Source organism: Psychromonas sp. CNPT3, assembly GCF_000153405.2.
Classification (GTDB): Bacteria; Pseudomonadota; Gammaproteobacteria; order Enterobacterales; family Psychromonadaceae; genus Psychromonas.
This window is the reverse complement of the sequence record NC_020802.1, coordinates 288,358-403,700: the sequence shown is the minus strand read 5'-3', so window position 1 is coordinate 403,700 and position 115,343 is coordinate 288,358. Positions and strand designations below refer to the sequence as shown.

The following is a 115,343-nucleotide window of genomic DNA, read 5'->3' as shown; positions in this document are numbered from 1 at the left end:
GCAGCCCTACGTTTAGCCAAAAATAAAACGATGTTTATCAACAAAGCAGAAAACATCTTACAAACACCTATCAATTTAATTTCTGGTATAGAAGAAGCTAAAACAATTTATCAAGGCGTCGTTTTCACTGAACACGTAAAAGTACAACTTTTAGTGATTGATATAGGTGGAGCCAGTACAGAATTAATTATAGGTAAAGATAGAACCGTCATTAGTGCAACTAGCTTAGATATGGGCTGTGTTACATGGCAAAGTAGATACTTTAATGATGGCAAGTTAAATAGTGTGAACTTTGAAAACGCAATTATTGCGGCTAAAAAAGTACTTTCCCCACAAGCAGAAGATTACAAACAGCAAGGTTGGTCCCTCTGTATGGGTGCATCTGGCACCATACAAGCGGTTAATGAAATTAATGCCATTCAAAATATATGCCCCCATATTACCGCATCTCTACTAAAACAGATCCAAGCACAATTGATAGAATGTAAAACATTAAATAACATTAATATTGTCGGCTTAAAACAATCCAGAATTGCGGTTTTTAGCGCAGGATTAACTATCTTAATCGCATTATTCGAATGCTTGAATATTAAGCAACTAGATCCTTCACAAGGCGCTTTACGAGAAGGATTAATAAGCCGACTTTTCAATGAAGAAAATTTAGATACCAACACTACACATAACATTTAAAGCTTCAACATAAGCTTTCTCTGCACTTCTCTCATTTATTCATACCGACACAAGCTTATAAAGTGCCACTCACAATAAGCACGGCACAATACATTTTTTATTTTGTGCTAAACTCTAAAAAAAAATTAAAGGGAAAAATATGGAAACGGTAGTAAACGATCAAAAAAGTCCTACAGGTGAAGTTCTATTACGCACCCTTGCTATGCCAGCAGATACGAATGCCAATGGTGATATTTTTGGTGGCTGGATCATGTCACAACTCGATCTTGCAGGCGCTATTTTAGCAAAAGAAATATCAATTGGGCGTGTTGTTACTGTATCTGTTTCGAGTATTACTTTCAAAAAACCGGTCAATGTTGGAGATGTTGTGTGTTGCTATGGAATATGTGACCGCATAGGCAGAACATCAATGTCAATACACCTAGAAGTATGGGTGAAGAAAATTAACCATGATAGCGTTAGCGAACCTATGAAAGTATGTGAAGCTATCTTTAACTATGTTGCAATCGATAGCACTGGTACTCCTCGAGTCATTGTTAAAAAAGAAAACAACAAATAAAAAATAGAGCACCTCTACTTTTCATGAAAGTAGAGTGTGACTATTGTCCAATACCTCTCTGTATGAACTCTCAAAGCTTATTTCCACCCTATATCAACGTTATAAATTCATAAACTTAATTAAACAATGTATCTCTATAGTCATTTTAGATCTCTATTAAAAAATATTCGGGTACTGTACCTCGCATATAGATAAGCAGTACGCGAACATTGATAAAAAGAAACGCTTGGCGACTAACAGTTCTCAACGATTTTAGGCCCTGTGGGCTTACCTGATGTAAAAGATAAACAACTATCACATATTATGCTTATGCCTTCGCGGCGCTGTTTATTTCCTATGTGAGAGAGGTCATTACCAAGCCTTTAACGAAAAAAAACCAATCGACAAAACCGACTGGGTTATTCTTGTCTTTTATAAAGAGAGGCACTTGCCGACGGTCAGGGTTCGCAGTGCTCCTCCGATCAAATACTTACCTGTCGGCAATACCCTCCTGGACTCGCAGAGCTTAGTCCGATCAAGAAAATTGCCTGCCGGCAAACTCGCCCCTAAAATCACATAATATGCTTATGCCTTCGTCGCGCTGTTTATTTCCCATGTGAGAGTGGTCATCTAGCCAAGCTAATAACGAAAAAATCTGCTTTATATAGTGAAGTGTTTATAAAAAGAGGTGCTTGGGCGATGGACAGGATCCGCAGAGCTCCTCCGATCAAACACATCGCTGTCGCGATACCTTCCAGGACACGCAGAGCTTAGTCCGATCAAGAAAATTGCCTGCCGGCAAACTCGCCCCTAAAATCACATAATATGCTTATGCCTTCGCCGCGCTGTTTATTTCCCATGTGAGAGTGGTCATCTAGCCAAGCTAATAACGAAAAAATCCCTTTGAAATAGTGAAGGGTTAAAAAAAAGAGGCGCTTGGGCGATGGACAGGAGTCGCGGAGCTCCTCCGCTCGTACACTTGCCTGTCGGCAAACTCGCCCTACTATCACACAATATGCTTCTGCCTACGGCAGGCTGTTTATTTCCCATGTGAGAGTGGTCATCTAGCCAAGCTAATAACGAAAAAATCCCTGTTGACATCAGTCAACAGGGATTTATCGTTAATTAGGCGCTTGGCGATGACCTACTCTCACATGGGGAGACCCCACACTACCATCGGCGCAACTGCGTTTCACTTCTGAGTTCGGCATGGGATCAGGTGGTGCCACAGCGCTATTATCGCCAAGCTAAAAATCTTAATTAGAAAAGCTGGATTGTGTCTAATCTTGCAATTTGTTTCGTAAAATATGTCTTCGCAAACGTATTTGATTGATTACAATCATCTCTTGGTTACTCAATACAATACTTTTAGGAATTGTATGGTTAAGCCTCACGGGTAATTAGTACAAGTTAGCTCAATACATTACTGTACTTACACACCTTGCCTATCAACGTTGTAGTCTCCAACGGCCCTTTAGGGAGCTTAAAGCTCCAGTGAGAACTCATCTCGAGGCTCGCTTCCCGCTTAGATGCTTTCAGCGGTTATCGATTCCGAACGTAGCTACCGGGCAATGCCATTGGCATGACAACCCGAACACCAGCGGTTCGTCCACTCCGGTCCTCTCGTACTAGGAGCAGCTCCTCTCAATTCTCAAACGCCCACGGCAGATAGGGACCGAACTGTCTCACGACGTTCTAAACCCAGCTCGCGTACCACTTTAAATGGCGAACAGCCATACCCTTGGGACCGACTTCAGCCCCAGGATGTGATGAGCCGACATCGAGGTGCCAAACACCGCCGTCGATATGAACTCTTGGGCGGTATCAGCCTGTTATCCCCGGAGTACCTTTTATCCGTTGAGCGATGGCCCTTCCATTCAGAACCACCGGATCACTATGACCTACTTTCGTACCTGCTCGACGTGTCTGTCTCGCAGTTAAGCTGGCTTATACCATTGTACTAACCTCACGATGTCCGACCGTGATTAGCCAACCTTCGTACTCCTCCGTTACTCTTTAGGAGGAGACCGCCCCAGTCAAACTACCCACCAAACAGTGTCCCAAACCCCGATTCAGGGGCCATGGTTAGAACTCAAAACATACAAGGGTGGTATTTCAAGGTTGACTCCACCAAATCTAGCGACCTGGTTTCATTGCCTCCCACCTATCCTACACATGTAGGCTCTAAGTTCACTGCTAAGCTGTAGTAAAGGTTCACGGGGTCTTTCCGTCTAGCCGCGGGTACACAGCATCTTCACTGCGATTTCAACTTCACTGAGTCTCGGGTGGAGACAGCATGGCCATCATTACGCCATTCGTGCAGGTCGGAACTTACCCGACAAGGAATTTCGCTACCTTAGGACCGTTATAGTTACGGCCGCCGTTTACTGGGGCTTCGATCAAGAGCTTCGCGCAAGCGCTAACCCCATCAATTAACCTTCCAGCACCGGGCAGGCGTCACACCCTATACGTCATCTTACGATTTAGCAGAGTGCTGTGTTTTTAATAAACAGTTGCAGCCATCTGGTATCTTCGGCCTACAACAGCTCCATCCGCAAGGGACTTCACCGTCGTAGGCGTACCTTCTCCCGAAGTTACGGTACCATTTTGCCTAGTTCCTTCACCCGAGTTCTCTCAAGCGCCTTGGTATTCTCTACCTGACCACCTGTGTCGGTTTGGGGTACGATCCTTTATTATCTGAAGCTTAGAGACTTTTCCTGGAAGCATGGCATCAATGACTTCATCACCGTAGTGACTCGACATCGTATCTCAGCGTTAGTAGAAACCCGGATTTACCTAAGTCTCCCGCCTACATACTTGAACCTGGACAACCATCGCCAGGCCCACCTAGCCTTCTCCGTCCTCCCATCGCAATAATAAAGGGTACGGGAATATTAACCCGTTTCCCATCGACTACGCCTTTCGGCCTCGCCTTAGGGGTCGACTCACCCTGCCCCGATTAACGTTGGACAGGAACCCTTGGTCTTCCGGCGGGGGGGTTTTTCACCCCCCTTATCGTTACTCATGTCAACATTCGCACTTCTGATACCTCCAGGATGGTTTACACCTTTCCCTTCGACGGCTTACAGAACGCTCCTCTACCATGCATAATAAATTATGCATCCGCAGCTTCGGTGATATGTTTAGCCCCGTTAAATCTTCCGCGCAGACCGACTCGACTAGTGAGCTATTACGCTTTCTTTAAAAGATGGCTGCTTCTAAGCCAACTTCCTAGCTGTCTAAGCCTTTCCACATCGTTTCCCACTTAACATATACTTTGGGACCTTAGCTGGCGGTCTGGGTTGTTTCCCTTTCCACGACGGACGTTAGCACCCGCCGTGTGTCTCCCATGATTGCACTTGTTGGTATTCGGAGTTTGCATAGGGTTGGTAAGTCGGGATGACCCCCTAGCCTAAACAGTGCTCTACCCCCAACAGTGATACATGAGGCGCTACCTAAATAGCTTTCGAGGAGAACCAGCTATCTCTTGGTTTGATTGGCCTTTCACCCCCAGCCACAAGTCATCCCCTAATTTTTCAACATTAGTGGGTTCGGTCCTCCAGTTGATGTTACTCAACCTTCAACCTGCTCATGGCTAGATCACCAAGTTTCGGGTCTAATCCCAGCAACTATTCGCCCAGTTAAGACTCGGTTTCCCTACGGCTCCCCTAAACGGTTAACCTTGCTACTGAAATTAAGTCGTTGACCCATTATACAAAAGGTACGCAGTCACCGAACTAAGTCGGCTCCTACTGCTTGTACGTACACGGTTTCAGGTTCTATTTCACTCCCCTCACAGGGGTTCTTTTCGCCTTTCCCTCACGGTACTGGTTCACTATCGGTCAATTAGGAGTATTTAGCCTTGGAGGATGGTCCCCCCATATTCAGTCAGGATTTCTCGTGTCCCGACCTACTCGTTTTCACTATAAAGAAGTTGTCATATACGGGACTATCACCCTGTATCGTTGCACTTTCCAGAGCATTCTACTAACTTCTAAACAGCTTAAGGGCTGTTCCAATTTCGCTCGCCGCTACTATCGGAATCTCGGTTGATTTCTTTTCCTAAGGGTACTTAGATGTTTCAGTTCCCCTCGTTCGCTTCGTTAAGCTATGTATTCACTTAACGATGACACTAAGTGCCGGGTTGCCCCATTCGGAAATTCCAGGATATAACGCTTGTTATCAACTCCCCTGGACTTATCGCAGATTACCACGTCCTTCATCGCCTCTAATTGCCTAGGCATCCACCGTGCACGCTTATTCACTTAACCATACAATACCTAAAGATACTGTCTTTAAGCGTTTTTATGAATATTAATAATATTCAAAAAACACATAAGATTATAAAATTTAGATATAATATGTCGTTTCCAAGACGCTTGCGATCCTCATATTTTACTATGAAAAACACATTCGTTTTTCGTGCACCTATCAGTTATAAATAACTGAGTAGATACGTACAAACTGCACTTCACTTACGTGAATTGCAGCTGTTTTTATTTTTGCTTGATTACAGTAATTAATATAAATACTAATTACTGAGAACAATTTCGTTTATATCTATCACACCAATCAAATAACCTAAGTTATTCATTGTTATTGTGCGATAAATAAGAACTTTATCAGCTTTCCTAATTGTTAAAGAGCAAACTTTCGTAAAAAAGTTTTTGATAAATTTAATAACTTATCGAAAACTTCTATTATCTCGGTTTTCATGTCGGTACACTTCATAAGAAGTGGTGGAGCTATGCGGGATCGAACCGCAGACCTCCTGCGTGCAAGGCAGGCGCTCTCCCAGCTGAGCTATAGCCCCAACATGGTTTTTGTATAGATATTAGTTGGTCATTATTTTGGATTTAATCAAGGCAAATGATGGCGTAGTTTAGTCTTTTCTAAACGAGCTTTCATTTAACACAGAGTAAATCAAAAATTGGTGGGTCTGGGCAGATTTGAACTGCCGACCTCACCCTTATCAGGGGTGCGCTCTAACCAACTGAGCTACAGACCCAACTAAAGTAATTGTGGGTCTGGACAGATTTGAAAAATCAAAGCCGACCTCACCGCTCTTTATAAGCGATACAATTATCTATACATCTCTTTATCATTCTAATCAAACAATCTGTGTGGACACTAAACGTGTTTCTTTCGTATAAGGAGGTGATCCAGCCCCAGGTTCCCCTAGGGCTACCTTGTTACGACTTCACCCCAGTCATGAACCACACCGTGGTCATCGCCATCCCCGAAAGGTTAAGCTAATGACTTCTGGTGCAGCCCACTCCCATGGTGTGACGGGCGGTGTGTACAAGGCCCGGGAACGTATTCACCGTGGCATTCTGATCCACGATTACTAGCGATTCCAACTTCACGGAGTCGAGTTGCAGACTCCGATCCGGACTACGACAGACTTTATGAGATTCGCATACCCTCGCAGGTTAGCAACCCTTTGTATCTGCCATTGTAGCACGTGTGTAGCCCATCCCGTAAGGGCCATGATGACTTGACGTCGTCCCCACCTTCCTCCGGTTTATCACCGGCAGTCTCCCTAAAGTTCCCGGCATGACCCGCTGGCAAGTAAGGATAAGGGTTGCGCTCGTTGCGGGACTTAACCCAACATTTCACAACACGAGCTGACGACAGCCATGCAGCACCTGTCTCAGAGTTCCCGAAGGCACTCATCTATCTCTAGGTGATTCTCTGGATGTCAAGGGATGGTAAGGTTCTTCGCGTTGCATCGAATTAAACCACATGCTCCACCGCTTGTGCGGGCCCCCGTCAATTCATTTGAGTTTTAACCTTGCGGCCGTACTCCCCAGGCGGTCTATTTAATGCGTTAGCTTTGAAACCCACGGCATATAGCCACAAACTTCTAATAGACATCGTTTACTGCGTGGACTACCGGGGTATCTAATCCCGTTTGCTCCCCACGCCTTCGCGCCTCAGTGTCAGTCTTTGTCCAGGTGGCCGCCTTCGCCACTGGTATTCCTTCAGATCTCTACGCATTTCACCGCTACACCTGAAATTCTACCACCCTCTACAAAACTCTAGTCAACCAGTTTCAAATGCAGTTCCAAGGTTGAGCCCTGGGCTTTCACATCTGACTTAATTAACCACCTACGCGCGCTTTACGCCCAGTAATTCCGATTAACGCTCGCACCCTCCGTATTACCGCGGCTGCTGGCACGGAGTTAGCCGGTGCTTCTTCTGCGAGTAACGTCACAGATAGCAGTTATTAACTACTACCCTTTCCTCCTCGCTGAAAGTGCTTTACAACCCGAAAGCCTTCTTCACACACGCGGCATGGCTGCATCAGAGTTTCCTCCATTGTGCAATATTCCCCACTGCTGCCTCCCGTAGGAGTCTGGACCGTGTCTCAGTTCCAGTGTGGCTGGTCATCCTCTAAGACCAGCTAGGGATCGTCGCCTTGGTAAGCCATTACCTTACCAACTAGCTAATCCCACTTGGGCTACTCTAAACGCGCAAGGCCCGAAGGTCCCCTGCTTTGGTCCGTAGACATTATGCGGTATTAGCAGTCGTTTCCAACTGTTGTCCCCCACGTTAAGGCATATTCCCAAGCATTACTCACCCGTCCGCCACTCGTCAGCAAAGTAGCAAGCTACTCTCTGTTACCGTTCGACTTGCATGTGTTAAGCCTGCCGCCAGCGTTCAATCTGAGCCATGATCAAACTCTTCAATTTAAAGTTTAATTTGCAATGTTGTTACCAACAATGCGACTCAATATTACTGACTAAAACTAAGTAACTAATCAACTAGTGAAAAGTACTTGTTGTTATTCTGAATTAATGAATTAATTCGTGTGTCACTGATATTGATTCTTTTTGTCCTCTTAATGAAGTTGCAATGCAAAATCACCATAAGGACTTTTTTGAAATCATCATCTAGTGCCCACACAGATTGTTTGATTAAATTGTTAAAGAGCGTGCCTTTCGGCAGGTGCGTATAATACGTCACCAGTGAGATTTGTCAACGCTTTAATTTAAGTTAATAATCAAATCGTTGTCTCACCAAACACCGCGGTAACTCGCGTTACTTGCTGTGTCTGTGGGGTCGCATTATAGGGAGTTCAGCAACATTGGCAAGCGTTTTTTGCATAAAAAACGCTTATTTTAAGATTTACTTTTTATACCGAAGTTAATCACAAGTTATGCACAGAATTAGCTTTGTTATGCACATAATTGTCACGTATAGTTCTTTATCATCCCTTTTACATAAGGTTTATCATGTACCCTATTATCCGCCCTTACCAAGGGATCTTCCCTAAAATTGCTGATAGCGTCTATTTAGATCCCTTTTGCTCTATTATTGGGGATGTCCAATTAGCAGAAGATGTCAGTATTTGGCCTATGTGTGTTTTACGAGGTGATGTTAATACGATAAAAGTAGGAAAACGCACCAATATTCAAGATGGCGCTGTTTTACACGTGGCCCGTAAAGGTGAAGCAAGCAAAGAAGGTTACTCCTTATATATAGGTGACGATGTTACCGTGGGTCATAAAGCGATGTTACATGCGTGCCATATACAAGATCGTGTATTAATTGGGATGGGCGCCATCGTCTTGGATAATGCCAATATTGAGAGTGATGTCATTTTAGGAGCCGGTTCGTTAGTCCCTTCGAATAAAACCCTCAAATCAGGCTTCTTATATATAGGCAGTCCAGCAAAAGCGATTCGTGAACTAACGATTGATGAACTGGCTTTTTTAAAACGCTCGGCCATGCACTACGTTAAATTGAAAAATGATTATATCCATGATACTTCAAGATGAAAAATCAGCAAACCAGATTGGGCTTAGCTTCTAGGCATAAAATTGAAACATAGTTATTCTACATTGATGTTTTATAACAACGAAGATAAGTTCAAGTTGGCTTGCCCTTTGGGGCGCTAGCTCGAATATCACTTGTGCGTTGCAACCAATGAAAAGGGAATAACCATTAATAAGGGCTACGCCTTGAATTGCTATCTTCACTAGCGCCTGATAAAGCATCTTGAGCTAACATGGGTATATATAAGTGAAGCAATAAAAGAAAACAATTAAACATCTTCTTTTATTGCTTCAAATTGAGATCCTTCTTATATAAGGCGACGCTCTGCCTCATCTAAAGCAAATGCAATTTGTTCAGGTGCAACGCCACCTAATGCTTTACGAGCATTCAATGTTGATTGCAGTGTTAGTACACTATAAACATCGTCTTCTATTAATGAAGAGAAGCGATTAAACGTAGTGACGCTTAAATCTTCTAAGGCCATATTTTGTTGTATTGCAAAGACGACAATTTCTCCAACCATCTGATGCGACGATCTAAAGGGTACGCCTTTACTCACCAAATAATCAGCGAGATCTGTGGCGTTTGCATAGCCACCTTTGGCCGCTTTTTCGGTCTTCTCTACATTGACTTTGATATCCGAAAGAACTAAAGATGCCATTTCCAAGCAATCATGCCATGTATCTAATGCGTCAAAAAGGCCTTCTTTATCTTCTTGCATATCCTTATTATAAGCCAGAGGCAAACCTTTTAAGGTCATGAGCATGCTTGCAAGCGCCCCAAAAACGCGACCTGACTTTCCTCGAATGAGCTCCATCGCATCTGGATTTTTCTTTTGTGGCATTAAAGACGATCCCGATGTCACTTGATCAGACATTTCTATAAAATCAGCTTCTCCACTATTATAAAAAATAAGATCTTCCGCCATACGTGACAAATGTGACATAGAGAGAGTGGCGCAACTCATTAATTCAATCACATGATCTCTATCTGCAACCGAATCAAGACTGTTACGTGTCGCGCTTTTAAAACCAAGTGATAGCGCTAGTGCTTGCCTATCAATTGCGTAACCAGTACCGGCGAGGGCGCCACTGCCTAAAGGACAAGTATCTAAGCGTAACAAGCAATCTTTTAAGCGACTGCTATCTCGCTCAAGCATCTCAACATACGCTAAACACCAATGTGAAAAGGTAACCGGTTGCGCACGTTGCATATGCGTATAACCCGGTAAAACAACCTGTTGGTTTATGCGCGCCAATTTCACTAAAGTAACCTGTAAATCGACGAGGCATTGTGCTAACTCAATACCTTTTTTCTTACACCAAAGTTTTAAATCCGTTGCCACCTGATCATTTCGGCTGCGCCCAGTATGTAATTTTTTACCTAAATCACCCAGTTTATTAATTAATTGAATTTCCACCCACGAGTGAATGTCTTCAGCTTGCGAGTCTAAAACGATATGATCATCACTTAAAACCAAAAACAAAAGTTCCTGTAATGCAGCCTCTAATTTTAATTGTTCCTCCACATTTAAAACCTGCACCGTTAACAAGGCTTTTGACCAAGCAATAGATGCAATAATATCTTGCTCTGCCAACCGATAATCAAAATGCAGTGAATCATTAAATGCTTTAAAGCGTTCACTTGCCCCTTGGCTAAAACGCCCTCCCCATAATGCCATAAACTCCTCCTTATTATTCTTTACTAAAAACAGATCGAAACAATACTTATACCAAAGGAATTAATTAAGTTTTCATGTATTGCTCAGGAAAAATTAACACTAGCAAGGCGTGAGTTGTAGGAGATAGTTGTTCTCACTTCAAAACTCACAACGCAGGTAGGGATAATTTCAACAAGCAAGATGGGTAACCTTTTTAGTTCCTTTGGTATTATGTACGTATTTTATTTAATGTGCGAATGCGACTCGATAGAGAATACAAACGGATAAAGCCTTCTGCATGGCTTTGATCATAAACATCGTCATCACCAAAGGTAGCAAACGCTTCAGAATATAAACTATTAGGAGATGATTTTTTAATAGCGACAGCTTGGCCTTTATAAAGACGGATCAAAACATCACCTTCAACCTGACTTGCCAAGGACTCCGATGCTGCCAATAAAGAACGACATAAAGGTGTAAACCAACGCCCATCATAAATTAAATGCGCAAACTCTTGTCCTAAACTATCACGCCAGCGACGTGACAATTTATCATGAACTAATTCATCAATAGCGCGTAAAGCGGCCACCATGACAGTTCCCCCAGGCGTTTCATAACATCCGCGAGATTTCATGCCGATGGTGCGGTTTTCAACAATATCGATCCTGCCTACACCGTGCTTTGCAGCTTTTTTATTTAATAACATTAATGCATTATAAGGTGACAATGCAACACCATCAATTGCCGTTACACGAGAGTGCTCTATATGGACCTGTATATATTCTTCTTTATCAGGCGCATCGAGAGGATCAACCGTTAATGTCCAAACATCTTTATCTGGTGCATTGTTAGGGTTTTCTAATTCGCCACCTTCATGGGAAATATGCCACGCATTGGCATCTCTGCTATATATTTTTGCACTGCTTGCGCTACTTGTTATATTTCTATCACTCAAATATTTTAATAAATCTTCACGCGAAACAAGATCCCACTCTCGCCAAGGAGCAATCACACGTAATTGTGGCGCAAGGGCGGCAAAACAGCTTTCAAAGCGAATTTGATCATTTCCCTTACCTGTACAACCATGACAAAGTGCATCGGCTCCTACTTGCAAAGCCAGTTCAACTTGTGCTTTTGCAATAATAGGACGCGCCATTGCAGTGCCAAGTAAATAAGCCCCTTCATATATTGCATTGGTCGCAATACTAGGATAAATATAATCCGCTACAAATTCATCTTTAAGATCAACGATGTGACATTCACTCGCGCCAGATGCCAGTGCTTTTTCTTCTAATCCTAGCAACTCCTGTGAACCTTGACCCACATCGGCGCAAAAGGCGATAACTTCACACCCTTTATACGTTTCTTTTAACCATGGAATGATTGCCGATGTATCTAACCCCCCCGAATATGCAAGCACCACTTTTTTTACTTGTTTCATTAGTATTCTTTCCCTTAAATTATTAAATTTCTCACCACAACTACAGAGACTGAAGCATAATGACCAATACGCCAAACTGCATAAACATGCAAAGTGAAGTTTGGGGTCTTTTTTATTTTATGGTAACGACTCACTTAAATCATTATTAAATATAACCCAACATTAGACATTCGCTGAAAACAGACAAAGGCAACGCTATAAACAATGAACCAACGACTGATCAGAGAAAACCAAGCATTGAGGTATTTACTTAATGTGATTATCAGCTTGTTTAACAAGCTGACAATCACATTATCTCATGAGATTTATTTATGCAACAAAAATGAATAACTATTTACATCAAGTTCTTAAGTGGCTGTTTTTTATATATTGTTATGCATTAATAAAATGGAAGTGTGATTGATTGAAATTTTATACGCAGGGAATGGCGAGATTAGAAATATCGATTATCCTTATCGATAGCTCTCACTTTTTTGCATTTAAAAAGGTACATACACTATGCTTATAAAACATAAATTAATTCTTAATATTGGTACATTTATTACCAGTATGATTGTGATGTTAGTTTTAATCGCTTTCTCATCTAACATTTTTAAAAAGGACATTGAAATTGCAGAATTTATTGGGGAAATAAAAACAGGCATAATGCAACAAAGAATGCATAATAAAGAATTTCTTATGCAGAAAAAAGAAAGCTCGATTAAGCTTTTTTTAGAAGAGAATAAAACTGTTTTAAAAACGATCGATAAGCTCATTGTAGATCTCAACTACCTTGATCTCCCAACGAAAGATGCGAGCCAAGTAAAAGTAACCTTAAAAACATTCCAAAACTCATTTTTAAAAATTGCCAATGTTCAAAAAAACATTGGCTTAACACCTGAATTGGGTCTTTATGGGGAACTCAGAAGAGCAGCTAAAAATTCAGAAGAGCGCCTTAATGGCTACACTCAAAACCATGTGTTATTAACATTAATGTTAAACCTAAGACGTAATGAAAAAGATTTCATGTTGCGTTTAGATGACAAGTACATCAATAAATTTAACGCTAACTTTGAAAGCATCATGCAAAACATCCAACAAGAGCAATTTACGCTTACCCAGAAAAAATCTTTGAACAAGAGCTTAAATGATTATAAAAGTGCTTTTCTAATGTTGGCTAAAGCGCAGAAAACACTCGGCTACAGTTCACAATTAGGATTACAAAAAGAAACACTTAATAGCATTGCTGAAATTGATGTATTAATGAAAACAATGCTAAAAAGCATTAATAATAGTGTGGCTGAGTACACGTCAAAAATGACACTATTAACCTATGTCATCTTTATTATTGCCGTTACAGCATCTCTCCTACTTTCTTTCTTTATTATGCGCAGTATCATTGCGGGTATTAATGAAATTAAAGGATCTATTATTGAAGTCGCGACAACGAATAATTTAACCATCCAAATAAAGTCGAGTAATAAAGATGAATTAGCAGAAATGGCGGATGCTTTTAACCATATGTTATTAAACTTTAGAACATTGATATCGTCAGTTGACCACTCAGTTAGTAGCGTTAACGATGCCACCGACATTCTTGCAAAGAACATCATCCAAGCAAACCAAGGCATTGATTCACAGATGCAAGAAACGGATATGGTTGCCACTGCCATTACTGAGATGGTCGCCACCATTGAAGAAATTGCCTGTCACACCACAGACACCGCAACGAAGGCTGAACAAACCAATCAAAATGCCCAAAAAGGCAAACAAGGTGTTGATGCGACGATAGCCCAAATTAATGTTTTATCTGATAAATTAAGTGAATCTGAAACAGTGATCAACTTATTAGCAGCCGATAGCATCACCATCGGATCTGTACTTGAAGTGATCAGAGGAATTGCAGAGCAGACTAACTTATTGGCACTAAATGCGGCAATTGAAGCTGCGAGAGCAGGAGAACAAGGCCGAGGTTTTGCTGTGGTCGCTGATGAGGTGCGCACCTTAGCGAGTCGAACACAAGAATCAACCAAAGAAATTGAAAGTATTATTACCTCTTTACAAAGTCGAACACAAAATATTGTAGAGTTAATGAAGCTTTGTCGTAAAGAAGGTAAAGAGAGCGCAGATCAAGCAAGAGATGCAGGCTTTTTACTTGAAGAGATCAATGCAGACGTTATCAACATTTTAGATATGACCACAACAATTGCCACTGCAATTCAAGAGCAGAGCGCAGTCGCAAGTGAAGTCAATACGCATATCGTATCTATCCGAGATGTAGCCGAAGCAAGTAGCCAAGTCGCCATAGAGAATAAAAAACTCAGTAATGATTTGTCTGACGAAGCCTTAGCATTGAAAAAAGGAATAAGTACATTTAGCATCTAAAAAATAAAGAAATCGACTTTTCGCCCAGCTGTTATTGATAATATTTGGGCGAAAACAAAGACAAATAACATGTTCTTTTATTACACCACTTTGAAAATATTGGATCTTTTTTTCCTCACTCACCTTAATCTTTACGTTCAAAAATATATCAAGAAGTAAAGAGTTACTACTCTGCAGAGACATTGAAATAGCGAGAACCTTAACCCGTTGAAAATAACATAAAGATAAAAAACAAATAGCTATGCATAGCAACAGCCTTAATTATTATACTAAAGTTCCTCTTGTTGAAGCTCTCTCTTGTGCTATTATTGTGCAACACTCAGAACATCTTGCACAAGCAAATCACCAATGAATATTTATATTTTTCTGTTATATATAAGCTAACAGCACCTTAATTGCGTCATTTTATTACAGATAATATTCTAGATTGACGACGATGAAAGTTTCTAAGCAAACATTGACTGACGTCGCATTTGTGCTAGGTTTCTGCATTACGAAATAATTAAAATGTAATTTTATTACATCATTCAGGAGCTTTATATGACAGAGCAATATGCAAATTTACGTGGTAATGTAAATTTATTAGGTCAATTACTCGGAAAAAGTATTGGCGAGCATTTGGGTGAAGAGTTCCTTGATAAAATAGAAGAAATTCGCCAGCTATCTAAATCTTCACGTGCAGGTAATGAAAGTGATGGAGAAACGCTTATTCGCGTTTTATCTAACCTCTCTGATGATGAATTAGTCCCCGTTTCTCGCGCATTTACGCACTTTTTAAACTTGGCAAATATTGCAGAGCAATTTCATTGTATCTCTCGACATACTGAAAATAGCCAAGATGCCCCTGACCCAATCAATGAAGTGATTAATAAGCTTAAAAATTCTAATGTATCTAAAGAAGAGATGCAAAAAGCGATTAATAACTTATCTATGAATATGGTGTTAACCGCACATCCCACAGAAATAACGCGACGCACATTGATCCACAAACATACCGCAATCAACGAATGCCTTAGCCTATTAGAAGTTTCTGATGTCTCTAATAAAGAACGAGATCAACTACTCGATCGCCTAGAACAACTGATCACTCAAGCTTGGCATACCAATGATATTCGCAAAAAACGCCCTACTCCTGTCGATGAAGCTAAATGGGGTTTTGCCGTGATCGAGAACAGTCTCTGGGAAGCGGTTCCTCTTTATGTTCGCGAGTTAGATGAAAAATTAAAAACTGAACTTGATCTTTGCTTACCAGAAGACAGTTCACCTATTAATATTACCTCATGGATGGGTGGAGATAGAGATGGTAACCCTTTTGTTACAGCCAAAGTGACCGAAGAAGTATTAATAACGAGTCGATGGGTTGCTATTAACTTATATTTAAAAGATATTAAACAGTTAACCGAAGAATTATCCATGGATAATTGCGACGCCACGCTACGCAATATTGTCGGCGATGCAGATGAGCCGTATCGCGCTATTTTACGAAAATTGCGCATTGAATTAAAAGAAACGCTGACCGCATTAAGCGCTAAATTACAAGGCCAGACAAGTGATGCGAAAGATTTGATCACTCGTACTGAGCAATTAAAAACGCCAATCAAACTTTGTTATGAATCACTTAAAAAGTGTGGCATGCACTCCATTGCTAATGGTTTGATTTTAGATATTCTTCGCCGTGTTGCTTGCTTTGGCGTTAACCTCGTTAAATTAGATATTCGCCAAGATGGTGAACGCCATGGTGATACGCTATCTGAATTAACAACCTATTTAGGTTTAGGTGATTACAACACTTGGACAGAGCCACAAAAACAAGAATTTTTATTAGAAGAGCTCAAAAGTAAACGCCCTCTTATTCCGAGCAAATGGAAACCCTCTGCTGAAGCACAAGAAGTACTTGATACTTGTCACGTCATTGCCAAAACAGATCCTCAAGCATTAGGTATTTACATTATATCGATGGCGCGCCAAGCCTCAGATGTTTTATCTGTACAACTGCTTTTAAAAGAGACGGGTTGTCCATTTAAAATTGCAGTGGCCCCTCTTTTTGAAACGCTAGATGACTTAAACAACGCCAAAGAAGTGATGCAACGTTTGTTTGCGGTTGATTGGTATAGAAATTATATTAACGGTGAGCAACATGTCATGATTGGTTATTCTGATTCGGCAAAAGATGCTGGCGTTATCGCGGCTAACTGGGCGCAATATCAAGCGCAAGAAGCGTTAGTTAAAATTTGTGATGATAACAATATTCAACTTGTTCTTTTCCACGGACGTGGAGGCACAATTGGACGTGGTGGTGCTCCAGCACACCAAGCATTGCTTTCACAACCTCCAGGCTCATTAAAAGGAGGCCTGCGAGTAACAGAGCAAGGCGAGATGATCCGCTTTAAATTTGGCCTGCCTAAAATCGCAATACAAAGCTTAAACCTTTACACCGCGGCTATTTTAGAAGCCAATTTATTACCACCGCCAGCGCCGAAACAAGAGTGGCGAGATATTATGGATCAATTTGCAGAACAATCTTGTCGAGAATACCGTCACTTTGTTTGTGATGAGCCTGACTTTGTTCCTTATTTCCGTAGCGTTACACCTGAATTAGAACTCGGTAAATTAGCATTAGGAAGTCGTCCTGCAAAACGTAAAGCAAATGGTGGCATCGAAAGCTTACGTGCTATCCCATGGATTTTTGCATGGAGCCAAAACCGTTTAATGTTACCGGCATGGTTAGGTACAGGTGGATCATTAAAAACATTACTGGATGAAGGTAAAAAAGAGCTATTACAAGAAATGTATTGTAACTGGCCGTTCTTCCATACCCGCCTAGAAATGCTAGAAATGCTGTTCTTAAAAACAGATGCTGGCTTGACTAAGTTTTATGAAGAGCGCCTTGTGCCTAAATCATTATGGCCTTTGGGTCAGCGTTTACGTGATAATTTATCATTAACTCGCGAAGTGCTTTTAGAAACTATCCCTGAGCATAAATTAATGCAAGAGCAACCTTGGATAAAAGAGTCTATTTCTTTACGTAATCCTTATGTTGATCCGTTGAATATGCTGCAAGCAGAGTTACTGTCTCGTTCGCGCGCTAATGGTGATGAAATTTGCCCGGTGATTGATCAAGCTCTTATGGTAACCATCGCAGGTATTGCTGCCGGTTTACGTAATACTGGTTAATCAATATGCTTTGAAAAAAATAGGCTCTTTTGAGCCTATTTTTTTATCTAAAATTCAATGAGTCAAAGCATAAGCAAAATAATAGAAGTCGTCATAAGTGCACAGTAGAGAGCAGTTTGATGACATTGATTTCGCGCATTTACACACGGCGCGAGCGATGTGCAGCTTGACCTCTGCTAAGATCGAGAATCAGACGCCCACTTAGGCCACGGGTTTTGCATATTGATACCTCATGGGTATAATATAAAAAGAAAAGATCTCTATAGAGAATTTATAATGACAGAAAATATCAAGACAATACAACTCGATACATTGGGACTACGTTGCCCAGAGCCGGTCATGCTTATCCGAAAAATGATAAGAAAAATGCAAGACGGTGAATTACTGCAGGTACTCGCGGATGATCCCGCCACAACGCGTGATATCCCTAGTTTTTGTCGTTTTATGGATCACACTCTCATTGAAAAAAATATTGAAAGCATTCCTTATCGATATTTGATCCGCAAAGGCAGTTAGTCGAATAAGTATTCAGATAAACTGCCAATACGGCCTAAACTAATAGCCTTCTGGATTGTTTAATTGCCAGCGCCATGTATCTTCCATCATTGCCGTTAAATCACGTGTTGCAGACCAATGAAGCTCAACACGCGCCTTTTCAGGATCAGCATAACAACTCGCAATATCACCTTCTCGACGCGCAGAGAGTTGATAAGCAAGACTGTGTCCACAAGCCCCCTCAAACGCATGAAGCATCTGTAAAACAGACGTGCCATTACCTGTACCTAAATTATAAATATTGACGCCCGTTGTACTTGCTACCTTATTAAGCGCTTGTAAATGCCCTAGAGCTAAATCCACAACATGAATATAATCACGCACGCCCGTACCATCTACAGTGTCGTAATCATCTCCAAAAATATTTAATTTTTTTAATTTACCAACAGCAACTTGCGCAATATAAGGTAATAAATTATTAGGGATCCCATTAGGATCTTCGCCTATAAGACCAGAAACATGGGCACCTACTGGGTTGAAATAACGCAAGATAACAAATGACCAACGAGGATCTGAGAGAGCTACATCTTCTAATATCATTTCGACCATTCGTTTAGATGTACCATAAGGATTGGTTGTTGCACCTACGGGGAAATCTTCTTTGATCGGTAAAAGAGTTGGATCGCCATAAACAGTGGCAGAAGAGCTAAACACTAAATTAAAAACATTGGCATCCGCCATCGCTTCAATTAACGTTAACGTACCTTGTACATTATTTTTATAATATAAAACCGGTTTAGAAACCGACTCACCCACGGCTTTTAATCCCGCAAAATGGATCACAGATTCAATTTTATGTTGCTTAAAAATATGCGCTAAAAAAGCAGAGTCTAAAATATCTCCTTTATAAAACACGGGCTGTTTTCCAGTGATCTTTTCAACGCGCTTTAGCGACTCTTTTGAAGAGTTACACAAGTTATCAATAACAATAACCTCATGCCCAGCATCTAATAACTCTAACACGGTATGAGAGCCGATATATCCTGCACCACCTGTCACTAAAATTGCCATAAAGCGCCCTATTAAATAAAGGTAAAGAATTTAACTTCAATTATATTATCCATGATACTTCAAGATTTTATATCAGCAAGAAAATTACGCTTAGATCTGCAACATAAAGCTTAAAACAATTATTAAGCTAATGATTTAAAATTAAAAAGGAGAGTTTATCGACATTGAAGATATATATACGGATCATTTCATCTTGCGATCATAAAAATAATAATACAAAGATAATATACAAAAGTGTATCTGTAGTGAAATATCATACTGAGAGTATAAAAATCAACTAAATAAGAATGAGGGTATTTATAAAAAATTTAATATTAAAATATATAAGGATTTTAAAACAAGGGGAGTATAAAAAAATGGAGCGGCACAAGAGGCTCGAACTCTTGACCCCAACCTTGGCAAGGTTGTGCTCTACCACTGAGCTAGTGCCGCATATTTTTTTATATAAGATGGAGCGGCACAAGAGGCTCGAACTCTTGACCCCAACCTTGGCAAGGTTGTGCTCTACCACTGAGCTAGTGCCGCATTATCTTATCTACTTAGCGTCTAACATCTGTCGATGTCTGCTTCGTATGGGGTGCGATTATAGACAGAGCCTATATGAATGCAAGCTTTTTTTAGTGATTTTAAAAACAAAGCATGCATTTGCTATGTTTTTAAACAGATAACAAAATATCTGTTTAAAAAAACATCTAAAACGTAAAGAAGTGTTTTTTGTAATGCTGTAATTCAGAAATAGAATCTCTAATATCAGCTAATGCCAAATGTTCACCCGCTTTCTTATGTGCATTTACCATCTCAGGAGCCCAGCGGCGCCCAAGTTCTTTAATACTGCTGACATCGATACTGCGATAATGAAAATACGCTTCGAGTTCTGGCATATAACGCACTAAAAAACGGCGATCTTGACCAATACTATTACCACATAAAGGGGAAGCGCCCTGCAACGTCCATTTTTTTAAAAAGGCTAATGTTGCTTGCTCTGCTTGGGCGCAACTAATATCACTTTCTAAAACGCGCTGCGTTAAACCGGAATCACCATGATGCGTAGTACACCACTCATCCATTGCATCCATATTCTGTTTTGGCGCATGAATAACAAATGCAGGCCCTTCTTCTAAAACATTAAGATCACTGTCTGTCACAATCGTTGCGATTTCAATAATAAGATCTGTTTCAGGATTTAATCCCGTCATTTCCAAATCTATCCATATAAGATTATTTTTATTCATGCTAATTGTGATCCTTTTATCTACAAGAGCGCGCTCTTTTGCTAACTTTGTCAAAAAATATAGTATGATACTGTATTAATACAATCTGTGATAGTAAAGGGCGCCTGTGGCTAAGAAGAAAAAACTAAGTAAAAATCAAGTTCGTCGAGTTCAACAAAACCATAATAAACATTTGAAAAAAAATAACGACAAACAATGGGATGAATCTGAACTTGGTCCGAAACTTCAGGGTGTCGTGATCAGCCGTTTTGGCCAACACGCAGATATTGAAGATGAACATGGTAATATTGAACGTTGTACTTTACGACGTGCGGTCCGATCTTTAGTAACCGGTGATCGCGTTGTTTGGAGAGCGGGTAACGAAGCTTATCATGGTATTACCGGCGTCGTTGAAGCCGTACATCCTCGTGACTCGGTATTAACCCGTCCAGACTACTATGATGGCATTAAGCCTATTGCTGCAAATATAGGGCAAATTATTATCGTTAGCTCTGTTGCCCCTGAGTTTTCACGTAATATTATTGATCGTTATATTATTGCTTGTGAAGATATTGGCATCACCCCTATTATCGCCTTAAATAAAAGTGACCTACTTGATGAAACCAATGCGGCTATCATCGATAAAGAATTGCAAAGCTATCGTGATATCGGTTATCACGTTTTATATTGCTCTATGCATGGTGACGGCCTTGAAAGTTTAAAAACGGTGATGAAAGATGAGATCAGTATTTTCGTTGGCCAATCTGGTGTCGGCAAAACATCTCTTTTGAATATGTTACTGCCAGAAGTAGAAGCCACAACGGGTGAAATCTCTGAAGGCTCAGGTCTCGGAAAACACACCACTACCACGGCGCGTTTATATCACTTTGCCGATGGTGGCGATATTATTGATAGCCCAGGGATCCGAGAGTTCTCTCTTTGGCATCTAGAGCCTGAGCGTATTGCCAGTGGTTTTGTTGAATTTAGAGAATATTTGGGCGAATGTCGTTTTAGAGATTGTAAACACAAAATCGATCCAGGATGCGCCCTTGTTGAAGCGGTTCAAGCCGGAAAAATAGACAAAGCACGTTATGCGAGTTTTTTACGTATTTTAGAAACGATGGATGATGCAAAAAATGCACGTCATCGTGCTCCCAATACTTATTAAAGAGAATATGATGATTGATCAATTAAAAATTATAAGCCAATACCTGCTGCCAAAACATTTGCTGTCGCGCTTAACCGGTAAAATGGCGGCCGCCAAAGCGGGTAAATTGACAACCTTTTTAATTACACGCTTTATTAGCCAATATGGTATCGACATGAGTGAAGCAAAGCACTCTGAAGCAGAAGACTTTGACACTTTTAATGATTTTTTCACCCGTGAATTAAAAGAAGGCATCCGCCCTATTATTTCTGGCGATGAGAATTTAGCGCTACCTGTCGATGGTAAAATTAGCCAGCAAGGCGATATTAAAGCAGGACGAATTTTTCAAGCAAAAGGTCATGATTTTAGCTTGCGAGAATTGTTAGGAGGCCAAGATGCTATCTCAGCTCCTTTTGAAGACGGTATTTTCTCGACCATTTATTTAGCACCGAAAGATTACCATCGTATCCATATGCCGATCACCGGCAAGCTTGAAAAAACAATTTTCATTCCCGGCGACCTTTTTTCTGTGAACCCGCTTACCGCTGAAAATGTACCTAATTTATTTGCACGTAACGAGCGTGCAGTTGCGATTTTCTCTACTGCTGTCGGCCCTATGGCGATGGTGCTTGTGGGCGCAACCATTGTTGCGAGTATTGAAACCGTTTGGTCGGGCACCTTTAAAGGTAAAGAGATCCAATACTGGGATCACTCAGATGAAGATATTGTACTTGAAAAAGGCGCAGAGATGGGTCGTTTCAAACTTGGCAGCACCATTGTTGCCCTATTTGCAAAAGATGCAATTGAACTCTCAAGTGCATTAGAGCCCGGCTCTGTGACGCGTTTAGGTGAGTTATTTGCAAGCACCAAGCAAAAATAAAAGCATTTTCTTTTCGCCTCATCTTCTATCTCAAGGTGAGGCATATGCACTGTTGTTTTGCATTCTCTTAGTACACTGAGCTGAGCGCTATATAGAACACTCTTTAAGGTATCGAAAAATGGTTTCAATTCTTAAGTTGCGCTTAATGTGGCGACGCTTATCACAGCGATTGAGCTGGCCCGGTATGTTGTTTTTAGTGATTGCCCAATCCTTTATCACTTATTTACTTTTTTGCCTTGCCGGTGAAGACGCCCTTACCTCCAACCCCATCGAATTTATCTATTATAATATGGTCGTGGTATCCACGGTGGGCTTTGGCGATTTAAGCCCTAATACCGATTTAGGTAAAGCCATTGTATCTTTTTATCAAATTCCCTCTGGGCTTATCATCTTTGCCTCTTTCATTAGCAAAATGACACAATTATTTATTGATATAGCGAGACGTAATATGCACGGTAACAATGATTTTTCACACTACCAGCAACATATCTTATTATTATGCTGGGATAAATATTCTACAGCGCAGATTTTAGCGCTTATCCTCGCAGATAAAAAACGTCTTAAACGCGATATTTTACTGTGCGTCACAGATGATATGGAAAACCCATTCCCTGATATAACAGAAATTTCATTTGTAAAAATCAGTAGTTTTTCTGACGCTAAAGAGTTAGAGCGCATTGCTTTAAAAGGAGCGGCGCGCATTATCATCAATGGTAAATCAGATGATGAAACCTTATCGATAGCCCTTAGCATCGCCACACACAGTGATAATAACGCCAATGTCTCCGCACATTTTTTTGATAGTAGCAAAGCAAAATTACTGAAAATGCATTGCCCTCAAATAGAATGCAGTATTAATAATAGCGCGCAAATGATGGTGCGTAGCATGCAAGATCCCGGTTCAAGCCAAGTTGCAGATCAATTATTTTCAACGCTTATGGGCGCTACCTTATACTGTTTACAGGTACCCAAAGAGATAACACCTTGTCTTTTTTCCGACCTTTTCACCCATTTCAAAATGCAACATCAAATGATATTAATTGCGGTAAGCCCCTTTAAAAATGGTGATCATATGCAGTTAAACCCGCATAAAGATGTGCTTGTAAAGGGAGGGGATCACTTACATTACATTGCAGATGAGCGTTTCTACGCCGAAGAGCTCTCATGGTTGGCAGACAAATAATACATTGCTATACTGCGCGCGTTTTATTCGTCATAACAAGGCGTTAGCAATTAAAGAACACTCTATTAGCACTAAGGCACATGTAAAACATGTAAAACATGTAAAACATGTAAAACATGTAAAACATGTAAAACATGTGCCAGCTTAAAACAAGGATGTCTTATGCATCGCTCTTTATCTACCCTCAGGAAAAATATATTATGTTGAACTACCGTTTCGCATCGCTGGCTATCTTTATCAGTAGTAGTCTTTTTAGCCCCCTCACCTTAGCCGACGAGTATCGTGAGAGTGATGATGTTGTTATCTCAGCAAGCTTAGTTGAAACAAAACGCGTTGAAAGTGGCAGCTCAATTACCGTGTTAGATGAACAATACATTAAAGAAAATCAAGCGCGCAGCGTCGCTGAATTATTACAAGATATCCCCGGCGTTACGGTTAGCCGTACCGGTAGCATTGGTGCGAGAACATCCGTTTCCATTCGAGGTGCAAAATCCAATCAAACATTAGTTATCATTGATGGTGTTGAAGTCAACGATCCGACGAACATCAATGGTGGTTTTAATTTTAATACCTTAATGGCGAGCAATATTGAGCGCATTGAAGTATTAAAAGGCGCACAAAGTGCACTTTGGGGCAGTGATGCCATGGGTGGGGTCATTAACATTACTACTAAAAAAGGCACTTCTGGCTTTAACCCGAGTTTGTCGATTGAAGGTGGCAGTAATCAATACCATCAAGAGTCTTTTAATATTAATGGTGCCAATAAACGCAGTCATTACTCCTTTTCAGGCAGTAATTTACAAACCGATGGCATCAGCGCACAAACCGAAACAATGGGAGGCAATGAAGACGACGCTTATAAGAACCAAACACTCTCAATAAAAGGTGGACATACATTCAATGACATTTTTAGCCTTGATGGTATCGTTCGCTATAACAACTCTAAAAATGATTATGATAACGGTAATAATGCATCAACAAACAGTGGCTATCTTTTAAATACAAAACAAAACTTAGGCAAAATAAATGCGCACTTAAATTTACTTGACCAAAAATTGAAAAATACATTATCCATTAGCCATTCTCAATATTATAGTAAAGGATCTGGTCGAAAAAGTTGGGATAATTACGAGTATGATGGTAAAAAAACAAAAGCATTATTACAAAGTAATTATTATTTTACACCACACTCAGCTTATACGCAGCGCCTGAGTTTTGCCGGCGAATATGAGCGTGATAACTACCAAAGTTACGGCATGTCAAAGCCCCAAAAAATGAACGCGACAGGCTTAGTGCTTGAATACTCAGCAGATTGGGACAAAAGTGTTTTCTTCGGCCTATCTGCACGCCAAGACTTTAACAATCACTTTGAAAATACCCAAACCTACCATGGAGATATTAGTGCATGGGTAAATGAAGGTACGCGTCTACACAGCAGTTTAGGCAGTGGTGTTAAAAACCCCACATTTGGACAACTTTCTGGTCTCGACGGAAATATATCATCAGGGAATTCAAATCTAAAACCAGAAAAAAATACAACATGGGATATGGGCGTAGAGTATAATTTTGCCAGTCGCGATGCTTATGTAGATATTACCTATTTTAATGCTCGTTATCAGGATATGATCGATTATTCTATGCCAAAGTCAATGTACATTAATATAAAAAATGCGACATCTCAGGGTATTGAATTAACGGGCCACTTAAATCTTTCCGATAAGCTACGTATTAACAGCGCTTATACTTATAATAAAACCATAGATAAAGACAGTAATGCACCGATTATTCGTCACCCTAAACACACCGCCAATATTAATGCTAACTATCACTACACCGATAAACTGAGTGCCAATATTGGTCTACGTTATATAGGCAAGCGCTTAGATATAGGGGATGTTGAGTTAAGCAGTTATAGTTTGCTTAATTTGGCTGTTAATTATCAAATCAACACCCATATTAGCGTTCAGGGACGCATTGAAAATGCCCTTGATAAAGATTATGTAGAGCTAGTTGGATATGATACAGAGCCGTTAACCGCCTACCTTGGTTTTACGCTTAAGTAATATCTATGTGTTTATGTGTCGGCTAACACGCATAAACGCATTCTATCGCCCAGTGATGGGCTTTTAATTCATACGTTTTGGGCGCAAAAATGCAAAATATAAAAGTCGCTATCTTCTTTTTATTATTATGTTTTTTTGCACTTCTTATCGAGCAAAAACACGGCAAAATATTTGCGCTTTTTAACGCAAAAACAAGCGCATTAACCACCCGTATCGAAGGCAATAATTATCCCAAGACGTTAATCGACAGTACCGGGATCCGTTTTGTTATGCCCAAAGCCCCCTCTCGCATCGTTTCTGTTACCCTACAAAGCGATCAAATGCTGGCGCAATTAGTTGACTTAAAAAGAATAGCAGCCGTTAGCTTTTATGCTGACGACCCAACGCTCTCCAATGTCGTCAATTTTTACCCTAAGGGCATCCCACGGATGCGCGCTGAAATAGAGCAATTGCTCGCATTACAAGCCGATCTTATTTTTATCGCCTCATACACCAACCCAGATACGGTGCGTTATTTATTGCGCAGTCACATCCCTATTATTCGCCTCAGTGCCTTTAATTCATTAGCCGATATTATTGATAATTTACGTCTTGTTGCACGCGCCACCGATAGCCAAGATAAAGCAGAATTGATCATCCTGAAAATAAACGAGCGCCTAGCAAAACTCAGTAACGCATTGCAAGGCAAAGAAAAAGTCCGCGTACTCTATTATGATATAAATGGCTACAGTGCGGGTAAGGGCTCATTGATCAATGAATCAATTGAAATGGCGGGTGGCATTAATGTTGCAAAAAACATCTTAGGCGCACAAGAGGCAAAACTCAGTGAAGAGCGCGCCATCGCCTTACAGGCAGATGTCATTTTAATGGTGGGTGCTATCAATGAGAAAATCTCAGGCCAGCCGCATAGCGTCGTCGATATATTAAAAAATAAATCCGCATGGAAAAACGTACCTGCCATAAAAAACAATCGCGTCTACGCGCTTCCAGGGCGTTTATTACACACTATTTCTCAGCACAGAATAGAGGGCATTGAGCAGATAGCCTATTTATTACACCCTGAAATAAATATTATAAAAAAAGAGACCCCTCATGCACAATAAAAAACCACATTTAATAATAATGGGCTTATTTATTCTGTTACTTGGCTTACTGCTTTGTAGTATTTTACAAGGACCCGTGACTATCCCAACAGCGCATATCCTGCATATTTTAAAACAAGCCATTTTACAGCACCCGCTTAGTGACGCAGTGCCACCATGGCAACAAAGTATTATCTTAGATGTGCGTTTGCCAAAAACCTTGATCGCTTTTTTTGCAGGCGCAAGTCTTGCATTATGCGGCCTCGTCATGCAAGGCATGTTTCGAAATCCACTCGCCTCACCTTCGGTATTGGGCGTATCCTCGGGCGCCTCATTAGGCGCAGTGCTCGCCATCTATTTAGGCTTGTCACTTTATAGTGCATGGGCCATTCCACTCTTCGCCTTTGTGGGGGCGAGTATTTCCTTATTTATTGTTTATCGCATCTCATCGCAACGAGGCCATATCAATGTATCGACATTACTCTTGTCTGGCGTTGCGATCAGCACCTTAAACGTGGCGGCCACCTCCTTTATTTTAGCCTTGTCACTCAATAATTGGGATGTCGCACGGATGATCATCTATTGGACAATGGGTGGTTTAGAAGGACGTACTTGGGATCATGTTTTTATTATTTTACCCGTGGCTTTAAGTGGATTTATTATCTTGTTTTTTTATAACAAATCCTTAGATTTACTTTTACTTGGTGAGCAACATGCACTTTCAGTCGGTGTTGATGTACAACGAACGCGTCGCCATTTACTCATTATTAGTAGCGCAATGGTAGGCGCCTCTATCTCAGTTGTCGGTGGAATAGGCTTTATTGGCTTAGTCGTACCGCATATAATGCGCCTCATTTTAGGCCCGACACATCGCTATTTACTGCCAGCAAGTTTGCTCGCAGGCGCTATTGCCTTACTCTCTGCTGAGCTGTTTTTAAATCAATTTTTAGCCTCTAAAGCGATCCCTCTTGGGGTGATCACAGCGGCGTTTGGCGCGCCCTTCTTCTTGTTTTTACTTATTAAACAACGTTTTTTATTAAATTAGGCATCTATGCATCAATTACATTGTGAAAACATCCGTTTTTCTTACGCGAAGAGCCCACTTTTTAAAGATCTCGATATACACTTTAATAAAGCGCAGTTTGTAGGGCTCATTGGTGCTAATGGGGCTGGCAAAAGCACATTATTAAAACTAATGCTGGGAGCACTGAGCCCACAATCCGGGCGTGTCCTACTTAACCAGCAGTCATTAGACAAACAAGCGCGCCGTGATATTGCCAAACAAATGGCTTTTGTGCCGCAATCCATTGCCTTGCCTTATGCTTTTAGTGTGCAGCAAATCGTTGCCATGGGCAGAAACCCTTACCTCAGCGCCTTTTCTCTCGAAACAAAGCATGATAAAGAGCAAATCGCTTTAGCGATGCAACAAACTGATATCACCCATTTACAATCGCGATTGGTCAACACCTTATCTGGCGGTGAAAAGCAACGAGTGATCATTGCACGCGCATTGGCGCAACAAGCGGATATTATTTTATTTGATGAGCCTATTGCCAATTTAGACATTTGTCACCAGATAGAAACCCTGCGTTTAATCAAAACACTAACAACCCAAGGTAAACTCGCCATTTGTGCGTTACACGATCTTAACTTTGCAAGTAAGTATTGTGATAGGTTAATTTTGATAGGTAAGCACAAAGAGGGATCGCAAGCGTGCGTTATTGCAGATGGAAAACCTGAGCAAGTACTCACTGATGAGAATTTAGCGCAACAGTTTTCGATAACAGCAGACAGAACTACAATTGATAATAAACTATTTTTAAGTAATATGAGCCCTATATAAAAGTATGGAAACACTTAATTTATGAACATTAATGACGCTATTTTTCAAAATATAAATAATGCCATGCCACTTTGGTTTCAACAAGGAGGAGTCGTTATGTGGCTACTGCTCATCGCCTCTTTTATTAGCACTGTTATTACCATCGAGCGTTTATTTACTTGGTTAAAATACACATTAGCGTCTGATGACGTCAATGTTCAAAATTGCTTTAGCGCATTAGAGCAACAAGATACACATAAAGCATTACAATTTTGCCAACGCCAAAATACGCCACGTTTAAAGATGCTAATTGAGGGGATCCAAGCACTGCCTTTTATTGGTACGGATAAAATGAGCGCTTATGCCGATGCCAAAATAGACAACATGGCTCGCGGGCAAAGCGTATTAGACACGATTATCACCATGGCACCTATGCTTGGCATCTTAGGCACTGTTTTAGGTATTATCGACTCATTTCACATTTTAAGTTTGCAGGGTGTTGATGATCCAACGGCTGTCGTCGGTGGGATTGCGCAAGCATTAATATCAACTGCCATGGGCCTTTGCGTCGCCTTACTGGCTTTACTCCCTTATAACCTTTTCCGCTCTTTTTTACAAAAGTTAACTTTACGCCTTGAGTGCGTCGGCACTGAATTTAACCATTTATGCCAACAGAACAAGTTGATCACTGAGCCACGAACTTTAGTGAATAGTGATCCCGTAATACAGACAAATAGGGCAGAGAATGTGTCATGAAATTAACAAAAAGTAACGCACTAAGTCGCGCTAGATTTGAATTATTACCGCTCATTGATGTTATTTTTTTATTACTCATCTTCTTTATTTTTGTGATGTTAAAAATGAGTATGCAAAGTAGTATTGATGTTGAATTACCACAACTGCAACATGCGAAAACCGTACAAAATAAGCACATGATCATCACTATCGATGCCCATGATAAGCTTTTTGTTGATAACGAATTAGTATCCCAAGCCACCTTATTAACTAAAATAGCGGACGCACAACAAACAAAAAAACGCCCTATTCTTATTAATGGCGATAAGCATGCAAGCTTAGGGAGTGCTTTAACACTGCTTGAAACTTTGCGTAGTGCAGGATACCAGCAAGTGGCATTTGCCACGACAAAAGACAGATCATGAATATCCTTGTCTCTTATTTTCCTTTTTTTATAATCAGTATTCTCCTTTATACAGGCTTGCTATTTACGCCACAAACAGAAAAAACAACACGCCATATCACGCCCTTTGTATCCGGGACGCAAAGCATAAAAGTACAATTGATCAACATACAAAAAGTCCGGCCCATAGAGCCTAAAAAAGCACCCTCGAAACACGCCTCCGCGGTAGTACATACCCAGCAACAAGCACCGGTCTCGATCCGCACTAAAAAAGAGCTTATGCTACACAGAACAACGTCTAAAATGCAGACTATCACACCAAAAACATCCGAAAAAACGAGCAAAAAAGCAGCAAAAAGTAAGGTTCAACAGGTAACTGACAATAAAGTGATAGATACTTCTAAGACTACGCCCGCCAATAAACATCAAGGCACCTTACAAAAAGCACAGGTTATCTCTGGAAAACGCCCGACATACCCACACCGAGCCAGACTGCGTTCACAACAAGGCAGTGTGCAGGTTAGCTTTGTCGTCAATAGCAATGGCACAACCCAAGATGCTAAAATAATAAAAAGTAGTGGTTATCGTATTTTAGATGACGCAGTGCTCACCTTTATTAATAATGAGAAATTTAAAGTGGCTTTAGAGGGTGAGAAGAAAATCAGTAGTAAACAGTCTTTTACCTTTAGATTCGAATTAAAATAAAAAGATCCTATTAATCTTACGCTCGGCTGCGCACTTACGATAGTAAGTTAAAATCTGCAGTGCGTTTTTTGTGCTATTGTTTTACACTTAGGCTATCAATGTGCGATCAATGCCATTGTTATGTTTCACAAGCAGAACTCGATACAAAGATAAAAACACATAAAATAAATGGAGTCATTATGTTAAAAAAAATCACCCACAGAATGCTACTTGTTCTTGCACTTTTTGGTTTCTCTAGCGTTGCGCCGGTAATGGCTTCTAACAGCTTCAGCGATATGGCAAGCAGTGCACTCGGAAATATTGAAAAACTTAATATTAACACCGCAAGCATCGCTGACTTTGCGATGATCAAAGGCCTTGGCGAGAAAAAAGCCGGCGAGATTGTTAAATATCGTGAAACTTACGGAAAATTTAAAAAAATAGAAGACTTACTCAATGTCACTGGCATTGGTAAAATGCTATTAGAAAAAATTCGTCCCTTTTTAAGCCTATAAAAAAATAATGCCAGTGATGACACCCCCTGTTATCACTGGCCTCTAAGCCTATTCATACACTCTCTCAAGCATTATATTGAACAAAGTTTCAATGCGAGATAAACAATTCTTATCACTATTGCCCTCGATGCTTTATAATAAAGCTCATTAACAAACCTTATTACCTTTTTACTGGATATTATTTTGCAAAATATTACCTCTTTTGACGCACTCGAGCTTGATGAATCACTACTTGATGCCATTTCTCTGATGGGCCATACTCGCCCAACAAGTATTCAACTTTTAGCGATACCACCGGCTATGGACGAACAAGACATCATGGCAAGTGCGCCGACTGGCACCGGTAAAACACTTGCATTTCTGTTACCTGCAATACAACGTCTTATTGATTTCCCTCGCCGTAAAGGTGGATCTGCACGTATTTTGATTTTAACGCCTACACGTGAACTTGCGATGCAAATTAGTGGTGTTGCGCAGCAACTAACCCAAGCAACAAGCCTCGTCGTAGGTAATATTATTGGTGGTGTTTCTTATCAAGAGCAAGAAGCAATCATTACCGACAATGTTGATATCGTTATCGCGACACCCGGCAGATTAATGGAATACATTGATGCAGAAGCCTTCGATTGTCGTGAAGTAGAGAGCCTGATATTAGATGAAGCCGATAGAATGCTAGATATGGGATTTATTAATGAGATGGACAGAATTGCAGGCGAAACTCGCTGGAGAAAACAAACATCTCTATTTTCTGCCACATTAGAAGGCAAAGGCTTACGCGATTTTTCACGTGATGTATTAAACGAGCCTTTAGCATTAAATGCAATAATTTCGCGACGTGAAAGTGGAAAAATAAATCAGTGGATCCATCTTGCAGATAGTCCTGAGCATAAATTAAAATTACTGGCTGAACTTTTAAAAGATGAAAATAATGATGCTGACAGCGAAGAGAAAATCGCTAAGAAAATCATTGTTTTTGTTAAAACAAGAGAGCGCCTCGCCTTTCTTGTGAGCCAGCTTGCTGAATTAAATATTCATTGTAATTACTTACGTGGTGAAATGGATCAAGAAAAACGTACCCTAGCATTGGCACAATTTAAAGAAGATAAAGTCAATATCTTGATTGCAACGGATGTAGCAGCGCGCGGTATTGATGTCGCGGACATTACCCATGTTATCAATTATGATCTTCCCCGCAGTGCCGATATTTATGTACACCGTATTGGTCGCACCGCACGTGGTGGTAAAAAAGGTACAGCGATATCATTAATTGAAGCACATGACATTGATATGCTTGCTAAAATTGAACGCTATACCGATCAAGTACTCAAGCGCCGAATCATTAAAACACTGCGTCCTGAGCATAAAGAAGCAAAATTAAGCCTGCGTAAATCGAAAAAACCGGTGAATAAAAAAGGCAAGGCACGTGAATACGAACTAAAAGAGAAGAAAAAAGAAAAACGTCAGAAAAAGAAAGATGAAATGGGTAAACAACGTTTACGCAACAAAAGAGCGAAAGGTAAACCAAGTTGGGCGGGTAAAGGCCCTAAGACCGAAAATACTAAAATAGAAAGCGCCGAATAAAAAAAGTAAGCCTGAACAATAATGATTGTTCAGGCTTTTTATTATCTTTCATTACGATAAAAAAGCAGTTCATTTTCTGAATTTTCTTGTGCTACAAAATAATAACCGTCCACACTAAAGTCTTTTAATTTCGCAATATCCGTTACTTCATTTTCTAAGATATAACGCGCCATTAATCCCCGTGCTTTTTTAGCATAAAAACTGATCACTTTATATTGTCCATTTTTTTGATCTTTAAAAATAGGCGTGATCACGCGTGCTGTTAAGGCTTTATTTTTAAGTACTTTAAAATACTCATTAGACGCTAAGTTAATTAATAAATTATCACCTTGTGCACTTAAGGCTTTATTAATTTCGTCACTCACCCGCAGATCCCAAAATTTATATAAATTTATGCCTCTTGTGTTTTCAAGGCGCACCCCCATTTCTAAGCGGTAAGCAAGCATCAAATCTAACGGTCTTAATACTCCATATAATCCTGATAATATACGTAAATGTTGCTGTGCATAAGTTAAGGTTTTTTTAGATAATGTTTGTGCTTGTAAGCCCGTATAAACATCTCCCTGAAAAGCAAACAATGCCTGCTTCGCATTATTCTCTAACGTTAATGGCAGTTGCCAATCTTTAAAACGCGCTTCATTTAGTGTTGCTATTTTATCGCTCACTTTCATTAAAGAGGCAATATCCACCATTGTTAATGTTTGGCATTTTTTGATCAACTGTTCACTTTCAGTTAATAAAGCGCCCTGTGAAAACTCTACTGTGGGAGCAACGGTTTCAAAGTCCAACGTTTTCGCGGGAGAAAGTACTATTAACATATGTATTCCTAATAACTATTTATATACTCATGATACTTCAAGATGAAAAATCAACAAGCCAAGTTGGGCCTAGCACATCAGCATAATAGGGAAGTATCTGAGGTGACAAGGATATTTTATCTGTAACGGTATCATAGAGGTAAAAATTGCTTTGCGTATAAAGCGACGCAAAGCAACATGCTTAAATTAAAATGTTTTAGGATCGGCTGCTTTTTGACGTGCCACTCCGTTAGAGATAACACCTTGGTTTACAAGTTCACGTAAACATTGATCCAGCGTTTGCATGCCATGGATCATCCCGGTTTGAATAACAGAATACATTTGCGCCACTTTATCTTCACGAATTAAGTTACGAATAGCAGGGATACCAATCATGATCTCATGGGCTGCCACACGCCCACCCGCAGGTTTTTTAAGTAATGTTTGCGAGATAACCGCGCGTAATGATTCAGATAGCATCGATCTCACCATCTCTTTTTCAGCAGCGGGGAAAACATCTATAATACGATCCACACTTTTAGCTGCAGAGGTCGTATGTAACGTACCAAATACCAGATGCCCAGTTTCAGCAGCAGTTAATGCTAAGCGGATCGTTTCAAGGTCGCGTAATTCCCCCACCAAAATAACATCGGGATCTTCACGTAATGCGCTTCTTAGCGCGTTATCAAAACTTAATGTATCTCGATAAACTTCACGTTGATTGATTAAACAACCTTTACTTTCATGCACAAATTCAATGGGATCTTCAATGGTCAAAATGTGTTCGTTTTTTGTTATATTAATATAATCAATGATAGCTGCTAACGTCGTAGATTTACCTGAGCCCGTTGGCCCTGTCACTAAGACCAATCCACGCGGGAAATTAGCTATTTTTTGGAATATTTCAGGGGCATTTAATTCTTCAAGGGACATTACTTTACTGGGGATAGTACGAAACACCCCACTCATGCCTCGCTCTTGGGTGAACACATTCACACGAAAACGCGCCAAATCAGGGATTTCAAAAGAAAAATCGACCTCTAAATTCATTTCATAATCTTTGCGCTGTTTATCTGTCATAATGTCATAAACCAGTGCTTTTACATCTTTTTGCGCTAAAGCGGCTATATTTATCTTGCGTATTTCACCATCGACCCTGATCATGGGAACTAGCCCAGCAGAAAGGTGTAAATCAGAAGCATTAGACTTTACACTAAAAGCTAATAATTCAGTAATATCCATAATTTAAAATCCTTTATAATGACTATAATTCAAAAAAATATTATGCATGTTAGACAACAAATAGAGCATGCGGCAGTACAGGCCGGCCGTACGACACTTGATGTCCAATTACTTGCGGTCAGTAAAACAAAACCCGTGGCGCAAATAAAAGAAGCGTATATGGCGGGTCAACGCCTTTTTGGTGAAAATTACGTTCAAGAAAGTATCGAAAAAATACAATTAATTAAAGACGATTGTAGCTTTAACGATCCTATTTGTTGGTATTTTATCGGCCCACTGCAATCGAATAAAACTCGCCTTGTCGCAGAGAATTTTGACTGGGTACAAAGCGTAGATCGTTTCAAAATTGCGCAACGATTAAGTGCTCAACGCCCAACTAATTTGACGCCTCTTAATATCTGCTTACAAATTAATATTAGTGCAGAAGCCAGTAAATCCGGCACTACTTTAACACAGATAATGGAACTCGCCGCACAAGTTAGCCTACTTGAAAATTTAACCTTACGTGGCATCATGGCCATTCCAGAAAAAACCCAAGATCAGGCTATCCTAAGCCAACAATTTAAAGCGTTGCATCATATTTACCTTAAATTGCAAACCTTATATCCAGAAGTTGATACACTGTCGATGGGGATGAGCGCGGATATGCAACTTGCCATCGCCAGTGGAAGTACAATGGTACGTATTGGTACAGATATTTTTGGCCGTCGAAATTAAAATCGATGGATAACACCTATTTATACTCAAGGAATAAAAATGTTACATAAAAAAATTACCTTTATCGGAGCCGGTAATATGACTTCGAGTATTATTAGTGGCTTAATTAAAGCAAATTACCCCCATGAATTAATTTGCGCCAGTGCACCGAGCGTAACTAACACCACTAAATTAGAAGTAGAATTTTCGATTAAAATCAGCCGAGATAATGTACTCTCAGCCATTTGGGCCGATGTTATTGTACTGGCGGTAAAACCACAAATAATGGCCGATGTTTGCCAAGCGCTTAAACTTGCAGGCGTCGATTTTAAAAATAAATTGGTAATATCCATTGCAGCCGGTGTATCCGTGCAGCGCTTACAAGGACTGCTTGGAGAGACAACTGAAATTATTCGCACCATGCCCAATACGCCATCATTACTACAAAAAGGCATGACAGGACTCTTTGCGCCTGCGCAAGTATCTGCTGATAACCACTTATTTGCAGAGCAACTACTGCAATGCGTTGGTGAAACTATTTGGGTTAAAACAGAAGCCATGATCAATGCTATTATTGCGGTATCTGGATCTGCACCGGCCTACTTTTTTATGTTTATGGAAGCCATACAAGAAAAAGCCATAAAAATGGGATTTGATGAACAACAAGCGCGTTTATTGGTACAACAAGTGGCATTGGGCAGTGCTGAAATGGTCTTACAAAACCCTGAAAAGAGTCTTGCTACGCTACGTCAGAACGTTACCTCAAAAGGGGGCGCTACCGCTGAAGCATTACGTGTATTTAACGACTTAGACTTAAATAATACCGTCGCAACTGCGATGCAAAGTGCCTCAGATCGCGGCGCCGCTATGGAATCCTTATTCTAACCCCCTTTAAGAAGAGAAAATATTTATGAATTCAGTTAATTTTTTAATCAATACGATCTTTGATATCTATATCATGATCATCCTTCTTCGCATTTGGTTGCAAGTCGCACGCGCTGACTTTTACAATCCATTTAGCCAATTCATAGTCAAAGCGACACAACCTATCGTCGGTCCTTTACGTCGTTTTATTCCAAGTATGGGAGGCTGGGATAGCGCCTGTATTCTTTTTGCCTTTGTTATCGCATGTTTAAAAATCGTCACCCTCAGTTTAGTGTTTAATAGTGAATTGCATATTATTGCGATTTTAATATCAGGCTTATTTATTATTGTTCAAGCCATCTTTAAATTGATTTTTTGGGTGCTTATTCTACGTGCGATCTTAAGCTGGATAAGCAAAGGAAATAACCCTGTTGAAGCCGTTATGATCCAACTTAGCGAACCTTTACTTGCGCCTGTTCGTCGGTTTATTCCTGCCATCGGTGGCTTAGACTTATCTATGTTGGTAGTTTTATTTGCATTGCAATTTGTTGAACTGTTTGTAAATGATCTACTCAGTCGACTTTTTTAATGAGCGTAATGCTTTTAAAAAAACAAGGTGACGATATTTTATTGCGCCTTGTTTTACAACCTAAAGCCAGTCGCGATGCCTTTATTGGTTTATTGGGCGACGAATTAAAAATAACCATCACAGCACCTCCTGTAGACGGGCAAGCCAATAAACATTTAATTAAATTTCTCAGTAAACAATTTAAAGTGCCAAAAAGGGATATCACGGTCGAGAAAGGACTCCTTAATAGACATAAGTTAATACGTATCAAATCACCTAAAAAAATACCTGACTTTTTTACTCGGAGTGAACATGTTTAAATTTATTTTAAAATGCTTAGCATTCTCTTTTCTTTTGCATAGCAGTGCCTATGCAGAGCAAAAAAAAGATTTTGATGATTTAAGCGTACATTACATTGCGTTGCCCACACAATTTCTTAGCCCCGAAGTTGCCCATCAATACGACATAAAACGCAGTAAATATAGTGGCCTTATCAATATTTCCGTGCTCGATAACACGCAACAAAATAAAGCGCAACACGCGACCCTAAGTGGTACAGGCCGAAATTTAATGGGTCAAGTAAGTCAGTTAAACTTTACCGAAGTGCGTGAAGGTGAGGCAATTTATTACCTCGCAACTTACCCCTTCCTAAATGAAGAAATTGTTAATTTTAAAATAAAAATAAAAACAGAAAAAAAAATCAACATACTTAAATTCCAACATAAGTTTTATGTCAATTAAAGGCGCGAACAATGAAAAAACAATGGGTATTAGCAACGGGTAATCAAGGCAAAGTAAAAGAGATGAGTAAGCTACTTAATAGCTTCTCTATTGAAGTCTTAGCACAAAGCCATTTTAATGTCTCAGAGGTTGCAGAAACGGGTACCACATTTGTAGAAAACGCCATCATTAAAGCGCGCCACGCAGCCAAAATAACCGGCTTGCCAGCCATCGCCGATGATTCAGGTTTAGAAGTGGACTTCTTAAAGGGTAAACCAGGTATTTATTCTGCTCGCTTTGCCGGTGAAGATGCGAGCGATAAAGATAATGTTGAACTGTTATTAAAGAGTTTAAAGGGCGTAGATGAGCAGCAACGACAAGCGCGTTTTCAATGCGTACTTGTTTATATGCGCCACTGTGATGATCCTACTCCGATCATTTGCCAAGGCACATGGGAAGGAAGTATTACTCTTGAGGCGCACGGTGATAATGGGTTTGGTTACGATCCTATTTTCTGGGTTGGCTCTGATTCATGTGCGTCTGCACAACTTAGCCCACAACGTAAGGGTGAATTAAGTCATCGAGGCCAAGCCCTAAAACAATTAATTGAAAAATTAAAAGTGCAATTAGGCTAGTTATATTTATATCTACAACGCCCTACCCTTTAACGACGTAGCGTCGTTAAAGGGAAAAAATTAAAATCGATTTGCCTTGCTGATCTGCCCCCTTAACGTACCATGCAAATATACTTGTGATAGCAATATCACTTAACTTATTATTAATATAATAGAAAAACACACTATGTTACAGCTTCCCCCATTAAGCCTTTATATTCATATTCCTTGGTGTATTGAAAAATGCCCTTACTGTGATTTCAACTCACATAAACTGCAAGGGACAATCCCAGAAGAAGCTTACTTAAGCGCATTAATTAATGATTTGAAAATAGATCTGGTCTACGCACAAGGGCGAATTTTAGATACTATTTTTATCGGAGGAGGCACGCCAAGCCTTATTTCAGCAAAAGGCATTGCTTGGTTACTCAGTGAGATCCGCAATTTAATCGCCTTCAAAAAAGACATTGAAATCACCTTAGAGGCAAATCCTGGCACCATAGAAAACAGTAAAATAGCCGACTTTAAAGAGGCGGGTATTAGTCGTTTTTCTTTTGGCGTACAAAGTTTTCAAAATGATAAGTTGCAGCGTTTAGGACGTATTCATAATGCAGATGAGGCCATTCGCGCAGCCAAGCACGCTAAAAAGTGTGCGATAAAAACATTTAACCTTGATTTGATGCATGGCTTACCGGATCAGAGTCTCAGCGACGCACTTTCTGATCTGCAATGTGCGATTGACTTACAACCGACGCACATTTCCTGGTATCAGCTCACCATTGAGCCTAATACCCAGTATTTTTCACACCCGCCTATTTTGCCAGAAGATGACTTACTCTGGGATATTCAAGAAGCAGGACAAGCACTACTGGCCGAGAATGGTTATATTCAATATGAAATATCGGGATACTCTAAAAAGGGTTTTGAGTGCCAACATAACTTAAATTATTGGTCTTTTTCTGATTATATCGGTATTGGCTGTGGCGCCCATGGTAAATTGACATTGCCATTACAAAATAAGATCGTGCGCACGGTTAAAGTAAAACACCCAAAAGGTTATCTGCAATCGGATCGCGCTTTTTTAGACAAATATGAACATGTCGCACGAGACGAGCTTGCCTTTGAATATATGCTAAATCGTTTACGCCTTTTTGTGCCGATCCCTTTTGAGCAATTCGAATCTTATACCGGTTTAAGTCTCGACTCCATTGATGATCCTATCAATCAAGCGGTGCACAAAAAACTGCTCGTTAAAAACACGGATCATTGGTTAGTGACTGATTTAGGCCACCGCTATTTAAACGACCTATTAGCGTTATTTATGTGATCACAGATCATTTGACATGATCACTTTAAATTGAGTATAAAAAAAGAGAAGAAAGTCACCTTTCTTCTCTTTTTTATTATTTAAATCAAGCTTAAATATTAGCCTAATTGTTTACGTGCATTTCTAAACATACGCATCCAAGGGCTATCTTCTTGCCACTCATCAGGGTGCCAAGAGTTAGCAACCGTTCTAAATACTCGCTCAGGATGCGGCATCATGATAGTGACGCGTCCATCATTCGAGCTAAGCCCTGTGATCCCTGCTGGAGAGCCATTTGGATTAGCGGGATAAGCCTCGGTTTGCTTCGCGTAATTATCGATAAAGCGTAGCGCTATATTATTGCTTTGCTCAAGGGCGATAAGATGCTCTGCATTTTTCAGCTCGACACGTCCTTCACCATGTGACACGGCAATAGGCATATACGATCCGGCCATATCATTTAAAAAGATTGAATTGTTTTTTTGCACTTCGACCAAACTAAAGCGCGCTTCAAAACTCTCCGAGCTATTACGCACAAAACGTGGCCACAATTCACTACCCGGGATCAATTCATTTAAATTAGAAAGCATCTGACAACCATTACAAACACCTAACGTGATGGAGTTTGGTGCTTCAAAGAAACGTTGGAACTGCTCACGAGCACGCTCATTAAACAATATCGATTTAGCCCAACCTTCACCCGCACCTAGTACATCACCATAAGAGAAACCACCACAGGCAACAAGCCCTGCAAAGTCATCTAATGTAACGCGACCAGAGAGAATGTCACTCATATGTACATCAATCGCGTCAAAACCGGCACGATCAAAGGCAGCTGCCATTTCTTGTTGCGAGTTAACGCCTTGCTCGCGTAAAATTGCCATACGCGGTGCGATGCCTTTAATAATATAAGGGGCGGCAACATCTTCGTTGATATCAAAACTTAACTTCACATTTAAGCCCGGATCTAAATCGTCAAATTTAGCGTTGTTTTCTTGCTCGGCACATTGTGAATTATCACGCAATGATTGCATTTTAAAGGTCGTTTCCGCCCATATGCCACGCCATAGAGAGCGAGGAGCAGAGAGAACGTGTTGTCCATCACGCGTAAATTCAATTTGATCCGTACTATTTAACGTGCCAATAACAGCAACATTAGTAGTTAAACCATGTCCTGCTAAAATATTTAATACTTTCTCTTTGTCGTCGCGTTGCACTTGAATAACGGCGCCTAGCTCTTCACTAAAGAGCACAGCAAAATCATCACAGCCCAATTGATCCAGCGTGATAGTCACGCCACAATGGCCCGCAAAAGCCATTTCCGTCACGGTTGAGAATAATCCACCATCACTGCGATCGTGATAAGCCAAAAGTAGCTTATCAGCGACCAAGTTCTGCATCGCATTGAAAAAGCTTTTAAGCAATGCTGGATTGTCTAAATCAGGGGTAATATCACCGAGTTGTTTATACACTTGCGCCAGTGACGACCCGCCTAATCGATTCTGGCCATTGCCTAAATCAATTAAGATCAAATCTGTTTCACCTTTATCGGTACGCAGCTGCGGGGTCTGGGTATTGCGAATATCACGCACAGCAGCAAACGCGGTAATGATAACGGACAGTGGAGAAATAACTTCTTTATCGCTAGCGCTTTCATCTTTCCAGCGCGTTTTCATCGACATTGAATCCTTACCCACGGGAATAGTGAGTTCCAGCTCGGGGCATAATTCTTCACCGATGGCGTGCACAGCAGCATAAAGCCCGGCATCTTCACCCGGATGACCCGTTGCAGACATCCAATTGGCAGAGAGTTTAATACGCTTAAAATCGCCAATATCAACACATGCGATATTGGTGATAGATTCTGCAACAGACAAACGCGCAGAAGCGCTAAAATTAAGTAAGGCAACAGGCGCTCGCTCACCAATCGACATAGCCTCACCAAAATAGGTATCATAACTTGATGCAGTTACGGCGCAATCAGCAACAGGCACTTGCCAAGGCCCTACCATTTGGTCTCGCGCAACAAGACCGGTGACACTGCGATCGCCAATACTTATTAAGAATGTTTTTTCTGCGATAGAAGGCAGACGTAACAAGCGCTCAGCAGCCTCTTTTAAGGTAACACCCGTGAGATCTAAGGCTTTACCAACCGCCACTTTAGTTTCAACATCACGATGCATTTTAGGTGTTTTACCTAATAAAACATCCAAAGGCATATCGATGGGCTTATTATTAAACTCGGTGTCATTAAGCGTTAAATGCAATTCTTGCGTCGCTTCACCAATCACCGCATATAATGCACGTTCACGCTGACAAATGGCTTCAAATATCGCTAAATTTTCAGGTTTAACCGCTAATACATAGCGCTCTTGAGATTCGTTACACCAAATTTCATGTGGCGCCATGCTTTTTTCATCATTGGGAATGGCGCGTAAATCAAAAACACCACCTCGTCCCGCATCATTAACCAGTTCAGGCATCGCATTAGAAAGTCCGCCCGCACCCACATCATGTATAAATTGAATGGGATTGTCATCGCCCATCTGCCAACAACAATCAATCACTTCCTGACAGCGACGCTCCATTTCAGGATTCTCACGTTGCACGGAAGCAAAATCTAAATCTTCACTTGAAGCGCCCGAGTTCATTGATGAAGCTGCGCCGCCTCCAAGACCAATATTCATAGCAGGGCCACCAAGCACAATAAGTGCAGCGCCAACGGGGATATCTTTTTTCTGTACATGGTCACGTCGAATATTACCTAAACCACCGGCAAGCATGATCGGTTTATGGTAACCACGGATCTCGCTACCATTATGACTTTCAACTTTTTCTTCATAAGTTCGAAAGTAACCTAAAATATTGGGACGTCCAAATTCATTATTAAAAGCAGCGCCGCCCAGAGGGGCTTCAAGCATAATATCTAATGCAGAAACAATACGTGAAGGCTTACCAAAATCAGTTTCCCATGGTTGTACAAAGTTAGGGATACGTAAGTTAGACACTGAAAATCCAACTAATCCTGCTTTAGGTTTTGAGCCGATACCCGTCGCACCTTCATCTCTAATTTCGCCTCCCGAACCTGTGGCAGCACCCGGAAAAGGAGAAATAGCAGTAGGATGATTATGCGTTTCGACTTTCATTAATATATCGATGTCTTCTTGGTGATAGCTAAATTTACGCCCATCCGCATCGGGAAAGAAACGCCCCGCAGAATAGCCTTCCATTACCGCAGCATTATCTTTATAAGCAGAGAGCACATGCGCAGGGTGTCTTTCATGCGTATTACGGATCATTTTAAATAAAGACTTAGATTGTTTTTTACCGTCTATTGTCCACTGCGCATTAAATATTTTATGGCGGCAATGCTCAGAGTTTGCCTGTGCAAACATCATTAGCTCAATATCATTGGGGTCGCGTTTTAATTTAATAAAATTTTCAAGCAAGTAGTCTATTTCATCCGGCGCCAGTGCAAGGCCAAGTTTCATATCGGCAGCTTGCAGTGCACTGCGGCCTTCACTGAGTACTTTAATACTTTGCATTTTGGCTGGAGAGCCTTGAATGAATAACTGCGATGCATCGCCTAACGCGTTAAAAACAACTTCCATCATGCGATCATGTAATAAGTCAGATAACGCTTTATGTTGGGTAGCAGACAATGGCGTCGATGTCTGCACATAATACGCAATCCCACGTTCAACGCGTTTTACTTTAAATAAACCACAATTATGAGCGATATCAGTCGCTTTTGAAGACCAAGGAGAAATCGTTCCAGGGCGAGGAGTGACAAAGAATAAGGTTCCAATAAGTGGATGATCTGCTATCTTGGGACCATAGGTTAATAATTTTTGTAATACAACGAGCTCTTGGTCATTTAAACTTTCACTTAAGTCTGTAGCATGTATATATTCAGCATATATTGCCTCTACAGGAAGATTTAAAGAGGTACAGTTTTGTAATAGCTGCTGCACTTTAAACGTCGATAAGGCCGGAGCCCCACGCAAAATTTCCATAAGTTATTTCTCTCATTTTTAAATAAGTAAATGATCTTGGGTGATGTCAATTACACAATTATTGTCCTTGCAAATAGATATCTAACTTATTCACAAAAATCGATAAAAATAATTGCTTCTTTGATACGAGCGACATTATATGCAAAAAGCATTTTTTATTAAACAGAAACACTCTATAGTCGTAGTTAATTTTTGTTATTTCAGATAAAACCCTGAATATAGCGACTTTCTTTAACATTTAGGTGATCTTTTCTATGCGTTTTAAGCAAATGCAGCAGATTGTAATATTATTATTTAGTGCTTTATTACTGAGTGCATGCCATCCATTTTCTGCCAGTACTAAAGTACAAGACATTCAAGATAATGGTGAGTTAATTATTGGAACAATCAATAGTTCGCTTACCTATAGTTTTGATGGTGAAAAATACAGTGGTTTTGATTATGAATTAAGTAAGCTATTTGCTGACAAACTTAATGTACCGTTACGCGTTATAGAATATGCTAATTTAAAAATGCTTTTTTTAGCACTCGATAATAATGATGTCGACTTTATCGCGGCCGGACTAACCCTCACACCTAAACGCGCTGAAAAATATCGCAGTTCTCCGCCTTATTACTACACGTCACAAAAAGTGGTCTATCACAAAGGCAGTTATCGTCCCCGAAAAATTTCTGATATCAACGCACCTATTGGCGTTCTCAATGAAAGTAGCCATGAAGAAACCCTCGAGCGATTATTAAATAAAGCCCCTGATCTTATTATTAATGTTTTCGATAACGATGATCAAGAAAGTTTATTACGACAAATTGCCGAGAAAGAACTCGCTTTTGCCATTGTCGATGGCTCTACTTTGGCGCAAAAACAGCGTTATTACCCTGTTCTTGCCGAAGCCTTTACTATTTCAGAAAAAAATCCGGTGGTCTGGCTTATTAATCGTAATAATGACGATAGTTTATATGCCTTAATGATTGAATTTATTGGAGAGCAATATAAAAATAAGACCATTAATAAATTAGAAGAAAAATACTTTGGTCATGTTAGTAACTTTGACTTTGTCGATACGCGGATCTATCTAAAGCGCATAGAAAGTCGCTTACCAAAATATGAGAAGCTCTTTAAACAATACCAAACAGATGAAGTGACTTGGCAATTATTGGCGGCGGTCAGTTATCAAGAATCACATTGGGATCCTCTTGCAAAATCGCCAACAGGGGTGCGAGGAATGATGATGCTCACCCTAGATACCGCCAATTATCTAGGGATTAAAAACCGTTTAGATGCCAGTCAAAGTATTAGAGGTGGCGCTAAATATTTAAAACAACTCATTAATCGCTTACCCGATAGCATTGCTGAAGATGAGAAAGTTTGGTTTGCTCTGGCAAGTTATAACCTCGGTTATGGGCATTTAATGGATGCAAGACGCATTACTCAAATGCGCCATCAAGATGCGAATTCTTGGTCTGACGTCAAAGATAACTTACCACTATTACATCAAAAGAAATGGTTCTCACAAACACGCTACGGTTACGCACGCGGTAGAGAAGCACAGCACTATGTGAATAATATTCGCCAATACTTAAAAACGTTAAATTGGTTTGTTAATGAGCAACAACAAAAGATATTACAACGTAAACAGAAACAAGCAGAGAAAAAAGCCAAAGCAGATAAGATAAAAGCAGCCTTACTCGCGTTACCACTGCGCGATCGCACCTTAAAGCAAGCGATCACGGCTATTGATGAGCGCCGCGTCGCTCTACAAAAAGCCATCAACACAACCAAAATCAATGAAACTGCGCTCGAAAAATCTAAACTATCGACCCTATCTGCGAGTAAGCAGTCTAAAAAGATGAAAATAGCATTGAAAAAAATCGAGGCGAAATTACAAGAACAACTCCGTATTCAAACACAAAAAATAGCAGAGCAGTTGCAAGCGAAGAAAAATGCCCAACTAGAAGCGGAAAGTCTGCAAGATGAAGCAGATGTCGTTAACGCTCAAGTGCAAGCTCTGCAGGCAAAACAAAATAAAATATTTAACCAAAGAAAAGAAGATCAACAAGCGTACAAAAAAGCAGTGGCAGAGCAAAAGGGTTATCAATTACGAAAAGATTTAGCCAATGCAGAACAAAGCAAACGCCAACAAGAAACGCAACAAGCAAAAGAATCGTTGCGCTTAATTAAAAACAAATTAAACCCAGAAAAGGTACCTAAAGAAAACACTGAAAATTAGGCCAATTCATAGAAAAACAAACCGGAGGTAGAGAAGAAGCAGGTTAGGCCTCGTGTTTAGCCGAGGATTTTCTTAATGCTTTTTTTTCTTTACGCCTGCGTTTAAAAAACTGACTGATTTTAGTGCTACATTGGTCGCTTAAAATGCCCGATGTAATGTCTACCTGATGATTTAATTTAACGTGACTCAATAAGTTGAATACACTGCCTGCAGCCCCCGTTTTTAAATCTGGCGCACCATAAACAAGGCGCTTAATACGCGCATGCACTAATGCACCTGCGCACATCGGACAAGGCTCTAAGGTTACGTAAAGCGTACAGTCTATCAATCGATAGTTTTGTAGCTTGTGTCCCGCTTCGCGCACCGCCATCACTTCCGCGTGCGCACAAGCATCATGGCTTAGGATAGATAAGTTCCACCCCTCTGCAATAACCTCATTATCTTTAACAAGCACAGCACCTACCGGCACTTCACCGAGTGCCTCCGCTTTATCCGCAAGTAACAAGGCATATTGCATCCACTTTTCATCGTTAACTAATGGATCCACTATAAAATCAACGCATAGTAATATTGCGTTAATAAAGGGCCACATATTAGATAAATCCAACCCGCGATGGCTAAATAAGGGCCGAAGGGTAACGGCTTACTTTCTTTGTTTTTAGATAAGAGTAATAAGACTATACCGATAATTGCCCCTGAAAAAGAAGACAGCAAAATAATTAAAGGCAGAGCCTGCCAGCCAAACCAAGCGCCTAATGCAGCTAACAATTTAAAGTCGCCATAACCCATGCCTTCTTTACCCGTGGCAAGCTTAAATAGCCAATATACTGACCATAGACTTAAATAACCCAAAATAGCCCCCACCACAGCATCATTAATCGACACAAAACTATAGGATAAATTGACGAGTAAACCCACCCAAAGTAGTGGCAAGGTTAATTGATCAGGTAATAACATGACATCAAAATCAATATAAGACAGACAAATCAATACCCAAGTAAAAATCAAAGCAAAGAGGAGAGGCCAACCGAACGGAATAACATAAGCAACGGCCAAGGACATAATAGCCGTTAATAGCTCAACACAGGGATAACGGGCACTTATTTTACAAGCGCAGTGTTTACATTTTCCGCGTTGTAATAACCAGCTAATAATAGGAATGTTTTCAAGGGAGCCAATAATATGTAAACATTTAGGACAGCGTGAACGAGGCAAAATAAGATTAAAAGTATCTTCGTCTGCAATTAATTTTGTTTCAGGGAAATATTCAGCACATTCCGCTTTCCATGCACGCTCCATCATCACGGGTAAACGGTATATCACTACATTTAAAAACGATCCTATGAGTAATCCCAAACAAGTTACCATGATGTATAACAGCGCGGGTATTTGATCCATCAAAACTAAAAAATCACTCATTTTTATTCCATAAATTAACTAGGTGAGCAAATTTCCTCATCACTAAAGAAATAAGCAATTTCTCGCGATGCAGATGCAGGGCTATCTGAGCCATGTACCGCATTGCAACTAAGAGATTCCGCAAAATCGGCACGAATAGTCCCAGCTAATGCTTTAGCAGGATCTGTTTGACCAATGAGTTCACGGTAATGAGCAATGCCATTTTCACCTTCTAATACTAAAACAAGGATCGGGCCAGAGCTCATAAACTCCACTAAATTTTCAAAAAAACCTTTACCTTGATGCTCAGCATAAAAACCTTCAGCTTGTGCTTTCGTTAAATGTAACATTTTAATCGCAACAGGGGTTAACTGCGCTTTTTCAAAACGAGCAATGATCGTTCCTATCAACATTTTAGAAACAGCATCAGGTTTTATCATTGAAAGTGTTCTTTGTAACGGCATTATATTAGCCTCCTAAATGAATGGTGAGGCAATATAAAACAAATTCTCATCAAGTCGCAATCAAAATATAAATAGATAATATCGCAGCTCACATTTTAAGCTAAAAATACTTATATTTTGAGTAGTTAGGCATATAAAGTTCTATTCATACATCATTATTTACACAATAACATTACTCAACCGAAAGCATATCCCCACTTGTTTCTAACCACTCCTTTCGATCTCCTGCACGTTTTTTTGCCAATAACATGTCCATTACCTCTAACATTTTCTCTGAGTCTTCTGTCGTTAATTGTACTAAACGGCGCGTATTCGGATCCATTGTCGTTTCTCGCAGTTGATCTGGATTCATTTCACCCAGTCCTTTAAAGCGCTGAACATTAATTTTACTGCGCTTATTTTTATTTGCGATACGCTCTAAAATAATTTCTTTTTCACCCTCATCGAGCGCGTAAAAAACCTCTTTACCCGCATCGATACGATACAAGGGAGGCATCGCCACATAAAAATGCCCCGCATCGACCACCGCTCTAAAATGCCTAACAAATAATGCGCAAATAAGCGTCGCAATATGCAATCCATCGGAATCAGCATCGGCTAAAATACAAATTTTTCCATAACGTAATCCAGAAAGATCATTCGATGCCGGATCAATACCTATCGCTATCGAAATGTTATAAATCTCTTCTGAGTTTAAAATAACATCTGAGTCATCTTCCCATGTGTTTTTAATCTTTCCGCGCAACGGTAAAATCGCTTGGAATTCTCTGTCGCGGGCTTGTTTGGCAGAGCCCCCAGCAGAGTCCCCTTCCACGAGAAACAATTCACCACGCTCCGGCTCTTGGCATGAACAATCGGTCAGTTTCCCGGGTAATGCAGGGCCTTGAGTTATTTTTTTACGGGCGACTTTTTTACTTTTACGACTACGTATTTGTGCGTTTTGAATGCAAAATAAAGCGAGTTCTTCCGCTTCACCAACATGTGCATTGAGCCATAAACTAAAGGCATCTTTCACCACACCACAAATAAACGCCACACATTGCCTTGATGATAAGCGCTCTTTCATCTGCCCTGCAAATTGAGGCTCTTTAATTTTCACACTTAAAATGTAGGCGCATTTATCCCAAATATCCTCAGGGCTTAATTTGATCCCTCGCGGTAATAAGCTGCGGATATCACAAAATTCACGCATGGCATCAAGCAGGCCTTGTCTAAAACCATTAACATGCGTCCCACCTTGAATGGTAGGGATCAAATTCACATAGCTTTCAGATAATGAGTTTCCGCCTTCAGGCAACCAGACAATGGCCCAGTCAACTGTTTCGCCATTTGCCATCAACTGACCAACAAAAGGCGTTGCGGGTAATAATTCATTCTCATGCACCGCCTCTAAAAGATAATCATTTAACCCATCTTTATAGCACCAGTGATAATTATTTTTATTTACTCTGTCTTTAAACTTAATACTTAATCCGGGACACAATACCGCTTTCGCTTTTAACAAATGCAATAGACGAGAAACAGAGAATTTAGCACTATCAAAATAGCGAGGATCCGGTCTGAAATGTACACTCGTCCCCGTATTGCGCTTACCACAAGTATCAATCTCTTTTAATTCTTCTACTTTTTCGCCGTGCTCAAAAGCAATATGATAGACCTTTGCATTACGCCTAATATTGACATCAACGCGGGCTGAAAGTGCATTAACGACGGAAATACCTACTCCATGTAGACCGCCCGAAATGGCATAGTTTTTACCTGAAAACTTACCACCAGCATGTAATTTACAAAAGATAAGTTCAACACCGGATATTTTCTCTTCTGGGTGAATATCAACGGGCATGCCACGACCATCATCAGTTACTTCAATCGACTGATCTTCATGTAAGATCACCTGAATAGAGGTTGCATGTCCAGCAAGCGCTTCGTCGACACTATTATCAATGACTTCTTGAGCAAGATGATTTGGACGATTCGTTTCAGTATACATACCGGGACGATGACGCACCGGATCAAGGCCATTTAGGACTTCAATGGAGTCGGAGTTATACTGTTCGCTCATCACAATACCTGCTAAAAATAGAAAGGGAAAAATAAAAGAAGCGCAATTATATCAGGAATAACGCATCTGCATCTAAGAAAACAAGGGTTTGAGGTGTTTTTATTCCAAGATAACTATAAAAGAGACGTGGAATAATTTTTTATAGTCTGCCTGTATATAGTAAAAGTGTTTTTGTAATGTGCACGCGATTTTTAATCATTATTGCTTATCTTAAAATGAAGTTACCCACATATGATAAGTATTAAAGCTAAAAAAGAAAGGTCAGGATCTCGCCAATAAAACGCTCAAAACCGCTAAAGCTATGATTGCCTCCTTTCTCCGACGTTATCTTGCAATGCGCATATTTTATTTTGGCATGGCAATGATCTAATACCTCATCGCCTTCTTGTTGTAATAACCAAATATTTTCAGGAAAACGCAGAGACTCAACATCTAACGCTTGTAATTTACCCATATAGTCACTGTTAATTTCATACTTTTCGCCCGTATAGGGCTGTATTTGATCGCCAATATAGGTTGTGAGCAAATGATAAGGGGTAACCGCTGGGTTAATTAACACCGTTTTCAATGCAAATTCTTGTGCTAATTTAGTCGCAAAATAACCACCTAAAGAACTCCCTATTACGCCTATTGCTGCATCTTTATATTGCTCTTTTAAATCGCATAATAACTGCCAAACATCTTCGGGCAAGCAAGGTAACTGTGGGCAAATAAAGGTGATCTCGGGATGATGCAAGCTTAAATAAGCCTGCATTTGTTGCGATTTTTTTGATTTGGGAGAGCTATGAAACCCGTGTAATAGTAATAATATTTTACGCACTAATAACCTTGAGCGTCAGCTTCTGCATGAAATAGACCTTGTTGAATACGTTCGACACGCGTTTCAATAGAGCCATCTTTACGCAATGATAAGTAACGATATCCCGGCGCAGTGTCATCGAGCGTAAAATCATCACAATTAGGTTTAAACTGCACGCATGTTGATGGAGAAGTAAAAAAAGTGACACCGTTTAAACATATTTCTTGCGCTTGATGGACATGCCCAGATAAGACCGCGCGTACTTTCTTAAACGGCGCAATAATATCAAGTAATGCCTGATGATTCTTTAATATGTGTTGATCCAGCCAAGCACTCCCGACCGGTAATACATGATGATGTACACAAATGAGCGTGTATTTATCAGGGTTTTGAGTTAATGCTTCTTTTAGGAAAACCAATTGCTCAATACTTAAATGGCCATGCGCCATACTCGGAATTTGCGAGTCTAATAATATTATTTGCCAATATTCACTTTGCAATAACTTAATAGCGGCCAGACCCTCTTCTAATAAACTCGGTAGCATAACGCTTTGTACGTCATGATTTCCGGGTAACCAATAACAGGGTAAATTTAATTTTTTTATTTCATGGCCAAAGGAGAAATAAGATTGCTCTGAATGATCTTGCGTTAGATCGCCTGTTGCAAGCACACCTTGACACGCAGGGGCATCTTTTAATGCCAACTCAACGACTGCCTTAAAGCTTTGGGCCGTTTTAACGCCTAATAGCTGATGGTCTACATCTGCAAATAAATGTGAGTCGGTAATTTGCAGCAAAGATAAATGACCCAATGTGTCAACGGGCAGTAGTGTGCTTGTTTTATTCATAGTACTTCTTTTATATCCGTTATAAGAAATGCGCTTAACTAATTTTCTTTTTAATATCAGAAGCAAACACGCATCAATAGTCTTAATTATTTATATTTGTCACATGATCTATAGAAAAAGTTCCCCTAAAAACCAAGTAAAAAATAATAAGACATTTTCCGTTTTCTTAATGCTAATGATGACTTGTTTTATATTTTATCTGCACACACTTTCGTCATCGTGCTTTTCTTAGCCAAATGACTTTCGATACTATGATATTAACATCTGCACAGCGATGTGGATAAATTAAAATTTAAAAATGTTAATTTGATAACAATTTTAATGTTTTTTTATTCAATTCTAACCATTGCAGCGCAATAACCGTCATGGCATTATTAATTTTTCCCTCTACAACCCATTGATAAGCTGTTTCCCGAGCAATCACGTGCACACGAATATCTTCATTTTCCTCACTTAATCCATAAATACCTTTAACTCCCTCACTGTCCACATTCGCAATAAACAGATCTACTTTCTCAGTGGTGCCTCCAGGGCTTACCAAGCAATTCATAATAAACTGACAAGACGTCAACCTAAGCCCTGCTTCTTCAAACGCCTCGCGTAACACAACATCTTCGGATGATTCACCGTCCTTAACCATTCCCGCCACTAATTCAAGTAACCAAGGGGATTGTGTCCCCCCCAATGCGCCAAATCGAAACTGCTCAACTAAAATAACACAATCGTTTTTTTCATCATAAGCTAATACCGCGGCTGCATTTCCACGTTCGAAAAATTCACGCTCAATTAACGCACTCCACTTTCCAGAAAACAGCCTATGCTGCAACGTATACTTGTTACATTGAAAAAATCCTTTGTATAACGTCTCTTTTTTTATAATTTTAACGTCGTCTTTTGTGTAACGCTTAAAATCACGACAACTAATAAATGAATGTTCGTTCATTTTCTGCTAATCTCCTAAATTCTAGTTTTAATTTATTTATTCTATGCTAATTTATACATTATTAATTAGCCTATACACTAGGATTGTATACCATGAAAATTAAACAATTAACGCTTGCAACCTTTATTGCATTAACAAGCTTTAATTCTGTCGTTAGTGCAGACGATTTATTACAAATATATGAAACTGCGCAACTAAAAGATCCTATTATTCAAAAAAGCAAAGCCCAATATGATCTCTACCTTGAAAGAGTCAGCGCTTCAAATGCATCCCTTTTACCGCAAATTGGTTTTGGCCTAAATGCAGGGAAAAGTAAAGATAAAGACGATATCAACTCTAACACCAATTACGGCGCCAATTTATCACTAAGCCAATCTCTTTATAATGGCACTTATTGGAAAGAGCTAGATTTAGCAGAAATACAAGCCACTCAATACGCGGCGATTTATGGTTACGCACAACAAAACCTGATCCTACGTACGAGCTCAATCTACTTTAATGTATTACGTGCTCACCAAAGTGTGCAATCAGTACAGGCCAACAAACGCGCGGTTGCACGTCAATTAGAGCAAACTAAGCAACGCTTTGATGTCGGTTTAATTGCGATAACAGATGTGCATGAAGCACAAGCCGAATTCGATCGCACTAATGCCGACCTTATTAAAGCAAAAAATCAATTAATTAATTCATACTACGCCTTACGCGAATTAACAGGCGAAGACATCCGCAATATCGATTTACTCAATACAGATATTTTTTCACCTGCGCCCTTAGAAGGTAATGTAACGCTTTGGCATAATAATGCCTTAGAGCATAACTTATTGTTACATGAAAAACGTATCGCCAAAGATCTTGCACAAATGCAAATTAAATTGGCACGTACAGGTCATCAACCGACGCTCGATTTAAGCGCACGTATCGGTTATAACAATACTGATTATGATGCCTTACGCCGCTCAGATATTGATATGAGTGATGCCAGTATCGGTATCGAATTTAACCTCCCAATATACACCGGTGGCAAAACCAATTCGTTAGTCAACCAAGCGACATACAGCTATGTCATGGCCAGTGAAGATTTAATACAATCGTTTCGCAGTATTGATGCAGATATAAAAAGTGGCTATAACAATGTACGTGCGTCTATTAGCTCAATCACAGCCTACGAGCAAACCGTTATCTCCTCAAAGAGTGCTTTAGAAGCAATCGAAGCGGGATTTGAGGTGGGTACACGTACCATTGTTGATGTGCTTGATTCTACAAGACGTTTATTTGAGTCTGAAGATTTACTGGCGAATGCTCGTTATGATTATATTTTAAGTCGACTACAACTGAAATATTCAGCAGGCACTTTATCAATACAAGATATTAAAGATATCTCTGCCGGATTAATCAAAGCATCTGATAAATAAAAAGGGGAAATATTTACTTTTTCTCAACAAAAAAAAGGAAGCTAATGCTTCCTTTTTTTATGCTCATAAGAGTTGATCAGTTTGACTTGTTATTGCGAATACTCTCGATAATCTGCGAAGTAGAACAACCCTCTTCAAATTGTAAAACGCGAACACTGCCACCGTTTGCAATCACTTCTACGCCACCGGCAATATCTTCAATTTTATAATCGCCACCTTTGACGAGCATATCCGGCAGTAAATTAGCAATTAAACGTTGCGGCGTCTCTTCACTAAACTCAATCACCCAATCAACAGCGCCTAAGCCGGCTAATACAGCCATACGACGATCCACTGAGTTTACAGGACGCCCAGTCCCTTTTAAACTGCGCACTGATGCGTCACTATTAACAGCAACAATAAGGCGTTGGCCTTGCTCGCGCGCACTATTAAGATACGAAACATGCCCAGCATGTAAAATATCAAAGCAGCCGTTGGTCATGATCACTTTTTCACCGCGATGTTGAGCGAGCTTAACCGCTAATTTTAATTGCTCTTCATTGAGTACACCGAAGCCTATTTCTTGCTGGCTATAGACGGCGTTAGCAAGCTCAATTGTATTAACGGTAGAAGTACCTATTTTACCCACTACAACGCCCGCAGCTGCATTAGCAAGCGTACAAGCATGCTCAAAAGAACTGCCCGCTGCCAGTGATGTTGCCAAAACAGAAATAACGGTGTCTCCTGCACCTGTCACATCAAAGACTTCTTGCGCTTGTGTTGCAAGGTGAAAAGCCTCTTGTCCTTTACGGATCAAGGTCATGCCATTTTCACTGCGCGTCACTAATAAAGCATCAAACTCAAATTTATCAATCAAGCCTAATGCCTTCTCAACAATTTCAGCTGCATTTTTACACACACCAACGACCGCTTCAAATTCAGATAAATTAGGTGTTAATAACGTCGCACCTCGATATTTTTCAAAATCACTGCCTTTAGGATCGACCAATACGGGTACATTCGCAGCGTTAGCAAGACGGATCATCTTTTGAACATCTGCTAATGAGCCTTTATCGTAATCCGATAAAATAACCATGCCCACATTACTTTCTAGTCCACGTTGCATTTTTTCAAGTAACGGCGCGCTATCCACATCATGGAAACCCTCTTCAAAGTCTAAACGCAATAATTGCTGATTACGACTCAGCACGCGAAGCTTGGTTATCGTTGGGAATTTCGCTAAGGTTACAAAATCAGTACTCACATGTACTGATTTTAAGCCATTTCTTAACGCATTAGCGGGCTCATCATCACCAACTAAACCGATTAATGTCACTTTTGAGCCTAAGGCTGCCACATTTAATGCAACATTTGCAGCACCACCAGGGCGCTCCTCAATGTGCTCGACTTTCACCACAGGCACCGGCGCTTCTGGTGATATTCGGCCAGTCGAGCCTTGCCAATATCGATCTAACATGACATCGCCAACGACTAATACTTGGGCTTTTTCATATTCCGGTAATGTAATTTTCATGTTTACTCTTATTTAAAAATAATGGGCTGTTACGCCTACAGAGGCGAATGTACAGGTGCTAGCGCTACGACTTAATATATCATAATACCTTTGATTGACGCTTAATATACGCGGTTGTGTCCGCACAATACTTTGATGGCAATACGTTGATGGTCGCAGCTACGATAGCTAAAAACATTAATATTTACTTTATAAACGCTAAGGTTATCACATTTCCACGAATTACCCATTTCTAGTATTGACTCTGCACCCAACAAGAATCAACATATCATCATGAACATCAAATAAAGCTCTTTGGAGAGAACATGCTAACCATCCTTTGTGTCGACAGCAATCAACAACAACTCACAAATATCCAACAAGATTTACTGTCGTCCAGACTCGTTTTGCACCTACTGAGCGCAAAAACACAAAGTGAAGCGCTACAAAAAATAGAGCAAGAAAAGCATACGATTAGTATTATTATTTGTGCTCAATTGTTAAGTGATGGCAGTGCAAATAACTTATTCAAGTTAATGAAAAACACTTTAACACGCAAAATAATCTATGCGCATAAGCCCTGCTGTAGCGATCTAATTTCGCTACTAAACGAGAATAAAATAGATCATTTTATTCTCCTTCCATACCAACGAGATGCGTTAAAAACACTTATTACAGCACAATTTCATCAATACAAAAATAATATCGAGCATGCGCTACGCACGAAAAACATGCCATTGACGGCAATACAAGAGAACCTCTTCAACATCAGAAAAGGTTCACTAACCAACATTTCGACATTCCAAGATCGTTTCCTTGATTATTCTATTTACAGTGACAAAGAATTATCCTTATTAGTGATCCAATCATTATACAAAATACTCGAAGATAACGACGAGCATCAGGTGATCAGGACCTACCGATCAGGCCACCTTTTAACAAGAGAGGGTGAGACAAATTGCTTTTTATGGTTTATTAGTAAAGGTAAAGTATTATTACGAAAACGCAATGACCGTGGAAAAGTCCAAGATATTATTAATATGCACGAAGGCTCTATGGTCGGTGGTATGTCATTTATCACCGGCGAAAAATCTTTTAGTACAGGGATAACGCTGGTTGAAACAGAAGTACTCAAAGTCAGCCACAGTGTTTTTTCAAAAATATTGCAATCTAACGTTGCGTTACTTGCCCCTTTTACCAATTTATTATTGCGAAATTTTAACCGACGCCTACAACATAGCATTACCACTGAGCTTGCCCTACAAGAAAGTTTAAAATCCCTTGATGCAGCCCATGAGCAATTAGTCAGTAGCGAAAAGATGGCGGTATTAGGACAATTAGTCGCAGGTGTTGCACATGAATTGAATAACCCTATCAGCGCCATATTAAGAGGCTCTGATAACTTAACATCCTTAATATCTGCATTATTTAGTACTCAAAAAAACAATAAATTTTCTGAGCTTGCTTTTTCAACATTACTGCAAGGCTTGACGCTTATTCCGCTTTCGACCTCTGAAATCCGTCGCCGTAGCAAAAAATTAATGCAAACAATGGAAAATACTAAGCTCGCCAAAATGTTAGTGAGTATGCATTTAGATGAAACCTCAATTCCTCTCGAATACGGGAGAGATATTGAAGAGAGTATTATTTTATTAGATAAGTTTTATCAAGCAGGCTGTATATTACGTAACAATAAAGTCTGTGCTGCGCGCATTGCTGACCTGGTGAAAAGTTTAAAACATTATGCAGGCCAAGATAACCCATCTAGCAAAGCGACGAACATTCATGATGGCATTGAAGAAACGCTCATTATTTTTGAAAACAAATTAAAACATTATGAGGTAATAAAAGAATATCAAATATTACCTAACATTGAATGCTACCCCATTGAATTAGAGCAAGTATGGACAAATATCATTTCAAATGCGATTGACGCTACCGAGGGTGCCGGTAAATTAACTATTATGACAAAATATTACGCCCATGAAGCAGAGCCATGTATACAAGTCATTATTGAAGATGATGGTCCGGGAATAAATGCAGAGCAAATCGATAAAATATTTGAACTTAATTATACCACTAAACGTAAAGGTAATTTTGGATTAGGCATTGGTCTTACTATCTGCTCACAAATTGTTACCAGCCATAATGGCCATATTGAAGTTCAATCGGAGCTAGGCGAGTTCACGCGCTTTATCATTACCTTACCCATTGCGAGTACCAATATCAAAAGTGCACGTTGCACTTTTCTAAGCACAGAAAATTAAAATAGAGAGGATAAAATACATTCAAAGTGGGAGTGTAGTATTATTTTTCAGCGATACGGTGAATAAAAAATAATAAGACAAACAAAATAGTTAATAGTAAATATTGATAAACAGGAACGGCCGATAAAAAATAAATGGACAGTGCAAAGGTGAACACCGTTAAAAGCATTATTTTATCTTTTTTAGGCTTTTCTATGCAGCGATGCGTATGCCAATCTTGTAATATGGGCCCTACATAGGCCAAATTTAACAACCATTGTTGAAAATAATACGAGCTCCGCGAAAAACAAGCCAAGGCCAAAATGAGAAAAGGTGTCGTAGGTAATAAAGGAATAATGATCCCGATAAGTCCAACAAAAAGGCTAATAAAACCGGCAATAAGTAATAAATAACGTTTTATATTTTGCATATTATTTACCTTGATCCAAAAAAAAGCCCGCCGAAGCGAGCTTTTCTACATTGCAGTAAAGAAAATTATTTTTTCTTACCCAATTTTTCTTTAATACGAGCTGCTTTACCAGTAAGTTCACGTAAGTAGTAAAGTTTAGCTTGGCGAACCACACCACGACGTTTAACTTCAACGCTTCCTACAAGTGGACTATGTGTTTGGAATACACGTTCAACACCTTCACTGCCCGACATTTTACGAACGGTAAAGTTTGAATGTAAACCACGGTTACGCTTAGCGATAACAACACCTTCAAATGCTTGAAGACGCTCTTTTTCACCTTCTTTTACGCGAACACGTACTATAACTGTATCACCTTGCGAAAACGCAGGGATATCTGTACGTAACTGTTCGTCATTTATTGCTTGTATAATATTGCTCATTTTAATACCTTTAATTACCTAGTTAGCCAATAACATCGCTGCTTAGTTGGAGTCACTTTGCAGAGCAGCAAGCAATATTGCTTGCTCGTCAGTCAGAGCTAGGTTGTTTAATAAATCGGGTCGTCTTTGTAACGTGCGTTGTAATGATTGCTTTAATCGCCATAAGCGAATTTTTTCATGATCACCACTTAATAAAACACTCGGCACTGTTTTTCCATCTAACACTTCGGGCCGCGTATAGTGAGGGCAATCAAGCAATCCATCCGCAAAGGAGTCTTGCTCTGCCGACAACACATGACCTAATACACCCGGCACAAAACGCGCCAAAGCATCAATTAAAATCATCGCTGGTAGCTCACCACCACTTAACACATAATCACCCACCGACCATTCTTCATCGATTAAGCTTTCAATTATGCGCTCATCTATTCCTTCATAACGCCCTGCAACTAGGATCAACGCTGTATTGTTTGATGCTAGAGACTGTGCGCCACAATGGTCTAAACGTCGACCTTGAGGGGAAAGATAAATAACCTTTGCCTCGTGACCTGCTTCTTTGGCAGCCTGTTTTGCTGCGTTGATAGCATCCCGTAAAGGTTGCACCATCATCAACATACCGGGCCCACCACCATAGGGACGATCATCAACCGTTCTATGTTTATCCATAGTGAAATCACGAGGATCCCAACATTGAATCTGAAGCAAATTATTTTTTACCGCTCGACCTGTCACCCCATTTTCGCTAATGGCCCGGAACATATCCGGGAAGAGGCTAATAACCCCAATCCACATGCCATTCTCCTAGGGTGTCAGAAATCAGGTTCCCAATTAACTATAATTAGTTTGCCTGTAATATTAACGTCTAATACTACCTGCTCTTTAATAAACGGAATTAACCGTTGTTTTTGTCCGAAAGCATCATTTGCATTGGCTTTAACCACAAGCACATCTTTCGAGCCTGTTTCCATCATATCGGTGACTGCACCTAAATGATAACCTTTGTCAGTTTCAACCTGACAGCCAATCAAATCTCGCCAATAAAAATCATCTTCCAAATCTGGAAGTTCATTGATATTTACAAGAAGTTCAACACCCACAAGGGCTTGTGACTCTTCACGCACATCAAAACTTTTTATTTTTGCTACAAAAGTACCACTATGTGCTTTCCAATCGGTTATATTAACCTCTTGCATCACTCCGTTATACTTCATCAACAATGGCTTATATTGAAAAATACTTTCAGCATCATCGGTGTAGGAGTGAATTTTTAACCAGCCTTTAATACCATGTACGGCACCAAATTTTCCAATCACAATTGGCTCTGCTACGTTACTCACTTAATATTCTCCTAACCAACTCGCAATTAAGCGGCTGCGTTGTCTTTTACTAATTTAGATACGCGATCACTTAGTTGTGCACCAAGACCAAGCCAATGGTTGATACGATCTGTGTCTAAACGTAATTTTTCTGCTTTACCTTGTGCAGTTGGGTTAAAGAACCCTACTTTCTCGATAAAACGACCGTCACGTGCGTTACGGCTATCAGTTACTACCACTTGGTAGAATGGGCGTTTTTTTGCGCCACCACGAGCTAAACGAATTGTTACCATATCGTCCTCTATATTAAATTATTAAACGTCTTTGGCCAGAAACCTCTGACCGCCTGCTTTTGTAGAAAGCTGCAAAATCATACTCTTTTTAGGCAAAATAACAATCTAAATCACAATATTGCTTAAACAATCGACAAGCATTCTTTTGAGATAACTATAAATATATTTTTATATCTGACTTAGCACCCTAAAATATCACTACTGATACAAATACTTAGTAAATATTAACTCTTTGATCGGTTTTGTACCTGTTTCTGCAAATAACAAGTTATTGACATCTTCTAGGCAGTGTTTACGGATCAATTCACGCTCTGAGATAGATTTTACTTTATCTTCATTTTGCTCACCAAAAATAGAGATTATCCTATCGCGAATAAGTGGCTCATGTCGTTCTAAAAGTTCATAATCACTTTGTGAATTTACCATTAAATCAACCGAAATACGCACAAAACCGATGCGTTTTCCTATTTTGATATAATTAGTAATAATATCGGGCTCAAGTAAAAAATATTGATAATCATTTTTCACTTCACCTTCCTCGTCCGCTAAAATAGCAGGACTAAAAAGAGAAAGAGAAAAACAAAATAAACAAAGTAGAATTTTTTTCACAATAGTTGTTTCCTCTGTAACAATGTAGAAAAAAAATATTTGAACATAATGAAATGCTATAGTATCAGATTATTTAGATTTCACTGCATTCAAGGCGCTTATGGTTGATATTTATAGAGTATTTAACTCCTCAATTGCGTGGTTTTCAGAACAAAAAGACTTAAATTGTTCCTTAAACATTCGTTCTTGGTTAATCGATCCTAAGTCCTTAACAACAAAACTTGAGTCCTGTGCACAAACATTTGAAGTTCGCGTTAAAGATCAAGAACTCACAAAGCCTAGCATAGATTTATCAGGCTACTTTGCCAATGAAAAAAAACTCCTAATACGTAACGTTTTTTTATATGTAGATCATAAAGCTGTCATTTTCGCACAAACCGAGATCCCAATTTCAACATTAAATGCACAGTCACAAAGCCTTTCTAATATAGGCCCCCTATCCTTAGGAAGTATTTTATTTAAACACGCGGCCATGTCGCGTGGTGATTTTGAATTTGCCGAGTTTAAACAGCCCTCAACGGCGCACCAACTTGCTCAAACAATAGATCAACCTTCGGATTATTCTTTATGGGCGAGACGCTCAATGTTTTACCTTAATGGTTATCCTTTATTAGTCAGTGAATTATTTTTACCCGCATCTGGAATTTATCAATGATATCTGTAGCGTGTCGACAAAAAGGTCAAGCTTATCTTGAATTAATGCGCTTAAACAAACCCATTGGATCTCTACTATTACTTTGGCCCACACTTTGGGCTTTATGGATAGCAGCAGAAGGGATCCCCGATTTAAGCGTGTTACTGGTATTTAGTTGTGGGGTCTTTCTTATGCGTAGCACGGGATGTGTTATCAATGATTTTGCAGATCGAAAAATAGATGGTTTTGTTGAGCGCACTAAAAATCGTCCGTTACCATCTGGTAGAGTATCGCCTAAAGAAGCCCTCTTCTTATTTTTTATGTTAACCCTCAGTGCTTTCCTTTTAGTACTCACCCAAAATACTCTGACCATTCAATTGTCTGTCGTTGGTTTATTATTGGCTAGTTTATATCCCTTTAGTAAGCGCGTTACACATCTACCTCAATTTGTATTAGGGCTTGCTTTTAGTTGGTCTATTCCCATGGCTTATGCGGCCCAATCAGGGCGTTTAGATAGCATTGTATGGTTGTTGTTTGTTATTAATGTTATTTGGACTATCGCTTATGACACGTTGTACGCCATGGTCGATAAAGAAGATGACTTAAAGATAGGGGTGAAGTCGAGCGCCATTTTATTTTCCCCTTTTGAGCGAACTATTATTGGCGTTTTACAACTTATTAGCTGTGCTCTTTTAGTCTGTTTGGGTTTTATTGAAAACTTAAATGCTATCTATTTCTGCAGTTTGGTGATTGTTTTGGGATTATTTATAAAACAACATTGGGATATAAGAGGCAATGATAAAAAGGCTTATTTTAAAGCCTTTTTAGATAACAATCGTATTGGAGCGGTTGTTTTTATTGCAATATTTTTAAATTACTTATAATTTTTTGTCACCTTTATTTTGATTAACAGCGTAAAAAAATCTGCTAATCAAAGGCGTATTTAACCTAACAACCAGGACCACATTCCATACATTGGTTGATCATGGCAGAGCCTAGTTTCAACTTCGCATTAAGATCGCGAAGCGCCGTACGTACCCCTTCTTCTATGACTGGATGGTAAAAAGGCATATCCAGCATTTGTGAAATCGTCATCCGATTTTGATGTGCCCAAGCCAATAAATGCGCTAAGTGCTCAGCTTGTGGCCCTATCATTTCAGCCCCTAATAAACGCCCTGTTCCATGCTCTGCATAAATATGTAATAGGCCTTTATTTTTCAACATCACCCGGCTACGCCCTTGATCTTCAAAAGAGACAACGCCCGTTTCAAAGCAAGAGCAACTCCCTAATTTAGCAATCACTTGCTTACGACTTAAGCCTATCATCGCCAGTTGCGGATCAGTAAAGACCGCTGCTATCGATGTACGGCGTAAGCCAACACGAATTTTAGGATAAAGCGCTGCGTTATTTCCCGCAATTTTACCTTGGTCCGCAGCTTCATGTAATAAAGGCAGTTGATTACTCGCATCACCTGCGATAAAGATAGAAGGCACAGAGGTTTGCATTGTGAAGGGATCAGCAATCGGCACGCCGCGACCATCGAGCTCTATGCTAATATTTTGTAAACCTAAATTATCCACATTAGGCCTGCGACCAGTGGCAGCCAGCACTTGCTCAACCATAATGATTTGATCTTTGCCTTGCTTATCCACATAAGTAATTTGCACCGCATCATCTTTACGGATCATCTCTTTAACCGTTGCATCAGCATCTAAGAAAAACTCGTCAGAGAATGTCTTACGCGCATATTCCATCACATCTTTATCGGTAAAAGGACCGACTTGTCCGCCCATGCCAAACATAAATACTTTGACGCCTAAACGATGCAATGATTGACCTAATTCAAGACCAATAACGCCGGGCCCAAAAATAGCTATCGACTGCGGTAAATCTGTCCAATTAAACAGATCGTCATTAATTATTAATTTATCACCTAATTCATTCCACACAGCGGGGTAACTAGGGCGAGATCCCGTCGCTATGACAATTCGCTCTGCGTTAACGATGCTATGGTCGCCAATTTGTAAATGATGTTCATCGATAAACGTGGCTTTACCCAAAAGTTTATCTTGTTTGTCTATGCCCTCTACTGCGTCTAATACAAAGCCCACAAAACGATCGCGTTCATCACGAATACGTTGCATTACTTTTTTACCGTCAATGCGTACTTTGCCATCCACAAAGACGCCAAAAGGGGCGCTATGCTGCATTTGATGAGCAGCTTCTGAGGCGGCAATTAACAATTTACTTGGCATGCAACCGACACGGGCACACGTTGTTCCAAATTGCTCACCTTCGATAAGTAATACTGAATCTGTTTTTTCTTTGGCTGCACGATAGGCAGCAAGACCTGCGGTTCCACCACCAATAACAACGACTTTTACTTCAATTTTTTTCATGATAACTCCACTTTCTTTATTTTAAAGCTACGGACAGTCTGCGGATAAATCGGTATACAATCTTTGAGAGAAAGAGAAAGAAAGTACAAGTGTGAGATTTTTGGCAAAGTGACGATAGACTATTTAAATGGCAAATAGATGTATTTGAGATAGGTAATTAATAATACCAAAGGTATTAATTTAATGATCATGTATTGCGCAGGAAAAATTTCAACAAGCAAAACGGATCACTTCGTTAGTTCCTTTGCTATAAGGTGACAATTTGAGTATTGCCACCTTATTAAGCTTTAATGAATTATTTACTTACAAAAGCAATAATCGCTTCACTATCACCTACATGCTCACCATTAACGTATAATTGTGGCACGGTAGTTTGACCGGTGATAGCTTTCAAGCTAACACTCGTTGCATCTGTTCCTAAAACAATCTCTTCAAAAGCAATGCCCTTATCTTGTAAGGCTTGTTTTGCTTTAGCGCAGAAAGGACAACCCGGTTTAGTAAATAAAGCCACAGCTGCCGGCGCTTTAGCAACCGGGTTGATGTAATTTAACATCGTATCTGCATCAGAAACTTCAAAGGGGTCGCCTGGCTGATTTGGCTCAATAAACATTTTTTCAATCACGCCATCTTTAACAAGCATACTGTAACGCCAGCTACGCTTACCAAAACCAATATCACTTTTGTCTACTAGCATACCCATGCCCTGCGTAAACTCACCGCTACCATCGGGTACAACTGTAATGTTGGCAGCTTCTTGATCTGCAAGCCAAGCATTCATAACAAACGTATCGTTTACCGCTAAACAAATAATATCATCAACGCCATTTTCTTTTAAAACACCCGCAAGTTCATTATAGCGAGGAAGGTGAGTAGATGAACATGTTGGCGTAAATGCACCCGGCAAAGCAAAAACAACCACTGTTTTACCCGCAAAAAGTTGCTCGGTAGAGAGGTTTACCCAAGCATCACCTTGGCGCGTTGGGAAAGTAACATTTGGAATTTTTTGACCTTCAATATTATCTAACATAGCTCGTTCCTTAAAGTTTTTATTGATAAAGTAAATAAGCTTCGCACTTATTTGATGTGCTAATAATAGCCCGCTTATTTTAATTGGTAAAATCGTTTGTAATTATCATTTTGATAGGTTTTGGCAATTAATAATTAGTGCAACTTTATTTTGCATTACGCATCACAAAAACAGCGCTGATCATATTAACGCTATTTGTCCAACCCTATAGTAATAACAGAAGTGCGCATAAAAATAACTTTAATATATCGCATTTTTATAAAAAAGGATGACAAATTCCCTCTATACCTATGTAGCCTCAAGATGCTTAGCATAGTCTAATCTAATACAAAGTTATAAATACGCAGCGTAATGGCACTCGCCATGCGTGTATCTGTATAACCGTCTTAATCAAATAACGCTTTTAAGCTCGCAATACCCTTTTCTGCCAGTTGTTTTTTTTGTGTTTCCGTTTTTTTCAGCGGGCCACTTTCCCATTGCAAATCATCTTGGGGTAGTTCAAACAAAAAACGACTGGGGGTTGGTTTAATCAATTCACCATATTGACTGCGCTCTTTGGCCAAAATAAAGGTTAACTCTTTCTGCGCACGCGTGATCCCTACATATGCAAGACGACGCTCTTCATCCACGTTATCTTCATCCATGCTCACCTGATGAGGTAAAATTCCCTCTTCCATGCCAATTAAATACACATATGGAAATTCCAAACCTTTCGATGCATGCAGCGTCATTAATTGCACTTGATCAAGTTCATTTTCTTCTTCATTGCGCGATAGCATATCGCGTAATGTCAATCTTGCGACCACCTGCTCCAATGTCATGCCATCGTCTAAATCGTCTCCTTGTAACATTTCTGTTACCCACTTAAATAGCATAGATACATTTTTCATCTGCATTTCAGCAGCTTTTGGGCTCGGACTGTTTTCATAAAGCCAATCTTCATAGCCAATATCACGGATAAGATCGCGCACGACGTCCACACTCGCATCGCGTTTTAAGCGATCATTTAACTCGACTAAACGGCGCGTAAAGGCTTGCAAAGCTTGTAAGCCTCTACCCGATAATGTTTGCTCTAAACCAATTTCAAAACTGGCCGCAAACATACTAATTTGGCGTAAGTTTGCATAAGTACCTAATTTTTCTCGACTCGTTGCGCCTATGCCTCTTGGAGGTTTATTAACCACACGAATAAATGCGTTTTCATCATCTTGATTCACTAATAACTTTAAATAAGCCATGATGTCTTTGACTTCACTGCGCGCAAAAAATGACGTACCCCCACTGATTTTATAAGGAATACGATTTTCCATCATCACCTTTTCTAATAAGCGGCTCTGATGATTACCGCGATACAACACTGCATAATCTTTAAAGTTGGCATTATTCATAAACTTATGCCCAGAAATCTCCATCACCACGCGCTCAGCTTCATGTTTTTCATTTTTGGCTGTTAATACTTTGATCGGCTCACCATAAGCAAGTTCACTAAATAAGCGTTTCTCAAATTCATGTGGGTTATTAGCGATTAAGATATTGGCAGCTTTTAATATGCGCTGGCTAGAACGGTAGTTTTGCTCTAATTTAATGACTTTTAACTGGCTAAAGTCACGTTGCAATAATAATAAGTTCTCCGGACGGGCGCCACGCCAAGAATAAATAGACTGATCATCATCGCCTACCACAGTAAAGCGCGCGCGCGCGCCGACCAATGCTTTAATTAATTCATATTGGCTGGTATTTGTATCTTGATATTCATCGACTAAAAGATAGCGAATTTTCTTTTGCCAGCGCAACCTCACCGCTTCATTGTGCGTTAACAATAACGTAGGCAATACAATTAAATCATCAAAATCTAGGGCGTTATAAGCTTTTAATTGACGTTGATAAGTGTCATATAACTGCGCAAAAATATTTTCTTGCTCACCTTTTGCGATGCGCAATGCTTGCGCGGGTAAAATCAGGCTATTCTTCCAATTGGAGATTGCTGAAACCAATAATTTTAAAATATCCATATCTTCTTGGATCTGTTTGACACTTAATTCTTTTAATAAAGCCAAGGTATCTTGATCATCAAAAAGCGTAAAACCCGCTTTCATGCCTAACGTTGTTACTTCTCGTTTAATAATATTAAGCCCTAACGAGTGAAACGTCGATATCATCAGCCCTCTTGAGGCCTTGCGTCCTAATGTTTTACTAACACGCTCTTTCATTTCGCGTGCAGCTTTATTGGTAAAGGTCACCGCAGCTATATTTTTAGCTAAATAATCACATTGCTCTACTAAATAGGCAATTTTGTTGGTGATCACCCGCGTTTTACCGCTTCCTGCACCGGCTAAGACTAAACACGGTCCAGAGATCATTTTTACTGCGGCATCTTGGCCGGGGTTTAGTTTCATTCTTTTTCCTAATAGATCCTAATAAACCAATTTTACGCATCTTTATACCTCTATTTCAATTAAAGGACATAAAAATGTATTTTAATATTGCATAATTTGATGAATAGATAATAATGAACGTTCATTCATTTTAGGTCAGATCCATGGATAAACGAATTACAATTTTAAATGCAGCCGAGACTCTCCTGTGTGAGCGAGGCTTTTATGGCTTATCCATGAAATTATTAGCGCAGCGTGCCAATATTGCAGCCGGAACCATTTATTGTTATTTTAAAAATAAAGACGCCGTACTAACAGAGCTGTTGATCCACATTAATATTGAGATTGCAGATACATTATTCAAAAACTGGCAAGAGGAACAATCATTACAAACAAAGTATGATATTTTATGGAAAAATACATTTAATGCGGTGTTATGCAACCCTCAACGCTTAAATGTGGTTGATATGCTCTTATGTCGACCAGGCAACAATAACGCAGAAGTAAAAAGTATTTTGCAAAGTGATGTATATGCACCTTTATTCAAGTTTTATCAACAAGGTATAGATGATCATACCTTTCATGCTTGGCCTATTGAAGCATTACTTGCGCTCAGTTTTGAGAGTGCTGTCAATCTTGCTAAGCATATATTACGTCAGCATTTAGAACCAAATGAAGTTTTGCTTACGCAAGTTCGTGAAGCCTCTTGGTTAATAATTCAAAAGAAAACTAACTAATTAATTAATTAATTTTAACAGCAAAGGTAATCAAATGAAAAAATGGATCGCTTCGGCAATACTATTAGCCATCTTAGTTTTTGGTAGTGTCATTGGTTTTAACATGTTTAAAGCGAGTAAAATTAAAGAATACCTCGCTAACCGCCCTATTCCTGAATTTTCAGTGACAAGCACACAAATTAAAGTAGCTGATTGGACGCCTCATTTACGTGTTATTGGTTTTATTGAGCCTATTCAGGGTGTCATGATATCCAATGAAGTAGCTGGCAAAATAATTAGAATTAATTTTGAATCCGGACAAAACTTTAAAAAAGGCGATGCACTGATTTATCTCGACAGTGAAGTTGAAAAAGCCAATTTAAAAGCTGCCAAAGGTAAAATGCCTGCGATTAAACGTAACTACAAACGTATGCAGGCATTATTTAGAAAAGGCTCTGTCTCTCAAGGTAAAGTGGATGATGCACAGTCTAATTACCTGTCTTTACAAGGCGAAATAGAATCTTATCAAGCAACGATTAGTCGCCGAATTATTCGTGCACCTTTCGATGGTATTGCCGGTTTACGTAATGTTTATATGGGCGAATATTTAACCGCAGGTTCTAATATCGTACGTTTAGAAGATATCAGTCGCATGCGTTTGCGCTTTACGGTGCCACAAAATGATCTCAATAAAATATTTGTAGGCCAAAAGATACATATTTTTGTCGATGCAGAGCCTGAAAGTGTTTTCCTCGGATCTATATCGGCCATTGAGCCTGCCGTTAATTACCAAAGTGGCGTAGTACAGGTACAAGCTGATATTCCAAATAAATTCCAGAAATTACGCTCAGGTATGTTTGCTAAAGCCAATATCGTTTTACCAACACTCAGCAAACAAGTGATCATTGCAGAAACCGCTATTAATTATACTTTGTATGGTGAAACGGTCTATTTGATCAGCGAACAAAAAACAGATGCGGGTAAAGCATTCTTACAAGTTACCCAAAAAATAATCGAATTAGGTAAAAGTAAAGACGGTGACATTCATGTCCTTTCTGGTTTAAAAGAGGGTGATAAAATCGTAACAAGTGGCCAAGTACGCTTAAGTAATGGTGCACATGTGAAAGAGATTGAATCATCGATTTTAGATAAACCCGCTCAAATACCAACGTTGTAGGAGGCGTAATGAAATTTACTGATATATTTATTAAACGCCCAATACTGGCGATCTCATTAAGTTTATTGATTGTTTTATTAGGATTTCAAGCACTCGCTAAGATGCAAGTGCGTGAATATCCGAGCATGACTAACACCGTAATAACGATATCTACCAGTTACTATGGTGCTAATGCAGACTTGATCAGTAGCTTTATAACGCAACCCATTGAGCAAGCCATTGCCCAAGCCGATAATATTGACTTTATTACTTCGCAAAGTTATATGGGCCGCTCTAGTATCAAAGTATTTATGAAACTAAATACCGATCCTAATGGCGCAGTAGCAGATATTTTAGCCAAAGTTAACAGCGTGCGCTCTGTATTACCGAGTGAAGCTGAAGATCCAACCATAGATCTAAGTACCGGTGCTTCTACTTCTGTTATCTATATTTCCTTCTCAAGTGAAATTTTAAACTCAAGCCAGATCACCGATTATCTAGAGCGCGTAATCAAACCGCAACTCTTTAGTATTAATGGTGTGGCGAAAGTTAATCTCTACGGTGGTACGCCCTTCGCGCTACGTATTTGGTTAGATCCAGAGCGTATGGCTGGCTTTAATTTGACCACCCAAGAAGTTGTGCAAATATTACAAGCCAATAATATTCAATCAGCAACAGGGCAGACCAATAGCTATTTCACACTCTTTAATGCAAAAACAGAAACACAAGTTAAAACGGCAGCCGAATTAGAAACGCTGATTGTCGCAACACGTGAGCACGGTAAAGTTATCCGCTTAAAAGACATTGCAAGAGTCTCTCTTGAAAAAAGTCATGATACTTACCGCTCTATGGCCAATGGTAATAATGCGGTCATTGTTGCTATTGATGCATCACCAACGGCAAATCCACTTAACATTACCGCCGGTGTGCGTGAGATGTTACCTGCCTTTAGCAAAAACATGCCAAGCTCCATTAATATGGAAGTCCTTTATGATTCCACGATTGCCATTGATGAATCGATTAATGAAGTAATTAAAACCATTGTTGAAGCTGGCGCGATTGTATTAATCGTTATGATCTTATTCTTAGGCTCATGGCGCGCGGTGATCATCCCCATTGTCACTATTCCTCTCTCACTGATTGGGGTTTTAGTCGTCATGCAGATGTTTGGCTTTACTATCAACTTAATGACGTTACTTGCGATGGTACTTGCCATTGGCTTAGTGGTCGATGATGCGATTGTGGTGGTCGAAAATGTCGATAGGCATATTAAAGCGGGTGAAACGCCTTTTCGTGCTGCTATTATTGGTACGCGAGAAATAGCAGGCCCAGTTATATCGATGACCATTACCTTAGCCGCTGTATATGCACCGATTGCATTAATGGGCGGGATCACGGGATCTTTATTTACTGAATTTGCATTAACATTGGCAGGCGCTGTATTTGTGTCAGGTTTTATCGCCTTAACACTTTCGCCAATGATGTGTAGCGTTATGCTAAAAAGTAACCACCAGCCGAATCGTTTTGAACAGATTGTTGAGAGCACACTCTCTAACATTACGTTACGTTATTCAAGAATGCTCGATATTATTATGACTCGCCGCCCTGCGGTGATCCTTTTTGCTATCCTAGTATTTTTGTCTCTGCCTCTCTTATTTAAGTATATTCCTTCAGAGCTTGCACCAACTGAAGATAAAGGCGCATTGATGGTAATGGCAAAAGCCCCTGCCAATGCGAATTTAGATTATATTGAAAATAGTATGTATGAGATCACGGATATGGCAATGCAGCAGCCAAGTGTTAAAAGCACCTTGGCTATGTCTGGTATTCCTAATAGTAACCAAGCTTTTGGTATTGCGATTATGAAAACGTGGAGTCAGCGAGATGTCGATCCTAAACAACTTGCAGCTATCTTAACGCCTGATTTTAATAGCGTAGCTGCCGTTGCAACGACAGCCTTCCAAATGCCTGAACTACCAGGTTCATCCGGTGGTTTACCCGTGCAATTCGTGATCACCACGTCTAACCCATTTGAAAGCCTCGTTGAAATTGCCAGTGACGTACTGGCACAAGCGCAAGACAATCCAAAGTTTGTTTATTCAGAGCTCGATTTAGCATTTGATTCGGCAACAATGGATATCAAAATTGATAGAGATAAAGCCGGTGCTTATGGTGTTACCATGCAAGATATTGGTATTACCTTAGGTACACTTCTAAGTGATGGTTATTTAAATCGTATCGATTTAGATGGGCGTAGTTATGAAGTGATTGCACAGGTAGAACGTAAATATCGTTTATCTCCTGATAAATTAGGCAACTTCTTCGTAAAAGCCAAAAATGGCGACATGGTGCCATTAAGTGAATTAATTTCTATTAATATCATGGCTGAACCTCGCTCTCTTTCTCACTTTAATCAACTAAATAGTGCAACGGTTGGGGTCGTACTTGCTCCGGGCGTCGCAATGAGTGAAGCTATTGAGTTCTTTGATAATCTGGCAACAACTAAATTACCACAAGGTTACAGCCATGATTATTTAGGTGAAGCGCGCCAGTTTGTTGAAGAAGGAAGCGCTTTATATGCAACCTTTATTCTTGCTATCTTGATCATCTTCCTTGTGTTAGCAAGCCAGTTTGAAAGTGTACGCGATCCTTTGGTTATTCTAATGACGGTACCTTTAGCGATCAGTGGCGCACTTGTTGCTATGGCTTGGGGTGCGGCTACGATGAATATCTACACTCAAGTAGGTTTAATAACCTTGGTGGGTCTGATAACTAAACATGGTATTTTGATCGCAGAAGTCGCCAAAGAAGAACAATTGCACAATGGTTTAAATAGAACGGATGCGGTTAAAAAGGCTGCCAGTGTACGTTTACGTCCAATCTTAATGACGACAGCAGCCATGGTTGCAGGTCTAATTCCATTGCTCTTCGCAACGGGTGCAGGCGCGGTCAGCCGCTTTGGTATTGGCGTGGTTATTGTGGCAGGTCTCTCTATCGGCACTTTATTTACCTTGTTTATCTTACCTGTGATCTACTCATTTATTGCCAGTAAACATTCTCCAGAACAAGAGTTTGATGAAACACTCGCATTAAAAGTTCACCAACAAGAAGATTAAAACCTTAAAATATAAGCATAAAAAAACCTTACTTGCGTAAGGTTTTTTTTTGCATGAATGAAAATTTAAGGTCGATGACAGCATAGTGCCTTCGATAAAAAACACTTACAGCAATAGCGCCTAAAGAGAGCACTTTTACTGTGGCGATACCCATGATGCGCTATAATATAAAATCATCAAGCCAAGTAGGACTTCGCTTCTCGGCATAAATGCAACAGAGTTATTCTTCATTACGATTTGATAACAACAGATACCCACAACAAAGATGAATACCATGAGTATGACTCCTTGCTCTGCTATTCAAGCAAGGATCTGATAATGCATATTTAGATGATATGGATATAAGGTACTTTTAATAAGCGTCTTTATCCGTAAATCCTCGTAATACGGTTAAATATATAATTTTAATATCTAACCAAACTGACCAATTTTTAATATATTGTAAATCACATTTTACCCTGTTTTCCATTTTGTCTAAGGTATCCGTCTCCCCACGCCAGCCATTAATTTGAGCAAGGCCTGTTATCCCCGGTTTTACTTTATGGCGCAACATGTAATAGCGTACGCGCAGTCGGTACGCTTCATTATGCGCAACCGCATGCGGGCGAGGCCCAACTATCGACATGCTACCAAACAAAACATTAAAAAATTGTGGGAATTCATCCAAAGACGTGCGTCTTAAAAAACGCCCTAAGGGCGTAACACGGGGATCATTTCGACTTGCCTGAGTCACCTTTTCATTATCTTCTAAAACATACATAGATCTAAACTTCCAAACTAATATTTCCTCCCCTTTTAATCCATAACGACGTTGTTTAAATAAAATAGGCCCCGCTGATGTTAATTTAATGGCAATAGAAATAACGAGCAAAGGCACTGCAATAATCGTCAATATAAGTAAGCTTAGAATAATATCTTCACTGCGTTTTATCCATTCTTTAGCGCCTAAATAAGGGGATTCAAAAACACTCAAGGTATCAATTTCACCCACATTCACACAACGTGAGCGCACTAATGTAGAGATCAAAATATTAGGCATGTAATGCACGTCTACTTGTGTATCCCCTAAGCGTAACAATATCTCTCCAATACGCCTTTCCGCTTTAAGCGGGAGCGCTATAAATAAAATATCGATTTTACCGCTATAGGCGAGTTCAATCGCATCATCTATTTTCCCTTGCACTTGCACGTCCCACTTATTCATAATGCGCGCAGGGCAGCGATCATCAAAAACACCGTGAACTCGATAACCCAGCTCATTACGTCGATTAATTTCCGATAATAAATGTTTGCATGATGCCGTCGCGCCAATAATGGCAATACGCTTAATATTCAAACCTGCTTTATAAGATATTTTTAAAAATAAGTCCTGCATGAGTCGCCAGGTAAAACTCAGTAATAAGCTGATTGAAAAACAATAAAAAACAATATCCCATGAAAAATGCGGGAATTTAGTAATAAAACAAGACAAAATAAAAAACAATAAAAAAGATAGCGCAAAACAAGCCCAAACACTAAGCACCATTTCAGAAAGGTGGCCTACCCTCCAAGCCCGATACAAACCAAATGATTCTGCTATATATAAGAAAATAACAGCCAATGCCAATGAGCCTACAAGAGGCTCATACTCAACAAATGAATCAGAAAAATAACGTACGATGGGTAACGTTGCAAATAAAATGCTCAAATCAATTAAACGATAAATAAAAGAATAAGTATTAGAATGTAAATTAAAAACTTTTGATTGCATCTACCGCCTCCCAGCGCAATAAAAAATATAAAAGAAGGACGCCGTTAACGCCTTCTTTTATATTTTTGTAAAACAAGATATTTATGATTTAAATAAGGTCATTGCCATATTAGACCCGTGAAGTAGAGCTGACTGTATCCTGCAAATTTACCGATAGGACGCAGCTGCAAATCTAACTCGCCTTCAAATTCTATGTCTACTTTAAAATAGAACCATTTGAAGCCACCCGCCAGTTCAATAGGAAAAGAAATACCATTTATGAGAAGGTCAATACTTGCAGATTCATGGCTCCACACTCCCGCCTTAAAGTAGACAGAGGCCACATTTACATCATCAGAGATGTTATTTAACGTTAAATTTACCGCATTATCTTCCTGCCATGCCATTGAGGTTTGCCCACTGGCAACAAGTTGCCCATCCTGCATAAAAGATGCGCCTTTAGATCTATATTTAGTGGTCCCCTCATAGTTCACACTAAGACCTTTTATCGGATGATCACTGTTATTGTTAATGATCCCCGTTGAACTAATGAATGCAACCGTACTAACATCTATGACGCTATCTTTTTCGATATCTACTTGTAGTAGATGTGCTTCACTACGGCGGCTGGCATTATTTAAAATAATAGCTGCAAATTGCACCGCACTGTAACTTGAATAATTTTCCGTTGGTGTTATCTCTATTTGCGTCGTATTTTTAAATTTAAACTCTACTTTTATATTATGCCAAGTATGAGAAGACGGTAAAGTTAGTATTTCTATGCTTTCTCCCGCCCGGATTTTTAAGCTCCCCCCCATCGTTCCCCACGTTCCAGCCGATAAATACAAGATGGCAGTTTGTTCTTGATCGTTACCCTTTAAGGTAAATGAAAATTTATTTTCTACATTAAAAGGCATCGACACATACCCATTTTCAAGTTCCTCGCCTTGCTCTAAAAAAACAAACGAATTTGAGTCGCGGTAAGATAAATTGCCAGTAGCGATTGAAAAATCCACATTCTCTATCTCTGCCGTACTAAATTCAGGGTTTATCACAGAGGCACTTTTTATCGTGTAAATCTCTCTTCCCGCGATGTCTATCTGGCTTTTAGGGGCTATAAATTCAGCCACAATAGAGACGTCCCCCTCATCGGTTTCATCGATGACACCCGACGCTTCGTCTGTATTATCAATACAAAACTCATCAGAATAAACAGTGCCCGCTTGATTAAAGGCCCCCACACGATAACAAAGGAGATCGTCATCACTTGCCGTGCCATCAAGATAAGAGATTGCATTTTGTTCCAATGTGGCAAGTAAGCGATAACTGCCCTCTATTTTACGCTCAACAACATAGCCGTCTTCATTCGAGGCATAATCTACCCAAGAGATCCGACGTAAATACATTTCACCCGCACTAGTATGCAGAGTATATGCCAGTTGATTTAACTGATATATTTTATATTCCTGCCATGACTGATAGGCCATGAATAGAAAAAGAAACAATATAAATAAAGGTACAAAGTGTACCGATGAAAGTATTTTAGGCATATGTAACTCCCTTACATCATGCAGAAAAGCATTTTAAAGCAGAGATAGCAGTTAAAAACGGCAATCCATGCGGTTTTACATACTTAGAGTACGAAAATGCCATGCTCAAAGACGATGCTCAATTTCTCCTCTATTGATAAAATAAACAAGAAAATAAGTACAATAACCTCACAACATAAAGTGCATTACGCACATTACTATTACTCATTTTAATCAAGCATGGGCTAAAAATAGCCCCTCTAAAATCATGCGTGTAAATACGTTATATCCTTTACACACGTTGTTAACGATCACGATTATTCGATATCAATATTTGCTATTACCGGTGCATTAGGGAGTGCAACATGAGAGCCATCTTGGGTCGAAGATGTATTTTCATAAGCCCCGATATCTATCCCTCCTAATACACGTTGATTCAATGCAATATCTTTATTTAGATGTTGGCCATATTGGCTATAAAATTTGTCTTGAAGAAATTGTATCGGAGCGCCCGCTGCCACACTAACGCTTACATTACCCAACACATACTGCGCACCAATAAAATTCGGAGGTGAATATAAACAATATTGACAGTCTATATTTTTGAAATTGACATCATAATGAGGCGCATAGATAATATTATTACTGATCATATTATTAGATTTAGTCGATTCAACCTGCAGATCATAAGCCTCTTTTTCACGTCGTAACGCCACTATATTGTTAATAATAGTGTATGAGCCCGTTGTCATTTCAATGCCTTTATCCGTATTTACAATCGTATTATTGACGGCGCCACCGGATGACCCACCTCGAAAATGAATGCCCGCGCCTGTCGAGTAGAGGCTCTGTGCGTTCCAACTTTTATCCCAAGAGGAGTGCTGTATTTTTTCAATAATGTTACCAACAATCCACGTATCTAAAGAGCCCCCCGTCACCGTTATCCCAATACTGGCATTTTTTATACGATTATTAATCAGCCAAGTGTTTTTAGCCGCATTATGGATAACCACCGCAACCCCTGTTGAGCTGTTATCTTTATGTTGGATCCAATTGCGCATTTTATTAGTACTCACGATCGTATCGTCAGCCTCTTTCACATCCACTGCATTTTCTAAATTATCATAAAAATCATTCCCACCAATAAACGTGTTTTTAACCCTGTCACTGTCTTTAATCGATGCAACCCCCACCTGTACCGAGTCGCCTCCCATGTGATGAATGCTATTATTTAAGATCCAAACTCTATCCGTATTACTGCGCACCAATATTCCGTGTTTATCATTCTCTGGCGCATTTCCAGATTCTGGTGAAACATCACTATAACTATTACCTAAATAAGAGATTTGATTATTATAAATAATAATATCGTGAAATCGTTGCGTCACCGATCCGCCATAAATAGCGATAGCAGAGCCATTACCCGTGGCGTGTCCAGAGCCACTAAAAACAGAGTTACGAATAACAACATGGTGCAAACTACTGCCATTATGAGTGCGCAGTTGTAGTGTCTTACTTTGTTCGGTATAGCGTAGATTTTCTAAGAAGATGTATTGACCTTTTAAAATTGTCGTACCTGTGATCAATGCTTTTTTATCTGCAGAAACGCCTCGGATCCAAACAGGTTTGCCCGGCGTGCCATTCGCTCCCAATATAAGTTGCCCCCCTCCCGTATAAGGCCCTCCATGGATTTCCACATAAGAGCCTGCCTCATAAGTTATTTCGGGGATAGTACGTCTTGGTCGTTGCGGAGATCCAAACTCATTATTTTTGTCAGTTGCCTTTTTATGCACGTTGTCGATGTAGTAAGCGTTCACACCAGTACCAACGGCAACCTGCCAAGATGCAGGTGAATTACCTGAAATAGGATGAATAATCTTGCCTTTATAGTTAAGCGTAGTCCAAGTGAGAAGAGGATCTGGGATCCCAAGTGCGTAGGTAACTTGTGTATTAGCAAAACTGAAATTCATAAACAATAAAAGCAGAGTGCCTAACACTGCTTTCATGCTAAGTATTTTTATACTATTGCTTTTTATGATGTTGGCTTGACACATAATGCAGACCTCGTCACTGATTCGCGAACTAAGCAATAAAGAGTAAATTAGATTTTATTGCTTTATTTAATTCTTTGAATAGTAGTTCATAACAAGAAATAATCCATGATTGGCATTGCAACTGTACTTTAAAACTTAAAAATATAATTACTTTCGACTTTCCCAACTAATAAACTGACGCCCTTTTTCGCCACTTTTGCGCGCTCAACATACACGCGTAGCATTAGCGCTATTACCACCCACATTGCAACAGAGCCCTCTCTTGGATAAAAAGTTTGACTACCAACGGCCGCCAGAAGAAAGACGAGTACAGCGGCTAAACACACTCCTCCACTTACAATATAAAGTTTATTTTCCTTTTCACGAAATAAAGAATAAGCATATTTCAAAATCAAAAGATAAAAAATAAACAGCGGAATAGCCCCAATCACACCGTTATCTAATAACCATTCTAAATACGCATTATGCGGGTGAGGAAAACTCTCACCGATGCCATGCTCAATAATTATCTGGGTGGTGATCCCTGTGTTTTTCATGGCGATACGCCCATATCCAAAATATGGGGCCTCTACAATTTTTTGCCATACTAACGGCCAAGCGATAACCCGTCCGGAGGTAATACGTTGCGTATCTAACTGCGAGTCTTCAAAATCAAGCGTAACCTGTGAAATGTCGGTGTCTTCTGCGTGCATCCCTTGGGTAAAACGATCGACTGCCGATGGCGCATAAAAAATCACACCTAATATTAAAAAAGGCACCAAAAATATATATTTTCGCCATTTAAAAACAGCAAAAAACAAACCTAAAACAGCCCAACTCGCATAACCGGTTCGCCCCCCCGTCATCACCATTGCCATAAAAGTGCCACTACAGGCAGGTACTATCAATAGCCAATAATAACGAGGCTTAACGTATTCTTTTAAACAAAATATCATCCAAAAAGCAGCACTCATTAGCATCGACATATTGACCCGGTGGTAACCCACATTAGAGGGGATAACTTTTAACGCAGCATATTGCAGGGCATTACCACTCATCGTTAATGAGCCGAGCTTCATCGCTTTAATTATCTGTAAAGCTAATAATATCAGCATCAAACAAGTCATTAATAACGCAAAACTATATTGTTTCTTAGTGCGGCATCCATCAAAAATAATCAGAGCAGGGACCACCCATTTGATACAATTAATAAAATATTCGTTAATAGCTTGGCTAGTAGACAACACTTTCATCGGTACAAATGTTGCAAGTCTAAGAACGCCTTCCATATCAAATAAATAACGACTTAGACCAATAAAAATGAGCAAGACATAAAAAAATAATAATAGGTTTATTTTGCTGGGCATCTCCCAGTTCAAGCCTTCTTTTTTTCTATTGATCAGCCAAGAAAACACAATATTTATAAATAAAAAATTCCAATGATTTAATCCCGGAATACCCCCTATCGCTTTAGGCATATCAGGATGCTGAAATACCGCCATTAATAAAATAAGCCAGCAACATGCCATAAACCAATTTTTCCAGGCATATACACTTAAATAAATAATCAGAAAGGTTAATAAGGTAATTCGGATCATTGATTTTTCTCCGATAACGTTTGCAATACCTCTTGCCATTGCAAGGTCACATTTGTTATCGAATATTTTTTAGCGCAGATCCGCGCATGCTCAGAAAACTGCTCGAATAACTTTTGATGAGAAAATAAATGCACAAAAGCCTGAGAAAAATGCGAAGAAGATAAAGACGTTATCAAATAACCATTTTCCTCCTCACTCACAAGGTCGCTAAGATCACCAACATCAGAGGTGATAGCCGGTAGTCCCGTTAACATTGCCTGTATCAAGGCTTGTGATAACCCTTCTGAATCCGAGGTTAAAACAAAGCATCGAGATTGCTGTAGCCAATCTTCAATATTATTTTGCCAGCCCACAAAATCCACGGCAGAGCCAAGCCCTAAACTCAAACTCAATTGCTTTAACTGCGCAAGCTGAGGGCCATCTCCCACAATCACCGCATTTAAAGATGGCAGAGTCTCTCTTGCTTTTTGTAGTGCCTTTAAAAAACGATCTACACGTTTTACCTGCGATAATCGTCCAATTAAAATTAAATCATATTTTTGGGGTTGTGCATTGTTCACTTTAAAAACACACTCATCGAAGCCACCCGCAATGATCTCATACTGCGTTTTTATGCCTTTTTCTTGAAAGTAGCGTTGTGCGGAGGTTCCCATCGTGATCAATACATGCATTTCATTAACTGCTTTAATTAATAGCGATTCAATCAATAAATCGGCTTTTCCGATATGTTTAAAAAGACGATTTTCTGTATATAGACCACCATGCATCACCTCTCGAGGGCCACCACCACAAATATAAATAGATTTAGCAGCAATGCAACGCGCCAGAATGGCAACCAATAAACCATTTAATAAAAGGTGAAATCCCACCAATACATCGGGTTTAAGGCGAAAGCTTAACCAGCAGAAATAACACAAGCGTGCGCCCACTTTACCCAGTATCTTTTGCAACAAAAGGGGGGCATATAAAGCTTTCACATTATGCATTTCAGGTACCACCGTTGACGAAACCATCAGTACACTTGCACAGTTATTCGCATTGGCCATCGGTTGCAAATGCGTCATAAGCCAGTGGTCCGAATAAAAGGTGCCGGTGACCAAAATCACAGACTTTTCGACTCTGGGCCTGTCTTTTATTTTTATTTTTTTAATAATAAAAAATAAGCAGTGATAAAAAAATAAACAAAATCGTAAACTATAGCGATATAAAAATGCGACTAATATTTTACGCTTGGATCTCATCATCTTATAACATACCCTCATTTTCGCTCGGAAAATGTAAATCTAGCCATGGGATAGAAACACTTAACTGTCCGCTTTGATCCGCCACGTTAATTTGCAAATTTAAAAATCGGACGTCATTTATATATAACTGCACATTTTCAGGATATTTAACATACCAAGTCAAACCACTGATATCCTCACCTTGATAAGGCGTATTCAAATGAATAATCGTCGTTTCACCGCGATGCTCTATATAATACGAACTCTCTTTTTGAGTGCGCAAATATCCCAATAATCTGCGAGTGCTAGCCACTAATATTTTTTTGTTTTGTGCGTAGCTCGCTAAAAGCTCAAAAGCCTGACGCGTCACATCGATAAAAGGGGATTCTATTGAGAATATTTTACCTAAATGTGTATATAAAATACTCACGCCTTGTTTTTTTACTAAGGTATCGAGCATGCGCTTATTTAAAACCTTGTGTATTCCTCGGGTGCAATCAAAACGTGAAACACCTGCATAAGAGGGATTACTGCGCATAAACTCATAAACTTTAGTACCATCGTGTAAGTGTGTTTTGCGTAACACATCATTACGTTGATGCATCCTGTATTTTTTACTACCAAATACCCCAAAAATATATTTTAATTTCTCTAATGCCATGGTTTTAAAAGAAGTGCTCATCTTTTTCGGATTAAATATTCCCGCAATGCTATGCGCACTATTTTGTGCAACAACCGAGGTTACCCGGCCCTTCCAAATAAAGGCGAGACCTCCCGACTGACACGTAATATCACAATGATAAAGCTTACTTGAGTAAATGGCGCCGAGGCCATGCATTATTTGTGTATCAAAATTACTGGGGGATTGGGCGTGATCAATCCAGACCTCTATATGCCGAGACCCATGACGCAGTATCTGCCAATACTTTTGTATTTCTTCTCGAGAGCTAACAAAATCACCAAAAGAGTGTAAACAATCAATGTGCCCAGAAGCAATAAGTTGATGAATACGCAAACGCCCTTGTGCATCTGTATTTAAATAAGAGAATTGATCTTCTGGCATAGAAAAATAAATACTATTACCCACCTCTAAATTAACGCCTTTACCTAATAACGTATCTTGATCGGTATTTAAGTAACGGATGGTTTCAAAGTAAACCGCTTTATTTGGCGTTTCATCAAGATCACTACAGATTGCCAACATAGATTGATAAGGAAATGGATATTTTCTTAATGATCCGGGCATAACAGTCCTCCTTTTATTTCCACGTAAAAAGTAGCGAACGCCTTAACTTCGATGCTGTTGCTCGCATATTGACTTTTTTGTGTAGATTAATTGACTAGAATAAACCTTCCTTATGCTGAAAAGTTGATTAAAAAATATTATCGCGACTTTAAGCCTAGCTTTAAATATAATTTTTGCTTGAGAGATCTTGGCACTAAATAAATAAAATAAATCAATAAGGTGAGAGCAACCGATACTGCAAATAGCAAACAGGCAAAAAGTACTTCACCTTGATCAAAAAGGATCCGAGAGCAACTAAGCGCCACTAAATAAGGTAAGAGATAAAGTAGCGGTAAGAAGAAGCAACGCTGGCAATACTTAAAATAAGAAAGCGCTAATTTTCGACAAGTATAAATGGGGATCATAAAGCCATAAACACACGTCAAGGGCACTACAAAGCAAATAGCAGCCTTCGTTAAGGTCCAATGCGAGGATGCAAAAAAGAAGAATAAAATAATAAAAATGAATAACACCGTTAGAAAAGCATAAATTGAAATTTTTCCATGCTGATCTAAGCCCATTAAAATTCGGATAGAAGTATCTTGTGCGATACTCAGTACTTGCCCAATAGAAAGCACCATCATTAGTGACCATAGTGCATAATCCGATCCCATCCAAAAGGTTAATAACACATCGCCATAGGTAAATAAAAAGGCTAACAAAGGCAAACTAAACGCAAAACTTAAACGCGTAGAATATAAATACAGATCCTGAATATGTGTCATATCTTGATTTACTTCTAATGCCCCTGTTGTCGGCGTTAACATTAATGTAAATTTACTCATAAATGTATTTATATGGCGCGTTAATGCCATTGGACGCGCAAAAATAGCTAACGCAGCAGGCCCTAAGACGGTCACTATCATAAGGTTAATGCTTTGCAGTAATAAAATAGGAGGCAGATTTGCAAGCATGCTTTTAAGTGAAAACGTAAACATTTGCAAACCTACTTTACGCTTGGCCAAGCGTAAATTGAAATGAAATTCATGACAGACACGCCTTACAAAGTAAAAGCGTAAACTTTCAAAAATAAGCGTTGCAATAAAATAGCTAAGCGCCATCCCAACAACACCCATATCCGTATAAAAAAGGCTACATAGCATCAACAATAATGACAAAAGACTACTGCCCGCATGTAGTGCATTATGGATATCCCAACGATGATAACCCGTTAACAGGCCTCTTGCTGATCCCGAAAGCATTTGTAATGTAAGACTAAAGCCTAAGAATAAAATAACCCACTGAGCTTGGCTTTCAAAGCCTTGTAACGAAGTGCTAAAATAAACGGGTAATATGAAAAAAAACAGTAGCGTCACGCCGGTCACAAACGTAGCAATACCAATCTGTATAAACACAACTGAATTAGCGACTTCGTTGAGCTTATCAATTTCATTTGAGGCGCGATATTTTGCAATATAGCGATTAAAGCAAGCCCCCATGCCAAATCCGAGTAAGGTTAAGTAACCCACAAAGGTCCAGCCAAAATCCCAAATTCCTAAGGCGACCTGCCCTATTTTTTCATCCACAACGCGAGGCATGATAAAGCCTGAAAATATAAGCGCTAACTGACTGACCCAGCTCACCATTAAGTTCCAAGCGAAACGACTTTGCCCTGTTAAATCTTCCTCTGCCTTCAAATTTTTATCCGTTTTTAACACTTACTATACCTCTGTTACTCTTGATACTACCGCTCAGATAGCATCAGGGGTAACCTTTATTAATAGTTATTTCCTTTTCATCGCTGCAACGTGCCCCAGCCATACCCCATTTTCTTTTGATAAGCACCCGCTACATTCGAAAATATACCTAAGTCAGTGACCGTTAATTGATGCTTCCAGCGCTGATCTAATTCGATAGTTTCACTCTCATCTAAACGCATACCATTGCCAATCACATGATGCTCAACACTTTTAAAATCAAGTCTTGTCTGAGCACTATCAACGCCCATAAATTGGAATACTTTGTGTAGGGTATTCTCGGTATCTAAACAAATATCTTCATAAGCAACTTTCAGCCAATTCTGTTTATCCATCTGACTTAATATTGCCTCAATTTCTTCATTACAGCGAACCCATTCATGTGCACCTTGTGCAATATCCCGACCTAATTCTTGTGTTTTACCAACCCCTCCCCCACGTAAAGTAGGATCTTTTGCATCCGCAAACTGTGACGGATTTTTATAGGCTAGAGACACACCTCGCCCATCACGTACCAACCAGAGCACTTTAATGTCTAAGTCTTTATTTTTTAAAAGGTATTTAAGTCTAATACCAATTTTAGATGAATCGACTACCCAGGTTGCCTGTGATTGCGCCGCGATGACGCGTACATAATCACTATTACGCTGTTGCAACAGAGGTAGCGCCGTGCACCATGACGGCGACATATTTAATAAAAAATCACGCATATATTCTAATATATTATGTCTAACAAGCGGCTTAAGAAGGCGTAACACATAACGATCTGCACCACTGCGAATATCCATTTTGGCATCTGTAATATTAAAACTATGCCCTTCAAACGCCATTTTTTCAGTGACACCTTGCCAAAAGTAACACTTTTGAACCGTGTCTTTACAAGAGCATAAGTACTTGTCTGCATCGCCTAAATGTACCGCTTTTAATTCACCCACAGAGCAAACATCAGGATGGGCTCCTAATAACATGGCCGTTAAGGTTGATCCTGAATGACTCGCAGCTGCTAAATAAAGTAATTTTTGTTTTTTGTTTTTCATCGGTTTTTTACCCTGCCACATAAAGATAAAAATATTTCTTTGCTTAGCAAACACACAAATAAAGTATTCGTCACCAAGTAACGTCGCCACAAACGTTTAGGCTCTTGCACCACCCGATACAACCATTCCAAACCTAATTTTTGCCAGTGCTTCGGCGCTCTCTCAACAAGCCCAGCAAGCACATCAAAGGAGCCTCCAACGCCATGGACAATCGGCACATTCATAACCTCCCCCCAGCGCGCCATAAATTTCTCTTTTTTAGGTGAGGTCATCGCCACCAATAAAATATCGCACCCACTGCGTGCTACTTTTTCGGCCACAGCGAGTTCCTCATCCGCACTAAAATAACCGTGCATCGCACCCGCAATAATAATACCGGGATATTGCAAAGCTATCTGTTGTTGCACTTTTTCAAGGACTTTAGGCGTCGCCCCTAAACAATAAATACGATAACCTAGGGGCGAGCCCTGCGAAAAAATACCCAGCATTAAATCAATCCCCGTAACCCTCTCTGGTAACGCGCGTCCAAGTAATCGACTTGCGACTAAGATCGAACTACCATCGGCTAATATCATATTAGATTTTTTGACATCCGCATCCAATGCAGGAGATCGGCGCATATTAATAATTTTAGCAGCATTAAGCATCCCGATATGTAATGAATGACGGAGCGTAATACACTTATCAATATTTTCTAACGCTTGCTGCATTGTTAATGCATGCACATTAACACCAAACAAACATTGCGTATTTCCTTGTACTTCAAAATCTGTCAACCGGCTATCTACATCGCTTTTATTGGCGGTCGTCTTCATTATCTATCCTTACGTTTTAAGGGTTAAAGATTTACACTTCGTATTGGGGGTTATAAATTTTTTGCATATTCTGGGCAAGGCGCCTTGATGAAAAAGATGAGAGCATCGTTTCTCTTGCCCCAATAGAAAGCGTCTCTCGCAATGCATCATCTTCTAAAAACTGCTTGATAGCATTTTCCCAATCGCACATATTATTGAGTTCGAGTGTTACGCCACTGACATTATCATTAATGATGTATTGATTATCTGAGACGCGACTCGCGATAACAGGCACTGCGCAAGCCATTGATTCAAGAAGCACATTAGGCATACCCTCGAAAAGTGAAGGAAGAACAGTAAAGTCACACGCCGGATATATTTGCTCTACGTGCGCTTGATTACCTAAAAAAATAACCTGATCCTCTAAGCCCGCCTGTTTGATTTTTACTTTAAGTAACGCAGCATAATGATCAGATCCATGCATTCCTGCATGTAACATCTCTCCGACTAATAATAATTTAAAGTGCATACCTGACGCTTTCAATGTAGCTAATACATCGATAATAAACGGATGATTTTTTTGCGCTTTAAAACTTGCAAACATGCCGATAATTTTACGATCTAATGGTAAATTTAATTTTTTTCTGGCGAGGGTTTTATCTCTAGGTTGAAAACGCTGCGTATCCACACCATTATAAACAACGCGATATTTATCTTTTGCTACACCGGTCATTTTAAGATTGTAAGCTGCACCACTTTTTGAATTGGCGACTAAGATATGCACCCAGCTTTTCGTAAGGCGATACGCCATTTTTTGGATTTTTTTCAGTTTATAATTGGTATTACGCTCTGATCCAATTATTTTTATCGGTAAAAAACAGAGGTTACCCGCTAATCTGGATGCTATTTCTGCATCAAACAGAAAACTGTGGATAACATCAAAACGATATTTTCGAAGTAAATTAATTAATTTAGCAACGACAAAAAGATCAAATTTACACTGTTTTTCAATCACATGAACGGGTGTTCCGTCTATAAACTGTGAGGCTAACGGAATATACGCTGACAACGAGCAAACGTGTACATCAAAGTACTGACGATCTATATTATTGACTAATTCCACTATTTGCCGCTGAGCGCCACCAAATTCAAGGTTACTGATAACTACCAATACTTTTGTTTTTAACGACATAAATTAATTACCCTTAACGCGCTTGGCGTGGATCACAATGGTATTGGCTAAATAGCGATTAAATAACGGTTTTTTGTTTATCTTTTGAGTGAGCCATAAACTTAAATTAATATTCCATTTATCCCTAACTAATTTGGGACTGAGTACACCATAAGTACAATAATTGAGGCTTTGCACTTGCAGATCCACGTCATTTAATTGCTGTGCAAAATCATCTGCCGTCCATTGCTGGTGACAAATTGAATGTGTCGAGTGCACTTTTCCTGTTATTTTTGCTTGCAGGCGCTTAAAAGGAGAAAACAAAAAAACTTCGAGCTTACGTAATTTTCTAAATAATGAATTTTTATTAGGGATAGAAATAATGACATCGCCTTGCTTTGTTATTATCCGGCTAATTTCTGCCAAGGCTAAGGCATAAGCCGGAATATATTCCATCACACCTAAACACACGATCACAGAAAAAGACTGATTATTAAAAGGTAATTGCGTTGCAGTAGCTTCTAATATCTCAAATTGTGGATATTTTTTTTGAGCATAAGTCACCATTTGTGGCGAAATATCGACGCCCACACCACTCCAAGGCCCTATAGCGACTACTTTTTCAAGTACATAACCCGTGCCACAACCTAAATCTAGCAACTTATTTTGAGTGGATTTAACCTTTAAGTTGGATAATATATTTTCCGTTAGTGCTAAACGATGCTGTAAATCTAAATGTGAAATGGATAATTCTTTTTGCGTATAGAAATCAGACCATTGTTGACTTACATTATCAAAATGTACCGAAACATGAGCGCGGATCTGCGCTAAAAATGTTTTTTCAAATTTTTGCATCACCGTTTTTTGCTGATGATGTTCCTGATAGTACTGCAGGCAATTTTTAGACATTTCTTGCCAACTATCAATGTCACCCAATAGACTTTTTATTTGTTGCACTAAGCCTAAATAATGTGAGGCCTGATAACCTAATTTATTTTTTTGAATGTGATGATCAGGATCGATACAAGTGATCACAGGGACGCCATAACTCCATGCTTCAAGATAAGTATTAGGGAAACCTTCATAAATCGAAGTATTACAAAGTAACGTACTATTTTGATAAATATTAGGCATATTCAAACGCGCAATTTTACCTAAATAAGAAATGTTCGGCGTGCTCTCAAGCTCTTTTAAAATGTTTTGTATATAAATAGAAGTATCATCACTTGGGCCGATGACCTCAAAGCAAACATCAGGTAGGGCATGCGCTATTTTAATCAGCCATTCTATACGCTTAACTTTATGCAAACGCCCAACCCAAATCACTTTCTGCTTAAAAAATAATTTTTTTGATTTAAAATCAGCATCATAACAAGGAGGAGTACCCGGCATATTGATGACTTCAGCCTGTAGGCTATAATTAGTTTCTAACAATTGTTTTTGTTGATACGTTTGCGTGATCACCACATTGCTATTTTTTAAACCATAACGAAAAAGGATCTTTTCTCGCTTATATTTTAAATTAGGTAAATCTAAGGCGCAATCTGCATCACTTGCTACAGAGTAGATAAAAGGACGTTTGTTCCATTTGCACCAAAAAGCCACCTGCCCCGTCACATATTCTGCACAATTATGATAATAAAGCTCCGCATTAGCTATTCTTAACGCCTTATTTAATGAGCTCCAACGCGGATTTAAAAAACGTAAAATAGGCCATCCATCATCGACTTTACATAATTTTATAATACGTATGCCATCAATATATTCAACGTTCTCTCCACCTTCTGACCAAGTGATCACGGCGACTTGGTGGCCATGCTCAACGAGCCAAAGTGCAAGTAAAGCGGTTTGTCTTTCAACCCCTCCAATATGCCCGGACTCTTCACCCGTTAAGGCGCCATAAGCATTGTGCGCAACGATACAAATATTCATCTTTTCTCCCTATTTAAAGATGTTATGCCGTAAAGCCGATATCGAGAAAAGTAAACGTTTGGGATCTGCAAGGGTAGGTAAATTAAAACGTTTTAAACGCATCAAATCATCACCAATAGTGTTTAAACCTTTATCCGTTGTCGTCGCAAGCTCATAATATTCATTCGTTAAAGCAAGCACCTTGTCGTTATAACTGTTATCGGGATAACAAAATGCATAACAGGCTGTTTTTAAGCGTTGCTCAATAATCTCTTGACTGTTTTTTAATTCATCACGCAAACAGGCATCATCAACATAAGCCAAGCGCGCATGCGTTACACTGTGTCCGCCCACTTCTATGCTTTGGTTTTGCAATTGATGCGCTAACATCTGCCAATCAACAATAGCACCACAATGCGTTGCATCGGGCGCATCACCCAATGCACATCCGAGTTCTTTTTCCAGTTGCTCTGCGAGTTTATGTAAATATTTCTGCATCAGAATGTCAGAACTAAATGCCAGCTTAACTTGCACTCTAAATTGAGCATAAGTGCTTTGTAGCGCACTGCGTGAATGACAGTTAAAGGTAAAGAAAACATTTTTAAGGCGGATTTTTAATAATGGCGCTTTTACTTGTTGTAATATAAAATCCAACCGATCAAACCAAAACGGTATCTGCAAAGATACATGATTTGTGGCTACGAATAATGTCGGTATGATCTCATATTTTTGAAAGATAGATCTCGCATCACTAATATTGTTACGGTAACCATCATCTAAAGTGATCACCAATGCATTTTTAATCGGCATTTTTTGGCCTTTTAAAATAGCCAATGCATCTTGTAATGAAATAAATTTATAATGTTTATTTAGAATAGACAAGCTCATTTCAAGATCGGTTAAAGACGTAAAATCGCGCAGGGGTAGCCAGTTATGTGTCTTCTTTAAATCAATAATACTGTGCATATAAAGAATGGTTATTTTATCTCTCGCCAAATAATGGGCAAGCGCAGTGACCCCTATCAAACTGAGGGAATGTATCACTATCTTTTTTAAAAAATTAATTTTCATCTGTCTAGCATAGCCTCTATTTTTAAGACTGCTGATATTTGTATTTGCAACTAAGCAGGTCTAATATGAGTCTTTAAGCATCCGTTGCGGGAAGATGAATGACCCTTAAAAAAAGATATATCATCCTTTTTGTTAGTTTAAATTTATTAATCATCGCCACAACACACCCACAGGTTATACTCGAAATATCTGCTGAGTGGTGGAGTAATGGTCCATATAGCCACGGCTTATTGGGCTTTGTTTTATGTGCTTTTTGTTTTTGGCAAAAACGCCATGAAATGCCTAAATATCAACCCCACTACCTTGGTATCTTGGGCGTAGTTCTCAGCACAGGCATACTGCTCTTAGCAGATCTCAGCCATTTGGGACAGTTACAAGTACTGAGCTTTTTACTTATTTTTATGGCGTTATTATGTAGCGTTTATGGTTACCCTGTTTTACGCATCTTATTTATTCCTCTAACCATCCTCGCCCTGACTTTACCTATCTGGAACATCTTACAGATCCCTTTGAGAGAGCTATCTACCAGTATTAGCTTCTTTTTCATCAAGTTATACGGTATCTCCGTCTGGCGAGAGAATTACCACATATTAACGCCAGCCGGCACTTTTTTGGTAGAGCAAGCCTGCTCGGGATTAGGCTTTATATTAGCGTCCGCTATTTACGCTTTATTTATTGTCCACATCAAACACATTTCACTACGTAAAGGCCTCTATCTTTTTGGTTTTGCCATTGCCATTGCTCTATTGGCAAACTGGATCCGTATCATCAGTATTATTATTATTGGTAGCCAAACACAGATGCAGCACTTTGTCGTACAAGATCATTTAACCTTTGGATGGTTAGTCTTTGCTGTGTGCTTTCTTATCACTATTTATGTTGCTTCGTACTGTTTTGATTTCCCAGACAAAGTGATAAAACCCACTACAAAGATAGACACCGTCGCCTTTAAAATAAGTTGTCATTATTTACTCAGCATCTCAATTTTATTGATTTTTATGAGTGTATTACCCCATTTAATACAAGCACGCTTTGATAAAGATTATCGATTTAAACTGCCCACTTTTGAGCACTATAAAATATTAGGCTCACAATATAAACAAAGCCCAAATTGGGCGCCAAATTACATCGGCGCAAGCTCAACAGAATTTATGTTTTTAATGCAGAACGAGACACTCATACAAATTTACGTGGCTAATTACAGGCAACAAACACAAGGTAAAGAGCTTATTTTTATCGGAAACCGTCTTTTTACTCATAAAAATTGGTCAATATGGAAAACAGAAAAATTAGCCATTAGTGGCACCTTAAAAAATGTAAATTTACTCACTTTACGTAAAAATAAAAACAGGATCCGTTTTATTGCCTTTTTTTATGTCATTAATGGCCATTTTATGAGCAGTAAAAACAACGTGAAAATAGCGACGATCCTTGCAGCCCTTAAAGGCCAACCAGGATCAAGCCTCATTGCGATTAGTGTTGATAGTCCGTTAAAAGATAATGCTAAAGCGAAAAAAATATTAACCGATCTCATCAGCGAAATTTTAACGCCTACAAAATAAGGTCTTTATGCAAACTGTCACTTGGTATTTTAAGCGTATACAACGCATGTCAGCCAAAGAAATATATTGGCGAGTAGGCGCTCTGCAATACCGCCTACAAGAACATTTGCGTGTAAAATTAAATTTCCCTGCAACGGCTAAATTTAAAGAAGATCATCCAAAAGAAGCCCCTTTTCATGTTTTTTATGGCGATTTTTCACACTATTTAACGCCTTGGAAAGCAGCTCTCTGCCATAAAGCAGAAAAAGTATTACAACATCAACTGAGCTACTTTGATTTAGAAAATAAAGATCATGGATCCCCAATCGATTGGCATAAAGATCACAGTACCGGCCAAAACAGTAGCCTCGCACCTATTTTATATATTAATTACCGCGATGTGAGCGTAAATGGCGACTGTAAACTTATTTGGGAACCAAATCGCCATCATCAACTGGTCATACTGGCACGTGCTTATTGCGCGACAAAAGATAAAAAATATGCACTCGGTGTCCAAGCCCAACTAAATAGTTGGCTAGATGCCAACCCTTATGGACACGGCATGAATTGGTGCAATCCTCTCGAAATAGGGATCCGATTAATCAATTGGACATGGGCAATTGATTTGACTCGTGACGCTGACATTTTTAAAGGTGACTTTAAAAAACGCGTTCTTAACGCTATTTTTTTACAATGCAGGGAAATAGATTGTAAATTTTCTCAAGGGTCGTCTGCGAACAATCACTTGGTAGGAGAAACTGCCGGTTTATATATTGCCTCAACTTATTTTTGCCAATTTAGCTTAAGTGCACGTTGGCAAAAACGCAGTAAACAGATATTAGAAACACAAATAGTGGCACAAACTTACCCTGATGGGGGAAGTAAAGAGCACGCCTTTAGTTATCAGTTTTTTGTGTTTCAACTCTACCTTTTTGCGGCGCAAGTAGGAAAAAAGGTAAACGACACTTTCAGTGATACCTTTAATTCGCACTTACAACAAATTGCTTTGTTTATTGCGGGTATTGCACAAGGTGGGAAAAAATATCCTATGTTAGGCGACCAAGATGATGGTTATGTACTAGATCTTGGCGATCACGTGCATAACGTTAGCGCCTTGTGCGCCATTGCCAACCATCTATCCCCTCACCCCTTATTACAGAAAAATATTACAAGCAATCCAGAAAGTGCTTTTTGGTTATTTTCAAAAAATATTGACGCGCCCCTTTGCAAGGTGGCTGAAACGTTGCATAGCCAAGCATTTAAAGACTCTGGTTATTACTTATTACAAGCAGGCTCAATGCATGAACTCAATCAAGTCAGTGTGCTTTTTGATTGTGCACCCTTAGGTTATACCGCTATCGCAGCACACGGTCATGCTGACGCATTAAGCTTTATTGTTCGACTTAATGGAGACGACCTATTAGTTGATTGCGGTACTTATGATTATTATCGATTTCCACAATGGCGAGAACACTTTTGTAAAACGCAGTCTCATAATTGCATTGAAATTGACCGTTTAGATCAATCACAACGCAGTGGCCCGTTCATGTGGGAAAAACACGCGCAAAGCCAATGTTTATTGTGGGAACCAAATGCGGCGGGGGGTAATGTCAGTGCTTCACATAATGGCTATCAACGCCTTGCATCTCCACTTTTACACCAGCGCGATATCAGTTTAGATGCGCAGCAAAAAGAGCTACACATTCACGACATTTTAAGTACTCAAGGAACCCATCAAGTCCGCCTTTATTTACATTTTGGCGAGCAATGTGAACACATTAAAATAGAAGGGAATAGCTGCACTTTACGTTTAGGGGATCTAAGTATTAGCCTTTATTTTGCAGAGGAGCTACAACTAAGTTTGATCCAAGGCCAAGAAAATACCGATAAGCAAGCCCCGTCACTCGGCTGGATAAGTCGAGGTTATCATCAAAAAAGTAGTATCACCACGCTCTGTGCAAGCACCAGCATAAATAGCAGCACAAGCTTTATCACCCGTATAAAATGGCAATAAACAGGATCATTTTTTAGCGGCTTTAAAATAAGCGCCTGTTGGCCATATTTTAAATAGGTACAGGGGTAGGTTTTTAATTTTATTTTGAAAAACAAAAAGTTGAGTGCCTATCTTTTGAGTGGCAGACCAACGCGCTTTATGATCGCTATATCCGCCTAAAAAGTCATAGGTATGTAGCTTTTCAGCAAGGCACTTGTGGATCACACCATGACGTAAAACCTGTCCACACCCGCCTAAAAAATAGGGATCATAACCTTCTTGCAAGGCAAAAAACGTCCCTTCATAAACATAACCCAATTGCATTGCTTTAATCTCACAGAGGCTCTCTAAGTAAGCGAGTCTTAACCAACCTTTAGAAAATGCCAGAGGGATGAATGCCTGATAAAAAGACAATAATGCAGGGCTACGTTGAAAACTTCCCTGTAAATTTTTATATTGCCAGTGTTGCTGATGTAAATGAAAAAATTGTTGAAGTAACGGCGCTACATCTTCTTTTGATTGACAATATCCAATCTGCCAATCCCCTAAACGCTGTAACTTGCGCTTTGTTTGGCCTATATTTTTAAGCAGACGTTTACTGCCTATCTCAACAAGGGAGACCTCTTCATTTACTAGCGTTATAGATGAAAAGTCAATCTCTCTTTGTTGCGACTTTAATGCACTGACCTGGTGAAATGATGAGAGTAAGCACTTAGCTGACGTTTTCCAGCTACCTATATTACTTAACCAAATCACGTCCCAGCGTCCTTTTATCTCTGTTGACAATAAACTTTGCCATAAGGCTTTTTTTAAATCTGCACGGCGCGATTTTAAAACAATAAAATCCGCATACTCAGCGCCACTGTGCGTATCTCCCAAACAGCATAAAGCTTTATATTTAATGACATGAAGAAATCGATAAGAACAACAATAAAAAGGGGCAATAGCGACAATGTCATCATCTTCAAGGAGTAAAATAATGCATAATTTAATATTCTTACGTTGACTAAGTGACCAGCAAGAGATCCATTCCCAACTTAAAAAAATGCTGTTTGCATCGCTTTGCTGTAGCAGTTTTGTCCAATCTGAGCGTAGCGTATCAAAATCATTCCAATTATCAATAACACGCACTCGGTACATAGCCTTTCCTTTTTAAAAAAAATAAAACAGACATTTTTTATAGCGCGCAGACTCTCATAATGAAAATATATAATAGTACATAAATACAAAAGGCGCATTCTGTACCTATACTCAATTTTTTTACAGAATCGCTTTTTGTGCATAGGAATATATAACGATATGATACCTATAAGGATATTAACCGTCTTTGGCACGCGCCCTGAAGCCATTAAAATGGCACCTTTAGTCACTTTACTCGCAAATGATGTGGACATTGAAAGTCGCCTTTGCGTGACGGGCCAACACCGAGAAATGCTCGATCAAGTCTTAACACTTTTCTCTCTGGTGCCCGATTATGACTTAAATATCATGCACAAAGAACAATCGTTATATACGATCACCGCCACCATCATTTTAGCACTCGAACCCATCATTAAAGAGTTTAATCCCCATGTTATCCTCGTCCATGGCGATACAAGTACCACTTTTTCAACCAGTTTGGCGGCTTTTTATCAACAGATCCCCATTGCCCACATTGAAGCCGGATTACGCACCGGAAATTTACACTCTCCTTGGCCTGAAGAAGGTAATCGAAAATTAACCGCCAGCTTAACTGATCTACACTTTTCACCCACACAATATGCTAAAAATAATCTATTAGCAGAATCGATTGCCAGTGAAAGAATTAGCGTCACCGGTAATACCGTGATAGATGCACTTTTTCAAATAACCAACAAATTAGAAAATGATAAAAATTTACAACGACAATTGGCATCTCAATTTAAACAGCTCGATCCCAATAAAAAATTAATATTAGTCACAGGCCACCGCAGGGAAAGCTTTGGTGATGGTTTTGAACGCATTTGTGAAGCACTTGCAACTACCGCGCGCTTGCACAAAGAAATACAAATAATTTACCCAGTGCATCTAAACCCGCAAGTACAAGAGCCGGTCAATCGTATTTTAAAAAATTTAGATAATGTTTTTTTAATTGATCCTTTAGATTATTTACCTTTCGTTTATTTAATGACGAAAAGTTATTTTATTTTAACCGACTCAGGGGGCATTCAAGAAGAAGCGCCGAGTCTTGGAAAGCCGGTTCTTGTTATGCGCGACAGCACTGAGCGCCCCGAAGCTGTCGAGGCAGGAACAGTACGATTAGTTGGCACGAACAAAGACAATATAATCAATGAAATTTCTTATTTATTAAATGATAACGATCATTACAAAACAATGAGTCTCGCGCATAACCCCTATGGGGACGGGAATGCTTGTCAAAAAATAATAGTAAAAATAAAGGATCACTACCAAGTAGATAAAACCCCATCCATTTAGATTTTATTAAGGGTTATTATGAGTTTTAAAAAAATATCAGTCATTGGTCTCGGCTATATTGGCTTACCTACAGCAGCCATTTTAGCATCAAGAGGCATGCTCGTTATCGGCGTCGAAATCAACAAAGAAGCGGTTGATACTATTAACGCGGGTAAAATCCACATTGTAGAGCCCGATTTAGATATTATTGTGCGCAGTGTTGTCGCCACAGGAAATCTGCGCGCCAGCACTCAAGCGGAGCCTGCAGAGGTGTTTTTAGTTGCTGTTCCCACGCCATTTATAGAAAATTCTGATAATAAAAAAGAGCCTGATTTACATTTTATTGAATCGGCGGCTAAAATGATTGCCCCCGTTTTAGAAAAAGGAAATTTAGTCATATTAGAGTCGACATCTCCGGTAGGCACCACTGAAAAACTGGCGAATTGGCTTGCCAAAGCGCGCCCTGATTTAACGTTTCCTCAGCACCATGGTGATGATGCAGATATCAAGATCGCACATTGCCCTGAGCGCGTACTACCAGGACAAATACTCCAAGAGCTGGTCTCTAATGATCGTTTAATTGGCGGTATGAGCAAAGCCTGCAGTCAGCTCGCCGTTGAGCTCTACCGTATTTTTGTCCGCGGTGAATGCGTTATAACCAGTGTACGTACTGCTGAAATGGCCAAATTAACTGAAAATTCATTTAGAGATGTCAACATTGCTTTTGCTAATGAACTTTCTATGATGTGTGACCAATTGCACATTAATGTATGGGAGTTGATCCGTTTAGCCAATCGCCACCCTCGTGTCAACATTTTAAACCCGGGCCCGGGCGTTGGAGGGCATTGCATTGCTGTCGATCCTTGGTTTCTGGTACATACATGCCCTGAGCATGCAAAATTAATAAAACAAGCACGCTTAACCAATGAATATAAGCCCAAGCATGTATTACAACAAATTATAAAAGCAGCCGACGCCTTTAAAAAACCCGTTATTGCATGTTTAGGCTTAGCTTTTAAAGCTGACATTGACGATTTGCGGGAAAGCCCTGCCTTGCAAATAGTGCAACAATTAGGCGAGCAAAAAACAGCTAAATTACTTGCCGTAGAGCCCCACATAAATAAATTACCCGATAATCTAAGAAACCTTGGCATTGAATTAGTCAGCTTAGAAAAAGCATTAGAGGAGGCCAACATTGTCGTCATTTTAGTGGATCATACGGTATTTAAGCGCGCCACGAAGGAGACGCACTTTGCAACCAAAGTCGTCATAGACACACGCGGGATCATTTAATCTATGTTGAGCCTTTTTTCTCTTTCTACTGCCTCTGTTTATCTTTCTATGGGCGTTGAGCTTGCTTTGCTTGGTGGGTGTTTGTTTTATATACCGAAAAAAGAAATTAAATATAGCCTGATCCTAATGGCGGTTTTATCTGCACTTTGGCAATATAATTTCACATCACATCCCTTACATGAACACGCCCTGATAGGCCATTTCCAAAGTTTTGAGATACTGCGTTATTGTGGGTTTTTATTGGTTTTATTAGCAATGCTTAGTAATGCTAAGCGCTTAACCTTATCGCGTTATTGGACGCTCAGCGTTGCTATTGTCATCGTTGCTATTAGCACATTAGTAATATTTAATATTAAGTTACCCAGTACTACCCTTGTTTCGTTTAATATGTATCTCTATGTCAAAATAATGTTTTGTTTATTAATGATTGTGGTTGCAGAGCAATTGTTACGCCATCTTGATGCTTGCCGAATTGCAAAGTTTATAACCTTACTGTTACTCAGCCAGATTATTTATGATTTGATCCTACATTGTGCATTACTATTGAACATTATAAATAATAATGTTTTTTGGCAAGCTCGCTCTTTTATCGCCAGTATGATGACCGTTTTACTAACGATAGGGATCCTAGTCACCCCCTTTGAAGTTCATAAAAACGACCAGTGGCAACTCTCCAATAGCGTCATCATTTTTAATTTTAGTATTATTTTTGTCGCCCTCTTTTTAATTATCATTGCCCTATTAAGCCTCGTCGTGCACTACCTACAATTACCATGGGCAACGCTCGCCTCTATATTATTTTATGTTTTAGCCTTGTTGTGTATTGCTTGCTTATATTGCATGCAAAAATTTAGACGCAAAGTAAATATTTTTCTAAGTAAACATATCTTTAAACATGCCTATGACCATCATAAACAATGGTTAAAGTTAGATGCCTTATTAGGATCACAACCCCAAAGCATGAGCAGTAATGATATTGCTCTCAATGCAATGCTTAAGCTCTTTGAGTGTGATTCTGGCGGTTTATGGCTACAGGGAAAACAATTTTATTCGCAGCGAGCCCAGCAGAAAATTAATATTGATCAAGCCCAAAGCAGTATTAAAAAAGATTCTCAATTAATCTCCTATATGTTTCAACATCATTGGATTTATCAAAGCAGTGATCAATCGGTTGATGCAGATGAGCAAGCCAAAGCTTATTTACCAGCTTGGTTTGTTGAAAATAAAAACAGCTGGCTTATCGTTCCCTTAGTGTATCAAGATGATTTATTAGGCTTTATATACCTTTGCAAAGAATACGACATTTCGCCTTTGACCTGGGAAGATATCGATATTTTACAATTAACAGGCAAACAAATAGCCAGTTATTTAGCGCAGCAACGTAATGCTGAAAAGTTAAGACAAAATGAACAATTTGAACTTTTTCATCAAATTAGTGCATTTGCCATCCATGACATAAAAAACTTGGTGGCACAGCAAAGCTTGATGATTAAAAATGCCGATAAGTTTAAAGATTCACCTGAATTTATCGATGATATGATTTTAACCCTCAGTAATTCTGTGCAGAAAATGGAGCAATTACTGCTCAAATTACGCCAAGATAATAAACAAAAAAACAGCAGAGTAGATATGATCGCATTACTCGAAAATGCGCTAAAAATGAATCAACATGCCAAGCCTACACCGATTTTAAATTTAAAATGTACGCACGGCTTTGTACGCGCAGAATATGACGAATTATTAATGGTCATTAATCACCTTTTACAAAATGCATTCGATGCCACAAATGAAAATGGCACCATCACGATCACATTAAGTAGACAAGACTCGCAATTCTGCATAAATATTGAAGATTCTGGCTGTGGAATGCAGCAAAATTTTATAAATGAACTATTATTCAAACCATTTTCTAGTACTAAAAACGATCAAAGTATGGGCTTAGGTGCTTACCAAATCAGAGAAATAATTCATCAATTTGAGGGTGAAGTATTAGTACAAAGTAAACCAAATAAAGGCACGACTTTTTCTATTTATTTGCCATTAGATAACCTTGGATAAGCTCAGAAATAGATAATCTTTATTTACAAAGGCGTATCGCGCACATGAAAAATACATTTCTATTATTACTTTTTACACTAGTAAGTGCCTGTAGCGCACCACTAGAAATCCCTGAACCGGGAATTGCAGTTAGCGAATATAAAATTGGTATCGACGACCAACTTTTTATTAACGTTTGGAAAAACCCCGATATCTCTTTAAATGCATTGGTACGTCCCGATGGGATGATTTCAGTGCCTTTAATTGGAGATATTCAGGCAGCCTCTTTATCGAGTGAAGTATTGGCTGAAAATATAACAAAAGCGTTAAGTAAGTATATTAGAACGCCCGAAGTTACGGTGATTTTAACCGCATCTCAAAGTGCTAATTATTTAAACCGTTTACGTATTACCGGTGCGATAAATGCGCCACAATCTCGCCCTTATCAACGAGGCATGACCGTGCTAGATCTTGTTTTAGAAGCGGGAAGTCTAACCGATTTTGCAGATGGTGATGCCACTATTTTATACCGAAAAACCGCTGACGGTATAAAACGTTATTCGATCCAACTCGATCAAATAATAAAAAAAGGTGATATATCTACAAACTATGAACTACAACCCGCTGACATTTTAATTATACCTGAGAGTCTATTTTAATTATGGAAACAAATGAAATTTTCAAATACTTAACAACAGCATGGCATGAACTTAGTTTACATAAGTTCAAAGTTGCGCTGTTCGCGACCTTGTTTAGTTTTATTATTTTATTTCTCGGCATGCTTAATTCAACCATGTTCCATAGTGCGATCACACTTTATACCGATACTCAAAATATCATTAAACCCTTGCTTGGAAAACAAACTGAAGTCACTGGCATCAAGCAAAATAGAGCAACACAAGTCCGTGATATTATTTACTCTCCAAGACAATTAAACAAAGTATTAGATAAAATCTATGGGAAAAACCATTTCACAGATCCACTGCAAAAAGAAAATAAATTAACCCAATTACGCCAAAATTTAAACATCACAGGCCTCTCTGGAAATTATATTAAAATTGCCTTTAGTAATGATGATGCAGATACTACCTTTCGCATTTTAAATACCGTAGTTTCTCTTTTTATTGAAGATAGTGCCAATCATAAACGCCAAGAAAGCCGTAATGCATTTGATTTTATTAGCCAACAAGTTGAAACCTATAAGAGGAAACTGTTACTCGCCGAAAAAAACCTAAAGCATTTTAAATCCACACATTTAGAGGGTACTGAAACGGAAGTTGATGCGCGTATTTCAACGCTACGCACCCAGATTGAATCCTTGAAAATTCAAAAAATGGAAAGTAAAAGCCGAATTTCTTCCTTAAAAAAACAACTATTCTCACAAAAAAAATTCTCCAGTCGTGATTATGAAGCATCCATTTACCACTCGCGCTTAAAAGATTTACAAGAAAATTTAAGCAGTCTTTTATTAGCTTACAAAGATGATTATCCCGAAGTCATTGAACTTCGCTATCAAATTACAGACTTACAAAATTCATTAAAAAATGTATACAGCGCAAAAAAAGCAAGAGAGTCTTTGGTCCATGATTTCAACCCTCTTTACAGTGAAATAAGCAGTAAACTTTCCAACTCTCAAATTGAATTTATCACCCTTAATAACCGTTTAAATGCATTTAAAGTATTATTAGAAAACGCCTACGAGAGACAAAAGCAGATTGCCAATAATCAAGCGGAACTGAGCGAGCTTAATCGTGATAATAACGTCACCAAAAAACTCTATGAAGACATGCTTGCTAATAAAGAAAAGGCGCGCTTATCTATGGTCTTAGATATTCAAGGACAAGGTGTTAATTACAAAATTCAAGAGCCAGCGAATTACCCAACGAGGCCATCAGGCATACGTTTTTTACACTTTTTCCTCAGTGGCCCTATCATTGCTTTTATACTGATTTTTGTATTATTTAATATTAAAATAATTTTAGATACGAAGATCCGTTTTACATCTCAACTCGATAATATGCGTAATTGTGTGGTTATCGCGAGTTTCCAACACATACAAAGCCCAGCACAAAAACGTCACATTCAGGTAGAAAATAAATTGTTGTGCCTTTACTTGATAATAGCTTTAAGTATTTATATTGCCGTCGCACTCGCGCATAAATATCACCTGTCTCCTACGCAAATAATTAACTGGATAGGCCAATTAATATGAATATAGAAAAAAATTCAGAAGATCTCTTGCATGCACAGCATCAAGCGGCTGAAAATGAAAAACAGAGTCGGCAGCAAATCAGTTCAATGCAAGAAGATCAACAATTAAGCAATGCTGAATTAGACGATCTTAAAATAATTTATGCAGGTACAAAGGATTACCAAGCGCTCAATGAATATCGAGAACTGCGCACAAAACTGCTAAATCGATGCGATCATAAAAACTTTGTTTGCATGATATCAAGTATTACGCCCGGTGCAGGTAGCACCCATATTAGTATTAATTTAGCGGCCAGTATTGCTTTAGATCTCAGTAAAACCGCATTAATTATTGATTGTAATACGCATAATAAAACGTCTCCTAACTACTTTAAAATAAAATCTGAGTTTGGGTTAACCAATTTTTTAGGTCAAGATACTGATGACATTGAAGATATTATTTACCAGTCTGGGATCCCCCGTGTACGCTTTATTCCCATTGGCATCAAAAAAGAGTCGGCTGCAGAATATTTTTCTTCTGAGAAAATGGAACTCTTTATTCAGCGCCTTAAAGAGCGCTACCCGGATCGCTTTATCATCCTTGATACACCGCCCATCGAGCGCCACGCCGAAAGCCAAATTTTAGTCTCTTTATGCGACTTTACCCTTTTAGTCACGCGTTATGCAAAAGCAAGTAAAGATCAAATACAAGCGGCCATTGATCTCGTGGGTGAAGAAAAACTCGCTGGAATTATTTTTAATAATTAAGGCCTTAATATGACTCACTTTTCTGCTATTTTGCGTATATTATTTGTAGTTTTAATGGGAGCACTGCCTTTATCTAGCCAAGCGAGCGCATCCGATCGCGCGCCACAAGATAATTTTATTCGCTTTGCTTTGGACTACGAACATAGCAATAACATTTACAAATCAAACCATAATGCAGAAAAAAATCAACGACTCAAAGGCGAAGTCGAGCTAAATTACAAACGTAAACGACAGTCTAATAAACTTTCTTTATCTTATCTGGCGCAATATAAAGATGAAAGTCATAGCCGCTTAGAGAACTCTAACTTTTGGCAAGGTAAAGGGGCTTTTACACAAAATATTTTTAATAAAAACTTCGTCTTTGCTATCAGCCATCAACGTCAGCGCTTTATTATTGATCAACAACAATCGGATTTAGATAATAATAAAACAGAAAGGGACCTTTTTGTGATTGAGCAATATTGGCATATTCCCTACTCCAATCGCAACCGCGTCAGTTTACATGTGCAACACAGTAATGCGCGCTTTAAAGACTATAAAGCGAAAGATAGCGCACAAAATAGTGCGGATGTTAGCTGGTTACATAAATTAAATAAAAAATCCCAACTACAATTCACGTACCGTTATAGCGAAAATGAATTTAATGAGCCCTCGCAACGTTACTACGAACAAAATTTCGCAGCCCAATATTCTGGCATCTATCAATTTGGCGAATATCTTTTTGGCATCGGTAAAAGCTACGTTAAAAAAGAACAGATAAAAATGGAAGGCCTTAACTACCACTTCAGGATAAATGCACGCATTAAAGCCCATCTATTTTCCATTGAAGCGCAACGCGCCTTAAGTAACTCATCCTTTCGAGGGGATAATAACTATGAGTTAGATTTTCAAGAGAACCAATTGCTATGGAGTACAGAAAGCGCATTTTTATATGAATATGCCATGTTAAATGAGCGTCTTTTGAGCAATAACCGTTTATATCAGAATATTGATGAAACAATGGCTGAATATAATCAAAAGCAAAGCACGAAAGAAAAAGGGATTGAGAGTCAGCTTAGCTGGCAGCTAAATAAACAATGGCGTCTTTTAGTCTCTGCCGATTATAGTCATGCAACGCTCTACAATTCGATGCATAAAAAACGCTTTGAAAGTCTTATTGCGGGACGCTTTAATCTTTCATCTGCGCTCTACATCGAACTTAGCGCAAGCTATGAGAATGAAAAAACAAAAGAAAATAATAAAAATTATAACGAAACACATTATAACACGCGCATTGCATACACTTATTAGCACTGCGTCAGCTTAGGCAGAAAAGGAGCTCATTTTGAAAAAAGAAGATCGCGAGACTTTATTGATCGTAGAAGACGATATCGGATTGCTAACCCAATTAAAATGGCATTTTTCGACCTATCATGTGATCACTGCAACTAGGCGAGAAGAAGCCATTAATGCTATCCGCTTACATGAGCCTAGTGTGATGATCCAAGATCTTGGTATTCCTCCTGATGCTGATGGTGTTAGTGAAGGTTTTGAGCTATTACGTCAAGCGTTGCACTTAAGTCCACATATGAAAGTTATTGTGATGACGGGTAATGACTGTAATGATAATGCGATCAAAGCCGTTAACTTAGGTGCTTACGATTTTTACAGTAAACCCGTTGAAGCGCAAACACTCGATCTTATTGTCAAACGCGCGTTACATATGTATCAAATAGAAACTAAAAATAGAGAGTTTCAATTACTCGAGCCAAGCCTCTTAGAAGGGCTTATCACCGCCGATGAGCATATGCTTAACGTCTGCAAGCAAATACGGAAAATAGCCCCCACTAATGTGGCTTGCTTAATACTCGGAGAAAGTGGCACTGGCAAAGAAGTGCTTGCTAAAGCATTACATAATTTAAGTTTACGCAGTAAATATCCCTTTATTGCTATTAACTGCGCGGCCTTACCTGAAAACTTATTTGAAAGTGAGCTCTTTGGCTATGAAAAAGGCGCCTTTACCGGGGCGGTAAAAAGCACTTTAGGGAAGTTTGAGCTCGCCAATAAGGGCACTATATTTTTAGATGAAATAGGTGAAATGCCACTCTTATTGCAAGCAAAGCTGTTACGTTTTTTACAAGAAAAAGTGATCGAGCGACTTGGTGGACGAGATCTGATCCAATTAGATACGCGCATTATTTGTGCTACGAATCGAAATCTAGAACAAATGATGCAAGAAGGGACTTTTAGAGAAGATCTCTATTATCGTATTGCGGAGATCCAAATTGATATTCCCGCTCTTCGAGAGCGTAATGCAGATAAAGTATTATTGGCACGCTACCTACTCAAAAAATACCTTCGAGAAGAAAACTTTAAAAGCGTTTCTTTTAGTGATGATGCGATCCAAAGTATCGAAGCACATCATTGGCCAGGCAATATTAGAGAGCTAAATAATAAAATTGTACGCGCGATCATTATGCACGAAGGTAAATATATTCAACCTCACGATTTAGGCTTAAAAAACAGCAATGTTGCTGTTCTTAATTTAAAAGCAGTACGTCAGCAAGCAGAAACACAGGCGATAAAAAGTGCACTCATACAACATGAATATAATATTTCAGCCAGTGCAAAGGCGCTCGGCATCACTCGGCCCACATTGTATGACTTAATGAAAAAATATCACATTAGTACTCAAGAGGCATTATCCGAGATACACCAAGAAATCGAGATCAAATAAAGACATTATCCATTACATAAAAAAGTAGGAGAATACAAATATGCACCCACATAAAAAAAATTCCAGACAATATTTTTTTTCCGTTGCGTGGTTTATGCTTAGTGTCTTTATTTTAACTGCCTGTAAAGACGTACAAACAGATACTAATAACGACTTAGATATCTACCTCAACAAAGCCCAAACCTATTTAAAGCAGCACCAACTGCGCTCCGCCTCGCAAGAAGCCAATAATGCGATAGATATTGCGCCAACGAATCTACAAGCACACCTTATTTTAGCGGACGTGTACGCACAATTTGGACAATTTAATCGCAGTATTGCGCTTTTATTAAATTTTAACGGTATTAAAAATGATTTCTATTATTTTGATCTTATTAAAAATTATCAAAGTGCACACAAGTACTTTTCGGCTCAAAAAATATTCGACACACAATCAAAATGGTTGCAACAACAACCTGAGCGCTTACAATTTCTCCAAGCAAAACAATGGATAGCTCAAAAGAAATTCTCTCTTGCCAAAAAATCACTGACTAAATTACTCGCCACAACAAGTAATACTTATCGCGTCGAGGCTAAGCTAGAATTAGCGACCTTATATATCGTCACCAAGCAGTCATCAAAAGCCATTGCGTTATTAGAAAAAGCCAATAACTTATCCGAAAATAATACGTTAATTCTCGAAATGCTCGGTACGGCTTATTTAACACAGAAAAATTATTTAGATGCAGAGCACTCCCTTGTATTAGCACTTAATACCCTGCCTTCTTCTGATTTTTTTAGTATGAAAAAAGTGCAAATATTACAACAATTGATGTTTGCACTGGATAAGCAAGGGCGCCCGTCCGAAGCGATGCTTTATGCAAAAATATTAGCCGATGAATTTCCAACTCTAAATACTCGTCGCCTACGTTATTTAGAAGCTAAAGACGCCTTTGAAAAGGGGAAATTAAAAGAATCTAAACAGATATTATTAACCTTGCTTGAGGACTATCCTCAATATAAGAAAGCCAGTACTTTACTCGGTATCATTTATTATCAAAAAGGTATGCTAAAACAAGCAGAGAGCTACCTATCACAAGAAATTGATCCTGAGTTGTCTAATAACCGGCTTACAGAAATATACGCCGTGACGCAATTAAAACTCGATAAAGCAGGCGCAGTACAAACATTATTAGAAGGCATGCCAGAAGCACAATATAGCGCTAAAACATGGGCTTTATATATTAGCGCCTCACTGCGAGAAAAAACATTTATTAAAGCAAAAAAAGCGTTACAAAAAGCACAAAATTTATACCCAGACGAGGTTAATTTTGTCATTTTACAAAGCCTTTATTTTAACCGTCAGTCCCCACCGATGCATGCAAAAGCGCTTGCCTTGTTAAAACAACGCTTAGATAAAGATCCATTAAATGAACTGTTACAAGTTACATATCTAAAACAACTCTTATTAATGCAAAAAGAAAGTAGTAGCGACCAATATGCACAACAACTTCAAAATAACCCTAAAAGCACATTAAGTACGCACTTGATGTTGGCTAATTATTTTCTATCTAAGAAAAAATATGCACAAGGAGAGGCGTTATTAAATAAAATACTCAGCAAAGACAAACAGAACATAGAAGCCCTCTATAAACTGAATAATTTCTATTTTGTACAAGGAAAGTATGCGCAGGCATTAACTAATTATCAGCGTATTATCGAACAAGATAACAGCCAATTAAAAGCTTATTTTGGTTTAATTAATAGTTTACTCGCACAGAAAAAAGATCCCTTGCAGGCAAAAAAATATCTTGGCGAGGATCATAACGCCTCTTTATTATCACTTGCATTAAGTAGCTGGGCCGTGCAAACAAATAACCTCGCCTTGGCCAATGAATTACTAACGAGTAATGAAAATACGCTACCCGTTAAATTTCATGCGTACGAAAAAGATTTAAAGCTACAACTTTCTCTTAAAAACATCAGCGTATTAATGCAAAATAAAGAGTATATTAAAGCGCGCACCGCGCTCTTAGAAATCATTAAAGATGTCCCTGATGAACTCGATGCTTTGGTTTTATTAGCCAAGATAAATATCCAACAGAGTAAATTTCCACAAGCACAGCGTGTTATCGACAAACTATTCGTGCACATTCCCAATCACCAAGAGATTTTATTATTACAAGCATCTCTGTATATAGCCGAAGACAAAATACAAAATGCTATCCTTGTTTATGAACAAATCTTAAGCGACACCCCTAAACACTTAACCAGTTTAAATAATCTCGCTTGGTTTTATTTTATCGAAAAAGATAACCGCGCCATTAAACTGGCCGAACAAGCCTATCAAATAGCACCTAAAAACGCATCTATATTAGATACTTACGGATGGATACTGGCAAATACGGGGGAGATTGAAAAAGGCAAAGAAATGATAGAAAAAGCCTTTCATTTAAACCCTCAAGATCTTTCAATTAAAAAACATCTCGATGCGTTGTAGCACCTTATATTGCCTATCAATCCTCCAAACCGCGCGATTGATAGGCAGATAAGCAAGGCTTGTAAAGACGACTACGCTTAGAAAAAAAACGTTAACATAAATCCTAATCAAGAACCTTAAAAAAGAGTAAGCTCATGATCGAGAAAAAAACAAAATTATTACTTAGTTTAGATTATGAGCTTTTTTTTGGTGCTAAAAGTGGTAGCGTCGATGCCTGTCTTCTCAAGCCTACGCAAGCATTGCTACGTATACTACAAGTACATAACGTAAAATTAAGTCTTTTTGTTGATGCGGGTTTTTTATGTAAACTAGAAGAATATTCTGCACATTTCCCTGAGCTATTACGCGCCCAAAAACAAATAAAAAAACAACTCCTGAGTCTTTGTGAACAAGGCCATGACATACAGTTACACATTCATCCACATTGGCAAGACAGCTATTATGATGGCAAAACATGGGTAAGTAATACGCAGCGTTATCGGTTACATGATTTTTCAACCGAAGAGCAAATAGAGCTTGTTCGACGCTATAAAAGTACATTGCAAACCTATAGCACCAAACCTATTTTTGCTTTTAGAGCAGGAGGCTGGTGCCTGCAACCCTTTTCTCAAATAAGTGAAGCCTTAAGAGAAAATGATATTTGGCTCGATAGTACCCTCTTTAATAATGGTTTTAGTGATGATCCCACGCGTCACTTTAACTTTAGAAATATGCCCAATGCAACGCAGTGGCAATTTAATGAAGATCCCTTAAAATCCCAAACACCCGGATACTTTTGTGAAGTGCCCATAAGCTCAGTAAAAACCAGCCCACTTTTTTTCTGGAAGCTCGCTTTTTTAAAAATATGTAATGCAGGGGATTTTAAACCCTTTGGTAATGGTCAAGCTATGCAAGCAAATAACGCTTATTATTGGCAACGCTTAAGCACATATACTTATGGTCCGGTGATGATTGATGGTGTAAAAGCAGGACAATTACAGTGTGCATTGGATGCATTAGAACAAAAAAAGCACAATAATACGCAGACACCCATTTTTAATATTATGGGCCACCCTAAAAGCTTATGCCCTTATTCACTGCGCCAATTAGATACTTTTTTAGAACGAAATCCACAATTAATGTCTATTACCTATCAAGATATTAAACGCTAATAGCAATAAAAAACAACAGGCTAAATAAATAAAAAAACGCGTCTAATGACGCGTTTTTTATTTTTTCTCAATGACGCTTTAAAAGCACTCAAAGGCGTAAAAGTTTACTCGACGCCGTATTTTTGACGATATGCTTTAACAGCAGGTAAATGTGCCTGCATTGCCGTCGAACTCTCAAGATAGGCTATCACATCATTAAATTTCACAATTGAAATCACTTTAACATCATGATCTTGTTCAATCTCTTGAATAGCAGAAAGCTCACCTTTGCCCTTCTCTTGCCTATCTAACGCAATTAATACGCCGGCAAGCTGGGCATTATGAGCATTAATAAGCTGCATTGATTCCCGAATAGCCGTTCCCGCAGTGATAACATCATCAACAAGCATCACTTTGCCTTGTAAGGTAGCGCCCACTAAAGAGCCACCTTCGCCATGTGTTTTTTCTTCTTTACGATTAAAGCAATAAGGAAGATCTAAGTCATGATCGTTTGCCAACGCGACAGCCGTTGTACTCACAATCGGGATCCCTTTATAAGCAGGTCCAAATAATAAATCATATTCTATTTTAGAATCTTGTAATGCAGCTGCATAAAAACGCCCTAAACGCGCAAGATCACGACCTGTATTAAAGAGTCCCGCATTAAAAAAGTAAGGACTTACTCTTCCCGATTTTAAAGTAAACTCACCAAACTTTAAAACGTCTTTTTCAATCGCAAAAGCGATAAATTCGCGTTGGTAATCTTTCATTACTTACTCTCCAGTTAAGGCTTTTTTCTGCTCAACAATAAGCTTATCAATACCGCCTTTTGCCAAAGATAACATCGCTAATAATTGCTCATGAGAAAAGGCGCCATCTTCAGCCGTTCCTTGAATTTCAATCATGCCACCATCTTCAGTCATCACGACATTCATATCAGTTTGTGCATTCGAATCTTCGGCATAATCAAGATCGCATACGGGTGTATCTTTATAAATCCCAACAGAAACCGCTGCGATCATTTGCTTAAGAGGGCTTTTTTTGATTTTACCTTCTTTTACCATCCAGTTAAGTGCATCTGCAAGGGCAATACATGCTCCCGTGATAGAGGCAGTACGCGTTCCACCATCTGCTTGAATAACATCACAATCGACTGTGATCATATTCTCACCAAACGCATCTAAATCAACAGCAGCTCGAAGTGAACGCGCAATCAAACGCTGAATTTCTAAAGTACGTCCGCCCTGTTTACCTTTGGCAGCTTCACGTTGGTTTCTTGTATGCGTCGCGCGCGGTAACATCGCATATTCAGCAGTAACCCAACCTTTACCTTTGCCTTTTAAAAAACGAGGCACGGAATCAGAAACAGAAGCATTACATAATACTTTAGTGTTACCAATTTCAATTAATACAGATCCTTCTGCATAATCTGTAAAATTACGGGTGATTTTGATCTCACGATTTTGCTCTGGGGTACGCTTACTCGGACGCATAAATAAAAAAACCTTGTATATAAATGAGCGCCTAGTATATCGACTCTGCACTCTAAATTCAAAATAGGAATGTATCTATTATTTAATAAAAATATTTTTGTCTGCGCTTATAAAAAATCACCTTATAAAAGGTGATCATATAATGATATATAAGGGCTATCTATCGGGGTATCTCTAAAGACATTACGATTGCAGACAATAAGCCGGCAATCGCTTATCTTTTAATATGCTATGGCGCTTCGACAGAGCTTATTTTGGTCTCATTTTTGAGCTTTAATAATGCTTCATCTTTAAACTTTCTACCACTAACTTGCACTATAATTTGTTGTCTATGCAAGCCTTTGATAAAGATATTTTGATAAAAATCTTGCACCTCTGCCAATGTGATTTTGGATAATTGAGCCATATATGCTTTTTTACCATTAATATCCTCTCGCATCTCAAACCACTGCCCCGTTAGATACGAAAACTCCGACCCTAAAGAGGTTGGCTTCGCCGTATAGTTGGCAAGCTGTGCATCTTGAATCGCCTTAAACTTGGCCTGTGTTTCCTTCTCTAATTGTTTTTTAAACTGTGTTAAAAAAACATCAAAACGCACATATAACGCCTGATTTGAAATGGCAGGGCTCTGCGTTACCAGTCCAAAAGCGATATTATCTTGGATAGCTAAACTCAGACTAAAGGGTGAATAGCTTAATTGCTCTTGCGTGCGTATTTGATCATAAAAAGCAGGTTTTAATAATTTATTAAGTAAAGATGCCGTTGCAATGCCTTTATTGCCTTTGATATCCGTTAAATAAACACTCAATAATGCATCATCTTGCATTTCTGACGCCAAAGCGTAATTTAAAGGCCCTTGCTTAACATGTGCAATTTTACGCTGTAACTGATAAAAATCTCTTTTTTGTCTCTCTAACAATTTATTGATACTGCTATCTAACGCTAACACTTCTTGCGCACTAAAATTACCGAGTACCAATAAGCGTAAAGTCGATTGACTAAAGAGCTTATCTCTAAAGATAAGCAAATCATCTATGCTGATAGTCTGCACGGCTTTTATCAACTGCTCATCAGAGAAAGAAGGTTGACGCATTAACTGACGGAAACCATCAAAAGCTAAGTCCATCGCGCTTAATTTGGATTTATTATTGATTCGGCGAAGCATTTCTTGCTGCGCCTGCACTAATTCAGTGTCATTAAACGATGCTGTTTTTATTTTATTTAATACACTCAATAATAATTGCTCTTGTTTATCACTGTAGCCAGAAGTACTGACTAACAGACCATCAAGCGCACTTAAAGAAAATCCTAAACCCGCCTCTTGCGTCATAAAATTAAGCTCAGAGAACTGCTTATTAAGGATATTGAGTAGTACCGATATCAACACATTATTTTTAACACTGCGATCGTTAATATCACTGTTTAATTGCAAGGTGATACTGCCTTTCGGCACCTCTAAATAAGCACTTTGTTGAAACCAAACAGAATGCCCCTTTTGGGAAATTAACTGTATCGCTTTATCACTGTTTGTTTTTTCACGAAGCGATAAATCTTCAGCAGACCACTCGTTAGCCGAGGGTAATTGCATTTTTATAGCGTGACTGTCACGTGTCCAGCGCTCGAGTTGCTCTGTGGTTAATTTTTCTTGTGTATATTTCCCTTTATAATAAGGGATCTGCAACTGCCCTTTAATTTGTGGGTTTAGTTCAAATATTCGGCTGTTTTCAGGCGTCAAATAACTCAGTAGATCTTTAATCAACAAAGGTTTAAATGAGTCTAAACGGTACCTATAAAACAAAATATCCTTAATGGGATATAACTGCATATCAGCCGACAATTTCATCACATAATTAAACGCACCCGTTTTCCGTAGAAATTTAAAATAAGTATCGACACTTTTTTTCTGTTGAGTGTATTGTAATTCATTAATGCCTTTATCTTTGATCAAATCAATAAATGCAAACAAGGTTGCCATAATTTCATCTTGAGAATCCAAGCCTTTGGACGTTAACTTAAATTGTATTGAAAAACTTGAATAATGCTCACTTTCTTGCGCATAAAATCCCGCCATAACCTGATCGATTAAGCCTGCATGCCTTAACGTATCAGAGAGTCCACCTTTGTGATCTGATCCAATTAAGCGGCTAATATAGCCTCCTGGCTTGTACATATATTCATCTTTGACACTCGGCACCAAAAAGTTAACTTGGAGCATTCTAATATCAGCCGTTGGCTGTATAGACACTTTGATAGCGCGCTCTTTATCGGTTAATAATGGCGTAAGTATGAGGGGCTTGGGAGTATTTCTGTTGATAATTTGGGTTAAATAACGACTGGCAATCTTTTCTAAGTCAGCAATAGAGCGCGGACTAATTAAAGCAACTTTCATTAAATTTGCAGAATAATAGGTCTTAAAAAACAGCTTTAATTCATCTTGTAATTTACTACCTGGCTTATCTTTTAAGGTGTCTAAATTCCCAGTGCTAAAGCGAGCCGAGGGATGTTTAGGATTTAACGTATAACGTTGCAGCGCATATAACTTGCGCATGTCATTATCAAAATAGGTTTTCTGCTCAGCATTAACCGTATGTCTTTCTTTATCTGCATAGGTTTCATCAAGTAACGGGGCGCGCATCACGTCACCCATTCTATCTAACGCTTCTTCAAAAACGTTGTCATTCACTTCAAAACCATAAACGGTGGTATCTTGCGCCGTATAAGCATTGGTATAGCCACCGTGTTGTCCCATAAATTTACTGTATGCATTGATCACAGGATAACGCTGGGATCCCAAAAACAGCATATGCTCTAAATAATGAGCAAGCCCTAACTGCCGATCTGGATTATGCATACTGCCTATCGGCACAGAAAGAGAAGCCGCACTATTTTTTAAATCAGGATCGGAGATAAGGAGAACATCTAATCCATTATTTAAACGTATCTGCGCGTATTGGCGCGAGTCATTCGGGCTTTTTTGAATCGATGTACTTAAAACTTGAAAGGATGACATACTATTCTCGACAGATGGGGAAGTGCTACTCGCAAAAACATTGGCGACACTACATAAAAAGAAGCTAAGGCCTACTTTGCAATATAATCTATTTAATACCATTCTATATACCTATTTAAAATTAGACTTGAAGCCAAAAAGTCACAGGCCCATCATTGGTTGATGACACTTGCATATCCGCGCCAAATACACCATTTTCAACGTGTAACTCGCTTTCCTGACAGCGCTCACTAAAGCGCATATATAAATTTTCTGCAATCTCTGCAGGGGCCCCATTTGAAAAACCGGGGCGATTACCTTTATGTGTTATTGCAGGTAAGGTAAATTGAGATATCACCAGAATATCACCTTTTACCTGTTGCACATTAAGGTTCATTTTATCATTACTATCAGAAAACAAACGGAAAGTTAATACTTTATCAACTAATCGATGACATTTTTTTATGTCATCTTCTTTTTCAACACCCAGTAATATGAGTAAGCCGTGTTTAATTTCACCGACAATCTGTCCTGAAACTTCGACGTTAGCTTTTGTCACTCGCTGTATTAATGCAATCATTTGACCTCTCGTTATTGTCTTCTTTTTCAAAAAACTCATCAATGCTAACCGTTATCTCTGCACCAAATAACACTATTAACCAGTTAAAATAGATCCACACAAAAAGGATCGGGATCACGGCCAATGCACCATATATTATCTGCTGCGAGGGGAAGTTTATAATATATAAACTAAACAGATCCGTACCCAGATTTAATAAAACAGCACTGCTAAATCCACCGATCAGAGCATAACGGACATTTACTTTTTGCCTCGGCACCAGTGCATACACGCCTGAAAAAGCTAGCCAAGAAACAATAAAAGGCATAAAACTCAATAATTGCTGACCCACTGATAAAAAGCCACGTTGTTGCACAATCGCAAATAAGTATGAGCTTAAAGCAATACTGCCCCCCAATATAATGGGGCCAAGGCTTAAGATCGTCCAATAAATAGTAAATGCTTGGACCCAAGAACGCTTAGTCGAGCAACGCCAAATGCGATTAATGGTTTGATCAATCGTTGAAATCAATAATAACGCGATCACCATTAAAGAGGCGATACCCATCATACTCATTTTCTTCGTATTTTCGATAAAGCCACTCATATGTACTTTAAGTGCGTCTCCCGATGTGGGTAAGAAATTATTATAAATAAGATCTTCAATTATTTTATTAAGATCCGAAAACATCGGAAAAGCCGAAAGCATATAAAAAATAACAGCAAGACACGGCACTATGGATAATAAAGTCACATAAGCTAAATGCCCCGCTGGCACTTTTATATTATCTTGATGGCAACGCTGATATAAAAAAAGCAAATAACGGCCGGTGCTTTTTGCTTTTTGCGTAACACATAATTTAAACATAAAAGGTTCGTTCCTGACGTTGAATTAAAAACATATTTTACCTTAAGGCGAAAAAGCAACAACATAAATATATTGCTATCTTAGGCATATTTTTTTTACACTGCTATATAAATCACAAAATACTAATTAATATGATAATTAAATAATAATAAAGTAAATAAAGTGCTACTCTGGTTGCAAAACGGCAACATCGACACTCAGGATTTACTTTTTTATAACACAGGATAAACACTATGAAGATTAAACATGCACTTCCCCTTGCAGCTTTACTTGTTTCAAGTACTGCATTTGCAGCTCATACTGATAATGACTGGTATACAGGTCTTCGCTTAGGTGCAACAGACTACACTGATTACAAAATCAGTGGCGGTGAGTCTTCGTCTGCAATTGATGCAAATATTGGTGGCGGTCTCTTTTTAGGTTACAACTTTGTCGATTGGTTTGCTTTAGAGGGTGGTTACACTTATTTAGGTGAGCTAGAAACTTCTGAAAAAATCACTAATCATGCACTTGAATTAGTTGGTAAATTCACATTACAAGCAACTGACAACCTAGATCTTTTTGTTAAAGCGGGTGCTTTCGGTTATAAAACAGATGCAGATAGCGCTAATGATGATGGCTTTAATGCAACAGCTGGTTTCGGTGCAGAATACTTCTTTAATGACAATGTTTCAACGCGTCTTGAATACCAATACTATAACAACTTAACGCTTGATGAAGCGAAATGGGATGCACATCTACTTGCAGTGAGCTTAGTGTATAACTGGGGTTCACCTGCGGCGATTGCAGCAGTTGCAGCACCGATTGTAGCAAGCCAACTTGTAGCTGAAGAGCCAGTACAAGAAAAAGTAGAAGCAGTAAAAGAAAAAGTTCAAGACAAAATGATGAAAATTGCGAGTGAAAAAGTACAAGTAGCATTCCCATTTGGTAGCTCTGTACTTTCTGAAGAATCAATGCAGCAATTAACGCCAGTCATTGAGCATTTAAAAGCATACCCAGACGCTAAATTGTTCTTAGTGGGTCATACTGATGCAAGTGGTCCTGCTGAGTATAACCAAACGTTCTCAGTAAAACGTGCTGATGCATTAGCAACGTACTTATCTGAAGAGTTCTCAATTGATAAATCACGTATGACAGTGAGCGGTGAAGGCGAAAGCATGCCGATTGCAACAAATGATACAACAGAAGGTCGCGCAATGAACCGCCGCGTTTCTGTATTTTCTCCTTCATTTGAAATGATGGCAAATAAATAATTTTATTTAAACATCTCAAAAACCCTTAATGTTCTCATTAAGGGTTTTTTTATACCCTGCGTAAAATCAATCTCTACATGCAGGCAAAGAGCAAACATGTACGGCTTATTTTTATCATCACAATCCCTCTCATACCGAAAAATGACTGCTTTTATGTAGCCTGCCAGAAATAATACATCGCCTTTAGATTTGAGACTCATATCACCTCAACACGCTTTATTCCGCTATTGTCGGGATTGCCGTTCATGATTGCATTTTCCTAACTTAGGCGTAGAAAAGCCATTCGAACTAGCACCAAAAAGTCCACACTATCAACCCCATCTATGTCGTTGATATAGTGCTATAAATATCGAGATAAGAAAGAGTGATAATGCATCATTTAGGCGCACACTGTTTCCCTTTTATACTGATAAGCTAAGCCGTATTAGTTCGTTATATGAAGTCACATGCGGATAACGTTTAAAACGTTAGGTTTAAACGGCGCGAAAAAAAGATAAAAAAAATCCCTTACCAGCTGAGCTGATAAGGGATTTTTAAAACATTAAACGTATTTAATTACGCACCTTTTTTAGGGCGAGCTGCACGTTTACGTTCGTTTTCTGTTAATAATTTCTTACGAATACGAATGCTTTTTGGTGTTACTTCAACCAATTCATCAACATCAATGAACTCAAGCGCTTGCTCAAGTGTCATGTCGATAAAAGGTGAAAGCGTTTGCGCTTCATCAGTACCAGAAGAACGTACGTTAGTCAGTTGTTTACCACGAATACAGTTAACCGTTAAATCGTTTGAA

General features: G+C 39.1%; 90 protein-coding genes, 4 tRNA genes and 3 rRNA genes (2 of these 97 only partly in view). 46 read left to right on the top strand and 51 right to left on the bottom strand.

The features are described 5' to 3' along the window. Together PCNPT3_RS01830 and yciA are read left to right on the top strand one after the other, a co-directional pair. Nucleotides 1–690 carry the 3' portion of a Ppx/GppA phosphatase family protein gene (locus PCNPT3_RS01830; RefSeq protein ID WP_015464164.1) on the top strand. Its footprint begins 243 nt before the window's first position, so 690 of the gene's 933 nt are visible here — the last part of the coding sequence; the start codon falls outside the window, past its left edge; it ends in the stop codon at nucleotides 688–690. Between the two features lie 139 nt (nucleotides 691–829). Then, on the top strand, nucleotides 830–1,249 hold the full coding sequence (yciA, locus tag PCNPT3_RS01825; protein WP_015464163.1) for an acyl-CoA thioester hydrolase YciA: 420 nt from the start codon (nucleotides 830–832) through the stop codon (nucleotides 1,247–1,249). 1,110 nt (nucleotides 1,250–2,359) lie between these two features. On the opposite strand, the gene rrf is transcribed toward yciA, so the two are convergent. The 5 genes from rrf to PCNPT3_RS01800 all read right to left on the bottom strand — a co-directional run bounded on the left by rrf (nucleotide 2,360) and on the right by PCNPT3_RS01800 (nucleotide 7,923). After that, a 5S ribosomal RNA gene (rrf, locus tag PCNPT3_RS01820) occupies nucleotides 2,360–2,475 on the bottom strand. A gap of 132 nt (nucleotides 2,476–2,607) precedes the next feature. Beyond that, nucleotides 2,608–5,499, bottom strand: a 23S ribosomal RNA gene (locus PCNPT3_RS01815). Between the two features lie 466 nt (nucleotides 5,500–5,965). Beyond that, nucleotides 5,966–6,041 (bottom strand) — tRNA-Ala (locus PCNPT3_RS01810). Nucleotides 6,042–6,159: 118 nt separating this feature from the next. After that, a tRNA-Ile gene (locus PCNPT3_RS01805) sits at nucleotides 6,160–6,236 on the bottom strand. Nucleotides 6,237–6,378: 142 nt separating this feature from the next. Continuing rightward, nucleotides 6,379–7,923, bottom strand: a 16S ribosomal RNA gene (locus PCNPT3_RS01800). Together the 16S, 23S and 5S rRNA genes with 2 tRNA genes alongside form the textbook arrangement of a ribosomal RNA operon. Before the next feature lie 543 nt (nucleotides 7,924–8,466). Between PCNPT3_RS01800 and PCNPT3_RS01795 the strand changes: the two genes are divergently transcribed. Further along, nucleotides 8,467–9,012, top strand: a complete 546-nt coding sequence (locus PCNPT3_RS01795) for a gamma carbonic anhydrase family protein (protein WP_015464162.1) — start codon at nucleotides 8,467–8,469, stop codon at nucleotides 9,010–9,012. A gap of 305 nt (nucleotides 9,013–9,317) precedes the next feature. On the opposite strand, the gene argH is transcribed toward PCNPT3_RS01795, so the two are convergent. Further along, nucleotides 9,318–10,691 carry an argininosuccinate lyase gene (gene argH, locus PCNPT3_RS01785; protein WP_015464160.1) on the bottom strand — a complete coding sequence of 458 codons (1,374 nt, stop codon included), beginning with the start codon at nucleotides 10,689–10,691 and terminating at the stop codon, nucleotides 9,318–9,320. 208 nt (nucleotides 10,692–10,899) lie between these two features. Then, nucleotides 10,900–12,111: an argininosuccinate synthase gene (locus PCNPT3_RS01780; protein ID WP_015464159.1), complete on the bottom strand. Its 1,212-nt coding sequence runs from the start codon at nucleotides 12,109–12,111 to the stop codon at nucleotides 10,900–10,902. Between the two features lie 498 nt (nucleotides 12,112–12,609). Between PCNPT3_RS01780 and PCNPT3_RS01775 the strand changes: the two genes are divergently transcribed. The 3 genes from PCNPT3_RS01775 (at nucleotide 12,610) to tusA (ending at nucleotide 18,165) form a co-directional block, all read left to right on the top strand. Beyond that, entirely contained in the window at nucleotides 12,610–14,475 is a 1,866-nt protein-coding gene (locus PCNPT3_RS01775; protein WP_015464158.1) for a methyl-accepting chemotaxis protein, read from the top strand. Between the two features lie 540 nt (nucleotides 14,476–15,015). Next, nucleotides 15,016–17,649 carry a phosphoenolpyruvate carboxylase gene (gene ppc, locus PCNPT3_RS01770; protein WP_015464157.1) on the top strand — a complete coding sequence of 878 codons (2,634 nt, stop codon included), beginning with the start codon at nucleotides 15,016–15,018 and terminating at the stop codon, nucleotides 17,647–17,649. A 276-nt stretch (nucleotides 17,650–17,925) separates the two neighbouring features. Further along, complete coding sequence (gene tusA / locus PCNPT3_RS01765) at nucleotides 17,926–18,165, top strand: sulfurtransferase TusA (protein WP_015464156.1); 240 nt, start codon at nucleotides 17,926–17,928, stop codon at nucleotides 18,163–18,165. A 39-nt stretch (nucleotides 18,166–18,204) separates the two neighbouring features. Here the strand turns inward: tusA and galE are convergent, their stop codons facing one another. The 4 genes from galE to orn all read right to left on the bottom strand — a co-directional run bounded on the left by galE (nucleotide 18,205) and on the right by orn (nucleotide 20,447). Then, nucleotides 18,205–19,215: a UDP-glucose 4-epimerase GalE gene (gene galE / locus PCNPT3_RS01760; RefSeq protein ID WP_015464155.1), complete on the bottom strand. Its 1,011-nt coding sequence runs from the start codon at nucleotides 19,213–19,215 to the stop codon at nucleotides 18,205–18,207. Between the two features lie 357 nt (nucleotides 19,216–19,572). Beyond that, nucleotides 19,573–19,647: transfer RNA gene (locus PCNPT3_RS01755), tRNA-Gly, on the bottom strand. Nucleotides 19,648–19,665: 18 nt separating this feature from the next. Next, a tRNA-Gly gene (locus PCNPT3_RS01750) sits at nucleotides 19,666–19,740 on the bottom strand. Nucleotides 19,741–19,907: 167 nt separating this feature from the next. Further along, on the bottom strand, nucleotides 19,908–20,447 hold the full coding sequence (orn, locus tag PCNPT3_RS01745) for an oligoribonuclease (RefSeq protein ID WP_015464154.1): 540 nt from the start codon (nucleotides 20,445–20,447) through the stop codon (nucleotides 19,908–19,910). Between the two features lie 106 nt (nucleotides 20,448–20,553). On the opposite strand from orn, the gene rsgA reads away from it, so the two are divergent. The 12 genes from rsgA (at nucleotide 20,554) to srmB (ending at nucleotide 32,521) form a co-directional block, all read left to right on the top strand. Continuing rightward, nucleotides 20,554–21,594 (top strand): small ribosomal subunit biogenesis GTPase RsgA, encoded by a 1,041-nt coding sequence (rsgA, locus tag PCNPT3_RS01740; protein WP_015464153.1) that lies wholly within the window; start codon nucleotides 20,554–20,556, stop codon nucleotides 21,592–21,594. 10 nt (nucleotides 21,595–21,604) lie between these two features. Next, nucleotides 21,605–22,453, top strand: coding sequence for an archaetidylserine decarboxylase (asd, locus tag PCNPT3_RS01735; RefSeq protein WP_041771239.1), 849 nt, complete (start codon nucleotides 21,605–21,607; stop codon nucleotides 22,451–22,453). 118 nt (nucleotides 22,454–22,571) lie between these two features. After that, the gene (locus PCNPT3_RS01730) at nucleotides 22,572–23,636 is read left to right on the top strand and encodes a potassium channel family protein (RefSeq protein ID WP_015464151.1); all 1,065 of its coding nucleotides are present in this window, start codon (nucleotides 22,572–22,574) and stop codon (nucleotides 23,634–23,636) included. A gap of 200 nt (nucleotides 23,637–23,836) precedes the next feature. Further along, entirely contained in the window at nucleotides 23,837–25,699 is a 1,863-nt protein-coding gene (locus tag PCNPT3_RS01725; RefSeq protein ID WP_015464150.1) for a TonB-dependent receptor plug domain-containing protein, read from the top strand. An 89-nt stretch (nucleotides 25,700–25,788) separates the two neighbouring features. Next, nucleotides 25,789–26,802 carry an ABC transporter substrate-binding protein gene (locus PCNPT3_RS01720; RefSeq protein ID WP_015464149.1) on the top strand — a complete coding sequence of 338 codons (1,014 nt, stop codon included), beginning with the start codon at nucleotides 25,789–25,791 and terminating at the stop codon, nucleotides 26,800–26,802. Further along, nucleotides 26,792–27,826, top strand: coding sequence for a FecCD family ABC transporter permease (locus tag PCNPT3_RS01715; RefSeq protein ID WP_015464148.1), 1,035 nt, complete (start codon nucleotides 26,792–26,794; stop codon nucleotides 27,824–27,826). The genes PCNPT3_RS01720 and PCNPT3_RS01715 overlap by 11 nt, the downstream gene beginning before the upstream one ends. Nucleotides 27,827–27,832: 6 nt before the next feature. After that, a complete protein-coding gene (locus PCNPT3_RS01710; RefSeq protein ID WP_015464147.1) occupies nucleotides 27,833–28,624 on the top strand; it encodes an ABC transporter ATP-binding protein in 792 nt (263 codons plus the stop codon). Between the two features lie 21 nt (nucleotides 28,625–28,645). Further along, nucleotides 28,646–29,359: a MotA/TolQ/ExbB proton channel family protein gene (locus tag PCNPT3_RS01705; RefSeq protein ID WP_015464146.1), complete on the top strand. Its 714-nt coding sequence runs from the start codon at nucleotides 28,646–28,648 to the stop codon at nucleotides 29,357–29,359. Continuing rightward, nucleotides 29,356–29,763: an ExbD/TolR family protein gene (locus PCNPT3_RS01700; protein WP_015464145.1), complete on the top strand. Its 408-nt coding sequence runs from the start codon at nucleotides 29,356–29,358 to the stop codon at nucleotides 29,761–29,763. The genes PCNPT3_RS01705 and PCNPT3_RS01700 overlap by 4 nt, the downstream gene beginning before the upstream one ends. Next, a complete protein-coding gene (locus PCNPT3_RS01695; protein ID WP_015464144.1) occupies nucleotides 29,760–30,446 on the top strand; it encodes an energy transducer TonB in 687 nt (228 codons plus the stop codon). Before PCNPT3_RS01700 ends, PCNPT3_RS01695 begins: the two co-directional genes overlap by 4 nt. 179 nt (nucleotides 30,447–30,625) lie before the next feature. Next, nucleotides 30,626–30,940, top strand: a complete 315-nt coding sequence (locus tag PCNPT3_RS01690; RefSeq protein ID WP_015464143.1) for a ComEA family DNA-binding protein — start codon at nucleotides 30,626–30,628, stop codon at nucleotides 30,938–30,940. A 183-nt stretch (nucleotides 30,941–31,123) separates the two neighbouring features. After that, nucleotides 31,124–32,521 carry an ATP-dependent RNA helicase SrmB gene (srmB, locus tag PCNPT3_RS01685; protein ID WP_015464142.1) on the top strand — a complete coding sequence of 466 codons (1,398 nt, stop codon included), beginning with the start codon at nucleotides 31,124–31,126 and terminating at the stop codon, nucleotides 32,519–32,521. A gap of 41 nt (nucleotides 32,522–32,562) precedes the next feature. Here srmB and yaaA read toward each other — a convergent pair whose 3' ends face one another. After that, on the bottom strand, nucleotides 32,563–33,339 hold the full coding sequence (gene yaaA, locus PCNPT3_RS01680; protein WP_015464141.1) for a peroxide stress protein YaaA: 777 nt from the start codon (nucleotides 33,337–33,339) through the stop codon (nucleotides 32,563–32,565). 186 nt (nucleotides 33,340–33,525) lie between these two features. Continuing rightward, nucleotides 33,526–34,560, bottom strand: a complete 1,035-nt coding sequence (locus tag PCNPT3_RS01675) for a type IV pilus twitching motility protein PilT (protein WP_015464140.1) — start codon at nucleotides 34,558–34,560, stop codon at nucleotides 33,526–33,528. An 18-nt stretch (nucleotides 34,561–34,578) separates the two neighbouring features. Here PCNPT3_RS01675 and PCNPT3_RS01670 point away from each other — a divergent pair, with 18 nt between their 5' ends. The 7 genes from PCNPT3_RS01670 (at nucleotide 34,579) to hemW (ending at nucleotide 39,349) form a co-directional block, all read left to right on the top strand. Then, nucleotides 34,579–35,277 carry a YggS family pyridoxal phosphate-dependent enzyme gene (locus PCNPT3_RS01670; protein WP_015464139.1) on the top strand — a complete coding sequence of 233 codons (699 nt, stop codon included), beginning with the start codon at nucleotides 34,579–34,581 and terminating at the stop codon, nucleotides 35,275–35,277. Between the two features lie 39 nt (nucleotides 35,278–35,316). Then, nucleotides 35,317–36,141: a pyrroline-5-carboxylate reductase gene (gene proC / locus PCNPT3_RS01665; protein ID WP_015464138.1), complete on the top strand. Its 825-nt coding sequence runs from the start codon at nucleotides 35,317–35,319 to the stop codon at nucleotides 36,139–36,141. 25 nt (nucleotides 36,142–36,166) lie between these two features. Further along, nucleotides 36,167–36,709, top strand: coding sequence for a YggT family protein (locus PCNPT3_RS01660; protein WP_015464137.1), 543 nt, complete (start codon nucleotides 36,167–36,169; stop codon nucleotides 36,707–36,709). Further along, entirely contained in the window at nucleotides 36,709–37,008 is a 300-nt protein-coding gene (gene yggU / locus PCNPT3_RS01655) for a DUF167 family protein YggU (protein ID WP_156801483.1), read from the top strand. Before PCNPT3_RS01660 ends, yggU begins: the two co-directional genes overlap by 1 nt. Beyond that, nucleotides 37,001–37,429, top strand: a complete 429-nt coding sequence (locus tag PCNPT3_RS01650; RefSeq protein ID WP_015464135.1) for a DUF4426 domain-containing protein — start codon at nucleotides 37,001–37,003, stop codon at nucleotides 37,427–37,429. Before yggU ends, PCNPT3_RS01650 begins: the two co-directional genes overlap by 8 nt. An 11-nt stretch (nucleotides 37,430–37,440) precedes the next feature. Continuing rightward, nucleotides 37,441–38,043, top strand: a complete 603-nt coding sequence (locus tag PCNPT3_RS01645) for an XTP/dITP diphosphatase (RefSeq protein ID WP_015464134.1) — start codon at nucleotides 37,441–37,443, stop codon at nucleotides 38,041–38,043. A gap of 166 nt (nucleotides 38,044–38,209) precedes the next feature. Further along, a complete protein-coding gene (hemW, locus tag PCNPT3_RS01640) occupies nucleotides 38,210–39,349 on the top strand; it encodes a radical SAM family heme chaperone HemW (protein ID WP_015464133.1) in 1,140 nt (379 codons plus the stop codon). A gap of 98 nt (nucleotides 39,350–39,447) precedes the next feature. Here hemW and purL read toward each other — a convergent pair whose 3' ends face one another. Then, nucleotides 39,448–43,344, bottom strand: a complete 3,897-nt coding sequence (gene purL / locus PCNPT3_RS01635; protein WP_015464132.1) for a phosphoribosylformylglycinamidine synthase — start codon at nucleotides 43,342–43,344, stop codon at nucleotides 39,448–39,450. Nucleotides 43,345–43,598: 254 nt separating this feature from the next. Between purL and mltF the strand changes: the two genes are divergently transcribed. Further along, complete coding sequence (gene mltF, locus PCNPT3_RS01625; RefSeq protein WP_015464131.1) at nucleotides 43,599–45,572, top strand: membrane-bound lytic murein transglycosylase MltF; 1,974 nt, start codon at nucleotides 43,599–43,601, stop codon at nucleotides 45,570–45,572. Nucleotides 45,573–45,615: 43 nt separating this feature from the next. Here mltF and tadA read toward each other — a convergent pair whose 3' ends face one another. The 7 genes from tadA to nudF form a co-directional block, all read right to left on the bottom strand. Beyond that, nucleotides 45,616–46,164, bottom strand: a complete 549-nt coding sequence (gene tadA, locus PCNPT3_RS01620; protein ID WP_015464130.1) for a tRNA adenosine(34) deaminase TadA — start codon at nucleotides 46,162–46,164, stop codon at nucleotides 45,616–45,618. Then, on the bottom strand, nucleotides 46,119–46,991 hold the full coding sequence (locus PCNPT3_RS01615) for a prepilin peptidase (RefSeq protein ID WP_015464129.1): 873 nt from the start codon (nucleotides 46,989–46,991) through the stop codon (nucleotides 46,119–46,121). The genes tadA and PCNPT3_RS01615 overlap by 46 nt, the downstream gene beginning before the upstream one ends. Before the next feature lie 14 nt (nucleotides 46,992–47,005). Continuing rightward, nucleotides 47,006–47,434: a nucleoside-diphosphate kinase gene (gene ndk / locus PCNPT3_RS01610; protein WP_015464128.1), complete on the bottom strand. Its 429-nt coding sequence runs from the start codon at nucleotides 47,432–47,434 to the stop codon at nucleotides 47,006–47,008. A gap of 172 nt (nucleotides 47,435–47,606) precedes the next feature. Beyond that, nucleotides 47,607–49,496 (bottom strand): DNA topoisomerase IV subunit B, encoded by a 1,890-nt coding sequence (gene parE, locus PCNPT3_RS01605; RefSeq protein ID WP_015464127.1) that lies wholly within the window; start codon nucleotides 49,494–49,496, stop codon nucleotides 47,607–47,609. 247 nt (nucleotides 49,497–49,743) lie between these two features. Then, the gene (locus tag PCNPT3_RS01600) at nucleotides 49,744–50,316 is read right to left on the bottom strand and encodes a YqiA/YcfP family alpha/beta fold hydrolase (RefSeq protein WP_015464126.1); all 573 of its coding nucleotides are present in this window, start codon (nucleotides 50,314–50,316) and stop codon (nucleotides 49,744–49,746) included. After that, the gene (gene cpdA / locus PCNPT3_RS01595; RefSeq protein ID WP_015464125.1) at nucleotides 50,316–51,143 is read right to left on the bottom strand and encodes a 3',5'-cyclic-AMP phosphodiesterase; all 828 of its coding nucleotides are present in this window, start codon (nucleotides 51,141–51,143) and stop codon (nucleotides 50,316–50,318) included. The genes PCNPT3_RS01600 and cpdA overlap by 1 nt, the downstream gene beginning before the upstream one ends. Nucleotides 51,144–51,444: 301 nt before the next feature. After that, on the bottom strand, nucleotides 51,445–52,086 hold the full coding sequence (nudF, locus tag PCNPT3_RS01590; RefSeq protein WP_015464124.1) for an ADP-ribose diphosphatase: 642 nt from the start codon (nucleotides 52,084–52,086) through the stop codon (nucleotides 51,445–51,447). Nucleotides 52,087–52,178: 92 nt separating this feature from the next. Here nudF and PCNPT3_RS01585 point away from each other — a divergent pair, with 92 nt between their 5' ends. Then, complete coding sequence (locus PCNPT3_RS01585) at nucleotides 52,179–53,498, top strand: TolC family outer membrane protein (protein ID WP_015464123.1); 1,320 nt, start codon at nucleotides 52,179–52,181, stop codon at nucleotides 53,496–53,498. Between the two features lie 76 nt (nucleotides 53,499–53,574). On the opposite strand, the gene hldE is transcribed toward PCNPT3_RS01585, so the two are convergent. Next, nucleotides 53,575–55,011 (bottom strand): bifunctional D-glycero-beta-D-manno-heptose-7-phosphate kinase/D-glycero-beta-D-manno-heptose 1-phosphate adenylyltransferase HldE, encoded by a 1,437-nt coding sequence (gene hldE, locus PCNPT3_RS01580; protein WP_015464122.1) that lies wholly within the window; start codon nucleotides 55,009–55,011, stop codon nucleotides 53,575–53,577. 305 nt (nucleotides 55,012–55,316) lie between these two features. Between hldE and PCNPT3_RS01575 the strand changes: the two genes are divergently transcribed. Further along, nucleotides 55,317–57,257, top strand: coding sequence for an ATP-binding protein (locus tag PCNPT3_RS01575; RefSeq protein ID WP_015464121.1), 1,941 nt, complete (start codon nucleotides 55,317–55,319; stop codon nucleotides 57,255–57,257). A 40-nt stretch (nucleotides 57,258–57,297) separates the two neighbouring features. Here the strand turns inward: PCNPT3_RS01575 and PCNPT3_RS01570 are convergent, their stop codons facing one another. The 6 genes from PCNPT3_RS01570 to PCNPT3_RS01545 all read right to left on the bottom strand — a co-directional run bounded on the left by PCNPT3_RS01570 (nucleotide 57,298) and on the right by PCNPT3_RS01545 (nucleotide 60,306). Continuing rightward, nucleotides 57,298–57,666: a YbaN family protein gene (locus PCNPT3_RS01570; protein ID WP_015464120.1), complete on the bottom strand. Its 369-nt coding sequence runs from the start codon at nucleotides 57,664–57,666 to the stop codon at nucleotides 57,298–57,300. Between the two features lie 65 nt (nucleotides 57,667–57,731). After that, nucleotides 57,732–58,088: a 50S ribosomal protein L19 gene (gene rplS, locus PCNPT3_RS01565; protein WP_015464119.1), complete on the bottom strand. Its 357-nt coding sequence runs from the start codon at nucleotides 58,086–58,088 to the stop codon at nucleotides 57,732–57,734. Between the two features lie 42 nt (nucleotides 58,089–58,130). After that, a complete protein-coding gene (gene trmD, locus PCNPT3_RS01560) occupies nucleotides 58,131–58,880 on the bottom strand; it encodes a tRNA (guanosine(37)-N1)-methyltransferase TrmD (RefSeq protein WP_015464118.1) in 750 nt (249 codons plus the stop codon). A gap of 17 nt (nucleotides 58,881–58,897) precedes the next feature. Beyond that, the gene (gene rimM / locus PCNPT3_RS01555; RefSeq protein WP_015464117.1) at nucleotides 58,898–59,425 is read right to left on the bottom strand and encodes a ribosome maturation factor RimM; all 528 of its coding nucleotides are present in this window, start codon (nucleotides 59,423–59,425) and stop codon (nucleotides 58,898–58,900) included. Between the two features lie 26 nt (nucleotides 59,426–59,451). Beyond that, on the bottom strand, nucleotides 59,452–59,697 hold the full coding sequence (gene rpsP, locus PCNPT3_RS01550) for a 30S ribosomal protein S16 (RefSeq protein ID WP_015464116.1): 246 nt from the start codon (nucleotides 59,695–59,697) through the stop codon (nucleotides 59,452–59,454). A gap of 198 nt (nucleotides 59,698–59,895) precedes the next feature. Further along, a complete protein-coding gene (locus tag PCNPT3_RS01545; RefSeq protein ID WP_015464115.1) occupies nucleotides 59,896–60,306 on the bottom strand; it encodes a flagellar basal body-associated protein FliL in 411 nt (136 codons plus the stop codon). 100 nt (nucleotides 60,307–60,406) lie between these two features. On the opposite strand from PCNPT3_RS01545, the gene PCNPT3_RS01540 reads away from it, so the two are divergent. Together PCNPT3_RS01540 and ubiA are read left to right on the top strand one after the other, a co-directional pair. Continuing rightward, nucleotides 60,407–60,961 carry a chorismate--pyruvate lyase family protein gene (locus PCNPT3_RS01540; RefSeq protein ID WP_015464114.1) on the top strand — a complete coding sequence of 185 codons (555 nt, stop codon included), beginning with the start codon at nucleotides 60,407–60,409 and terminating at the stop codon, nucleotides 60,959–60,961. Further along, nucleotides 60,958–61,824, top strand: coding sequence for a 4-hydroxybenzoate octaprenyltransferase (gene ubiA / locus PCNPT3_RS01535; RefSeq protein WP_015464113.1), 867 nt, complete (start codon nucleotides 60,958–60,960; stop codon nucleotides 61,822–61,824). Before PCNPT3_RS01540 ends, ubiA begins: the two co-directional genes overlap by 4 nt. A 64-nt stretch (nucleotides 61,825–61,888) precedes the next feature. Here ubiA and PCNPT3_RS01530 read toward each other — a convergent pair whose 3' ends face one another. The 3 genes from PCNPT3_RS01530 to rep all read right to left on the bottom strand — a co-directional run bounded on the left by PCNPT3_RS01530 (nucleotide 61,889) and on the right by rep (nucleotide 66,763). Continuing rightward, entirely contained in the window at nucleotides 61,889–63,340 is a 1,452-nt protein-coding gene (locus PCNPT3_RS01530; protein WP_015464112.1) for a dihydrolipoyl dehydrogenase, read from the bottom strand. Nucleotides 63,341–63,635: 295 nt separating this feature from the next. Continuing rightward, nucleotides 63,636–64,367, bottom strand: a complete 732-nt coding sequence (locus tag PCNPT3_RS01525; RefSeq protein ID WP_015464111.1) for a glutathione peroxidase — start codon at nucleotides 64,365–64,367, stop codon at nucleotides 63,636–63,638. A gap of 386 nt (nucleotides 64,368–64,753) precedes the next feature. Then, entirely contained in the window at nucleotides 64,754–66,763 is a 2,010-nt protein-coding gene (rep, locus tag PCNPT3_RS01520; RefSeq protein ID WP_015464110.1) for a DNA helicase Rep, read from the bottom strand. 143 nt (nucleotides 66,764–66,906) lie between these two features. On the opposite strand from rep, the gene PCNPT3_RS13475 reads away from it, so the two are divergent. The 3 genes from PCNPT3_RS13475 to PCNPT3_RS01505 are packed head-to-tail and all read left to right on the top strand — an operon-like array spanning nucleotide 66,907 to nucleotide 71,730. After that, nucleotides 66,907–67,479: a TetR/AcrR family transcriptional regulator gene (locus PCNPT3_RS13475; protein WP_015464109.1), complete on the top strand. Its 573-nt coding sequence runs from the start codon at nucleotides 66,907–66,909 to the stop codon at nucleotides 67,477–67,479. Between the two features lie 34 nt (nucleotides 67,480–67,513). Continuing rightward, a complete protein-coding gene (locus tag PCNPT3_RS01510) occupies nucleotides 67,514–68,635 on the top strand; it encodes an efflux RND transporter periplasmic adaptor subunit (RefSeq protein WP_015464108.1) in 1,122 nt (373 codons plus the stop codon). An 8-nt stretch (nucleotides 68,636–68,643) separates the two neighbouring features. After that, nucleotides 68,644–71,730 (top strand): multidrug efflux RND transporter permease subunit, encoded by a 3,087-nt coding sequence (locus PCNPT3_RS01505; RefSeq protein ID WP_015464107.1) that lies wholly within the window; start codon nucleotides 68,644–68,646, stop codon nucleotides 71,728–71,730. 135 nt (nucleotides 71,731–71,865) lie between these two features. Here the strand turns inward: PCNPT3_RS01505 and PCNPT3_RS14105 are convergent, their stop codons facing one another. The 13 genes from PCNPT3_RS14105 to PCNPT3_RS01445 all read right to left on the bottom strand — a co-directional run bounded on the left by PCNPT3_RS14105 (nucleotide 71,866) and on the right by PCNPT3_RS01445 (nucleotide 88,808). Continuing rightward, the gene (locus tag PCNPT3_RS14105) at nucleotides 71,866–72,006 is read right to left on the bottom strand and encodes a hypothetical protein (protein ID WP_156801481.1); all 141 of its coding nucleotides are present in this window, start codon (nucleotides 72,004–72,006) and stop codon (nucleotides 71,866–71,868) included. 76 nt (nucleotides 72,007–72,082) lie between these two features. Further along, complete coding sequence (locus tag PCNPT3_RS01500) at nucleotides 72,083–73,480, bottom strand: undecaprenyl-phosphate glucose phosphotransferase (RefSeq protein WP_015464106.1); 1,398 nt, start codon at nucleotides 73,478–73,480, stop codon at nucleotides 72,083–72,085. Between the two features lie 98 nt (nucleotides 73,481–73,578). Further along, nucleotides 73,579–75,009, bottom strand: coding sequence for a hypothetical protein (locus PCNPT3_RS01495; protein ID WP_015464105.1), 1,431 nt, complete (start codon nucleotides 75,007–75,009; stop codon nucleotides 73,579–73,581). 296 nt (nucleotides 75,010–75,305) lie between these two features. Continuing rightward, the gene (locus PCNPT3_RS01490) at nucleotides 75,306–77,042 is read right to left on the bottom strand and encodes a right-handed parallel beta-helix repeat-containing protein (protein ID WP_015464104.1); all 1,737 of its coding nucleotides are present in this window, start codon (nucleotides 77,040–77,042) and stop codon (nucleotides 75,306–75,308) included. A gap of 128 nt (nucleotides 77,043–77,170) precedes the next feature. Continuing rightward, nucleotides 77,171–78,658, bottom strand: a complete 1,488-nt coding sequence (locus tag PCNPT3_RS01485; protein ID WP_232207367.1) for an O-antigen ligase family protein — start codon at nucleotides 78,656–78,658, stop codon at nucleotides 77,171–77,173. After that, nucleotides 78,616–79,683, bottom strand: coding sequence for a glycosyltransferase family 4 protein (locus PCNPT3_RS01480; protein ID WP_198006669.1), 1,068 nt, complete (start codon nucleotides 79,681–79,683; stop codon nucleotides 78,616–78,618). The genes PCNPT3_RS01485 and PCNPT3_RS01480 overlap by 43 nt, the downstream gene beginning before the upstream one ends. A gap of 181 nt (nucleotides 79,684–79,864) precedes the next feature. Further along, on the bottom strand, nucleotides 79,865–81,088 hold the full coding sequence (locus tag PCNPT3_RS01475) for a hypothetical protein (protein ID WP_015464101.1): 1,224 nt from the start codon (nucleotides 81,086–81,088) through the stop codon (nucleotides 79,865–79,867). A gap of 137 nt (nucleotides 81,089–81,225) precedes the next feature. Next, a complete protein-coding gene (locus PCNPT3_RS01470; protein WP_015464100.1) occupies nucleotides 81,226–82,785 on the bottom strand; it encodes an oligosaccharide flippase family protein in 1,560 nt (519 codons plus the stop codon). Between the two features lie 77 nt (nucleotides 82,786–82,862). Continuing rightward, nucleotides 82,863–83,861 (bottom strand): sulfotransferase, encoded by a 999-nt coding sequence (locus PCNPT3_RS01465; protein ID WP_015464099.1) that lies wholly within the window; start codon nucleotides 83,859–83,861, stop codon nucleotides 82,863–82,865. Beyond that, complete coding sequence (locus tag PCNPT3_RS01460; protein WP_015464098.1) at nucleotides 83,858–84,676, bottom strand: WecB/TagA/CpsF family glycosyltransferase; 819 nt, start codon at nucleotides 84,674–84,676, stop codon at nucleotides 83,858–83,860. The genes PCNPT3_RS01465 and PCNPT3_RS01460 overlap by 4 nt, the downstream gene beginning before the upstream one ends. A 31-nt stretch (nucleotides 84,677–84,707) precedes the next feature. Next, complete coding sequence (locus tag PCNPT3_RS01455) at nucleotides 84,708–85,847, bottom strand: glycosyltransferase (protein ID WP_015464097.1); 1,140 nt, start codon at nucleotides 85,845–85,847, stop codon at nucleotides 84,708–84,710. 3 nt (nucleotides 85,848–85,850) lie between these two features. Next, nucleotides 85,851–87,758, bottom strand: a complete 1,908-nt coding sequence (locus tag PCNPT3_RS13470; RefSeq protein ID WP_015464096.1) for a methyltransferase domain-containing protein — start codon at nucleotides 87,756–87,758, stop codon at nucleotides 85,851–85,853. 9 nt (nucleotides 87,759–87,767) lie between these two features. Next, entirely contained in the window at nucleotides 87,768–88,808 is a 1,041-nt protein-coding gene (locus PCNPT3_RS01445; RefSeq protein ID WP_015464095.1) for a polysaccharide deacetylase family protein, read from the bottom strand. A 98-nt stretch (nucleotides 88,809–88,906) separates the two neighbouring features. On the opposite strand from PCNPT3_RS01445, the gene PCNPT3_RS01440 reads away from it, so the two are divergent. Beyond that, nucleotides 88,907–90,370: an exosortase C-terminal domain/associated protein EpsI gene (locus PCNPT3_RS01440; RefSeq protein ID WP_015464094.1), complete on the top strand. Its 1,464-nt coding sequence runs from the start codon at nucleotides 88,907–88,909 to the stop codon at nucleotides 90,368–90,370. Between the two features lie 7 nt (nucleotides 90,371–90,377). Beyond that, entirely contained in the window at nucleotides 90,378–92,363 is a 1,986-nt protein-coding gene (locus tag PCNPT3_RS01435) for a heparinase II/III family protein (protein ID WP_015464093.1), read from the top strand. A gap of 6 nt (nucleotides 92,364–92,369) precedes the next feature. Here the strand turns inward: PCNPT3_RS01435 and PCNPT3_RS01430 are convergent, their stop codons facing one another. Next, nucleotides 92,370–93,482, bottom strand: a complete 1,113-nt coding sequence (locus PCNPT3_RS01430) for a GNAT family N-acetyltransferase (RefSeq protein WP_015464092.1) — start codon at nucleotides 93,480–93,482, stop codon at nucleotides 92,370–92,372. 159 nt (nucleotides 93,483–93,641) lie between these two features. Here PCNPT3_RS01430 and wecB point away from each other — a divergent pair, with 159 nt between their 5' ends. The 10 genes from wecB to PCNPT3_RS01380 all read left to right on the top strand — a co-directional run bounded on the left by wecB (nucleotide 93,642) and on the right by PCNPT3_RS01380 (nucleotide 107,409). After that, complete coding sequence (gene wecB, locus PCNPT3_RS01425) at nucleotides 93,642–94,796, top strand: non-hydrolyzing UDP-N-acetylglucosamine 2-epimerase (RefSeq protein WP_015464091.1); 1,155 nt, start codon at nucleotides 93,642–93,644, stop codon at nucleotides 94,794–94,796. Nucleotides 94,797–94,814: 18 nt separating this feature from the next. After that, complete coding sequence (gene wecC / locus PCNPT3_RS01420) at nucleotides 94,815–96,068, top strand: UDP-N-acetyl-D-mannosamine dehydrogenase (RefSeq protein WP_015464090.1); 1,254 nt, start codon at nucleotides 94,815–94,817, stop codon at nucleotides 96,066–96,068. Between the two features lie 3 nt (nucleotides 96,069–96,071). Beyond that, the gene (gene prsK / locus PCNPT3_RS01415; protein WP_015464089.1) at nucleotides 96,072–98,126 is read left to right on the top strand and encodes an XrtA/PEP-CTERM system histidine kinase PrsK; all 2,055 of its coding nucleotides are present in this window, start codon (nucleotides 96,072–96,074) and stop codon (nucleotides 98,124–98,126) included. A 44-nt stretch (nucleotides 98,127–98,170) separates the two neighbouring features. Continuing rightward, nucleotides 98,171–98,764, top strand: a complete 594-nt coding sequence (locus tag PCNPT3_RS01410; RefSeq protein ID WP_015464088.1) for an XrtA/PEP-CTERM system exopolysaccharide export protein — start codon at nucleotides 98,171–98,173, stop codon at nucleotides 98,762–98,764. 2 nt (nucleotides 98,765–98,766) lie between these two features. Then, nucleotides 98,767–100,317 (top strand): chain-length determining protein, encoded by a 1,551-nt coding sequence (locus PCNPT3_RS01405; protein WP_015464087.1) that lies wholly within the window; start codon nucleotides 98,767–98,769, stop codon nucleotides 100,315–100,317. Next, nucleotides 100,314–101,063 (top strand): AAA family ATPase, encoded by a 750-nt coding sequence (locus PCNPT3_RS01400; protein ID WP_015464086.1) that lies wholly within the window; start codon nucleotides 100,314–100,316, stop codon nucleotides 101,061–101,063. The genes PCNPT3_RS01405 and PCNPT3_RS01400 overlap by 4 nt, the downstream gene beginning before the upstream one ends. Before the next feature lie 9 nt (nucleotides 101,064–101,072). Next, nucleotides 101,073–102,353: a hypothetical protein gene (locus PCNPT3_RS01395; protein ID WP_015464085.1), complete on the top strand. Its 1,281-nt coding sequence runs from the start codon at nucleotides 101,073–101,075 to the stop codon at nucleotides 102,351–102,353. A 34-nt stretch (nucleotides 102,354–102,387) separates the two neighbouring features. Then, complete coding sequence (prsR, locus tag PCNPT3_RS01390; protein ID WP_015464084.1) at nucleotides 102,388–103,779, top strand: PEP-CTERM-box response regulator transcription factor; 1,392 nt, start codon at nucleotides 102,388–102,390, stop codon at nucleotides 103,777–103,779. A gap of 40 nt (nucleotides 103,780–103,819) precedes the next feature. Then, nucleotides 103,820–106,258, top strand: coding sequence for a tetratricopeptide repeat protein (locus PCNPT3_RS01385; RefSeq protein WP_015464083.1), 2,439 nt, complete (start codon nucleotides 103,820–103,822; stop codon nucleotides 106,256–106,258). Between the two features lie 134 nt (nucleotides 106,259–106,392). Further along, nucleotides 106,393–107,409, top strand: a complete 1,017-nt coding sequence (locus PCNPT3_RS01380; RefSeq protein ID WP_015464082.1) for a hypothetical protein — start codon at nucleotides 106,393–106,395, stop codon at nucleotides 107,407–107,409. Nucleotides 107,410–107,513: 104 nt separating this feature from the next. On the opposite strand, the gene pyrE is transcribed toward PCNPT3_RS01380, so the two are convergent. The 5 genes from pyrE to PCNPT3_RS01355 all read right to left on the bottom strand — a co-directional run bounded on the left by pyrE (nucleotide 107,514) and on the right by PCNPT3_RS01355 (nucleotide 113,297). Beyond that, nucleotides 107,514–108,158, bottom strand: a complete 645-nt coding sequence (pyrE, locus tag PCNPT3_RS01375) for an orotate phosphoribosyltransferase (protein ID WP_015464081.1) — start codon at nucleotides 108,156–108,158, stop codon at nucleotides 107,514–107,516. Nucleotides 108,159–108,161: 3 nt separating this feature from the next. Then, nucleotides 108,162–108,881 (bottom strand): ribonuclease PH, encoded by a 720-nt coding sequence (rph, locus tag PCNPT3_RS01370; protein ID WP_015464080.1) that lies wholly within the window; start codon nucleotides 108,879–108,881, stop codon nucleotides 108,162–108,164. A gap of 229 nt (nucleotides 108,882–109,110) precedes the next feature. Continuing rightward, a complete protein-coding gene (locus PCNPT3_RS01365; protein ID WP_015464079.1) occupies nucleotides 109,111–111,993 on the bottom strand; it encodes an insulinase family protein in 2,883 nt (960 codons plus the stop codon). 19 nt (nucleotides 111,994–112,012) lie between these two features. Beyond that, the gene (gene dtd / locus PCNPT3_RS01360) at nucleotides 112,013–112,450 is read right to left on the bottom strand and encodes a D-aminoacyl-tRNA deacylase (protein ID WP_015464078.1); all 438 of its coding nucleotides are present in this window, start codon (nucleotides 112,448–112,450) and stop codon (nucleotides 112,013–112,015) included. Next, nucleotides 112,416–113,297: a virulence factor BrkB family protein gene (locus PCNPT3_RS01355; protein ID WP_015464077.1), complete on the bottom strand. Its 882-nt coding sequence runs from the start codon at nucleotides 113,295–113,297 to the stop codon at nucleotides 112,416–112,418. The genes dtd and PCNPT3_RS01355 overlap by 35 nt, the downstream gene beginning before the upstream one ends. A 233-nt stretch (nucleotides 113,298–113,530) precedes the next feature. Here PCNPT3_RS01355 and PCNPT3_RS01350 point away from each other — a divergent pair, with 233 nt between their 5' ends. After that, complete coding sequence (locus PCNPT3_RS01350) at nucleotides 113,531–114,550, top strand: OmpA family protein (RefSeq protein ID WP_015464076.1); 1,020 nt, start codon at nucleotides 113,531–113,533, stop codon at nucleotides 114,548–114,550. Nucleotides 114,551–115,105: 555 nt separating this feature from the next. Here PCNPT3_RS01350 and typA read toward each other — a convergent pair. Further along, nucleotides 115,106–115,343, bottom strand: partial view of a translational GTPase TypA gene (gene typA / locus PCNPT3_RS01340; protein ID WP_015464074.1) — the final stretch only. 1,589 nt of this gene lie beyond the right edge of the window; only the last 238 of its 1,827 coding nucleotides appear in the window; its start codon lies off the right edge, out of view; its stop codon occupies nucleotides 115,106–115,108.

Coding starts and splice junctions, on each gene's coding strand:
- yciA (WP_015464163.1), top strand. CDS start 830: ATGGAAACGGTAGTAAACGATCAAAAAAGTCCTACAGGTGAAGTTCTA.
- PCNPT3_RS01795 (WP_015464162.1), top strand. CDS start 8,467: ATGTACCCTATTATCCGCCCTTACCAAGGGATCTTCCCTAAAATTGCT.
- argH (WP_015464160.1), bottom strand. CDS start 10,691: ATGGCATTATGGGGAGGGCGTTTTAGCCAAGGGGCAAGTGAACGCTTT.
- PCNPT3_RS01780 (WP_015464159.1), bottom strand. CDS start 12,111: ATGAAACAAGTAAAAAAAGTGGTGCTTGCATATTCGGGGGGGTTAGAT.
- PCNPT3_RS01775 (WP_015464158.1), top strand. CDS start 12,610: ATGCTTATAAAACATAAATTAATTCTTAATATTGGTACATTTATTACC.
- ppc (WP_015464157.1), top strand. CDS start 15,016: ATGACAGAGCAATATGCAAATTTACGTGGTAATGTAAATTTATTAGGT.
- tusA (WP_015464156.1), top strand. CDS start 17,926: ATGACAGAAAATATCAAGACAATACAACTCGATACATTGGGACTACGT.
- galE (WP_015464155.1), bottom strand. CDS start 19,215: ATGGCAATTTTAGTGACAGGTGGTGCAGGATATATCGGCTCTCATACC.
- orn (WP_015464154.1), bottom strand. CDS start 20,447: ATGAATAAAAATAATCTTATATGGATAGATTTGGAAATGACGGGATTA.
- asd (WP_041771239.1), top strand. CDS start 21,605: ATGATTGATCAATTAAAAATTATAAGCCAATACCTGCTGCCAAAACAT.
- PCNPT3_RS01730 (WP_015464151.1), top strand. CDS start 22,572: ATGGTTTCAATTCTTAAGTTGCGCTTAATGTGGCGACGCTTATCACAG.
- PCNPT3_RS01725 (WP_015464150.1), top strand. CDS start 23,837: ATGTTGAACTACCGTTTCGCATCGCTGGCTATCTTTATCAGTAGTAGT.
- PCNPT3_RS01720 (WP_015464149.1), top strand. CDS start 25,789: ATGCAAAATATAAAAGTCGCTATCTTCTTTTTATTATTATGTTTTTTT.
- PCNPT3_RS01715 (WP_015464148.1), top strand. CDS start 26,792: ATGCACAATAAAAAACCACATTTAATAATAATGGGCTTATTTATTCTG.
- PCNPT3_RS01710 (WP_015464147.1), top strand. CDS start 27,833: ATGCATCAATTACATTGTGAAAACATCCGTTTTTCTTACGCGAAGAGC.
- PCNPT3_RS01705 (WP_015464146.1), top strand. CDS start 28,646: ATGAACATTAATGACGCTATTTTTCAAAATATAAATAATGCCATGCCA.
- PCNPT3_RS01700 (WP_015464145.1), top strand. CDS start 29,356: ATGAAATTAACAAAAAGTAACGCACTAAGTCGCGCTAGATTTGAATTA.
- PCNPT3_RS01695 (WP_015464144.1), top strand. CDS start 29,760: ATGAATATCCTTGTCTCTTATTTTCCTTTTTTTATAATCAGTATTCTC.
- PCNPT3_RS01690 (WP_015464143.1), top strand. CDS start 30,626: ATGTTAAAAAAAATCACCCACAGAATGCTACTTGTTCTTGCACTTTTT.
- yaaA (WP_015464141.1), bottom strand. CDS start 33,339: ATGTTAATAGTACTTTCTCCCGCGAAAACGTTGGACTTTGAAACCGTT.
- PCNPT3_RS01675 (WP_015464140.1), bottom strand. CDS start 34,560: ATGGATATTACTGAATTATTAGCTTTTAGTGTAAAGTCTAATGCTTCT.
- PCNPT3_RS01670 (WP_015464139.1), top strand. CDS start 34,579: ATGACTATAATTCAAAAAAATATTATGCATGTTAGACAACAAATAGAG.
- proC (WP_015464138.1), top strand. CDS start 35,317: ATGTTACATAAAAAAATTACCTTTATCGGAGCCGGTAATATGACTTCG.
- PCNPT3_RS01660 (WP_015464137.1), top strand. CDS start 36,167: ATGAATTCAGTTAATTTTTTAATCAATACGATCTTTGATATCTATATC.
- yggU (WP_156801483.1), top strand. CDS start 36,709: ATGAGCGTAATGCTTTTAAAAAAACAAGGTGACGATATTTTATTGCGC.
- PCNPT3_RS01650 (WP_015464135.1), top strand. CDS start 37,001: ATGTTTAAATTTATTTTAAAATGCTTAGCATTCTCTTTTCTTTTGCAT.
- PCNPT3_RS01645 (WP_015464134.1), top strand. CDS start 37,441: ATGAAAAAACAATGGGTATTAGCAACGGGTAATCAAGGCAAAGTAAAA.
- hemW (WP_015464133.1), top strand. CDS start 38,210: ATGTTACAGCTTCCCCCATTAAGCCTTTATATTCATATTCCTTGGTGT.
- purL (WP_015464132.1), bottom strand. CDS start 43,344: ATGGAAATTTTGCGTGGGGCTCCGGCCTTATCGACGTTTAAAGTGCAG.
- mltF (WP_015464131.1), top strand. CDS start 43,599: ATGCGTTTTAAGCAAATGCAGCAGATTGTAATATTATTATTTAGTGCT.
- tadA (WP_015464130.1), bottom strand. CDS start 46,164: ATGTGGCCCTTTATTAACGCAATATTACTATGCGTTGATTTTATAGTG.
- PCNPT3_RS01615 (WP_015464129.1), bottom strand. CDS start 46,991: ATGAGTGATTTTTTAGTTTTGATGGATCAAATACCCGCGCTGTTATAC.
- ndk (WP_015464128.1), bottom strand. CDS start 47,434: ATGCCGTTACAAAGAACACTTTCAATGATAAAACCTGATGCTGTTTCT.
- parE (WP_015464127.1), bottom strand. CDS start 49,496: ATGAGCGAACAGTATAACTCCGACTCCATTGAAGTCCTAAATGGCCTT.
- cpdA (WP_015464125.1), bottom strand. CDS start 51,143: ATGAATAAAACAAGCACACTACTGCCCGTTGACACATTGGGTCATTTA.
- nudF (WP_015464124.1), bottom strand. CDS start 52,086: ATGAACGAACATTCATTTATTAGTTGTCGTGATTTTAAGCGTTACACA.
- PCNPT3_RS01585 (WP_015464123.1), top strand. CDS start 52,179: ATGAAAATTAAACAATTAACGCTTGCAACCTTTATTGCATTAACAAGC.
- hldE (WP_015464122.1), bottom strand. CDS start 55,011: ATGAAAATTACATTACCGGAATATGAAAAAGCCCAAGTATTAGTCGTT.
- PCNPT3_RS01575 (WP_015464121.1), top strand. CDS start 55,317: ATGCTAACCATCCTTTGTGTCGACAGCAATCAACAACAACTCACAAAT.
- PCNPT3_RS01570 (WP_015464120.1), bottom strand. CDS start 57,666: ATGCAAAATATAAAACGTTATTTATTACTTATTGCCGGTTTTATTAGC.
- rplS (WP_015464119.1), bottom strand. CDS start 58,088: ATGAGCAATATTATACAAGCAATAAATGACGAACAGTTACGTACAGAT.
- trmD (WP_015464118.1), bottom strand. CDS start 58,880: ATGTGGATTGGGGTTATTAGCCTCTTCCCGGATATGTTCCGGGCCATT.
- rpsP (WP_015464116.1), bottom strand. CDS start 59,697: ATGGTAACAATTCGTTTAGCTCGTGGTGGCGCAAAAAAACGCCCATTC.
- PCNPT3_RS01540 (WP_015464114.1), top strand. CDS start 60,407: ATGGTTGATATTTATAGAGTATTTAACTCCTCAATTGCGTGGTTTTCA.
- ubiA (WP_015464113.1), top strand. CDS start 60,958: ATGATATCTGTAGCGTGTCGACAAAAAGGTCAAGCTTATCTTGAATTA.
- PCNPT3_RS01530 (WP_015464112.1), bottom strand. CDS start 63,340: ATGAAAAAAATTGAAGTAAAAGTCGTTGTTATTGGTGGTGGAACCGCA.
- PCNPT3_RS01525 (WP_015464111.1), bottom strand. CDS start 64,367: ATGTTAGATAATATTGAAGGTCAAAAAATTCCAAATGTTACTTTCCCA.
- rep (WP_015464110.1), bottom strand. CDS start 66,763: ATGAAACTAAACCCCGGCCAAGATGCCGCAGTAAAAATGATCTCTGGA.
- PCNPT3_RS13475 (WP_015464109.1), top strand. CDS start 66,907: ATGGATAAACGAATTACAATTTTAAATGCAGCCGAGACTCTCCTGTGT.
- PCNPT3_RS01510 (WP_015464108.1), top strand. CDS start 67,514: ATGAAAAAATGGATCGCTTCGGCAATACTATTAGCCATCTTAGTTTTT.
- PCNPT3_RS01505 (WP_015464107.1), top strand. CDS start 68,644: ATGAAATTTACTGATATATTTATTAAACGCCCAATACTGGCGATCTCA.
- PCNPT3_RS14105 (WP_156801481.1), bottom strand. CDS start 72,006: ATGGTATTCATCTTTGTTGTGGGTATCTGTTGTTATCAAATCGTAATG.
- PCNPT3_RS01500 (WP_015464106.1), bottom strand. CDS start 73,480: ATGCAATCAAAAGTTTTTAATTTACATTCTAATACTTATTCTTTTATT.
- PCNPT3_RS01495 (WP_015464105.1), bottom strand. CDS start 75,009: ATGCCTAAAATACTTTCATCGGTACACTTTGTACCTTTATTTATATTG.
- PCNPT3_RS01490 (WP_015464104.1), bottom strand. CDS start 77,042: ATGTGTCAAGCCAACATCATAAAAAGCAATAGTATAAAAATACTTAGC.
- PCNPT3_RS01485 (WP_232207367.1), bottom strand. CDS start 78,658: ATGGCAAGAGGTATTGCAAACGTTATCGGAGAAAAATCAATGATCCGA.
- PCNPT3_RS01480 (WP_198006669.1), bottom strand. CDS start 79,683: ATGACGCATTTGCAACCGATGGCCAATGCGAATAACTGTGCAAGTGTA.
- PCNPT3_RS01475 (WP_015464101.1), bottom strand. CDS start 81,088: ATGCCCGGATCATTAAGAAAATATCCATTTCCTTATCAATCTATGTTG.
- PCNPT3_RS01465 (WP_015464099.1), bottom strand. CDS start 83,861: ATGAAAAACAAAAAACAAAAATTACTTTATTTAGCAGCTGCGAGTCAT.
- PCNPT3_RS01460 (WP_015464098.1), bottom strand. CDS start 84,676: ATGAAGACGACCGCCAATAAAAGCGATGTAGATAGCCGGTTGACAGAT.
- PCNPT3_RS01455 (WP_015464097.1), bottom strand. CDS start 85,847: ATGTCGTTAAAAACAAAAGTATTGGTAGTTATCAGTAACCTTGAATTT.
- PCNPT3_RS13470 (WP_015464096.1), bottom strand. CDS start 87,758: ATGAATATTTGTATCGTTGCGCACAATGCTTATGGCGCCTTAACGGGT.
- PCNPT3_RS01445 (WP_015464095.1), bottom strand. CDS start 88,808: ATGAAAATTAATTTTTTAAAAAAGATAGTGATACATTCCCTCAGTTTG.
- PCNPT3_RS01440 (WP_015464094.1), top strand. CDS start 88,907: ATGACCCTTAAAAAAAGATATATCATCCTTTTTGTTAGTTTAAATTTA.
- PCNPT3_RS01435 (WP_015464093.1), top strand. CDS start 90,378: ATGCAAACTGTCACTTGGTATTTTAAGCGTATACAACGCATGTCAGCC.
- PCNPT3_RS01430 (WP_015464092.1), bottom strand. CDS start 93,482: ATGTACCGAGTGCGTGTTATTGATAATTGGAATGATTTTGATACGCTA.
- wecB (WP_015464091.1), top strand. CDS start 93,642: ATGATACCTATAAGGATATTAACCGTCTTTGGCACGCGCCCTGAAGCC.
- wecC (WP_015464090.1), top strand. CDS start 94,815: ATGAGTTTTAAAAAAATATCAGTCATTGGTCTCGGCTATATTGGCTTA.
- prsK (WP_015464089.1), top strand. CDS start 96,072: ATGTTGAGCCTTTTTTCTCTTTCTACTGCCTCTGTTTATCTTTCTATG.
- PCNPT3_RS01410 (WP_015464088.1), top strand. CDS start 98,171: ATGAAAAATACATTTCTATTATTACTTTTTACACTAGTAAGTGCCTGT.
- PCNPT3_RS01405 (WP_015464087.1), top strand. CDS start 98,767: ATGGAAACAAATGAAATTTTCAAATACTTAACAACAGCATGGCATGAA.
- PCNPT3_RS01400 (WP_015464086.1), top strand. CDS start 100,314: ATGAATATAGAAAAAAATTCAGAAGATCTCTTGCATGCACAGCATCAA.
- PCNPT3_RS01395 (WP_015464085.1), top strand. CDS start 101,073: ATGACTCACTTTTCTGCTATTTTGCGTATATTATTTGTAGTTTTAATG.
- PCNPT3_RS01385 (WP_015464083.1), top strand. CDS start 103,820: ATGCACCCACATAAAAAAAATTCCAGACAATATTTTTTTTCCGTTGCG.
- PCNPT3_RS01380 (WP_015464082.1), top strand. CDS start 106,393: ATGATCGAGAAAAAAACAAAATTATTACTTAGTTTAGATTATGAGCTT.
- pyrE (WP_015464081.1), bottom strand. CDS start 108,158: ATGAAAGATTACCAACGCGAATTTATCGCTTTTGCGATTGAAAAAGAC.
- rph (WP_015464080.1), bottom strand. CDS start 108,881: ATGCGTCCGAGTAAGCGTACCCCAGAGCAAAATCGTGAGATCAAAATC.
- PCNPT3_RS01365 (WP_015464079.1), bottom strand. CDS start 111,993: ATGGTATTAAATAGATTATATTGCAAAGTAGGCCTTAGCTTCTTTTTA.
- dtd (WP_015464078.1), bottom strand. CDS start 112,450: ATGATTGCATTAATACAGCGAGTGACAAAAGCTAACGTCGAAGTTTCA.
- PCNPT3_RS01355 (WP_015464077.1), bottom strand. CDS start 113,297: ATGTTTAAATTATGTGTTACGCAAAAAGCAAAAAGCACCGGCCGTTAT.
- PCNPT3_RS01350 (WP_015464076.1), top strand. CDS start 113,531: ATGAAGATTAAACATGCACTTCCCCTTGCAGCTTTACTTGTTTCAAGT.